This is a genomic window from Allobosea sp. TBD101, from assembly GCF_059817965.1.
In genome coordinates this window covers 2,546,332-2,656,165 of sequence record NZ_CM187543.1, presented here as the reverse complement: position 1 = coordinate 2,656,165, position 109,834 = coordinate 2,546,332, and the positions used below count along the sequence as shown (strand labels likewise).

Annotated in this window: 119 protein-coding genes, 2 tRNA genes and 1 pseudogene (2 of these 122 running past the window's edge); 30 read left to right on the top strand and 92 right to left on the bottom strand. The window is 66.1% G+C overall.

The genetic code is table 11. The features are described 5' to 3' along the window. From scpB to AC6RIC_RS12995, 7 genes are all read right to left on the bottom strand, one after another. On the bottom strand, positions 1-404 hold the 5' portion of the coding sequence (gene scpB / locus AC6RIC_RS13025) for an SMC-Scp complex subunit ScpB (RefSeq protein ID WP_499736453.1). 295 nt of this gene lie to the left of the window's left edge; the window shows 404 of its 699 coding nt (coding positions 1-404); it begins with the start codon at positions 402-404; the stop codon falls past the left edge of the window. Beyond that, entirely contained in the window at positions 401-1,231 is an 831-nt protein-coding gene (locus tag AC6RIC_RS13020; RefSeq protein ID WP_499736452.1) for a segregation and condensation protein A, read from the bottom strand. The genes scpB and AC6RIC_RS13020 overlap by 4 nt, the downstream gene beginning before the upstream one ends. 177 nt (positions 1,232-1,408) lie before the next feature. Then, a complete protein-coding gene (gene nagZ / locus AC6RIC_RS13015; RefSeq protein WP_499736451.1) occupies positions 1,409-2,419 on the bottom strand; it encodes a beta-N-acetylhexosaminidase in 1,011 nt (336 codons plus the stop codon). 236 nt (positions 2,420-2,655) lie between these two features. Further along, the gene (locus tag AC6RIC_RS13010) at positions 2,656-3,750 is read right to left on the bottom strand and encodes a TRAP transporter substrate-binding protein (RefSeq protein ID WP_499736450.1); all 1,095 of its coding nucleotides are present in this window, start codon (positions 3,748-3,750) and stop codon (positions 2,656-2,658) included. 183 nt (positions 3,751-3,933) lie between these two features. Continuing rightward, positions 3,934-5,511 carry an SPOR domain-containing protein gene (locus AC6RIC_RS13005; protein ID WP_499736449.1) on the bottom strand — a complete coding sequence of 526 codons (1,578 nt, stop codon included), beginning with the start codon at positions 5,509-5,511 and terminating at the stop codon, positions 3,934-3,936. 101 nt (positions 5,512-5,612) lie between these two features. Continuing rightward, positions 5,613-7,379, bottom strand: coding sequence for an arginine--tRNA ligase (gene argS / locus AC6RIC_RS13000; protein WP_488849575.1), 1,767 nt, complete (start codon positions 7,377-7,379; stop codon positions 5,613-5,615). 35 nt (positions 7,380-7,414) lie between these two features. Further along, entirely contained in the window at positions 7,415-8,668 is a 1,254-nt protein-coding gene (locus AC6RIC_RS12995) for a deoxyguanosinetriphosphate triphosphohydrolase (protein ID WP_499736448.1), read from the bottom strand. A 100-nt stretch (positions 8,669-8,768) separates the two neighbouring features. Here AC6RIC_RS12995 and AC6RIC_RS12990 point away from each other — a divergent pair, with 100 nt between their 5' ends. Next, positions 8,769-9,119: a HesB/IscA family protein gene (locus AC6RIC_RS12990; protein ID WP_454656662.1), complete on the top strand. Its 351-nt coding sequence runs from the start codon at positions 8,769-8,771 to the stop codon at positions 9,117-9,119. Positions 9,120-9,122: 3 nt separating this feature from the next. Here AC6RIC_RS12990 and AC6RIC_RS12985 read toward each other — a convergent pair whose 3' ends face one another. Next, positions 9,123-9,998 (bottom strand): HD-GYP domain-containing protein, encoded by an 876-nt coding sequence (locus AC6RIC_RS12985; RefSeq protein WP_499736447.1) that lies wholly within the window; start codon positions 9,996-9,998, stop codon positions 9,123-9,125. 21 nt (positions 9,999-10,019) lie between these two features. Here AC6RIC_RS12985 and AC6RIC_RS12980 point away from each other — a divergent pair, with 21 nt between their 5' ends. Further along, the gene (locus AC6RIC_RS12980; protein ID WP_499736446.1) at positions 10,020-10,259 is read left to right on the top strand and encodes a hypothetical protein; all 240 of its coding nucleotides are present in this window, start codon (positions 10,020-10,022) and stop codon (positions 10,257-10,259) included. A 129-nt stretch (positions 10,260-10,388) separates the two neighbouring features. On the opposite strand, the gene AC6RIC_RS12975 is transcribed toward AC6RIC_RS12980, so the two are convergent. Further along, positions 10,389-11,006, bottom strand: a complete 618-nt coding sequence (locus tag AC6RIC_RS12975) for a cold-shock protein (protein WP_454656659.1) — start codon at positions 11,004-11,006, stop codon at positions 10,389-10,391. Positions 11,007-11,205: 199 nt separating this feature from the next. Between AC6RIC_RS12975 and AC6RIC_RS12970 the strand changes: the two genes are divergently transcribed. Beyond that, entirely contained in the window at positions 11,206-11,835 is a 630-nt protein-coding gene (locus AC6RIC_RS12970; protein WP_499736445.1) for a LysE family translocator, read from the top strand. Here AC6RIC_RS12970 and AC6RIC_RS12965 read toward each other — a convergent pair. Then, positions 11,832-12,587, bottom strand: coding sequence for an SIR2 family NAD-dependent protein deacylase (locus tag AC6RIC_RS12965; RefSeq protein ID WP_499736444.1), 756 nt, complete (start codon positions 12,585-12,587; stop codon positions 11,832-11,834). The genes AC6RIC_RS12970 and AC6RIC_RS12965 overlap by 4 nt on opposite strands. A gap of 106 nt (positions 12,588-12,693) precedes the next feature. On the opposite strand from AC6RIC_RS12965, the gene AC6RIC_RS12960 reads away from it, so the two are divergent. After that, positions 12,694-13,878, top strand: a complete 1,185-nt coding sequence (locus tag AC6RIC_RS12960) for an aminotransferase (protein WP_499736443.1) — start codon at positions 12,694-12,696, stop codon at positions 13,876-13,878. Between the two features lie 132 nt (positions 13,879-14,010). On the opposite strand, the gene AC6RIC_RS12955 is transcribed toward AC6RIC_RS12960, so the two are convergent. Both AC6RIC_RS12955 and AC6RIC_RS12950 read right to left on the bottom strand, forming a co-directional pair. Then, positions 14,011-14,403 (bottom strand): hypothetical protein, encoded by a 393-nt coding sequence (locus tag AC6RIC_RS12955; RefSeq protein ID WP_454656655.1) that lies wholly within the window; start codon positions 14,401-14,403, stop codon positions 14,011-14,013. A 368-nt stretch (positions 14,404-14,771) separates the two neighbouring features. After that, complete coding sequence (locus tag AC6RIC_RS12950; protein ID WP_499736442.1) at positions 14,772-16,301, bottom strand: UxaA family hydrolase; 1,530 nt, start codon at positions 16,299-16,301, stop codon at positions 14,772-14,774. 222 nt (positions 16,302-16,523) lie between these two features. On the opposite strand from AC6RIC_RS12950, the gene AC6RIC_RS12945 reads away from it, so the two are divergent. The 6 genes from AC6RIC_RS12945 (at position 16,524) to AC6RIC_RS12920 (ending at position 19,817) form a co-directional block, all read left to right on the top strand. Then, positions 16,524-16,745: a GDCCVxC domain-containing (seleno)protein gene (locus AC6RIC_RS12945; RefSeq protein WP_499736441.1), complete on the top strand. Its 222-nt coding sequence runs from the start codon at positions 16,524-16,526 to the stop codon at positions 16,743-16,745. Between the two features lie 101 nt (positions 16,746-16,846). Further along, positions 16,847-17,551 carry a L,D-transpeptidase gene (locus tag AC6RIC_RS12940; protein WP_499736440.1) on the top strand — a complete coding sequence of 235 codons (705 nt, stop codon included), beginning with the start codon at positions 16,847-16,849 and terminating at the stop codon, positions 17,549-17,551. 86 nt (positions 17,552-17,637) lie between these two features. Then, positions 17,638-17,964: a hypothetical protein gene (locus AC6RIC_RS12935; RefSeq protein WP_499736439.1), complete on the top strand. Its 327-nt coding sequence runs from the start codon at positions 17,638-17,640 to the stop codon at positions 17,962-17,964. A 191-nt stretch (positions 17,965-18,155) separates the two neighbouring features. Continuing rightward, positions 18,156-18,857: a L,D-transpeptidase gene (locus AC6RIC_RS12930; protein ID WP_499736438.1), complete on the top strand. Its 702-nt coding sequence runs from the start codon at positions 18,156-18,158 to the stop codon at positions 18,855-18,857. 69 nt (positions 18,858-18,926) lie between these two features. Beyond that, a complete protein-coding gene (locus AC6RIC_RS12925; RefSeq protein WP_499736437.1) occupies positions 18,927-19,313 on the top strand; it encodes an ACT domain-containing protein in 387 nt (128 codons plus the stop codon). A 42-nt stretch (positions 19,314-19,355) separates the two neighbouring features. Further along, a complete protein-coding gene (locus tag AC6RIC_RS12920) occupies positions 19,356-19,817 on the top strand; it encodes a GNAT family N-acetyltransferase (protein ID WP_454656647.1) in 462 nt (153 codons plus the stop codon). 34 nt (positions 19,818-19,851) lie between these two features. Here AC6RIC_RS12920 and AC6RIC_RS12915 read toward each other — a convergent pair whose 3' ends face one another. The 3 genes from AC6RIC_RS12915 to AC6RIC_RS12905 all read right to left on the bottom strand — a co-directional run bounded on the left by AC6RIC_RS12915 (position 19,852) and on the right by AC6RIC_RS12905 (position 21,579). Continuing rightward, positions 19,852-20,442, bottom strand: coding sequence for an SCO family protein (locus AC6RIC_RS12915; RefSeq protein ID WP_499736436.1), 591 nt, complete (start codon positions 20,440-20,442; stop codon positions 19,852-19,854). After that, complete coding sequence (locus AC6RIC_RS12910) at positions 20,436-21,020, bottom strand: methyltransferase family protein (protein ID WP_499736435.1); 585 nt, start codon at positions 21,018-21,020, stop codon at positions 20,436-20,438. The genes AC6RIC_RS12915 and AC6RIC_RS12910 overlap by 7 nt, the downstream gene beginning before the upstream one ends. Positions 21,021-21,231: 211 nt before the next feature. Beyond that, entirely contained in the window at positions 21,232-21,579 is a 348-nt protein-coding gene (locus tag AC6RIC_RS12905) for a phasin family protein (RefSeq protein ID WP_454656644.1), read from the bottom strand. 295 nt (positions 21,580-21,874) lie between these two features. On the opposite strand from AC6RIC_RS12905, the gene AC6RIC_RS12900 reads away from it, so the two are divergent. Then, complete coding sequence (locus tag AC6RIC_RS12900) at positions 21,875-23,524, top strand: SPOR domain-containing protein (protein ID WP_499736434.1); 1,650 nt, start codon at positions 21,875-21,877, stop codon at positions 23,522-23,524. A 58-nt stretch (positions 23,525-23,582) separates the two neighbouring features. Here AC6RIC_RS12900 and AC6RIC_RS12895 read toward each other — a convergent pair whose 3' ends face one another. Then, positions 23,583-24,302: a DnaJ domain-containing protein gene (locus AC6RIC_RS12895; RefSeq protein WP_454656642.1), complete on the bottom strand. Its 720-nt coding sequence runs from the start codon at positions 24,300-24,302 to the stop codon at positions 23,583-23,585. Then, positions 24,299-25,039 carry a VWA domain-containing protein gene (locus tag AC6RIC_RS12890; protein WP_499736433.1) on the bottom strand — a complete coding sequence of 247 codons (741 nt, stop codon included), beginning with the start codon at positions 25,037-25,039 and terminating at the stop codon, positions 24,299-24,301. The genes AC6RIC_RS12895 and AC6RIC_RS12890 overlap by 4 nt, the downstream gene beginning before the upstream one ends. Before the next feature lie 207 nt (positions 25,040-25,246). Between AC6RIC_RS12890 and panC the strand changes: the two genes are divergently transcribed. Then, positions 25,247-26,137, top strand: coding sequence for a pantoate--beta-alanine ligase (gene panC / locus AC6RIC_RS12885; protein WP_499736591.1), 891 nt, complete (start codon positions 25,247-25,249; stop codon positions 26,135-26,137). Positions 26,138-26,170: 33 nt separating this feature from the next. Here the strand turns inward: panC and AC6RIC_RS12880 are convergent, their stop codons facing one another. The 3 genes from AC6RIC_RS12880 to AC6RIC_RS12870 are packed head-to-tail and all read right to left on the bottom strand — an operon-like array spanning position 26,171 to position 27,192. Continuing rightward, positions 26,171-26,464, bottom strand: a complete 294-nt coding sequence (locus AC6RIC_RS12880) for a type II toxin-antitoxin system RelE/ParE family toxin (RefSeq protein ID WP_454656640.1) — start codon at positions 26,462-26,464, stop codon at positions 26,171-26,173. Then, positions 26,457-26,699, bottom strand: coding sequence for a type II toxin-antitoxin system ParD family antitoxin (locus AC6RIC_RS12875; RefSeq protein WP_454656639.1), 243 nt, complete (start codon positions 26,697-26,699; stop codon positions 26,457-26,459). Before AC6RIC_RS12875 ends, AC6RIC_RS12880 begins: the two co-directional genes overlap by 8 nt. 55 nt (positions 26,700-26,754) lie before the next feature. Continuing rightward, positions 26,755-27,192 (bottom strand): DUF1489 family protein, encoded by a 438-nt coding sequence (locus tag AC6RIC_RS12870; protein WP_499736432.1) that lies wholly within the window; start codon positions 27,190-27,192, stop codon positions 26,755-26,757. A 219-nt stretch (positions 27,193-27,411) separates the two neighbouring features. Between AC6RIC_RS12870 and AC6RIC_RS12865 the strand changes: the two genes are divergently transcribed. Next, positions 27,412-28,179, top strand: coding sequence for an SDR family oxidoreductase (locus AC6RIC_RS12865; RefSeq protein WP_499736431.1), 768 nt, complete (start codon positions 27,412-27,414; stop codon positions 28,177-28,179). Continuing rightward, positions 28,176-29,021 (top strand): aminoglycoside phosphotransferase family protein, encoded by an 846-nt coding sequence (locus tag AC6RIC_RS12860; protein WP_499736430.1) that lies wholly within the window; start codon positions 28,176-28,178, stop codon positions 29,019-29,021. Before AC6RIC_RS12865 ends, AC6RIC_RS12860 begins: the two co-directional genes overlap by 4 nt. Before the next feature lie 190 nt (positions 29,022-29,211). On the opposite strand, the gene AC6RIC_RS12855 is transcribed toward AC6RIC_RS12860, so the two are convergent. From AC6RIC_RS12855 to AC6RIC_RS12845, 3 genes are all read right to left on the bottom strand, one after another. Then, positions 29,212-31,197 (bottom strand): acetyl/propionyl/methylcrotonyl-CoA carboxylase subunit alpha, encoded by a 1,986-nt coding sequence (locus AC6RIC_RS12855; RefSeq protein ID WP_499736429.1) that lies wholly within the window; start codon positions 31,195-31,197, stop codon positions 29,212-29,214. Positions 31,198-31,228: 31 nt separating this feature from the next. Continuing rightward, complete coding sequence (locus tag AC6RIC_RS12850) at positions 31,229-31,942, bottom strand: cation efflux transmembrane domain-containing protein (protein WP_499736428.1); 714 nt, start codon at positions 31,940-31,942, stop codon at positions 31,229-31,231. A gap of 156 nt (positions 31,943-32,098) precedes the next feature. Continuing rightward, positions 32,099-32,860, bottom strand: coding sequence for an SDR family oxidoreductase (locus tag AC6RIC_RS12845; RefSeq protein ID WP_499736427.1), 762 nt, complete (start codon positions 32,858-32,860; stop codon positions 32,099-32,101). A 153-nt stretch (positions 32,861-33,013) separates the two neighbouring features. Between AC6RIC_RS12845 and AC6RIC_RS12840 the strand changes: the two genes are divergently transcribed. Next, positions 33,014-34,099, top strand: coding sequence for a Kelch repeat-containing protein (locus AC6RIC_RS12840; protein ID WP_499736426.1), 1,086 nt, complete (start codon positions 33,014-33,016; stop codon positions 34,097-34,099). Between the two features lie 28 nt (positions 34,100-34,127). Here the strand turns inward: AC6RIC_RS12840 and AC6RIC_RS12835 are convergent, their stop codons facing one another. The 4 genes from AC6RIC_RS12835 to lipB form a co-directional block, all read right to left on the bottom strand. Next, a complete protein-coding gene (locus AC6RIC_RS12835) occupies positions 34,128-34,913 on the bottom strand; it encodes an FRG domain-containing protein (RefSeq protein ID WP_499736425.1) in 786 nt (261 codons plus the stop codon). Positions 34,914-34,958: 45 nt separating this feature from the next. Then, positions 34,959-36,566, bottom strand: coding sequence for a carboxyl transferase domain-containing protein (locus tag AC6RIC_RS12830; RefSeq protein ID WP_499736424.1), 1,608 nt, complete (start codon positions 36,564-36,566; stop codon positions 34,959-34,961). Between the two features lie 112 nt (positions 36,567-36,678). Beyond that, on the bottom strand, positions 36,679-36,885 hold the full coding sequence (locus AC6RIC_RS12825) for a hypothetical protein (RefSeq protein ID WP_499736423.1): 207 nt from the start codon (positions 36,883-36,885) through the stop codon (positions 36,679-36,681). Between the two features lie 61 nt (positions 36,886-36,946). Then, positions 36,947-37,651 carry a lipoyl(octanoyl) transferase LipB gene (gene lipB / locus AC6RIC_RS12820; RefSeq protein WP_499736422.1) on the bottom strand — a complete coding sequence of 235 codons (705 nt, stop codon included), beginning with the start codon at positions 37,649-37,651 and terminating at the stop codon, positions 36,947-36,949. Positions 37,652-37,788: 137 nt separating this feature from the next. On the opposite strand from lipB, the gene AC6RIC_RS12815 reads away from it, so the two are divergent. The 5 genes and pseudogenes from AC6RIC_RS12815 (at position 37,789) to AC6RIC_RS12795 (ending at position 41,645) form a co-directional block, all read left to right on the top strand. Beyond that, complete coding sequence (locus tag AC6RIC_RS12815) at positions 37,789-38,058, top strand: FliM/FliN family flagellar motor switch protein (protein WP_499736421.1); 270 nt, start codon at positions 37,789-37,791, stop codon at positions 38,056-38,058. Positions 38,059-38,184: 126 nt separating this feature from the next. Next, a tRNA-Leu gene (locus AC6RIC_RS12810) sits at positions 38,185-38,269 on the top strand. Positions 38,270-38,486: 217 nt separating this feature from the next. After that, positions 38,487-39,260, top strand: a pseudogene (locus AC6RIC_RS12805) (glycoside hydrolase family 25 protein); the annotation flags it as partial. Positions 39,261-39,581: 321 nt separating this feature from the next. Then, a complete protein-coding gene (locus AC6RIC_RS12800; RefSeq protein ID WP_499736420.1) occupies positions 39,582-40,556 on the top strand; it encodes a glycoside hydrolase family 25 protein in 975 nt (324 codons plus the stop codon). A 96-nt stretch (positions 40,557-40,652) separates the two neighbouring features. Next, a complete protein-coding gene (locus tag AC6RIC_RS12795) occupies positions 40,653-41,645 on the top strand; it encodes a CorA family divalent cation transporter (protein WP_499736419.1) in 993 nt (330 codons plus the stop codon). Here AC6RIC_RS12795 and AC6RIC_RS12790 read toward each other — a convergent pair. Beyond that, positions 41,642-42,133 carry an ABZJ_00895 family protein gene (locus tag AC6RIC_RS12790; RefSeq protein ID WP_499736418.1) on the bottom strand — a complete coding sequence of 164 codons (492 nt, stop codon included), beginning with the start codon at positions 42,131-42,133 and terminating at the stop codon, positions 41,642-41,644. The two genes, AC6RIC_RS12795 and AC6RIC_RS12790, sit on opposite strands and share 4 nt — an antisense overlap. A gap of 230 nt (positions 42,134-42,363) precedes the next feature. On the opposite strand from AC6RIC_RS12790, the gene AC6RIC_RS12785 reads away from it, so the two are divergent. Both AC6RIC_RS12785 and AC6RIC_RS12780 read left to right on the top strand, forming a co-directional pair. Next, complete coding sequence (locus AC6RIC_RS12785; protein WP_499736417.1) at positions 42,364-43,536, top strand: isovaleryl-CoA dehydrogenase; 1,173 nt, start codon at positions 42,364-42,366, stop codon at positions 43,534-43,536. 123 nt (positions 43,537-43,659) lie between these two features. Then, positions 43,660-44,178, top strand: coding sequence for a gamma-glutamylcyclotransferase family protein (locus AC6RIC_RS12780; protein ID WP_454656624.1), 519 nt, complete (start codon positions 43,660-43,662; stop codon positions 44,176-44,178). 59 nt (positions 44,179-44,237) lie between these two features. On the opposite strand, the gene AC6RIC_RS12775 is transcribed toward AC6RIC_RS12780, so the two are convergent. The 3 genes from AC6RIC_RS12775 to AC6RIC_RS12765 form a co-directional block, all read right to left on the bottom strand. Further along, positions 44,238-46,037, bottom strand: a complete 1,800-nt coding sequence (locus AC6RIC_RS12775; RefSeq protein ID WP_499736416.1) for an ABC transporter ATP-binding protein — start codon at positions 46,035-46,037, stop codon at positions 44,238-44,240. A 325-nt stretch (positions 46,038-46,362) separates the two neighbouring features. After that, a complete protein-coding gene (locus tag AC6RIC_RS12770; protein WP_291657084.1) occupies positions 46,363-46,536 on the bottom strand; it encodes a hypothetical protein in 174 nt (57 codons plus the stop codon). Between the two features lie 10 nt (positions 46,537-46,546). Further along, positions 46,547-46,960, bottom strand: a complete 414-nt coding sequence (locus AC6RIC_RS12765; RefSeq protein ID WP_499736590.1) for a rhodanese-like domain-containing protein — start codon at positions 46,958-46,960, stop codon at positions 46,547-46,549. A 134-nt stretch (positions 46,961-47,094) separates the two neighbouring features. Between AC6RIC_RS12765 and AC6RIC_RS12760 the strand changes: the two genes are divergently transcribed. Both AC6RIC_RS12760 and AC6RIC_RS12755 read left to right on the top strand, forming a co-directional pair. Continuing rightward, positions 47,095-47,787 carry a DUF599 domain-containing protein gene (locus AC6RIC_RS12760; RefSeq protein WP_454656622.1) on the top strand — a complete coding sequence of 231 codons (693 nt, stop codon included), beginning with the start codon at positions 47,095-47,097 and terminating at the stop codon, positions 47,785-47,787. Then, positions 47,784-48,050, top strand: coding sequence for a DUF3253 domain-containing protein (locus AC6RIC_RS12755; protein ID WP_454656621.1), 267 nt, complete (start codon positions 47,784-47,786; stop codon positions 48,048-48,050). Before AC6RIC_RS12760 ends, AC6RIC_RS12755 begins: the two co-directional genes overlap by 4 nt. Before the next feature lie 160 nt (positions 48,051-48,210). Here AC6RIC_RS12755 and AC6RIC_RS12750 read toward each other — a convergent pair whose 3' ends face one another. The 9 genes from AC6RIC_RS12750 to crcB form a co-directional block, all read right to left on the bottom strand. Next, positions 48,211-49,026 carry a YdcF family protein gene (locus AC6RIC_RS12750; protein WP_499736415.1) on the bottom strand — a complete coding sequence of 272 codons (816 nt, stop codon included), beginning with the start codon at positions 49,024-49,026 and terminating at the stop codon, positions 48,211-48,213. 77 nt (positions 49,027-49,103) lie between these two features. Next, entirely contained in the window at positions 49,104-49,610 is a 507-nt protein-coding gene (locus AC6RIC_RS12745; RefSeq protein ID WP_499736414.1) for a lysozyme inhibitor LprI family protein, read from the bottom strand. A gap of 50 nt (positions 49,611-49,660) precedes the next feature. After that, positions 49,661-50,281 (bottom strand): glutathione S-transferase family protein, encoded by a 621-nt coding sequence (locus AC6RIC_RS12740; RefSeq protein ID WP_499736413.1) that lies wholly within the window; start codon positions 50,279-50,281, stop codon positions 49,661-49,663. A gap of 132 nt (positions 50,282-50,413) precedes the next feature. Beyond that, positions 50,414-52,414: an acetyl-CoA carboxylase biotin carboxylase subunit gene (locus AC6RIC_RS12735; protein WP_499736412.1), complete on the bottom strand. Its 2,001-nt coding sequence runs from the start codon at positions 52,412-52,414 to the stop codon at positions 50,414-50,416. Between the two features lie 261 nt (positions 52,415-52,675). Then, a complete protein-coding gene (locus AC6RIC_RS12730) occupies positions 52,676-53,128 on the bottom strand; it encodes a hypothetical protein (RefSeq protein ID WP_454656616.1) in 453 nt (150 codons plus the stop codon). 275 nt (positions 53,129-53,403) lie between these two features. Then, complete coding sequence (locus tag AC6RIC_RS12725; RefSeq protein WP_499736411.1) at positions 53,404-54,081, bottom strand: HAD-IA family hydrolase; 678 nt, start codon at positions 54,079-54,081, stop codon at positions 53,404-53,406. A 74-nt stretch (positions 54,082-54,155) separates the two neighbouring features. Then, complete coding sequence (locus tag AC6RIC_RS12720; protein WP_454656614.1) at positions 54,156-54,656, bottom strand: hypothetical protein; 501 nt, start codon at positions 54,654-54,656, stop codon at positions 54,156-54,158. Positions 54,657-54,761: 105 nt separating this feature from the next. Next, complete coding sequence (locus AC6RIC_RS12715; RefSeq protein WP_499736410.1) at positions 54,762-56,030, bottom strand: RluA family pseudouridine synthase; 1,269 nt, start codon at positions 56,028-56,030, stop codon at positions 54,762-54,764. Continuing rightward, positions 56,027-56,443: a fluoride efflux transporter CrcB gene (crcB, locus tag AC6RIC_RS12710; protein ID WP_499736409.1), complete on the bottom strand. Its 417-nt coding sequence runs from the start codon at positions 56,441-56,443 to the stop codon at positions 56,027-56,029. The genes AC6RIC_RS12715 and crcB overlap by 4 nt, the downstream gene beginning before the upstream one ends. A 93-nt stretch (positions 56,444-56,536) precedes the next feature. On the opposite strand from crcB, the gene AC6RIC_RS12705 reads away from it, so the two are divergent. After that, positions 56,537-56,887 (top strand): hypothetical protein, encoded by a 351-nt coding sequence (locus AC6RIC_RS12705; RefSeq protein ID WP_499736408.1) that lies wholly within the window; start codon positions 56,537-56,539, stop codon positions 56,885-56,887. 280 nt (positions 56,888-57,167) lie between these two features. Here the strand turns inward: AC6RIC_RS12705 and AC6RIC_RS12700 are convergent, their stop codons facing one another. The 3 genes from AC6RIC_RS12700 to AC6RIC_RS12690 are packed head-to-tail and all read right to left on the bottom strand — an operon-like array spanning position 57,168 to position 60,051. Further along, positions 57,168-57,347, bottom strand: coding sequence for a hypothetical protein (locus AC6RIC_RS12700; protein WP_454656611.1), 180 nt, complete (start codon positions 57,345-57,347; stop codon positions 57,168-57,170). A 2-nt stretch (positions 57,348-57,349) separates the two neighbouring features. Beyond that, complete coding sequence (locus AC6RIC_RS12695; protein ID WP_454656610.1) at positions 57,350-58,657, bottom strand: replication-associated recombination protein A; 1,308 nt, start codon at positions 58,655-58,657, stop codon at positions 57,350-57,352. Further along, positions 58,654-60,051 carry a Do family serine endopeptidase gene (locus AC6RIC_RS12690; RefSeq protein WP_499736407.1) on the bottom strand — a complete coding sequence of 466 codons (1,398 nt, stop codon included), beginning with the start codon at positions 60,049-60,051 and terminating at the stop codon, positions 58,654-58,656. The genes AC6RIC_RS12695 and AC6RIC_RS12690 overlap by 4 nt, the downstream gene beginning before the upstream one ends. Positions 60,052-60,237: 186 nt before the next feature. Between AC6RIC_RS12690 and AC6RIC_RS12685 the strand changes: the two genes are divergently transcribed. Next, entirely contained in the window at positions 60,238-60,657 is a 420-nt protein-coding gene (locus tag AC6RIC_RS12685) for a BLUF domain-containing protein (protein WP_499736406.1), read from the top strand. A 216-nt stretch (positions 60,658-60,873) separates the two neighbouring features. On the opposite strand, the gene rplQ is transcribed toward AC6RIC_RS12685, so the two are convergent. From rplQ to tuf (AC6RIC_RS12455), 46 genes are all read right to left on the bottom strand, one after another. After that, on the bottom strand, positions 60,874-61,290 hold the full coding sequence (rplQ, locus tag AC6RIC_RS12680; RefSeq protein WP_047582390.1) for a 50S ribosomal protein L17: 417 nt from the start codon (positions 61,288-61,290) through the stop codon (positions 60,874-60,876). A 114-nt stretch (positions 61,291-61,404) separates the two neighbouring features. After that, positions 61,405-62,421, bottom strand: coding sequence for a DNA-directed RNA polymerase subunit alpha (locus AC6RIC_RS12675; protein WP_454656607.1), 1,017 nt, complete (start codon positions 62,419-62,421; stop codon positions 61,405-61,407). Positions 62,422-62,515: 94 nt separating this feature from the next. Continuing rightward, on the bottom strand, positions 62,516-62,905 hold the full coding sequence (gene rpsK / locus AC6RIC_RS12670) for a 30S ribosomal protein S11 (RefSeq protein WP_043237079.1): 390 nt from the start codon (positions 62,903-62,905) through the stop codon (positions 62,516-62,518). A gap of 114 nt (positions 62,906-63,019) precedes the next feature. Then, positions 63,020-63,388: a 30S ribosomal protein S13 gene (gene rpsM, locus AC6RIC_RS12665; RefSeq protein ID WP_257731997.1), complete on the bottom strand. Its 369-nt coding sequence runs from the start codon at positions 63,386-63,388 to the stop codon at positions 63,020-63,022. Positions 63,389-63,738: 350 nt separating this feature from the next. Further along, positions 63,739-64,938 (bottom strand): ABC transporter substrate-binding protein, encoded by a 1,200-nt coding sequence (locus tag AC6RIC_RS12660; RefSeq protein WP_499736405.1) that lies wholly within the window; start codon positions 64,936-64,938, stop codon positions 63,739-63,741. Between the two features lie 239 nt (positions 64,939-65,177). Further along, complete coding sequence (locus AC6RIC_RS12655; RefSeq protein WP_454656604.1) at positions 65,178-65,771, bottom strand: adenylate kinase; 594 nt, start codon at positions 65,769-65,771, stop codon at positions 65,178-65,180. Continuing rightward, positions 65,772-67,109: a preprotein translocase subunit SecY gene (secY, locus tag AC6RIC_RS12650; RefSeq protein ID WP_454656603.1), complete on the bottom strand. Its 1,338-nt coding sequence runs from the start codon at positions 67,107-67,109 to the stop codon at positions 65,772-65,774. Positions 67,110-67,264: 155 nt separating this feature from the next. Further along, positions 67,265-67,741, bottom strand: a complete 477-nt coding sequence (gene rplO / locus AC6RIC_RS12645; protein ID WP_499736404.1) for a 50S ribosomal protein L15 — start codon at positions 67,739-67,741, stop codon at positions 67,265-67,267. A 12-nt stretch (positions 67,742-67,753) separates the two neighbouring features. After that, positions 67,754-67,948, bottom strand: coding sequence for a 50S ribosomal protein L30 (gene rpmD / locus AC6RIC_RS12640; protein WP_454656601.1), 195 nt, complete (start codon positions 67,946-67,948; stop codon positions 67,754-67,756). Positions 67,949-67,958: 10 nt separating this feature from the next. After that, positions 67,959-68,522, bottom strand: a complete 564-nt coding sequence (gene rpsE / locus AC6RIC_RS12635) for a 30S ribosomal protein S5 (protein ID WP_047582054.1) — start codon at positions 68,520-68,522, stop codon at positions 67,959-67,961. Between the two features lie 145 nt (positions 68,523-68,667). Further along, the gene (gene rplR, locus AC6RIC_RS12630; protein ID WP_454656600.1) at positions 68,668-69,030 is read right to left on the bottom strand and encodes a 50S ribosomal protein L18; all 363 of its coding nucleotides are present in this window, start codon (positions 69,028-69,030) and stop codon (positions 68,668-68,670) included. An 11-nt stretch (positions 69,031-69,041) separates the two neighbouring features. Continuing rightward, the gene (gene rplF / locus AC6RIC_RS12625) at positions 69,042-69,575 is read right to left on the bottom strand and encodes a 50S ribosomal protein L6 (RefSeq protein ID WP_499736403.1); all 534 of its coding nucleotides are present in this window, start codon (positions 69,573-69,575) and stop codon (positions 69,042-69,044) included. Positions 69,576-69,613: 38 nt separating this feature from the next. Further along, complete coding sequence (rpsH, locus tag AC6RIC_RS12620) at positions 69,614-70,012, bottom strand: 30S ribosomal protein S8 (RefSeq protein WP_047582049.1); 399 nt, start codon at positions 70,010-70,012, stop codon at positions 69,614-69,616. 14 nt (positions 70,013-70,026) lie between these two features. Further along, positions 70,027-70,332, bottom strand: coding sequence for a 30S ribosomal protein S14 (gene rpsN / locus AC6RIC_RS12615; RefSeq protein ID WP_199085556.1), 306 nt, complete (start codon positions 70,330-70,332; stop codon positions 70,027-70,029). Between the two features lie 36 nt (positions 70,333-70,368). Further along, entirely contained in the window at positions 70,369-70,935 is a 567-nt protein-coding gene (rplE, locus tag AC6RIC_RS12610; RefSeq protein WP_454656598.1) for a 50S ribosomal protein L5, read from the bottom strand. Continuing rightward, a complete protein-coding gene (gene rplX / locus AC6RIC_RS12605; protein ID WP_454656597.1) occupies positions 70,928-71,245 on the bottom strand; it encodes a 50S ribosomal protein L24 in 318 nt (105 codons plus the stop codon). Before rplX ends, rplE begins: the two co-directional genes overlap by 8 nt. Beyond that, complete coding sequence (gene rplN / locus AC6RIC_RS12600; protein ID WP_038365406.1) at positions 71,245-71,613, bottom strand: 50S ribosomal protein L14; 369 nt, start codon at positions 71,611-71,613, stop codon at positions 71,245-71,247. The genes rplX and rplN overlap by 1 nt, the downstream gene beginning before the upstream one ends. Before the next feature lie 209 nt (positions 71,614-71,822). Continuing rightward, positions 71,823-72,065: a 30S ribosomal protein S17 gene (gene rpsQ / locus AC6RIC_RS12595; protein ID WP_199085553.1), complete on the bottom strand. Its 243-nt coding sequence runs from the start codon at positions 72,063-72,065 to the stop codon at positions 71,823-71,825. 10 nt (positions 72,066-72,075) lie between these two features. After that, on the bottom strand, positions 72,076-72,288 hold the full coding sequence (gene rpmC / locus AC6RIC_RS12590) for a 50S ribosomal protein L29 (protein WP_047582036.1): 213 nt from the start codon (positions 72,286-72,288) through the stop codon (positions 72,076-72,078). 11 nt (positions 72,289-72,299) lie between these two features. Further along, positions 72,300-72,713, bottom strand: a complete 414-nt coding sequence (rplP, locus tag AC6RIC_RS12585; RefSeq protein ID WP_038365403.1) for a 50S ribosomal protein L16 — start codon at positions 72,711-72,713, stop codon at positions 72,300-72,302. Between the two features lie 18 nt (positions 72,714-72,731). Then, positions 72,732-73,463: a 30S ribosomal protein S3 gene (rpsC, locus tag AC6RIC_RS12580; protein ID WP_454656596.1), complete on the bottom strand. Its 732-nt coding sequence runs from the start codon at positions 73,461-73,463 to the stop codon at positions 72,732-72,734. A gap of 10 nt (positions 73,464-73,473) precedes the next feature. Further along, complete coding sequence (gene rplV / locus AC6RIC_RS12575) at positions 73,474-73,857, bottom strand: 50S ribosomal protein L22 (RefSeq protein WP_377838321.1); 384 nt, start codon at positions 73,855-73,857, stop codon at positions 73,474-73,476. 3 nt (positions 73,858-73,860) lie between these two features. Further along, a complete protein-coding gene (rpsS, locus tag AC6RIC_RS12570; protein ID WP_047582029.1) occupies positions 73,861-74,139 on the bottom strand; it encodes a 30S ribosomal protein S19 in 279 nt (92 codons plus the stop codon). Between the two features lie 8 nt (positions 74,140-74,147). Further along, the gene (gene rplB / locus AC6RIC_RS12565; protein WP_499736402.1) at positions 74,148-74,990 is read right to left on the bottom strand and encodes a 50S ribosomal protein L2; all 843 of its coding nucleotides are present in this window, start codon (positions 74,988-74,990) and stop codon (positions 74,148-74,150) included. Between the two features lie 10 nt (positions 74,991-75,000). Then, positions 75,001-75,312, bottom strand: a complete 312-nt coding sequence (locus tag AC6RIC_RS12560; RefSeq protein ID WP_047582026.1) for a 50S ribosomal protein L23 — start codon at positions 75,310-75,312, stop codon at positions 75,001-75,003. Beyond that, a complete protein-coding gene (gene rplD / locus AC6RIC_RS12555; protein ID WP_061967347.1) occupies positions 75,309-75,929 on the bottom strand; it encodes a 50S ribosomal protein L4 in 621 nt (206 codons plus the stop codon). Before rplD ends, AC6RIC_RS12560 begins: the two co-directional genes overlap by 4 nt. Next, positions 75,929-76,657 (bottom strand): 50S ribosomal protein L3, encoded by a 729-nt coding sequence (rplC, locus tag AC6RIC_RS12550; protein ID WP_454656594.1) that lies wholly within the window; start codon positions 76,655-76,657, stop codon positions 75,929-75,931. Before rplC ends, rplD begins: the two co-directional genes overlap by 1 nt. 124 nt (positions 76,658-76,781) lie before the next feature. Then, positions 76,782-77,090 carry a 30S ribosomal protein S10 gene (gene rpsJ / locus AC6RIC_RS12545; protein ID WP_043237115.1) on the bottom strand — a complete coding sequence of 103 codons (309 nt, stop codon included), beginning with the start codon at positions 77,088-77,090 and terminating at the stop codon, positions 76,782-76,784. A 69-nt stretch (positions 77,091-77,159) separates the two neighbouring features. After that, the gene (tuf, locus tag AC6RIC_RS12540; RefSeq protein WP_454656584.1) at positions 77,160-78,350 is read right to left on the bottom strand and encodes an elongation factor Tu; all 1,191 of its coding nucleotides are present in this window, start codon (positions 78,348-78,350) and stop codon (positions 77,160-77,162) included. Between the two features lie 51 nt (positions 78,351-78,401). Then, positions 78,402-80,477, bottom strand: coding sequence for an elongation factor G (gene fusA / locus AC6RIC_RS12535; RefSeq protein WP_499736401.1), 2,076 nt, complete (start codon positions 80,475-80,477; stop codon positions 78,402-78,404). 33 nt (positions 80,478-80,510) lie between these two features. Further along, positions 80,511-80,981, bottom strand: a complete 471-nt coding sequence (rpsG, locus tag AC6RIC_RS12530) for a 30S ribosomal protein S7 (RefSeq protein WP_089175040.1) — start codon at positions 80,979-80,981, stop codon at positions 80,511-80,513. 70 nt (positions 80,982-81,051) lie between these two features. Beyond that, entirely contained in the window at positions 81,052-81,423 is a 372-nt protein-coding gene (rpsL, locus tag AC6RIC_RS12525; RefSeq protein WP_199085547.1) for a 30S ribosomal protein S12, read from the bottom strand. A 524-nt stretch (positions 81,424-81,947) separates the two neighbouring features. Further along, positions 81,948-83,123: a helix-turn-helix transcriptional regulator gene (locus tag AC6RIC_RS12520; RefSeq protein WP_499736400.1), complete on the bottom strand. Its 1,176-nt coding sequence runs from the start codon at positions 83,121-83,123 to the stop codon at positions 81,948-81,950. A gap of 234 nt (positions 83,124-83,357) precedes the next feature. Next, on the bottom strand, positions 83,358-87,542 hold the full coding sequence (rpoC, locus tag AC6RIC_RS12515) for a DNA-directed RNA polymerase subunit beta' (protein ID WP_454656591.1): 4,185 nt from the start codon (positions 87,540-87,542) through the stop codon (positions 83,358-83,360). A 109-nt stretch (positions 87,543-87,651) separates the two neighbouring features. Continuing rightward, entirely contained in the window at positions 87,652-91,773 is a 4,122-nt protein-coding gene (rpoB, locus tag AC6RIC_RS12510) for a DNA-directed RNA polymerase subunit beta (RefSeq protein WP_454656590.1), read from the bottom strand. 256 nt (positions 91,774-92,029) lie between these two features. Further along, positions 92,030-92,410 carry a 50S ribosomal protein L7/L12 gene (gene rplL, locus AC6RIC_RS12505; protein WP_454656589.1) on the bottom strand — a complete coding sequence of 127 codons (381 nt, stop codon included), beginning with the start codon at positions 92,408-92,410 and terminating at the stop codon, positions 92,030-92,032. Positions 92,411-92,459: 49 nt separating this feature from the next. Then, positions 92,460-92,975 carry a 50S ribosomal protein L10 gene (rplJ, locus tag AC6RIC_RS12500; RefSeq protein ID WP_454035649.1) on the bottom strand — a complete coding sequence of 172 codons (516 nt, stop codon included), beginning with the start codon at positions 92,973-92,975 and terminating at the stop codon, positions 92,460-92,462. A 515-nt stretch (positions 92,976-93,490) separates the two neighbouring features. Next, positions 93,491-94,189, bottom strand: a complete 699-nt coding sequence (gene rplA / locus AC6RIC_RS12495; RefSeq protein ID WP_499736399.1) for a 50S ribosomal protein L1 — start codon at positions 94,187-94,189, stop codon at positions 93,491-93,493. A gap of 13 nt (positions 94,190-94,202) precedes the next feature. Further along, entirely contained in the window at positions 94,203-94,634 is a 432-nt protein-coding gene (rplK, locus tag AC6RIC_RS12490) for a 50S ribosomal protein L11 (protein ID WP_038358273.1), read from the bottom strand. Positions 94,635-94,977: 343 nt separating this feature from the next. After that, a complete protein-coding gene (gene nusG / locus AC6RIC_RS12485; protein WP_377838347.1) occupies positions 94,978-95,511 on the bottom strand; it encodes a transcription termination/antitermination protein NusG in 534 nt (177 codons plus the stop codon). A gap of 14 nt (positions 95,512-95,525) precedes the next feature. Then, complete coding sequence (gene secE / locus AC6RIC_RS12480; RefSeq protein WP_499736398.1) at positions 95,526-95,720, bottom strand: preprotein translocase subunit SecE; 195 nt, start codon at positions 95,718-95,720, stop codon at positions 95,526-95,528. 340 nt (positions 95,721-96,060) lie between these two features. Next, on the bottom strand, positions 96,061-96,792 hold the full coding sequence (locus AC6RIC_RS12475) for a class I SAM-dependent methyltransferase (RefSeq protein WP_499736397.1): 732 nt from the start codon (positions 96,790-96,792) through the stop codon (positions 96,061-96,063). 55 nt (positions 96,793-96,847) lie between these two features. Next, a tRNA-Trp gene (locus AC6RIC_RS12470) sits at positions 96,848-96,923 on the bottom strand. A 61-nt stretch (positions 96,924-96,984) separates the two neighbouring features. After that, positions 96,985-97,884, bottom strand: a complete 900-nt coding sequence (locus tag AC6RIC_RS12465) for a dihydrodipicolinate synthase family protein (protein ID WP_499736396.1) — start codon at positions 97,882-97,884, stop codon at positions 96,985-96,987. 141 nt (positions 97,885-98,025) lie between these two features. Continuing rightward, positions 98,026-99,150, bottom strand: a complete 1,125-nt coding sequence (locus AC6RIC_RS12460; RefSeq protein ID WP_499736395.1) for a Gfo/Idh/MocA family protein — start codon at positions 99,148-99,150, stop codon at positions 98,026-98,028. A gap of 223 nt (positions 99,151-99,373) precedes the next feature. Then, on the bottom strand, positions 99,374-100,564 hold the full coding sequence (gene tuf, locus AC6RIC_RS12455) for an elongation factor Tu (RefSeq protein ID WP_454656584.1): 1,191 nt from the start codon (positions 100,562-100,564) through the stop codon (positions 99,374-99,376). A gap of 256 nt (positions 100,565-100,820) precedes the next feature. On the opposite strand from tuf (AC6RIC_RS12455), the gene AC6RIC_RS12450 reads away from it, so the two are divergent. The 3 genes from AC6RIC_RS12450 to AC6RIC_RS12440 all read left to right on the top strand — a co-directional run bounded on the left by AC6RIC_RS12450 (position 100,821) and on the right by AC6RIC_RS12440 (position 102,687). Beyond that, positions 100,821-101,180: a hypothetical protein gene (locus tag AC6RIC_RS12450; protein WP_499736394.1), complete on the top strand. Its 360-nt coding sequence runs from the start codon at positions 100,821-100,823 to the stop codon at positions 101,178-101,180. Between the two features lie 93 nt (positions 101,181-101,273). Next, positions 101,274-101,591, top strand: a complete 318-nt coding sequence (locus AC6RIC_RS12445; RefSeq protein WP_499736393.1) for a hypothetical protein — start codon at positions 101,274-101,276, stop codon at positions 101,589-101,591. Between the two features lie 22 nt (positions 101,592-101,613). Then, positions 101,614-102,687, top strand: a complete 1,074-nt coding sequence (locus tag AC6RIC_RS12440) for a linear amide C-N hydrolase (RefSeq protein ID WP_499736392.1) — start codon at positions 101,614-101,616, stop codon at positions 102,685-102,687. Positions 102,688-102,705: 18 nt separating this feature from the next. Here the strand turns inward: AC6RIC_RS12440 and pncB are convergent, their stop codons facing one another. Together pncB and AC6RIC_RS12430 are read right to left on the bottom strand one after the other, a co-directional pair. Then, positions 102,706-103,977: a nicotinate phosphoribosyltransferase gene (gene pncB / locus AC6RIC_RS12435; protein WP_454656581.1), complete on the bottom strand. Its 1,272-nt coding sequence runs from the start codon at positions 103,975-103,977 to the stop codon at positions 102,706-102,708. 68 nt (positions 103,978-104,045) lie between these two features. Continuing rightward, positions 104,046-105,884, bottom strand: coding sequence for a TRAP transporter large permease (locus AC6RIC_RS12430; protein ID WP_499736391.1), 1,839 nt, complete (start codon positions 105,882-105,884; stop codon positions 104,046-104,048). A gap of 184 nt (positions 105,885-106,068) precedes the next feature. Here AC6RIC_RS12430 and glpD point away from each other — a divergent pair, with 184 nt between their 5' ends. Continuing rightward, the gene (glpD, locus tag AC6RIC_RS12425) at positions 106,069-107,604 is read left to right on the top strand and encodes a glycerol-3-phosphate dehydrogenase (RefSeq protein WP_499736390.1); all 1,536 of its coding nucleotides are present in this window, start codon (positions 106,069-106,071) and stop codon (positions 107,602-107,604) included. A 168-nt stretch (positions 107,605-107,772) separates the two neighbouring features. On the opposite strand, the gene tssH is transcribed toward glpD, so the two are convergent. Beyond that, a protein-coding gene (tssH, locus tag AC6RIC_RS12420; RefSeq protein WP_499736389.1) for a type VI secretion system ATPase TssH crosses the window boundary here: on the bottom strand, positions 107,773-109,834 show its 3' portion. 668 nt of this gene lie beyond the right edge of the window; 2,062 of the gene's 2,730 nt are visible here — the last part of the coding sequence; its start codon lies beyond the right edge, outside the window; its stop codon occupies positions 107,773-107,775.

The following is a 109,834-nucleotide window of genomic DNA, read 5'->3' as shown; positions in this document are numbered from 1 at the left end:
AGCGTGCCCTTGGCGGTGGCGACGCCGCGGATCTCCTCGATCTCGGCCCGCGTCACCGGCTGGTGATAGGCGATGATCGACAGCACCTCGAGCGCAGCCCGCGACAGGCGCCGCGGCGGTTCCGCCTCGGCCGCGAGCAGATAGCCGAGATCCGGCGCCGTGCGAAAGGCCCAGCCGCCGGCAACCTGGCGCAGATTGACCCCACGCAGCGCATAGCTTTCGACAAGCCGCGCCAGCACCTGATCGATCGCGATGCCGGCCGGAATCGCGCGCCCGAGCGCATCAGTGGTCAGCGGCGCGGCCGAAGCAAACAGAAGCGCCTCGACGACGCGCACCGCCTGCGCAAAGGCCTCCGCCCCGCCATCGGCCTCGACATCCCCGGACTCAGCCGCCGCGCCGGTCATGAAGCATCCTTGGCCGCGAAGGGCAGGCCTTCGGGCCGGGCCGAGCGGCGGCGCACCTGAATCGGCGCGAAGGCCTCATCCTGGCGGAGGTCGATCACCCCTTCCCGCACCATCTCGAGCATCGCCGACAGGGCTGAAGCCCGCACCGTCGCCCGCATCTCCCGCGCCGGCAGGCCGTGCGCCATCATGTATTGCATCAGGTAGCCGTCGAGCTCGGTCCAGTCTCCGGCCTCCCCGACCAGCCGCTGCAACGCCTCGCGCGCCTCGACCAGCGACCAGACGGCGCGGTGGCCGACCGAGATATGGCCCTGCACCCGCTTCTGCCGCTGCTGGGCATAGGCCGCGAGCAGATCGTAGAGCTCGGCCTCCCAGACCGGCCGGGCGCCGGCAACGATCTCCTCCGGCGCGCCGCGGGCGAACACGTCCTGCCCCAGCCGCTCGCGCGCCGAAAGCTTGTTGGCGGCAGCGCGGATCGCTTCCAGCCGGCGCAGTCGCAAGGCGAGAGCGGTCGCGAGATCGGCGGCGCTCGGCTCCTCGCCCCTGGGCGGTTCCGGCAGCAGCAGGCGCGACTTCAGATAGGCGAGCCAGGCCGCCATCACGAGATAGTCGGCCGCAAGTTCGAGACGCAGCGCCCGCGCCTCCTCGACGAAGGTGAGGTACTGCTCGGCCAGCGCCAGGATCGAAATGCGGTGCAGGTCGACCTTCTGCCGGCGCGCGAGATCGAGCAGCAGATCGAGCGGCCCTTCATAGCCGTCGACATCGACGACGAGCGAAGGCTCGCCCGCGCGCTCAGTGCGGTCTTCCTCGAATGGCAATTCGGCCGTCATGAGCCTCAGCCCCTACATCCCATACGCGCCGTCATCCCGGGCGACCGAAGGGAGACCCGGGATCCATGCCGGAACCTCTATCGGCCAAGCTCAGGCATGGATCCCGGATCTTCGCTTCGCTCCGTCCGGGATGACTGCACTTGGGAAAATTACATGCCCCAAGGTAGATTCGGCCGTTCAGGCGCTCAAGGCAAGCGCGGCCGACACTTCGGCGCGCGCGGCCTCCAGATCGACCGGCTCCGGCTCATGCCGGATGCGGCCGAGGGCGGCGGCGGCGCGGCGGGCGCGGGCGCCGGTCATCTCCGGCACGGCCCCGGCGACGGCGATCATCTCGTCCATGATGCCGTGGCAATGCAGGATGACATCGACCCCGGCACGGATCGCGGCGCGCGACTTCGCCTCGAACGAGCCCGACAGCGCCTTCATCGAGATGTCGTCGGTCATGATCAACCCGTCGAAGCCGAGCTCGCCGCGCATGATCTCGCGCACGATCTTCCGCGAGATCGTCGCCGGGTTCTTCGCGTCGAGCGCTGTGAAGACGAGATGCGCGGTCATCGCCAGCGGCATGTCGGCGAGATGCCGGAACGGCCGGAAATCATGCCCCCGCAATTCGTCCAGCGAGGCGTCGACGATCGGCAGGTCGTGATGGCTGTCGGCGCGCGCCCGGCCGTGGCCGGGCATATGCTTGACGACCGGCAGCACGCCGCCGGCGATCAGCCCCTCGGCGGCGGCCCGGCCGAGCCGCGCGACCTGATCGGGGTCATGAGCATAGGCCCGGTCGCCGATCACGTCATGGCTGCCGGCGACCGGCACGTCGAGCACCGGCAGGCAATCGACATCGATGCCGACTTGTCTCAGGTCATGCGCCATCAGGCGGGCGCTGAGGCGGACGATCTCGCGCTGGCGGATGGGATCGTTGATCGCGAGGAAGGCGCGCGCCGACTGGTATTTCGGCCAGTTCGGCGGCCCCATGCGCTGGACCCGCCCGCCCTCCTGATCGATCAGGATCGGCGCGTGCCAGCCAACGGTCTCGCGCATCTCCGCCGTCAGCGCCGCAGTCTGCTCGGGCGTCTGCGTGTTGCGCTTGAAGACGATGAAGCCCCAGGGCCTGGCGTCGCGGAAGAAGGCCCGCTCGTCAGCGGTGAGGCTCGTGCCGAGGCAGCCGGCGATGAAGGCGCGCGATGTCATGACATCGGGTTACGACATCGGCCCGAAAAGGCAAATGCGGTTTTCGGACCAGGCCGATGCGGGAAAGCAATGGCGAGGAGGCACCGTCATCGCCTCACCTTCGACGTCATCCCGGACAAGCCGCCTTCGGCGGCGCCGATCCGGGATCCATGCCGGAGCGCGTCCGGCATGGTTCAGGCGGATCCCGGGTCTCCCTACGGTCGCCCGGGATGACACGCCTTGGCGGGAAAGGTCCCTCACTTCACCTGCTGGTAGTTCTGCGCGTTGAAGGCGTCGAAGGGCAGTTCGGCGATGCGGAACCAGAGCTGTTCCTTCTTCCAGTACGGCAGGAAGGAATCGTAGAAGGTCTTGAAATTGGCGTTGCTGGCGGCGAGTTCGCCATACATGGCGAAAGCCTCCTTGAACGCCGCCGTCATCACCTCCTGCGGGAAGGGCCGCAGCTCCGCGCCCGTGCCGGCGAGGCGAATCAGCGCGTCGGGGTTGTTGTGGTCGTACTTGGCCAGGCAGTTCATGTTGGCCTCGGCGCAGGCCGCCTCGACGATCGCCTTGTAGGAGGCCGGCAGTTCGTTCCACTTGTCCTGGTTGGCGAGGAAGCTGACATTCGCGTTCCCCTCCCAGAAGCCGGGATAGTAATAGTACTTGGCGACCTTCACGAAGCCGAGCTTCTCATCGTCATAGGGACCGGAGAACTCGACGGCATCGAGCGTGCCGCGCTCCAGCGCCGGATAGATGTCGCCGCCGCCGATGGTCTGCGGCACGACGCCGAGGCGCGCCATGATCCGCCCGCCAAGGCCGGCGATCCGGAACTTCAGGCCCTTCAGGTCCTCCAGCGACTTGATCTCCTTGCGGAACCAGCCGCCCATCTGCGCGCCGGTATTGCCCGACGGGATGGTGTGGATGTTGTAGCCTTTCATGAAGGCACGGCAGAGTTCGAGCCCGCCGCCCTGGTAAAGCCAGGCATTCTGCTGGCGGGCATTGAAGCCGAAGGGCAGCGAGGTCTCGAAGGCGAAGGCCGGGTCCTTGCCGATATAGAAGCTCGCCAGCGTATGGCTGCACTCGACGGTGCCATTCTGCACGGCGTCGAGTGCCTGCAGCGGCGGCACGATCTCGCCGGGCGCGAAGACCTGGATCTGGAAATTGTTGTCGGTCGCCTCGGCCACGCGCTTCGCGACATGGGTCGAGATGCCATAGAGCGTGTCGAGGCTCTTGGGATAGCTCGAGGTCAGGCGCCAATTGATCTTGGGCTGCGACTGGGCGACAGCCGGCGCGGCGATGGCGGCGCTGCCGGCTGCACCTGCGGCAGCGGCCTTGACGAACTTGCGGCGATCCATGGGTTACCTCCAGCGTTCGGACGGCTGCCCCTTCGGGGCAAGCCTCGCGTTGTTGGGGAGGCTACTCGCATGGCCGAACGCATGAAACAAGCGCGGCGGCGCACCCTGTCATGCGTCTGATTCAAATGAAAACGGCGGCGCCCGATGGGCACCGCCGTCCGATCTCGTCGTGGGCCGATCGGATCAGTTCTTGGCGATGAAGCACTGTCCGCCGGCCGCCTGGAGCGCCGTGCACATCGAGGTCGCGTCCTCGCGGGAATACGGCCCGACGCGCAGGCGGAAGACGGTCTTGCCGCCCGCCAGCTCCGTCTTGCGGATGATCGGTGCCTGGCCGCCGAGCTGCTGCGGGTACTTGCGCTGGAGCGCCGCGAAGGTCGCGCGGGCCTCGGCATCGCTGCCGGGGGCGCCGAGCTGCACCACGAAATCGCCCGTTCCGGCGCGGACGGCGGCCGTCGCCGGGGCCGGCGGCACGGCCGCGGGAGCCGGAGCAGCGGCGGCGAGACGCGTCGGTGCGACCGGGGTGGTGGCGGCGGGCGGCGTCGTGGCGCGTTCCTGGACCTTCGGCGCGGCAGCCGCGACCGGAGCCGAAGCGGGACGCTGCGAGGCCGGGTTCGTCGCCTGGCTGGCGAGCGAGCGGCTCGGCGCCGAGCCGGTCGCGATCGGGCTGTCGATGGCGACCGGATTCTGCACCGGCGTGCCATCGGGGCGGATCGCGACGGTGCGGACCTTGCGCGGCTCGCCGAGACCCGGCACCGGCGGCATCGGGGTCAGTGCCGGCTCCGGCGGGATGATGCTGCGCTCGGGCGTGGTGGGGGCGGCGGCGAGCGCGTTACCCGCACCGGAGATCGGCCCCGGCATGACCACGCGCGGCGGCATTGAGCGGGCGGCCTGCTGGACGTCGACCGGCTGCTCCTCGTTGTTCACGACCTTGCTCTGCGCCTGGGGGGCGTCAGGGCTGCGCTCGTAGATCTGCTTGTTCTGATTCGGGATTTCGGCGCCGCCCGGATTGGCGGGAGCGACCTTGACCGGCCCGGAATCGGCCGTGATCACCGGAGGCTGGCCATCCTTCGTGGCCGAGCCGCCGCGCAGAGTGAAGGCAGCGCCGACACCGACGAGGCCGACGGCGATGACCGCCGCAGCCGCCCAGAGCCCCTTGCGCGAACGGCGCGGCTCCAGGTCGGGCATGTCATCTTCGCTATAATCCGGCGTCGGAGCGCCCTGCTGATGGGCATGACCATAGTCGTAGGCCGGCTCTTCATGCGCATAGGCGGCCGGAGCCTGGCGGTATTGCGCACCCTCGTCGAGATCGCGCGGCGCAGCTGCCCCCTGGATCGCAGCCGGACGAGCGTAGGGCAGCGGCTCGGGCAGGTCGAAATCGGGCTGATAGTCAGGCTGAGGAGCCGGCGGCGTCGGCGCCCGCACAGGCGCTTCCGCCCGGCGCGGCTGGGTACTGCGCAGCAGCGCCTCGAACTCGTCGAGCGCGCCGCGCATCTCGGCTGGCGGCTGGCTCACCTCGGGAACGGCCGGCGCCGGCTGCTGCGGCACGACCTCGAAGCTCGGCTCCTGGCGCGCGACAGGGCGCGGCGACTGGCGCCGCTCGGCGAAGATATCCTTGAGCGGATCGTCCTGCCCGACGATCCGGGTCAGTTCCGCAAGCGGGTCGGCCTGCTGCCCAGGGCGGGGCGCCTGCCCTGCTCCGCGCAGCTGGCGCTCGAGATCTTCGAGATCGAGCGCGAAACGGTTCCTAGCTGGCTCACTCATGGTACGATCCATTCCAGCACAAGCCGCTTCCTCCTATGGAAGAACCGGGAACTCTGTGCGGTCAACCTGACCTTGTGCGCGCCGCCGGAAAGACCTTTCCGTCAGCGCATCTCTTCCGGCGCCGCAACTCCGGCGACAGCCAGACCGGAAGCAAGGACGCTGCGCACCGCGTGCACAAACGCCAATCTTGCCAAGGTCGACTTTCGATCAGTTTGATTAACGAACCGTAATTGCGGCGAGTCTTTGCCCTTGTTCCAGAGCGAATGGAAGGCGCTCGCCAGCTCGTGGACGAAGAAGGCGACGCGATGCGGCTCATGCGCGGCGGCTGCGCCCTCGATGATTCGCGGATAGGATGCGAGCATCTTGACGATGCCGACTTCCGCCTCGTCGGTCAGGATCGACAGGTCGGCCCCGGCCAGCGCCGGCGTCGACAGGTCGAGGTCCGGGAACGCCTCGCGGGCCTGCCGGAAGATCGAGGCGCAGCGCGCATGCGCGTACTGGACGTAGAAGACCGGGTTGTCCTTCGACTGCTCGACGACCTTGCCGAGATCGAAATCCAGCGTCGCGTCATTCTTGCGGAAGATCATCATGAAGCGCACCGCATCGCGGCCGACCTCGTCGATCACCTCGCGCAGCGTGACGAAATCGCCGGAGCGCTTCGACATGCGCACCTGCTCGCCGTTCCGCAGCAGGCGCACGAGCTGGCAGAGCTTGACGTCGAGCGAGCCCTGCCCGTTCGTCACCGCCTTCACGGCCGCCTGCATGCGCTTGACATAGCCGCCATGGTCGGCGCCCCAGACGTCGATCATCTCGGGGAAGCCGCGCACGAACTTGGAGCGGTGATAGGCGATGTCGTTGGCGAAATAGGTGTAGCTGCCATCCGACTTCAGCAGCGGCCGGTCGACGTCGTCGCCGAACTTGGTGGCCCGGAACAGCGTCTGCTCGCGGTCCTCCCAATCCTCGTCCTTCTGGCCCTTCGGCGGCGGCAAACGGCCCTCATAGACCAGGTCGCGCGCGCGCAGGTCCTCGATGGTCTGATGCACGGCATTCGTATCGCCGTCCCGCCCCTGCAGCGAACGCTCCGAGAAGAAGAGCTCGTGGACAACGCCGAGCGCAGCGAGATCGTCGCGGATCATCGCCATCATGCCGTCGATCGCCGCCTGCCGGACGAGCGGCAGCCAGTCCCATTCGGCCTTGTCGCGCAAAGCCGGGCCATACTGCTCGGCGAGCGCCTTGCCGACCGAGACCAGATAATCGCCGGGATAGAGCCCCTCGGGAATCGCGCCGATATCCTCGCCCAGCGCCTCGCGATAGCGCAGGAAGGCGGAGCGGGCGAGCACATCGACCTGCGCGCCGGCATCGTTGATGTAGTATTCGCGGGTGACGTCATGGCCGGCAAAGGCGAGCAGGCTCGCCAGCGCATCGCCGAACACCGCGCCACGGCCATGGCCGACATGCATCGGCCCGGTCGGGTTGGCCGAGACGTACTCGACATTGACCTTCGGCTCGGGCTTTGGTGCGCCGCGCCCGTAATCCAGCCCAGCCTCGATCGCCGCCTTCAGAACCGCCGTGAACACGGCCGGCTGCAGCGTCAGGTTGATGAAGCCGGGGCCGGCGATCTCCGCCTTGATGATCTCCGGGTCCTTGGACAGCTCCTCGACCAGCAGCGTCGCCAGCGCGCGCGGGTTGGTGCCGGCATCCTTGGCCAGAACCATCGCAGCATTGGTGGCGAGATCGCCATGGGCCGGGTCCTTGGTCGGCTCGACCACGACGCGCGCGAGATTGAGGCCGGCCGGAAGCGCGCCTCGCTCGGCCAAAGCCGAGAGCGCAGCGTGAAGACGGGCGGAATAGATCTCGAACAGGTTCATTGCGGCCACGATTGCGGATGGAAAGCCGCCCGGCCCTATCGCAGCGAGGGGGTGGCGTCAAACAGGCGGCGGTGCTCGTCGAGCGCGTACCAGTCCGTCATGCCCGCGATATAGTCGGCGATACGCCGGGCGCGGCGGTGCTCGTCGAGCGGATCGCAACCCGCCGCCCATTCCTCCGGCATCGCCGCCGGATCGGCGCTGAAGCGCTCGAACAGCTCGCGCACGACCTGCGCCGCATCGGCCCGGATCGGCGCGATGCGCGGGTGGCGATACATGTTGGGATAGAGGAAGCCCTTGATATCGCGGTCGGCCTTCTCGATCACCGGCGAGAAGGCGATGACGGGAGCATTCGCCCGCCGGATCGCATCCGCATCATCGGGCATCAATTCGGTCAGGCGCCGCTGCGATTCCGCGATCACGTCTTCGACGAAGCGCGTGATAACCCGCCGCACCAGCTCGTTGGTGGCGCGCGCCCGCTCCAGCCCCGGATGACGCCGCTCGATCTCGTCGAGCAGTTCGGCCAGGAACGGCACGGCCCGAAGCTCGGCATGCCCGAACAGCCCGGCCCGCAACCCGTCGTCGATATCATGAGCGTTGTAGGCGATGTCGTCGGCCAGCGCCGCGGCTTGCGCCTCCGCCGAGGCATAGCTGTCGAGCCAGAGGTCCTGACGCTCCTGATACTCGACGATCGCGACCGGGATGCCGCTCTTGGCATAGCGCGCCGTCGGTTTGCCTTCGTGGTCGAGCAGCGGGCCGTTATGCTTGACCAGCCCTTCGAGCGTCTCCCAGCTCAGGTTGAGCCCGTCGAAATCGGCATAGCGCCGCTCCAGCCGCGTCACGATCCTGAGCGTCTGGGCGTTGTGGTCGAAGCCGCCGAACCCGGCCATGCATTCTTCCAGCGCGTCCTCGCCGGTATGGCCGAAGGGCGTGTGGCCGAGGTCATGCGCCAGCGCCAGCGCTTCGGCCAGATCCTCGTCGAGGCCGAGTGCGCGTGCCAAAGCGCGGGCGATCTGCGCCACCTCGATCGTATGGGTCAGGCGCGTGCGGTAATGGTCGCCCTCATGCGAGACGAAGACCTGCGTCTTGTGCTTCAGCCGGCGGAAGGCGGTCGAATGGATGATGCGATCGCGGTCGCGCTGGAACTCGCCGCGCGTCGCCGAAGCCGGCTCCGCCACCAGCCGGCCGCGGCTCGTCGTCGAGCGGCAGGCATAGGGCGCGCGCCAGCGCTCCCCCGGCTCGGTGCGGGACGCGAAGGAAAAGCCGGAAGGCTGGTTCTGTGGATGCGGCATGGCTGCCCCGTCGCGCGCCCGAGCTTGTAGAGGCGCTGCCGGGCCATTACCTTCCCGGGTAACCAGGGTGCAAGGCGCATCTGCCCAAGGAGCCCCGAATATGTCGACCGATCTTGCGGTCAACCCGCGCGGCATCGCGGTCACCGCAAATGCCGCCAAACGAATTCTCTCGGTGATGGCGCAGGAGCCGCCGGGCTCGATGCTGCGCGTCAGCGTCGCCGGCGGCGGCTGCTCCGGCTTCCAGTACATCTTCGACGTCGATCGGGAGAAAGCGGCGGACGATCTCGTCATCGAGCGCGACGGCGCGACCGTCCTGATCGACGAAACCTCGCTCGACCTGCTCGAAGGCTGCACGATCGACTTCGTCGACGACCTGATCGGCCAGTCCTTCCGCATCACCAATCCGAATGCGACGAGTTCCTGCGGCTGCGGGACGTCCTTCGCTGTCTAGGGCTTAGGCGACGCGCCCGGTTGCGCGCTTCAGGACGGGCTTGCCGTACTGGCCGAGACGGGCGATCTCGGAATCGAGCACGACCTCGCCGAAGACCCTGACGAGATCGCGGTCGAGTTTTCCGCCCATCGCGACGAGCACCGCATAGGCATCCCCCGGCGACATCGGCGGCTTGTAGCTGCGCCGCTCGATCAGCGCGGCATAGACGTCGCAAATGGTGATGATCCGCACCGGGTCAGGGATGTCGCCGCCGCTGAGCCCATGCGGATAGCCCGAGCCGTCGAGATATTCGTGATGCGACAGCACCGCGGTGAGGACCAGCGGCGCGAAGCCCCCTTGCGCGACCAGCATGCCATGGCCATCGCCCGGGTGCCGGCGCATCACCTCGCGTTCCGCCGGCGACAGGCCCGCAGGCTTGCGCAATATCTCGAGGGGAATCCGGGCCTTGCCGATATCGTGCAGGACCGCCGCCTCGGCGATCAGCCGCCGGTCGGCCTCGCGGAAGCCGAGCCGATGCGCGAAGGCCGCCGCCAGGCCGGAAACGAGCAGGCAATGCTGGTAGGTGGCATCATCGTGCCGCCACACCATGTCGAGCCAGGCGTTGAGATCGCCGCCATCGGCGGCGCGGTTGAGCGCGGTGACGCTGTCCTCGATCGCCTTCGCCGGCAATCCGACGCCGGTCTCAGCCGCCCCCATCAGATCGGCGAACGCCGCCGAGGCCGCCACGAAGCGCCGCCCCAGCGCCGCCGCGTCATCGGTCTGGTCCGACGGGGCCAGCAGCAGACCGACCTTGTCGAGCAGCACGGCCGTTGAGACATCCGCCGGCAGGATATCCGTCGCGCCGAGCGCATTGGCCTGAATCTGGCAGCGGCTCGACATATCGCGGAGCAGGAAGATGCAATGCGAACCGGCATGCAGGCGCGGCGCGAGCGCCGCACGAGCCGCCTCGATGCTCAATCGTTCGGACAGGTCGAGATCGACGACGAGAAGACCAGCGCCGTCATACGGGACATCCCCACCAGGCGACAGCGCCGTGCACGGCCCCCAGATCGAGAGAACCCGCTGCAACGCCTGACGGCGTTCGTCGTGATCACTGAGCAGAAGAACGATGACGCGGCCTCCAGAGAAGCCAACATCTGAAAACCGCGCGGATTGATGAACCGTAAAGCCCGCTGCGAATACTCGGGCCTATCACGAATAAAAACCGTGCAAGAAAACGTCGCTCAGGAAAAACCGAAGGAGCGGCTGCCCCCTCGCTCCCTTCGCGCCTCAGTGCGCCGCCGTCGCGGCCACGTCCTGCTCGAGATGAATCTCGGCAGCCATCAGCCCCTTCGGTCCGGGGCCATAGCGCACCAGCACCGTCTGTCCCGGCACCAGCTCGACGAGGCCGTAGCGGCGCAGCGTCTCCATATGCACGAAGATATCGGGCGCACCCTCGCCCTTCGAGACGAAGCCGAAGCCGCGCAGGCGGTTGAACCACTTCACCTCCATGCGCTCCAGCCCGCTCGTCGGCGAAACCGCGACATTGGTGCGCGCCATCGGCATCTCGGAGGGGTGGCGGCCAACGGACGTGTCGATCGAGAGCACGCGCACCGCCTGGCGGCCCCGCTGCTTCTCGACGGCTTCGAGCACGATGCGAGCCCCTTCCGCTATCGTATTGAATCCATCACGCTTCAGGATCGTGACATGGAGGAGCACATCGGCGCCGCCCGCCTCCGGCACGACGAAGCCATAGCCCTTGGAGACATCGAACCACTTGACGTAGCCAATGACCTCGACCGGCACCTCTGTCGCGTGGCTGCCCGCCCCATCGAGCCGCATGACGCGATTGAGTGACTGGATGGGACCCATCGGTGGCCGCCCGCTCTCACCGAATTCGTCGGACATGTGCCGCTCACCCCCACGCGCAACGCTTGATTCGTGCTGTCACGATACCATTGCTGCCGATTCAGGATACAGCCCCGAAAAATTCGTCCACATCATCCGGTGCCCGGACAATCGGGCGGATCAGCTCATCGCCCGACGCGTAACGGCTGAGACCAAGCCCGTGGCATGATGCCGAAACGCCACATCATCGGGATTCGCCATGCTCGACCTGCCTACGCTCGCGCTCTTCACCGCCGCGGCGGCGGTTCTGACAGCCACGCCCGGCCCCGACATGCTGCTGATCGCCTCGCGCAGCCTGAGCCAGGGCCGGATGGCCGGCCTCCTCACCTATGCCGGCATTGCGATAGGCAGCTACCTCCAGGCCTTCGCCGCGGCCTTCGGCCTGTCCCAGCTCTTCATCCTCGTGCCCACGGCCTATGACGTGCTGCGCTGGGTCGGCGCGGCCTATCTCGCCTATCTCGCCTGGACGACCTTGCGCTCGCAGGCACCGCTCTTCGCGCCCGGCCGCGTCGCCGCCGTCCCGCTGCGCCGCATCTTCCTGCAAGGCCTCTGGACCAACCTGCTCAATCCGAAGATGGCGCTGTTCATGTTGGCGCTGCTGCCGCAGTTCCTGAAGCCGGAACTGGGCTCGATCACGCTTCAGGTCATCGTTCTCGCGACGATCCTGAACGTCATGGGCTTCCTGACGAACGGCATCGTCATCCTTGCAGCGAGTCGCATCGGCCAGGCGCTGGCCAGCCGGCCGGCTCTCGCGCGCCTGCCGCAAAGGCTGATGGGCGCGGTCTTCGGCGGACTGGCGGTCAGGCTCGCGCTCGCCTCGCGCGATTAGGCCCGCAATGCGCCGAGCACCGCACCGCTCTCGGCGCGGATGACAAGGTCCGCGATCGGGTCGAGCTCCGTCGGCTCGCGGTTGAGAATGACGAGCTTCGCACCCTGCCGCTTGGCGATCACCGGCAGGGTCGCCGCCGGATAGACCACCAGCGACGAGCCGACGACGAGAAAGAGGTCGCATTCCAGCGCCAGTAACTGTGCCCGCTTCATCGCCTCCTGCGGCATCGCCTGCCCGAAGGAGATCGTCGCCGATTTCACCGGCCCGGCGCAGATCATGCACTCCGGCGGCTCGCCGGTGGCCTCAAAGACGGGCCGGATCGCCACCAACTCGTGCCGCCAGCCGCAGGTCAGGCAGGTCGCATAGGTGCCGTTGCCATGCAGCTCGATCACCCTCTCCTCAGGCACGCCCGAAGCCTGGTGCAGGCCATCGATGTTCTGGGTGACGATGGCGGGCGAGTGTCCCTCGGCTACCAGGCGGGCCAGCGCCCGATGGCCGCTGTTCGGCGCTGCCCCGCGATAATGATCGTCCATCGTGAACTTGCGGCGCCAGGCCTCGATGCGGACCTCGCGGCTCTCTACGAAGGCGTCGTAGGGAATCGGCTTGTTGACCATCCAGGGCGAGCCGGGCGTGCGAAAATCCGGAACGCCCGATTCCGTCGAGATGCCGGCGCCGGTGAAGCTGACGATATCGTCCGCCTCGTCGAGCAGTTCCTGCAACGCGGCGATGGCATCCTCGGTTTCATCCTGCATGCGTCGGCCCGGTCGCTGAATTGGAAGTCTCCCAGATATGGCGCGGGTTTGTTGCGCTTCCAAGGCGATTGACGGAAAGCCGCGCACGCCGCAAATCAGAGGCACCATGCCGACGACCGCCAGCGCCCAGCTCAATCCCGATCTCATCGAGACCGGCACGCCGCCGATCCCGGAGGCGCAAGGCTGGGCGCGCGCCTATGGCGGAGCCCGCGGCCCGCTCATCGACCTCTCGCAGGCGGTGCCCGGCGCCCCGCCCCCAGTGACCCTGCTCGAGAAGCTCGCAGCGGCCGCGGCCGAGCCCGGCAGCACGCGCTATGGCGGCATCACCGGCGATGCGGCCTTGCGCGAGGCCTATGCCGCCGAGATCTCGCGCATCTACGGCACAGCCTTCGCGCCGGCCGAGGTCGCGATCACCTCGGGCTGCAACCAGGCCTATGTCGTGACGATGATGGCGCTGGCGCGGGCCGGCGACAACGTGCTGCTGCCGACGCCCTGGTATTTCAACCACGAGATGACGCTGACCATGCTCGGCGTCGAGGCCCGCCCGCTGCCCTGCGCGCCGGAGGCCGGATTCGTGCCGGATGTCGCGACTGCCGAGGCGCTGATCGACGACCGCACGCGCGCCATCGTGCTCGTCACCCCCAACAACCCGACCGGCGCGGTCTATCCGCCGGAGACCATCGCCGCCTTCGCCGCGCTCTGCGCGAAGCGCGGCATCTGGCTGGTGCTCGACGAGACCTATCGCGATTTCCTGCCTGCGGATGTTGCCAAGCCGCATGAGGTCTTCGCGACAACGAGCTGGCAGGATTCGGTGATCGGCCTCTACAGCTTCTCGAAGGCCTATGCGATTCCGGGTTGGCGTCTTGGCGCGATCACGGCCGGTGAACCAGCGCTCGCCCAGATCGGCAAGGTGCTGGACTGCGTCCAGATCAGCCCGGTCCGGGCCGGGCAGGCGGCGGTCACCTGGGGCATCGACGGCATCCGCGACTGGCGCGAACGTAACCGCGCCGAGATCAACGCCCGCGCCGATCTCTTCCGGCAGGCAATGGCGCCGCTGAACGGTTGGCGCGTGCTTTCGGCCGGCGCCTATTTCGCCTATGTCGCCCACCCGTTCGAGGGTGTGAAGGCGGCAGAGGTGGCGCGCCGGCTCGTCGAGGATTGCGGCGTGCTCGCCCTGCCAGGTCCCTATTTCGGTCCCGGACAGGAGAACCACCTGCGCATCGCCATCGCCAATGTCGCGGCCGACAGGATCGAAGGGCTGCGCGAGCGGCTGACGGGGTTTTCGCTCTGACCTGAAGCCAGCTGTACCGTCATGCTCGCCCTTGTGGCGAGCATCCACGTCTTGAACACGGATTGCATTGGCGCAGACGTGGATGGTCGGGACAAGCCCGACCATGACGGGAAAGCTCTGGCGACACCGGGCTTACCGGAACAGCGCCGCGTAACGGTCGCGATAGGCCCAGACCAGCATCGAGCCCAGCACCACGAGGATGACCGCGACCGGCAGGCCCTGCGGGTTGATCGTGGCATGGAACAGCACGATCACCGCCATCACGGGGGCGATCAGCGCCAGCCCGAAGGCCGGCACGACATTCGAGATCAGGCTGAGCGCGCCGGTCAGGTTGATCGCCTTGATGAAGGGCCAGATGAAGCCTGAATCCTGCAAGGCGGTCTCGAAGACGACGCCGCGCGGGCTGGTCGGCGGATGGATCAGGTTCGCGCCCGTGGCGAGCCACCAGAAGCCGTCGACGGCGCTGATCAGGAAGATCACCCCGAGCAGGACGCGCGGGATGGTGACGAGGAAGAAGGTCTTCATGGAGATCCGGACCGTTGGAAGGAAGGACCCCGGCAGCGCCGGAGCCATCCTTGGTCGCCTCAGCCGCGCACCGGGTTCAATCGGCGCGGCAGAAAATCGGATCGTTCGGCCTGAGAGTCCGACTGGAAATTCCATGAGCCCTCATCCTGAGGAGCCGCGGCAGCGGCGTCTCGAAGGATGCTTCAGGAGGCTCCGGAATCCGCTGGACCATCCTTCGAGACGGCCCTGCGGGCCTCCTCAGGATGAGGGCTTCCATTTCAAGCGGCCACCGAGGCGGCGTCGATCTTCGAATGCAACGATTTCGAGCCGCGCCTTTATCATTCCGGGGCTTCGCGTGAAGGAAAAACCCGGAATGACAGGGCCACTCCTCACATCGTCGCGCCGATCTGCCAGGGCACGTATTCGGCGTCGCCATAGCCGAGCTCTTCGGACTTCGAGCGCTCGCCCGAGGCGATCTTCAGCAGCTTGTCGAAGATCTCGCGACCCTTCTGCTCCAGCGAGACGCCGTCGAGCACATCGCCGCAATTGATGTCCATGTCATCGATCATCTTCTCATAGATCGGCGTATTGGTCGCGAGCTTCACCGAGGGCGTCGGCTTGCAGCCATAGGCCGAGCCGCGCCCGGTGGTGAAGGCGAGGATGTTCGAGCCGCCGGCCACCTGCCCGGTCGCCGCGACGGGATCGTAGCCGGGCGTGTCCATGTAGACGAAGCCCCTCGCCTTCACCGGCTCGGCATAATGGTAGACGGCCGCGAGCGTCTTGGTGCCGCCCTTGGCCGCCGCGCCCAGCGACTTCTCGAGGATGGTGGTGAGCCCGCCCGCCTTGTTGCCCGGCGAGGGGTTGTTGTTCATGCTCATCCGGGCGCGCTCGGTATAATCCTCCCACCACTTGATGATGCCGACGAGCTTCTCACCGACCTCGCGGGTGGCGGCGCGACGCGTCAGCAGATGCTCGGCACCGTAGATCTCGGGGGTCTCGGAGAGGATCGCCGTGCCGCCATGCTCGACGAGGATGTCGACGGCGGCGCCCAGCGCCGGATTGGCGGTGATGCCGGAATAGCCGTCAGAGCCGCCGCATTGCAAAGCCAGCATCAGCTCGGAAGCCGGCACCGTCTCGCGCACGGCACGATTGGCGATCGGCAGCATCACCTTCAGCGCATCGATGCCGGCGGCGACCGCCTTCTTCGTGCCGCCGGTCTCCTGGATCGTCAGCGTGCGGAAGACGTCGCTCTCGGTGACGCCATAGGCTTCCTTCATGCGGCTGATCTGGAAGCCCTCGCAGCCCAGCCCGACGACGAGCACCGCCGCCATGTTCGGATTGCAGGCATACCCCCAAGTCGTGCGCTTCAGCACCTCGAAGCTCTCGCCATTATAGTCGATGCCGCAGCCCGTGCCATGGGTCAGCGCGATCACGCCGTCGACATTCGGGTAGTCGGCGAGCAGCCCGGAGCGCTTGACCTCCTCGGCCATGAAGCGCGCGGCCGAGGCCGAGCAGTTCACCGAGGTCAGGATGCCCACATAGTTGCGCGTGCCGGCCTTGCCGTTGGCGCGGCGGAAACCCTCGAAGGTCGCCTGCTGCTCGACCGGCAGCACGAATTCGGGCTTGGCCTCCGCGGCGAACGCATAGTCGCGATCGAAGGCATGGAAGCCGGTATTGTGCTCGTGCACCCAGTCACCCGGCACGATATCGGCCGTCGCGAAGCCGATGATCTGGCCGAACTTGCGGATCGGCTGGTCCTTGGCGATGGGCACGATCGCCATCTTGTGACCGCGCGGGATGCGCTTGAGCGCCTCGACACCGGCCACTGTCACGCCGAGATCGACGGGATCGACGGCGACGACGACATTGTCGGCGGCGTTGAGCTTGAGCGTGCGGGGCGGCGCGGATTTGTCGAGCATGGCGGAAACCGGAACCTCTCGGCACCGCGACGGCGGCGCACGTCCCTAGAGATGCCCCCAACCGGCGGTCTTTTCAATCGGTTCAAATCAGAAGGCCAGGTGCTCCGGCCTGACCTGCCCTCTTTGCCTGCTCATGCCGTTCCGGCTGCGGGCTTCGCTTCCGTGCAGACTTGTCCGGTTCTTTGAACTATCCAGAAGACATCAGCCGACAGGATGGTGATCATGCAGCTCCGTTCCACGCTCACCTGCCCGCGTTGCGGTCACCAAACGACCGAAACGATGCCGACCGATGCCTGCCAGTTCTTCTATGAATGCGCCGGCTGCAACACCGTTCTCCGTCCCAAGCAGGGCGATTGCTGCGTCTACTGCTCCTACGGCGACATCCCCTGCCCACCGATCCAGGAAGCCAGGCGGACCGGGCAGCCCTCGCATTGCTGCAGTTAGGCAAGATCGAGGCTCCGGGACCGGGCCGCCCGAACCACGGTTCACGCAACAGTAACCATCCAAGCCGATGTATCGGCTCAGGCCTTCCTGAGAGATACCCGATGCTGACGCGCCGCTCGTTTACCTTTCCCGCCCTGTCCATCGCGGCAACGGGCCTGGCCGGATGCGGCTCGCGAAGCATCGTCGCCCTGCCCGAGATCGGCCAGAGCCCGCGAGGTCTCTCGACCCGGACGCTTTCGCGGCCGAACTACGCCGAGGTCTACACCGAATATCCCGGCGAGCGCTTCCCGATCATGGCGATCGACTATCAGCGCATCGATTCCCGCTATCTCAGGCAGACGGTCGAGTTTCCGCGCGACGAGAAGCCGGGCTCGATCGTGGTCGATCCCGCCGGCTATCACCTCTATTTCGTGGAATCCCCGCGCGTCGCGACGCGCTACGGCGTCGGCGTCGGCCGTGAGGGCTTCGGCTGGTCCGGCGCGGCCCGGATCAACATGAAGCGCGACTGGGCCGACTGGGTCCCGCCCCCGGAGATGATCGCGCGCGACCCCGCGATCAGGGCCCAGCTTGAGCAGACCCCGCGCGGGCTCGGCGTGCGCGGCGGCTCGAAAAGCCCGCTCGGCGCCCGCACGCTCTATCTCTTCGGCGAGGGTCGCGATCTCGGCTATCGCATTCATGGCACATTCGAGCCCTACACAGTCGGCACCAATGTCTCTTCAGGCTGCATCCGGATGATCAATCAGGACATCGCCCATCTCTACGCGCGCGTCGCACCCGGCACGCCGGTGACCGTTCTGCCCGTGTGACCTCGCCAGATGAACGGCAGCCGACAGATCGGTTCAGGTTTCGTTGAGGAGCGGCGTGGTTTGATCGCCATCGAAAGGAGTTTGCCATGCGCAAGCTGTTGATTTTTGCTGCGATTGCAATCGGGAGCGCGCTCGCCGCACCGGCCATGGCCTCCGAGGCCCTGCCGCAGGCCCTGGCCGAGCGCCTCGACAAGGCGCCGGCCGAGTATTCCTGGTCGGCTGCAGCCGAACGGCGGCACATGATCATGGAAGAGACCATGCGCCAGCAGCGCTATGGCCGTGGTGGTGGCTACGGCCCACCGCGAGGCTATGGTCCGCCGCGCGGTTATGGCTACGGCTATGGCCCCGGTCCGGGCTGGGGTCCGCCGCCGCCGCGCTATTATCCGCCTCCGCCGCCTCCGGGCTGGTGGTGATCGCAAGAGCGACGGGCAACCGTCGCTCTTTTTTCGCCCGCACCATCAAGCCTTTGGCGCAGAGCAGGCCCACGACGAAGGCTGGTACTTGCCAGCCCAGCCCTGTGGCGGCAATCTCCGCCCGGCTATCGAGTTCAACGCGTGCCGGAGCGAGACCTCGCCGGGCAGCAGGACATGGGAAATCCCGGATCATGATCATTGACGGTAGGAATACCGGTGCCGGCGAGATGGCTTCGCCCGGGCGCCGGTCGGGGCTTGTCGATCGCCGCTCGTTCCTGGTCGGCTCGGCGGCCGGCCTCGGCGCGCTGGGGCTCGGCGGCTGCGCTGCGACCGACGGCATGAGCCTCGCCGAGGCGCAGCAGGTCTACGGGCCGGTGCCGGACAAGAAATTCGCGATTCCCGCCGCCGACGTCACCAAGGTCGATCGGAAATACTGGCGCCGCACCGTCCGCTACGAGACCAAGGAAGAGCCGGGCACCATCATCGTCGATCCCGCCAATTACTATGTCTACCGCATCGAGGGCGGCGGCAACGCCACCCGTTACGGCGCCAATGTCGGCCGCGACGGCTTCCGCTGGAACGGCGACGCCTATGTCGGACGGAAGTCGGAATGGGCGACCTGGACCCCGCCGCCGGAAATGATCAAGCGCCAGCCCGAAGCCGCCAAATACGCGCGCGGCATGCCCGGCGGCCTCGACAACCCGCTCGGCGCTCGCACCCTGCATCTCTACCAGAACGGCCGCTATACGCTCTACACGATCTACGCATCGAGCGACGAGGAATCGATCGGCTCCGGCATCACCAGCGGCTGCGTCGGCTTGCTCAGCCAGGACATGATCGATCTCTACGATCAGACACCGGTCAAGACGAAGGTGGTCGTTCTTCCGGCCTGAGCCGAGTACATCAACCCGGATCGACAGGGCGGCGCCTGAGCGCCGCCCTTCTTCATGGAGGGGTAGCGCATGTCCGTTGCCGTGAGACTGCGCAGCCTTGCCGGCATCTATGGCGTTGCACGGCTCGGCCCCGCCTCTCCCATCCCGAACTGGTTCGATGGCCCCGGTTTTTCCGCGCTGATGCGCGCCGAGGACGAGCTGACACTCGTCTGCCTGCAGGAGCGAATGCCGGAAGCCGTTGAAGCCGAGAGGAACTGGCGCTGCTTCCGCAGCCTCGGCCCGATCCCCTTCAACGCGACCGGAATAGTGCAGGCGCTGATCGAACCATTATCCACCCAGGGCATCGGTGTTTTCGTGGTCTGCACCTTTGACGGCGAGCATATCCTCGTCGCCGATGCCGATTGGGAGCAATCGAGAAGTCTGCTCGAGCAGGCAGGGCATGTCTTCGAAGTTTAGAGGCCGCTGTTCCGACCCTTGCAACCAGCTACCGTTAACAGCATGACCGATCTCGTCATTCGCGCAGCGGAGCAGGCCGACCTGCCCGCACTTCAGGGTCTCTACCGCCACCTCAACCCTGATGATGCACCCTGCCCCGACGACATGGCGGCGGAGATTCTGGAAAAGCTGCGGAGCTTCGAGGGCAGCGCCGTCCTGCTTGGCTTTCTCGGCAGCGACCTCGTCGCGAGCTGCACCGTGATCGTGATCCCGAACCTGACGCGGGGCGGAACGCCCTATGTGCTGATCGAGAACGTCGTCACCGACACCGGCTATCGCAACCGGGGGCTTGGGAAGGCCATTCTGCAAGCTGCCATGGATCGCGCCTGGGCAGCCGGATGCTACAAGGCGATGCTCATGACCGGCTCGAAGAAACCGTCCACGCTGGCCTTTTACGAGGCTGCCGGCTTCGAGCAATCCAAGACCGGCTTTCAGGCCAGGCGGCTTCCGGTCCGCGCGGAATAGGGAGTGGACCGCGCCATCCTTCGCTGCCCCTCTCTCAGCGCAGCAACATCCGCAGCTTGGCGAGCGCGGATGAATCGGCCTCGTGATAGTCGATCATCGTGCGGAAAGCCCCCTCGCCGGTCATCAGATAGACATTGGCCGTGTGGTCCATGGTATAGCCACCATCGGCCGGGATCTTCTTCGCATAGGCCTTGAAGGCTCCAAGCGCGGCATCGACCTGCTCCTGCGAACCGGTCAGGCCGACCACGCCCGGATCGAAGGATTGCAGATAGAGCGCAAGCTGCGCAGGCGTGTCGCGCTCCGGATCGACCGTGATCAGCAGGATCTTCAACCTGGCCGCATCCGCGCCCAGCTGCCGGGTGAGGTTGCCCAGCCGCAAGAGCGTGGTCGGGCAGACCTCCGGGCAATGCGTGAAACCGAAGAACACGGCGAGCGGGCTGCCGCGGAAATCCGCATCCGTCACCGCCTTGCCGGTGTGATCGGTGAGCGAGAACGGGCCGCCGATCGCGAGCGGCTGTTCCGTCCGCAATCGATCCGACATCCACCACCCCATGAGGATCGAGGTGGAAACGAAGCCAACGACCAGGACAAGCGCCCAGGCGCCATAACGCACGAATTTCAGCATGAGCGGCCGGCCCAGCGATTCACCCGGCGCTGATACGCCAGATAGGGCGCGCCGAGATCGCGGCGCAGCACGCCCTCCTCGATCCGGACCTGTAAGGTGATTGCGACGAGCACCGCGAGCGCGAGCGCCAGCTCAACCAGACCCGGCCGGACAAGGACCAAGCCGATGAATAGCAGCGCCTGACCGACGAAGGCCGGATTTCGCGAGAAGGCGAAAGGGCCGCTATCGACGATCGGGCCGATCTCGCCCTCGGCAGCGCCGATGCGCCACGACCGCCCCATATGGAGCTGGGCCCAGAGGGCCAGCACCGCGCCGACAATCACGAGCGTCAGGCCGGGAACACCGGAAAGCCCGCCGAACGGCGCCTCCCCGCCGAGCCAGCCACGAACCGGCGGCCAGAGCACGCCTCCGGCAAAGCCGAGCTTGAACAGGAGCGCCGGCAAGCGCTGCGATCGGCTGCCGCGGGAGAAGATCCAGACCGGCTGGCCGCGCGCGCGCGCCTGCTTCAGCGACAGGAACAGGAAGGTTCCGACATAGCCGAGCGTGACCAGATAGGCGGCAATCTCTGTCTTGGACAAAACACGGTCTCCGGCTCACAGCGGCGGCGGGACCTCTCGTCTACAAGCTGGAGTCACTAGAGCTTCAAGCCCCAATCGGAAGCGGAGTTCAATGGCGCCCGATGCCGCAGGCTCCGGCTCCGGCCAACGAAAAACCCCGGCCTCGCGGCCAGGGTTCGCAAACGCAACTGAACTCATGGAAGCGCGGCAGCCTGACAGCTGCCGGCCGAAATCACGCCTTCGGGGCGGCCGGAACAACCTTGGCCACGATGCCTTCGAACGGCTTGTAGGCGTCCTTGGCGAGAGCGGCATAGAGCTCGCCCATCTTGGTGACCTGGGCGACGGCGCCCTCGAACGAGGTCTTGATGAAATCAGCCTGGATCTCCAGGGCCTTGTCGAAGGTCTTCACGCCAGCGAGCTTCTCGAGCGTGGCGGTGCCGGCCTCGAAGGACTTCTTGGCATAGTCGGTGGTCTCGACGGCGATCGCCTGCACGCCCTTCGAGGTGGTGCCGAAAGCCTTCAGAGCGGCGTCGACATTGTCCTTGGAAGCCTTCTGGATGGTCTCGAACTGCTGGATCATGGGTCGTCTCCTTGGCACTCTGCGGTGCCGCCTCAGGTGATTGGGCCGGAGCGGCCCGATAGCTGCCCCAAGGTCGTGTGACCGTGATCACCACCGGGGACTGCCCGTATATTGTGCATTGCAACATGAATGTCAAGGGAACGCTGCAATGCACCAAGCGCAGATCGTTCCACTGGCAACCGTTCAAGTTTTAACGGCTCCGTAACCGCATCCGCCTAACCTCTCCAACTGTGTCCCCTGCGCCACGATGAGCCAGGCGCGGGATCGGCCCATGGTTGTGTGTTCGAGGCGGGTCATGTTGTCTGGTTGCGTTGGGTTGCGGCGGCCGCGTCTGCGGGCTGTTGCCGGTCTGATCAGTGTCGTCGCGGTTGCGGCCACGATCGCCTCCTCCCCCGCCGAGGCGCGCAAGCGCCGTCATGCGGCCGGTGGCGGCTATACCCCCCCTTATGCTGCGATGGTGGTCGACGCGAAGACCGGCCGCACCTTGCATGCGGTCAACGAGGATGCCGCGCGCATCCCGGCTTCGCTGACCAAGGTCATGACGCTCTACATGCTGTTCGAGCAGATGGAGCGCGGCCGCTTCACCATGGATTCCGAGCTCAGGGTCTCGTCCTACGCGGCCTCGCAGCCGCCGACCAAGCTCGGCCTGCGCGCCGGCTCGACCATCGCGGTCGAGGACGTGATCAAGAGCATGATCACGCTCTCCGCCAACGATTCCTCGGTCGTCGTCGCCGAGAACATCGCCGGTTCCGAGGAGGCCTTCGCCGAGCAGATGACGCGCAAGGCGCGCTCGCTCGGCATGAGCTCGACCCGCTTCTACAACCCGCACGGCCTGCCCCATTCTCCGCCGAACATCACGACGGCGCGCGACCTCACGATCCTCGCACGCGCCATCCAGGAGCGTTTCCCGAAATATTACCCGCTCTTCTCGATGCGCGCCTTCCAGTACGGCAGCCGCACGATCCGCGGGCATAACCGCCTGCTCGGCAAGGTCGAGGGCGTCGACGGCATCAAGACCGGCTACACCCGCGCCTCCGGCTTCAACCTGATGACCTCGGCCAAGGCCGAAGGCCGGCATGTCGTCTCGATCGTGCTCGGCGGCCGCTCCGGCGCCTCTCGCGACAAGATCATGACCGATCTCGTGCTGGCCAGCCTGCCCCGCGCCTCGACCAGCGGCCGTTCCTCCGTGATGGTCGCCGAGGCCCCGGAGCCTGAGGAGCGCCCGCGTTCGATCCAGCAGGCGGCCGCGGCCGAGCCCGCGCCGATCCCGGTGCCGCGTCCGCGCCAGCAGCCGCAGGTCGAGGAGCAGCCTGCTCTCCCGGCCGCCGCACGCGCCTATGCCCCGATGCCGACCACCACACCGATCGCGCCGCCGCGGCCGGTCGCCGTCGCCGGTGGCCAGCCGCTGCAGATCTCCGGCATGCGCCCGGTCGCTGCCACCACGACGCCCTCGGCCATGCGCTGGTCGATCGGTGCCCAGCCGTCCGATGCCAAGGTCCTGCGCCCGCCGGCGAATGTCGACGTCACCTCCTCGATCGCCAGGGCGCCCGAGCCCGTCGCCGAGCCGGTGAAGGTCGCGGAAGCCAAGATCGACGTTCCCGCAGCGCCGGTCGCCCGCAAGATCGAAGCCGCTCCCGCCAAGGTTCAGGTTCAGGAGCCGGCTCCCGCAATGTCGCATCAGGCCGCGATCGTCGCCTCCGGCAAATGGGTGATCCAGCTCGGCGCCACCGATGACGAGGGCAAGGCCAAGGAAATCCTGGCCCGGGCCAAGGCCAAGGCTTCCAGCTCGCTCGCCAGCGCCTCGCCCTTCACCGAGAAGGTCGCCAAGGGTGGCTCCACCCTCTTCCGTGCCCGCTTCGCCGGCTTCGACGACTCGAAGGATGCGCAGAACGCTTGCAACCAGCTGAAGCGCGGCGGTTTCTCCTGCTTCGCCACCCGCACCTGACCAAGGACCAGGGAAAGGAGTTCACGACATGTCGCAGACCCACTCCCCGACCCCTTCGCTAGCGCTGCTTCAGAAGGACGTCCTTGGCCTGGTTGACGCGAGCGGCAAGGCCGCTGGTGCCCCCGGCATCCGGGTGGATGCGCTTCATCAGGGCCCGATGGGCTTCGCGGACCGCCTCCTCGCCCGCCCCCGGCTGAAGCCCCAGGATATCGTAGGCCTCCTGCTGCGTCATCGCGCCCGCGCCCGGCGCGCCGCGCTGCCCCGTGTCGCCATTACGCTGAGCGTCTTCACGCCAGCCGGGCGACCGGCGGTCGAGATATGCCTCTAGCAGGCGAGCGCCGTCCGGATCGCGCGTGAGGCAATCGCGCATCAGCGCGGCCAGCTCAGCCATATCGAGACTGTCGAGCGCCCGCCCCGCATAGGGGCCGGCGGTGACGGTGCCAACCATCGCACCGCTGTCGTGGTCGAGCTCCATTTCCAGCAGCGTCGACTTGACCTTCGAGGTCGCGCCCGGCGTCGGCCCGGAGCGATCGGCCCAGGGAAAGCGGATGCCACCCGGCCCGGTCGCGCTCCAGCCGAGCAGCCACGCGCCGACGCCGCCGAGGAAGATCGCCATATCCATCCGGCCGCGCACCATCAGGAGCCCGGCGACACCGAGCGCGGCGACGCCTCCGCCGGTCTTCGCCAATCGCGCCAGCACCTTGGGATTGGCCCCGGCGAACAGTTTCACCAGCCACCAGACGAGGATCAGGACGGCAACGCCGTAGAGCAGACTCACCGGCGTCCTCCATCCATCGCGGTGATCAGCCCCTTCACCGCCGGGGTCGAGCCCGCCAGCCGCAGCATCGCCTCGCGCCCGCCGGCCGCATAGGCCGCCGCGCCGCGCAGGAGGTCGAGCAGGGAAGCCGGCGCATTCACGTCGAAACGAGCATGGGCACCGCCGGTCAGGCGCGCGATCGTCGCGAAGGCCGCGCTCGCCGCCGGATCATGCCCCTCCTGGAAGACGAAGCCGCGGATGCCGCGCAGGCCGAGTTCACCGGCAAGGCTCGCGAGCGCATCGACGTCCTCCTCCATCGCATCGCCGACATAAACGAAGGCGCGTACCGGCACGGTCTTGGCCTCGTCGCGGACATGACGCAGCACGCGGGCGATCTGGGTCTGGCCGCCCTCGCAGGCAATGCGGCGCATCAACCCGGTCAGGCGCGCAGGCTCGCCGACCCAGCCCGAGGCACGGCACTCGCCGATCCCCCTGAAATAGACGAGTTGCACCGCAAGCCCACCGCTTTGCGAGGTCACGTCGAACATTCGCGCCTGCAGCGAGCAGGCGAGATCCCAGGTCGGCTGGCGGCTCATCGTGGCGTCGAGCGCGAAGACGAGCCGCCCCGCCTGCCCGGTCGCCAGGGGCGCGAGCTGCTTCGCCGCGCCGAGAAAGCGGTCGATCTCGCCCGGCTGCGAATGCGTCGCCGGCGTGGTCGCTCCCGCCTTGCCGACAGCCCGGTCCTTCCTCTCGCTCATCGACCCCTTCGATCCACCTGAATCATCCTTTGCCCTGATATTGGCCATGGCGGCGGCATTTGCTACCCGTGCGCCGAACGGAGGACGCGATGTCCCTTCAGCCCTCATCCTGAGGAGCAAGCGAAGCTTGCGTCTCGAAGGATGCTCCAGATGGTTCCGGAGCCTGCTGGACCATCCTTCGAGACGCCGCTGACGCGGCTCCTCAGGATGAGGGCTAAGGAGAGCAGCGCAGGCGGGAAAGGTCGGAAAGTGACTGGAATCACGGTTTTCGAGACGGTCGCCGCGATGCGCGAAGCCGTCGCCGGCTGGCACGCTGCCGGCGAGAAGGTCGCGCTGGTGCCGACAATGGGCGCGCTGCACGAGGGCCATATCGCGCTGGTGAGCGAAGGCCAGCGCCACGCGAAGCGGGTGATCGTCACGATCTTCGTCAACCCGACGCAGTTCGCGCCGCATGAGGATTTCAAGAAATACCCGCGCACCTTCGACGACGATTGCGCCAAGCTCGTCGCGGCCGGTGCCGACGCGGTGTTCTTCCCCTCGGTCGAGGAGATGTACCCGGCCGGCTTCGCCACCCGCGTGCTGCTGCTCGGCCCGGCTGCCGTCGGGTTGGAGGACCGCTTCCGCCCGACGCATTTCGAGGGTGTCGCGACCGTCTGCTGCAAGCTGTTCACGCAGTCGCGCGCCGACTGCGCGATCTTCGGCGAGAAGGACTATCAGCAACTCAAGGTCGTGACCCGCATGGCCGCCGATCTCGATCTCGGTATCAGGATCATCCCGCTGGCGACGATCCGCGAAGCGGATGGCCTCGCCATGTCCTCGCGCAACCGCTATCTCTCGGACGAACACCGGGCACTGGCGCCGTTGCTCCAGCGCGTGATGCAGGACCTCGCCGCGCGCATCCGCAACCGCGACGACCTGTTCAAGGCGGTCGCTGATGCCCAGAACGAGATCATCACGGCCGGCTTCGAGCTCGACTATCTGGAAGCGCGCCATGCCGAGACGCTGGCGCCGGTCGCCTCGCTGGCGGACGGCCCGATCCGCCTGATCCTCGCGGCGCGCATCGGCAGCACGCGTTTGCTCGACAATATTGCGGTGTGAGCCGGAGCCGAGGTCGAGACACCAAACACGGCTCTAGAGATGGCGTTCGACATCCATGCGCTGATGCAGAATGCGGATCACGTCGATTCCAGCAGCCGATAGGCGATAGAAGACCACATGCGAGCCGACAGCGTACTTGTAATAGCCGTCTCGAACATCGACTGCCCGCCCCTTCTTCCGGCCACAGCTGAGCCCCTCGAAAGCAGAGATGAGGCTGGCGTGATAACTTTCGGCCTGTTCCGCCGACCAGCGTCGCTCTGTCCAGAACCAGATACGTTCGAGGTCTGTAACCGCCAGTCGAGAGAGGCGATAACCGGCCTCAGCCATGCCTGGCGCGCATCCGCTGCAGAAATGCGCCGTTGTCGAACGGCTCCGGCTCGCCGGATTCCTCGCCGGTAATCAGCGCGTCCTGCAGGGCTTTCACGCGCGCCTCGTGTGTTTCCAGCAGGCGCAGGCCAGCACGCACGACTTCACTCGCCGAACCATACCGGCCGCTTTGCACCTGCTCGCCAATGAAGTGGCTGAAATGATCGCCCAGCGCGATCGAAGTGTTCTTTGTCATCCATCGCTCCCGAATGCCAATAAGTACCAAATATTGGTAGGGCGAGCAATGAATCCTAGAGCAGCCCCAACCCCGCCAGCTCGCGACGCAGCTCCTCCGGCATCTCGCCGACATCGCCGCCATGCTCGGAGAGGTCGCGCGGGGCGTCCTTGGCCTGCAGGTAGCGCCAGCCCTGGAAGGGCCGGAACGGCCGCGGCTCGACCGGCACCACGACCGGCTCCATCACCAGATGGCAGCGGCCGATGCCCTCGGCATCGGTGAAGGGGCGGATATCGGTCAGGCGCTGACGCGCCGAAATCTGGCCCTTGATCACCCAGTAGAGCGAGCCGCCATCGAGGATCTCCTCGATCTTTTTCGGCACCATCCGGGTGGTGTGCAGTTGCTCGGCCGGCTCGCCACGGGCGCGGCGCTGCGCCTGACGCTCGGCGATCCAGTCCTCGAGATCGCTGATCGATTCCGCGCCGACGCAGAGCTTGAGCAGATGTAGGGGCATGGCCGCAAAATAGGCCTCGGAACGCCAGCCGACCAGCCTCCCCGCTTATTCTCCACAGCCCGGCGTCAACCGCGATGCTCCGGCACGCCGATGATGGCGTGCATATCGAAGATGTCGCCGTAGAAAGGTTTGGCCAGCCTCGGCTCGGCGGTTAGCATGTCCGCCACGACACGCTTCATCGTCATCCTCATTTCCTCGACAGGCTACGGACGCTCCATCATGCGCGGACTTGCAGGCAAGGTCATTCTCGTCACCGGTTCCTCGACCGGCATCGGCTTCGCGATGGCCGAGCGCCTCGTCTCCGAGGGCGCCAAGGTGCTGATCCACGGGCGCGACGCGGCGGAAGTCGATGCGGCCGTCGCGAAGCTCGGCACGGCGACGGCAGGCGCGACCGGCGACCTCGCCGAGCCCGCGACCGCCCAGGCCGTCGTCAACGCCACGGTCGCCGCCTTCGGCCGCATCGACGGGCTCGTCAACAATGCCGGCATCTATCCGCGCGGCATCCTGACCGAGACCACCGCCGCCTTCTTCGACCACATGTTCGCGATCAACACCCGCGCGCCCCTGCTCTGCGCCGAGGCCGCGATCCGCGCCTTCCGTGCCCAGAAATCGCCCGGCGCCATCGTCACCGTCGGCTCGATCAACGCCTATTGCGGCCTCTCGAACCTCACGGTGTATTCGATGTCGAAGGGCGCGCTGATGACGATGACGCGCAATCTCGCCAACACGCTCGGCCCCGAGCACATCCGCGCCAACCAGCTCAACGTCGGCTGGACCTGGACCGCCAACGAGGACGCGACCCAGCAGCGCGAAGGCCGCAAGCCCGGCTGGCAGAACCATCTCCCGCTGCGCGATGCCCCGACCGGCCGGATCATGCAGCCGGAGGAGATCGCCGCCCACACCGCTTTCTGGCTCTCGGAGGACAGCGCACCGGTCTCCGGCCAGATCTACGAGGCCGAGCAGTTCCCGGTGATCGGCCGCGGATGAGCCGGATTTCCGGGACGGTCTTCGAACCCTGGCTCGCCCGCTGGGGCCTCGTCGCGGACGGCGAGGCGATCCGGACCCATGCCAGCCATCTGCTGCCGGTCCTTCAGGACGGCGCGCCGGCCATGCTGAAGCTGCCCGAGGTCGAGGACGAGCGGCGCGGCTACCTGCCGCTGGGCTACTGGAACGGCGACGGCGCCGCCCGCCTGCTCGCCCGCAGCGGGAACGGCGAGGCGATGCTGATCGAGCGCGCCACCGGAAAGCGCTCGCTCGCTTCCATGGCTCGCAGCGGCGCCGAAGGTGACGATGAAGCCACCTCCATCCTCTGCGATGCCATAGCAGGACTTCAGAAGCCGCGCGGCCCAGCCCCCGCCGGGCTGATCCCGCTCGATATCTGGTTCAAGGACCTGTTTCCGGCAGCTGCCCGGCACGGCGGCTTGCTCGTCCGCGCCGCGGCGGAGGCGAGCGCGCTGCTGCCGGTCCAGCAGGAGATCATGCCGCTCCATGCCGACCTGCATCACGACAACGTCCTCGACTTCGAGGCTCGCGGCTGGCTCGCCATCGATCCGAAATCGGTGATCGGCGACCGCGCCTTCGAATACACGATCCTGTTCTGCGACCCCGACCTTGCCGATCCCGAGCCGCCCGTCGCGGTCGCGCCCGGTGCCTTCGAGCGCCGGCTGGAGATCGTGCTGGCGAAGTCGGGGCTGGAGCGGCAGCGCCTGCTGTGCTGGATCATCGCGTGGTGCGGATTGTCGGCAAGCTGGTTCCTGGAGGACGAGGACCCACTGGTGGAGATCAACCTGACGATCTTGGAAAGAGCGGCCGCGGCGCTGGCCGACTAGCACTCCCTTCACTCCAATCCTCGCCATCCCGGACGGAGCGATGCGGAGATCCGGGATTCATGCCTGAACCGTTCCGGAATGGATCCCGGATCGGCGCGGCCTCGCCGCTTGTCCGGGATGACACGAACAGGGACATCCGAAGCGGAATCAATTCCTCAGCGATCGCCCGCAAGCGATTCCATCGACTCGCCTATTCCCCCAGCACGACCACCTTCGCGCCCTCCGCGACCTGCGCGCCGGGCTCGCCCGCGACCTCGCTGACCGTGCCGTCACGCGGGGCGGTGAGGACATGCTCCATCTTCATCGCCTCGACGATGGCGAGGCGCTGGCCCTTGGTCACCGCCTCGCCCGGCGCGACGAAGAGCGCGACGAGCTTGCCGTGCATCGGCGCCTTGACTACGCCGCCCGAGCCCGCCGCCGCATCGAGATCGACGCTGAACGGATCGAACAGCGAGACCGCCGTCTGCCGCCCGCGATGCAGCGCGAACCAGATGCCACTCTCGCCCTCGGCCAGCGCGATCTCGTGTTCACCTTCGCCGATCTCGTGACCGGGCAGGCTGACGCGGGCGTCGTCGCCATGCCACTCGATCCGGGCATCGATACGCTCGCCATCGACCGTCAGCGGCAGGCCCAAGGGCTGGCGTGGCATCAGCGAGAAGGCGTCGGGGTCGAGCCAGGGTGAGCGCGCCTCGCCCTCAGCCCGGCCCGCGGCCGCGATCATGCCCGCCGCCTGCCGCTCCTCCTCGAGCTGCAAGGCCGCCGCCGCGACGGCCGCCGCATCGAGCGGCTGCGGCTCGGCGCCGAGCGCGCTGATATTGCGGTCGATGAAGCCGGTATCGAACGGCCCCTTCCGGAAGCCCTCGGCCTCGGTCAGCTTCTTCAGGAAGGCGAGATTGGTGCGCGGGCCGGCGACCACCGTCTCGCCCAGCGCCGCGCCCAGTCGGTCGAGCGCCGCATCCCTCGTCGGACCGTGGGCGATCACCTTGGCGATCATCGGATCGTAGAACGGCGTCACCGTATCGCCCGCCTCGACGCCGGTATCGATGCGAATGCCCTCGCCTTCTGGAAATTGCAGGGCCCAGAGCTTGCCGGTCGAAGGCAGGAAGCCCTTCTCCGGGTCCTCGGCATAGAGCCGCGCCTCGACGGCATGGCCCGTGGCCGAGACGTCCGCCTGCGTGAAGCCGAGCGGCTCGCCCGCCGCGACCTTCAACTGCAACTCGACGAGATCGAGCCCGGTGATCGCCTCCGTGACGGGATGCTCGACCTGGAGCCGCGTATTCATCTCCATGAACCAGAAGCCGTCGGCCTTCAGCCCGTCGCGCCCGTCGGCGATGAACTCGACCGTACCGGCCCCGACATAGCCGACGGCCTTCGCGGCCTCGGTCGCTGCCTTGCCCATGGCGGCGCGGACCTCGGCGCTCATGCCCGGCGCCGGCGCCTCCTCGATCACCTTCTGGTGACGGCGCTGCAACGAGCAGTCGCGCTCGTAGAGATGGACGACATGGCCGTGGCTGTCGCCGAAGACCTGGATCTCGACATGGCGCGGCGAGAGCACGTATTTCTCGACCAGCACGCGCGCATCGCCGAAGGCGTTCTTGCCCTCGCGCTGAGCGCTGGTCAGGGCGTCCGCGAAGTCTTCCGCACGGTCGACCTTCTTCATGCCCTTGCCGCCGCCGCCGGCGACCGCCTTGATCAGCACGGGATAGCCGATGCGCTCGGCCTCCTTCGCCAGGAAGGCGACATCCTGCTCGGCACCGTGATAGCCCGGCACGACCGGCACGCTGGCCTTCTCGACCAGCGCCTTGGCGGCGTCCTTCAGGCCCATGGCCCGGATGGCCGAGGCCGGCGGGCCGACGAAGACGATGCCGGCCGCGGCGCAGGCATCGGCGAATTCGGCATTCTCGGAGAGGAAGCCGTAGCCCGGATGGATGCAGGCGGCGCCCGCCTCCTTGGCAACGGCGAGGATCTTGTCGGCGTCGAGATAGCTCTCGCGGGCCGGGGCCGGGCCGATATGATAGGCCTCGTCCGCCATCTGCACGAACAGCGCCTCGGCATCGGCATCCGAATAGACGGCGATGGTGCGCAGGCCCAGCCGCTTGGCGGTGCGGATCACCCGGCAGGCGATCTCGCCGCGATTGGCGATCAGGATGGAGGGCAGCTTGGCGGCGATCGTCATGGCGGCGGCATCCTCAGGAGACGTGCCGCCTTTATAGCCCGCCCGTTGCGTCTGTCTGCGCCTTGTTGCGCAAACCGGTTTGGGATGCTTCCCGTTCGACGCTCCGCCGCAGCGAGCGCCAGATCGCCCATGTCGCCTGGAAGCAGATGCCGGCGACGACGAGATCGAACAGGTATTCCGGCCAGCGCACCGGCGCGACGCGGGCGGCGAGCCCGACCAGCGCGAAGCCCGTGGTCGAGATCGTGTCGTTGCGGCTCGACAGCCAGGTCGCCTTGATGACCGGGTTCTCCTCGCGCCGGAAGCGCCAGAGCGCCCCAACGACGAGGAAGGCGATGACGATCGCGCTCGCCGCCGCGAAGCCGAGCGTCCAGACCTCGATCGGCCGTGGCCGGACGACCTTGTCCCAGAGATCGTAGAGCGTGTGCAGCCCGGCCACCGCCATGACCGCGCCGATCGCCACGGCCGCCAGTCGCTCGATCCGCGCATCGCGGCCGAAGACGATCGCCGCGATGCCATAGAGCGCAACGTCGTAGACCCAGTCGACGCCGTCCTTGAAGAGCTGGGCATTGCCGATGGCGAGCGCCCACGCGACGGTCGCCACCGCCTGGATCAGGATGCCGAGCGCGATGCCCCAGATGGTGAGCGTGTAAGCGCGGGCGACCGCAGGGCTCGATGCCGAGCCTTCTCCGCCTCCGTCATGATCGGGCTGATCCCGCCCACCTGCATCTTGCGCCGCTGCCGCCACCCTCACTCCTTGTCATCCCGGACAAGCCGCATCAGCGGCGCCGATCCGGGATTCATGCCGGAACAGACATCGGCAAGGCTCAGGCATGGATCCCGGGTCTACGCTGCGCTGCGCCCGGGATGACTGGCAAGGGGGCAGGCTAACGAGAGGCGTTCGTCACCCCCGTCCGACGAGCGGCGCCTTGGTCGCCATCACGGTGACGAACAGCACGTTCGCCTCGGGCGGCAGGCCGGCCATGTGCAGCACGGTCGTCGCGACATGCTCGACATCCATCACCGCCTCGACCTTGATCGTGCCGTCCGCCTGCGGCACTCCCGTCGTCATCTTGCGCGCCATTTCGGTCAGCGCGTTGCCGATATCGACCTGGCCGACGGCGATGTCGTATTTGCGCCCGTCGAGCGCGGCCGTCTTGGTCAGGCCCGAGATCGCATGCTTCGTCGCGGTATAGGCGACGGAATTCGGCCGCGGCGCATGGGCCGAGATCGAGCCGTTATTGATGATGCGCCCGCCGCGCGGCTCCTGCTCCTTCATCGCCTTGAAGGCCGCCTGCGTGCAGAGGAACGGCCCGGTCAGGTTGGTGTCGACGACCTTCTGCCAATCCTCCAGCGAGAGGTCCTCCAGCAGCACGCCGCCCGGCGCGTTGACGCCGGCATTGTTGAAGAGCACGTCGACCCGGCCGAAGGCTTCCTTCGTCCTGGCGAACAGGTTCTCGACCGAGGCCTTGTCGGTGACATCGGTCGGCACCGCGAGCGCGCGCCCCTTGTCGACGCCGGAGAGCTGGATCGTCTCCTCCAGCGCATCCGCCCGGCGGCCGGCCAGCACGGTGCGATAGCCGTCCTTCAGGAAAGCGATGGCGACCGAGCGCCCAACGCCCGAACCGGCGCCGGTGATGATCGCGACCTTGTTATGTCCCGCCATGCGTTTCCCCGTGTTTCCCTAGACCTAAATCGTTTGAGATGGCGCCCGACCATAGCGAGCGAAATCGCTCGGGGGAACCGGGGGACAGCAAGAGCTTCATGCGCTTGCCGCCCGCCGGCCCTGCCTTATCGTATTAGTCGGGAGGACGACGCGATGACCAGCCTGAACCGCCGCCATCTGCTTGCGGCCGGCGCCGCCGCGTTGGCCGGCCCGGCGCTCGCGCAGCAGCAGGGTCACGAGCATCACGGCCCGCAATACGAGCGGCTCAGCCAGCCCGGCCGGATCGGGAAACCCGAGCTCGCGGCGACGCAGAACGTCTTCGATTCGCCAGCCCCGAAAGCAGCCTCCCCCGGCCGCTGGAGCGCCAAGGCGCCGCTGCCGCTGCCGCGCTCGGAAATGGCCTGGGCGACATCCTTCGAGGACAGGATGCATGTCGTCGGCGGCTATGGCGAGCAGCGCACCGACCTGGCCTATCACCATGTCTATGACGGCAAGGCCGACAAGTGGAACGACGGCGCGCCCCTGCCCCAGGGCGCCAACCATGTCGGCGTCGCCTTCCTCGACGGCAAGCTTTTCGCCATCGGCGGCTTCCTCGAACAGAACCGCAAGCCACATCCGCGCTGCTTCACCTACGACCCGAAGGCCGATCGCTGGGCCGACATCGCGCCCCTGCCCCGTCCCGCCGGCTCGACCGCCGTGGTCGGCCTCGGCGGCGTGCTGCATGTCATCGGCGGCGCGATCGGCGAGACCACCGAGACCAAGCGCTCGATCGACTGGCATCTGGTCTACGACCCCAAGGCCGATCGCTGGAGCGAGCGCAGGCCGATGCCCACCGCCCGCGACCACACCGGCACGCTCGCCATCGGCAGCCTGATCCATGTCATCGGCGGGCGGGTCGATTCCTTCCACACCAACTCGAACCTGCACCATTCCTACGATCCGGCCGCCGACAAATGGACGATGCGCACGCCGATGCCGACGGGCCGCTCTGGCCATGGCGCCGTGCTCTATCGCGGCAAGGTCTTCGTCATGGGCGGGGAAGGCACCAACCGCGTCTTCGGCCAGATGGAGGCCTATGACCCCGCCACCGACGGTTGGGAGCAGTACGCGCCGATGCTGACGCCCCGTCACGGGCTGGGTGCCGCCCTCGTCGGCGACGCGGTCCATGTCGCAGGGGGTGGCCCGGTCATGGGCGGCGGCGTGCAGAGCGCCGTGCACGAGGCGTTCTCGCTGGGGTGAGGCCATCCAGGACTAGCTAATAGTGATTTTAGGAGCTATCAGGACCCAACCACTTATGAAAACCCTCAATATCAGGAAAAAGAATACTTGGATCGCCGCAAAGCAAATTTACACTCAACGCCAATGAGGAAATAAATCTATTATTACATGTAAATTTATATAATATTGGATCATCGATATCCACACCAGCAAGCTGCGCCTCCAGCGGCCGATTGTCAGACCCATGGATTGTAAAACAAGAATTCTGAGCCTTTAGTCGACTAAATATAAAATCAGGAACAACCGGCGATGGAAATTTACCAACGCCCTTTTTTTGTCCATTATCAAATGAATACCCTGAATAATTCAATATTATATCATTGTCTTGTGTAGGGATAACGCCCTCGCCACGCCTAACCAATTCTACTAGCGCAAACGGATTAAGAACCCAGATCGTTGAGCTATTGAGCTTCTTTGATAGCGGCATCGTTGCAAAATACAAAGCTGGAAACAGGGATTCTGACCAATCCAATAAGCGGGTCGGAACTCCAAAATGCTGCATTGCACACAGCCAATCAAAATCTGTTTTCATACTCGGAAACTCGACGCGCATTCGGCGCCGAAATTCGACGGAGACGATATTTTCATTATAGTTTGTACTGCGAAGGACCTTCGGAACTAAACCAAAATTAGCTGACCTCACCCCCCTGTACCATACTGAATCCCAGTCTTTTGTTATTTTTATAATCTGACGAAAAAGATCATCTAAAGAATCAAATTGATTTTCAGATACCGCTGGCATGTTACCCCGCATAAACCAATAGGTCGCCTCCAACTAGACGTATGTTAGGCCCGTTGTTTCTCTATTGATCGAACACCCTCACATCCGGAACACGCCGAACTTCGTCTCGGGCACCTCGGCATTAAGCGTCGCCGAGAAGGCCAGCGCCAGCACGCGCCGCGTCTCGGAGGGCAGGATGATGCCGTCGTCCCAGAGCCGCGCCGTGGCAAAGTAGGGCGACCCTTCTTCTTCGTAGCGGTTGCGGATCGGCGCCTTGAAGGCTTCCTCGTCGGCAGCCGGCCAGCTCTTGCCCTCGGACTCGATATTGTCGCGGCGTACGGTCGCGAGCACGCTCGCGGCCTGCTCTCCGCCCATCACCGAGATCCGCGAATTCGGCCAGGTGAACAGAAAGCGCGGCGAATAGGCCCGCCCGCACATGCCGTAGTTGCCGGCGCCAAACGAGCCGCCGACCAGCACGGTGATCTTCGGCACCCGCGCCGAGGCCACCGCAGTGACGAGCTTGGCGCCGTCCTTGGCGATGCCGCGCGTCTCGACATCGCGCCCGACCATGAAGCCGGTGATGTTCTGCAGGAAGAGCAGCGGAATCCGCCGCTGGCAGCACAATTCGATGAAATGCGCGCCCTTGACCGCGCTTTCCGAGAATAGGATGCCGTTATTAGCGATGATGCCGACCGGAATGCCGTGGATGCGCGCGAAACCCGTCACCAGCGTCGTGCCGTAGAGCTTCTTGAACTCGTCGAACTCCGAGCCGTCGACGAGCCGCGCGATCACCTCGCGGATGTCGTATTGCTTCTTGAGGTCGGTCGGCACCACGGCTTCCAGTTCGGCCGGATCGTAGAGCGGCTCGACCGGCTCGGCGATATCGATATCCGGCCGTTTCACGCTGTTGAGATTGCCGGCGATGCGGCGGGCGATCGCGAGCGCATGGGTATCGTCGCCGGCATAATGGTCGGCGACGCCAGAGAGGCGCGCATGCACGTCGGCACCGCCGAGATCCTCGGCCGAGACGACCTCGCCGGTCGCGGCCTTCACCAGCGGCGGGCCGCCGAGGAAGATCGTGCCCTGTTTCCGGACGATCACCGTCTCGTCCGACATCGCCGGGACATAGGCGCCGCCGGCGGTGCACGAGCCCATCACCACCGCGATCTGCGGGATGCCCTCGGCCGAAAGCGTCGCCTGGTTGTAGAAGATGCGGCCGAAATGCTCGCGGTCGGGGAAGACCTCGGTCTGGTGCGGCAGGTTCGCGCCGCCGGAATCGACGAGGTAGATGCAGGGCAAGCGATTCTCGCGCGCGATTTCCTGCGCCCGCAGATGCTTCTTCACCGTCATCGGATAGTAAGTGCCGCCTTTGATCGTCGCATCGTTGCAGACGATCATGCATTCACGCCCCGCCACGCGGCCGATGCCGGCGATCATGCCGGCGGCATGGACATCGCCCTCATACATGCCGAAGGCGGCAAGCGAGCCGATCTCGAGGAAGGCCGAGCCCGGATCGGTCAGCTGCAATACGCGCTCGCGGGGCAGCAGCTTGCCGCGCGCCGTGTGGCGTTCGCGGGACTTGGCGTTGCCGCCGAGCGCGGCGGTGGCGCGATGCTGCTGGAGTTCGCCGCGCAATCCGGCCCAGGCTTCGGCATTGGCGCGCGTCTCGGCCGAATTCAGATCGACCTTGCTCTCGATGACAGGCACGGGCGCGCTCCTCGGTAACAATCTCTGCCGAGTTTATGGCGCGCCGCGTCGAAAACGCCAACCGGCGCGGACGCACGGACGCGGCCGTGCAAATCCGCGCCGCTGGAGCGGCTCATTCCTGCATCTTGTTGATCGAACCAGTCACGGAAGGCGCAGCGACCGCACCGATCGCGCCACCGGCAATCGCACCGATCGGCCCGCCGACGAGCGCGCCAGCTCCCGCGCCGGCGGCTGCGCCGGCAATGCGCTGGTCGGTCGTGTTGCAGGCCGCGAGCAGCATGGCGAGGCTGCCCGCCAGAAAAATGCTTCGCATTGTCATCCCCATCTTCAACCCAACCCCAAGGGCGAAGATGGCGGCGCCATGGCTAACGGTTGGTAAATCAGGCCTGAACGGTCGGGCCGAACACGCACTCGAATGCCTCGCGCAGCACCGAATCGACCTCCGGCATCGTCACCGGCAGGCCGAGATCGACCAGCGAGGTCACGCCATGCTGGCTGACGCCGCAGGGCACGATCCCATCGAAATGCGTGAGGTCAGGCTCGACATTCAGCGAGATGCCGTGGAACGAGACCCAGCGCCGGACGCGGATGCCGATCGCGGCGATCTTGTCCTCGATGCCCGCGCCCTTGGTGGGCCGGCGGACCCAGACGCCGACGCGGTCCTCGCGCCGCTCGCCACGGATATTGAAATCATCGAGCGCGCCGATCAGCCAGCCTTCCAGCGCGGCGACGAAGCGGCGCAGGTCCGGCTGGCGCCGCTTCAGGTCGAGCATGACATAGGCCACGCGCTGGCCGGGGCCATGATAGGTGAACTGCCCGCCCCGCCCGGAGCGGAACACCGGGAATCGCTCCGGCGCGATCAGGTCCTCGTCGCGAGCCGAAGTACCGGCAGTATAGAGCGGCGGATGCTCGACCAGCCAGACGCGCTCGCGCGCCAGCCCGTCCGCGATCAGCCCGGCACGGGCCTCCATCTCGGCGACGGCCTCGTCATAGCCGACGAGCCCTTCGCTCACGACCCACTCGACCGGCTCGGACACCCCTTCCGGCAGGAAGGAGACGGCCAGTTCTTCACGCATCTTCACCATGGCTTAACCATGTTCCGCTCAAAGTTTCCGGGCTGGCGACACACCGGCACGGCCCTCGCAACGCCTCTTGCGCCCAAAACCGGCAGGCAGGCAAGTTTCGCTGGTCCAATTCTGAAGTAGGGTTCCGGAGGCAGGACTTGAAGGCCGATCTCAATCTCGTCCCGGTGGAACTCACAGTCGTGCTCGGCCAGACCCAGATGCCGATCTACAAGCTGCTGCGCCTCGGCCGCGGCGCCATCATCGAGCTGAACACCAGCGAGACCGACGAAGTCCAGATTCTCGCCAACAACCACCCCTTCGCCAAGGGAATCGTCGTGGTCAGCGGCGCGCGAATCTCCGTCGAGATCACCCAGATGCTCAAGCGCCCGACGATCTACACCCTGCAGACCGTCGCCGACGCCGCCTGAATCGCCCCGTCCTGGGGAAAAATCGCGCTTCTGCGCTTTTCCTTCATGACGCTCTTGTGGCGGCGGATTCGATTTGCTAGATCGGCGCCGCTCCCTGGTTGCACCGCCCGCAACCGGAACCGAGCTGCGGTCGTGGCGGAATTGGTAGACGCACTACCTTGAGGTGGTAGCGGGGAGACCCGTGGAGGTTCGAGTCCTCTCGACCGCACCAAATTCGGATGAAAGTCCAGCGAAAGGCGACCTTCGGGTCGCCTTTCGCGTTTCCGGGCGATACCAACCGCTTCGGCTCAAATCTTCAGGTTGCGCGTCAACCGCGATTCGCCTCGCCGCCAGGCCCCGGCTTCGTTCCGCCCAAGATCGGGCTGACAGATGGCAGAACTTTGGTAACGTAAACCGGCCGTCAAGCATTCCCAGCAATTCTCCGCGACATGAACGCTCGCCGCATGCCTCGCTTCCGTGCCCTGTCCCTTCTGGCCGCTGCCGCTTTCGCCGCGCTCGGCGGCTGCGTGGCGCTCGACAACTACCCGTCGAAGGGCGATGCCCGGCCGCATCCGGGCGTCGCGGCAGCGCATCAATATCCAATCCACGGCATCGATATCTCGCGTTGGCAGGGCGAGATCGACTGGAACGCCGTCAAGGCGGCCGGCACCCGCTTCGTCTACATGAAGGCGACCGAGGGCGGCGACCATGTCGATCCGACCTTCCGCCGCAACTGGGAGGGCGCGCGCCGCGCCGGCATCGCCCGCGGCGCCTACCATTTCGTCTTCTGGTGCCGCCCGGCCCATGAGCAGGCGGTCTGGTTCAAGCAGCAGATCCCGAACGATCCCGATGCCCTGCCGCCGGTGCTCGATGTCGAGTGGAACGGCCATTCGCGGACCTGCCCGCAGAAGATCGACCGCGAACTCGCCCGCGAGAAGATCGCGCTCATGCTGACCGAGCTGGAGCAGCTCACCGGCAAGAAGCCGGTGATCTATACCGACATCACGTTCCATCGCGAGGTGCTGGAGGGGCAGTTCAACAACTACCCCTACTGGATCCGCTCGACGGCGGCGTTGCCGGAAACCCGCTACAACAACCGCCCCTGGGCCTTCTGGCAGTTCACCACGACCGGCCGCGTGCCGGGCATCCGTGGCGATGTCGATCGCAACGCCTTCTTCGGCAGCGAGAGCCAGTTCGCCGGCTGGCTGCGCGGCGAATACGACATCGGCACGCGCCGCTGGGACAAGCGCGAAGGGCCGGCACAGCCGGCACCGGTCCAGCAGGCGCCGCTGCCTCCCCCTGCCGCTCCCGAGCCGCAGGAGCCGAGCGACGTGCCCATCGCGCGCATCCCCGGCAGCGTGCCCCCCGTCGCCTCGACCATGCGGGCCATCGACAACCAGGTCGAGCCCGTCGTTCTCGACTGAGCGGACGCGCCGAACCGCGCCGGTTAACCAAGGCTGAAATTCATTGTTCGACTGCGCCGCAATTCTAACCGGCGCTTAACCACGCTCCCCGCATCTGGACCTGTGATGCGGGAGAGACACATGCCAGCGCGCAAGCTGACCAGCGGACGGATCGGGCTCAAGGCCCTCGCCTTCATGGCCCTGATGATAGGTCTCGTCGAACCGGCGCAGGCGCTCTATCCGAAGAAGGGCGACAGCTCGCCCCATCACGGCGTCCGCGATGCGCGGCGCAAGGTGATCCAGGGCATCGACGTCTCCCGCTGGCAGGGCGAAATCGACTGGGCCCGGGTCAAGGATGCCGGCACGCGCTTCGCCTTCATCAAGGCGACCGAGGGCGGCGACCACCTCGATCCGAATTTCAAGCGCAATTGGGCCGAGGCGAAGAAGCACGGCGTCGCCCGCGGCGCCTATCACTTCGTCTGGTGGTGCCGCTCGGCCAAGGATCAGGTGCGCTGGATCAAGAAGCACATCCCGCGCGACCCGGACGCCCTGCCGCCGGTGCTCGATGTCGAATGGCAGAACGACTCGCAATGCACCCGCAAGATATCGAAGGAACTGGCCATGGCCAAGATCAACGAGATGCTCAAGGGCCTGCGCGAACACACTGGCAAGAAGCCGGTCATCTATACCGACATCAACTTCCACGAGGACGTGCTGGAGGGTGAGCTCAATGACCACCCGTTCTGGCTGCGTTCGACGGCGGCTCCATTGGCGAAGCGCTATGAGCGCGACCGCTGGGAGTTCTGGCAGTTCACCACCACCGGTCGCGTGCCGGGCATCACCGGCGATGTCGACCGCAACGCCTTCTTCGGCAGCGAGCGCGAATTCGAAGCCTGGCGCCAGGGCCGCTTCGACATCGGCACGCGCAAATGGCATGGCGGCGAGCCCAGGATCGCGGCGCGGGCGCCGACGCCGACGCCCACTCCGGCGGGCCTGCGTGCGCCCAGCGACGCTGGCGGCACGAAGCTGAAATTCGCCCCGCCCGGCCGCATCCCGAACGCACGCACGGCCGATAACCGCCGCGCCGACGCAACCGGCTCGATCAGGCGCGACTGAGCCACCTTTTGCCGGCTGTCATGCCGCCGTCATATCCGCGGCGCCCTTAGGCGCCGCGCTGCCGGATCGGCCCCGCAGTGTCAGCGGAAGCCCGGCATGCTCAGCGATCTCCAGTCCCAATCCGGCATCATCTGGGCCTATCGCTTCGACGCGGACGGAGCGCCCACCCGCCTCCCGCGCGACGAGATGCCGGAGCTCGCCCCGACTGAGGGCTTCGTCTGGCTTCATCTCGATCTCGTCCACACGCGGGCCCAGAGCTGGATCGCCGAGCAGGAGCTGCCGGACGCGACGCAGGAAGCCTTCCTCTCGCATGAGCCGCACCAGCGGCTCGACCATTCCGCCAATCTCGCCTGGGGCGTCTCGCACGACCTGATCCGCGACATTGCCGACAAGTCCGAGGATGTCGGCGCGCTGCGCTGGATCATCGGCGAGAAGTTCCTGCTGACCGGCCGGCGCGAGGCGCTGCACTCGATCCGCATGACCGCCGAGGCGTTGGATCGCGGCGAACCGGCCGCGAGCCCGGCCGGGCTCTTCGAGCAGATCATCGAATACATCATCGACGACGTCACCGACGCGGTGGTGCGTCTCGTCGACGAGACCGATAGCGTCGAGGACCATATCCTGCTCGACCGCCTGCATGACGGGCCGCAGCGCGTCGGCTCGATCAGGCGCACGGCGGTCCGGCTGCATCGCCAGCTCAGCGGCCTGCATGTCCTGTTCCGTCGCTTCGCCGAGACCCAGTCCGGCCGCAGCGCGCCCGATGCGGTCAAGGGCGCAGCCTCGCGATTGCTCCAGCGCGTCGACGGCCTGCATCACGATGTCCAGTCTGTACAGGACAGGGCGCGGCTGTTGCAGGACGAGATCGCGGCCCGCTCGGCCAGCCGCACCAACCGGCAGCTCTATGTGCTCTCGCTGCTGACGGCGCTCTTCCTGCCCGCGACCTTCATCACCGGCCTGTTCGGCATCAATGTGAAGGGCCTGCCCTGGGTCGAATCGGAGGCCGGCGCCTTCTTCGTGGCGCTGACCTGTCTCGCCGCCGCCCTGCTGACCCTCGTCCTGCTCCGGCGCCGGGGCGTGATCGGGAGCTAGGCATCACTCTTCGCGGCCTGCCGCTGCGCCCGCTTCTCCTCGGCCTTGGCGCCCCAGAAGATCGCAGCACGGATCAGCAGGAATTCCAGCACGAAGATCCCGGTCAACGCGCCGGCAATGAGCATCTGATCGCTGTTGCGATAGCGCGCGATGCTCGCGAATCCACCGGGCATGAAGCCCGCGATGACGAGGACGAAAACAGCCTGCAGCACGAAGGTCGCGAGCGCGCAGAGCAGCGCGACGGACCACGCACGGCCGGACGGCGGACAGGCCTGCTCGCGCTTGAACCAGATCTGGCCGGCCCACGAACCAGCGCTCCAGACCAGGATCAGGCCCAGCGCTCCCATGCTGCCCGGAGCCGCGTTGAAATAGGCCTCCAGAGCGATGACCACCACATTGAGGATGATCACCGCGACAACCAGGAAGGCGGTGTAGCGCAAGACGAGAGCGCCGTTGGAAATGGGCGATGCGATCGACGGCAGGGACATTCGGAAGCTCCAGGCAGGCATGGTCCAATCCGCCGGCTACGATGGTTGGCAACGCCGGTAAAGCCCCGAGCTCTGCACAAGGGACAGGCTCATCGGGCGGCGGACCGGTGCAAAACCGCCCACACCGCCCTCTGATCCGCTCGGCCTGACACCGGCATTCCCGACCTGTAAGCTCGCGACAAAGCGGCCCCGTTCGGGCTGCACAAAGCTATTCGAGCCGGGAGGACATCATGCTCGCCAACGCGCCGCGCCCGTTCAATTTCGACCTCGGCGAGACCGCCGACGCGATCCGCGACACCGTCCATGCCTTCGCGCAGGAGAAGATCGCGCCGCGCGCCGAGGAGATCGACAAGACCAATCAGTTCCCGCGCGATCTCTGGCCGGAAATGGGCGCGCTCGGCCTGCACGGCATGACGGTCGATGAGGAGCATGGCGGCACGGGCTTGGGCTATCTTGAGCATTGCATCGCGGTCGAGGAGGTCTCTCGCGCCTCCGCCTCCGTCGGCCTCTCCTACGGCGCCCACTCGAATCTCTGCGTCAACCAGATCAGCCGCAACGGCAACGAGGCGCAGAAGCGCAGATACCTGCCGAAGCTGATCTCGGGCGAACATGTCGGCGCGCTCGCCATGTCCGAGCCGGGCTCGGGCTCCGACGTCGTCTCGATGCGGACCCGCGCCGACAAGAAGGGCGACCGCTACGTCCTCAACGGCAACAAGATGTGGATCACCAACGGCCCGATCGCCGAGACGCTGGTCGTCTACGCCAAGACCGATCCCGAGGCCGGCCCGCGCGGCATCACAGCCTTCCTGATCGAGAAGGGCATGAAGGGTTTCTCGACCCACCAGAAGCTCGACAAGCTCGGCATGCGCGGCTCGGATACCTGCGAGCTCGTCTTCCAGGATTGCGAGGTGCCGGAGGAGAACGTGCTCGGCACGGTCGGGCGCGGCGTCAACGTGCTGATGTCGGGCCTCGACTATGAGCGCGTCGTGCTGGCGGCAGGCCCCCTCGGCATCATGCAGGCGGCGCTCGATGTGGTCATGCCCTATGTCCATGAGCGCAAGCAGTTCGGCCAGTCGATCGGCGAGTTCCAGCTCGTCCAGGGCAAGGTCGCCGATATGTATGTCGCGATGAATTCCTGCCGCGCCTATGTCTATGCCGTCGCCAAGGCCTGCGACCGCGGCGAGACCACCCGCGAGGACGCGGCCGGCGCCATCCTGATCGCGGCCGAGAAGGCGACGCAGGTCGCGCTCGATGCGATCCAGCTCCTCGGCGGCAACGGCTATATCAACGATTACCCGACCGGCCGCCTGCTGCGCGACGCCAAGCTCTACGAGATCGGCGCCGGGACGAGCGAGATCCGCCGGATGCTGATCGGGCGGGAACTGTTCAACAAGACGAAGTGAGAAGCTCCGCCGTCATGCTCGCCCTTGTGGCGAGCATCCACGTCTTGACCCCGCCCCTCGAAAGGCGAAGACGTGGATGGTCGGGACAAGCCCGACCATGACGGAAAGCGCGCAGTCGAAACGATGCCTCTCTACTTCGCCTATGGCCTCAACATGGACCCGGACGGGATGGCGCAGCGCTGCCCGAAGGCGCAGCCGCTCGGCCCGGCCCGCCTGCCCCGCCATCGCTTCATCGTCACCCGCGACGGCTATGCCTCGGTGATCCGCGATCCCCGCGAGGAGGTCCATGGCGTGCTCTGGGACTGCTCGCTCAGCGACATGCGCGTCCTCGACAAGTTCGAGGAGCTGGCCAGCGGGCTCTATGTGAAGATCAGCCAGCCGGTGATCGTGCCGGGCGGAGCCAAGCGCGCGCTGATCTATATCGGCCGCTCGGCCGATCCGGGGCGGCCGCGCCCAGGCTACATGGAAGCGGTCATCGCCGGGGCGAAACACTACGGCCTGCCAGAGACTTACGTCGCCGGCTTGAATCGTTTTCTGACCAAGCCGAATCTCGATCTGAAGGGCTTGAATCAGGATGCGAGCGCGCCGCTCCCCCCCGGCCCGGTGAAGGGCGTGCGGCCAAGGGCGCTGGCGCCGAAATAAACCCCAACGAAAAGGGCCGCTTGCGCGGCCCTTTCCTTGTTCGGAGACACCGGCGGCGGTTACGCCGCCAGCCCCTTGGCCAGCTCGCTGACCTGCTTCTCGAACAGCGCGCGATAGGCGCCGTCCGGGCGGGTCAGCAGGGCCTCGTGTGGCCCCTCCTCGATCACCCGGCCGCGATCGAAGACCAGGATGCGGTCCATGGCCCTGACCGTCGAGAGGCGGTGCGCGATCACGATCGTGGTGCGGCCTTCCATCAGGCGCTCGATCGCCTGCTGGATCAGCGCCTCCGATTCCGAATCGAGGCTGGACGTCGCCTCGTCCAGGATCAGGATCGGCGCATCGGCCAGGAAGGCGCGGGCCAGCGCGACACGCTGACGCTCGCCACCCGAGAGCTTGATGCCGCGCTCGCCGACGAGCGTCGCGTAGCCCTTGGGCAGGCGCATGATGAACTCATGCGCGTTGGCGAGCTTCGCCGCCTGCTCGACCTGCGCCAGGCTCGCGCCCGGCCGGCCATAGGCGATGTTGTCCGCCAGCGAGCGGTGGAACAGCACCGGCTCCTGCTGCACGATCGCGATCTGCTGGCGCAGCGACGCCTGCGTGACATCGGCGATATCCTGCCCGTCGATCGCGATCCGGCCCCCGGTGACGTCGTAGAGCCGCTGCACCAGCTTGACGAAGGTCGTCTTGCCGGAGCCCGAGCGGCCGACGAGGCCGACCTTCTCGCCGCCACGGATGGTCAGCGAGAAATCGCGGTAGAGCGGATCGTGATGCCCACCGTAATGGAAGGTCACGTCCTCGAAGGCGATCTCGCCCGCGGTCACGCCCATATCCACCGCACCCTTCCGGTCCGGCACGCCATAGGGAAGATCGTGCATCCAGACGAGCTCCTCCATGTCGTTGACCGAGCGCTGCAGGTTGTGGACGTGCTGGCCGACATCGCGCAGATAGCCATGCACCACCGCATAGGCCGTCAGCACGAAGGCGACGTCGCCGGGCGAGGCTTGCCCGTTCGCCCAGAGCCAGATCACGAGACCGATCACCGCCGCGCGCAGGAAGAGCAGCACGATGTTCTGGCCGGTGCCCGACCAGGTTCCGCGAATCCAGGCGCGCCGCGTCCTGCGGCTCCACTTGGAGACGACCGTCGCCAGCCGCAGGTCCTCGCGGGCCTCGCCGCCATAGGCCTTCACCACCGGGTTGCAGGTGATGGCATCGGCCAGCGAACCGCCCAGACGCGTGTCCCAGGCGTTGCCGAGCCGCGCCGCCGGCGCGACGAAGCGCAGCGACAGCGCCAGCGTCAGCCCGATATAGGCCAACGCGCCGAGCGCCACGACGAGCCCCATCGTCGGCCAGTGCCAGGCCAGCACCGCCGTCATGCCGAGCAGGATGACCAGCGACGGCAGGAGCGCGATCAGAACGGTGTCGGTCAGCAGATCGAGTGCCCACATGCCGCGCGTGATCTTGCGCACCGTCGAGCCCGCGAAATTGTTCGCGTGCCAGTCGGTCGAGAAGCGCTGCAGGCGCGCGAAGGCCTCCTGCGAGACGTCGCTCATCGTGCGCAGCGTCATCGTGGTGATGCCGGTGAAGGCGAAATGCCGCCCGACCACCATGATGGCGGCGAGCACCATCATCGCGCCGAGCGCCCAGAGCGCCGCCTCCGCGCCTCCGGCGCTGGCACCGCCCGCCACCGCATCGACGAGGCGGCCGGCATAGACCGGCGTGAACAACTCGGCGAGCGTCGCGACGATGGTGACGCCGGCCACCCAGGCGACCTGCCCGGGCTGGCGTGCCCAATGCTTGAAAGTGAAGCCGAGAACGGCCCGGAACGGCTCGCGCCGCCCGGTTTGAGTATCATGAGACATAGCGTCATTCGGCGCCAGGACGGCAGCCGACTCCGAATCAGGCGAAGACGACGACGCGCGCCGGCTTCGGCAATGAAAGAAACTGGTTTGAAAAAAGGCTCAGGAGACTGCCCCGGGGGCGGGCCTCGTGCGAGACCGACCTAGTGCCGGGTTGGTCGCATGGGAGTGGCTGCGGTGTTGATGAATTTCATTCAGCCCTCCCTTTCTTGAGTTGGAGCCAAGGCGAAGGAAGGTGCCTGATTGTTGGGCAGCGCGCAAGCCCGCCTCCCATGCAATGACTGCACGAGGCGTCTTCGCTCAATTCAAGGCGGAGTAGCGCGTCGGCTTACCAGAACAGCGCCACCAGACGCGCCGCGATCACCAGCAGGAAGGCCGCGATGATCGTGCCCAGCACCTGCTGGCGCTTGGCGTGGTTGGGCCATCGCCGCGCGAGCAACCTGCCCAGCGGCTTGCGGAAAACGAAGGCCGCGACCAGCAGAACGATGACGTAGTGGGACAAGGTCTAGGCCTCAGGCCTTTTTGTCGGCCGGGGCCGTATCGACCGGCGCACCGGCCTTCTTCCAGGCGCCGAAGCCGCCGGCCACATGCGCGACCGGCTTCAGGCCCATCTCCTGCGCGGCCTGCGCAGCCAATGCCGAGCGCCAGCCACCACCGCAGAAGAAGACGAAGCGCTTGTCCTGCTGGAAGACCGGCTTGGCATAGGGGCTTTCCGGGTCGATCCAGAACTCCAGCATGCCGCGCGGGCAATGGAAGGCACCGGGCATCCGCCCTTCCCGCTCCAGCTCGCGCGGATCGCGCAGATCGACGAAGACCACGGCATCACTTCCGTGCAGCGCCTGTGCCTCCGCGACCGACAGCGTCTCGATCCGGCTTTCGGCCTCCGCGACCAGCGTCTTGTAGCCCTTGGTGATGGTCTGCGGCACGATCATGCCCTCCCCGATTCCGGCCGCACCGTGACGGCTCGCCGCTACAGCGTCAATGCCGCCCGGCTTGTCGCCCGCGCGGCTTCGTCACAAGCTGCTTGCCTCTCCGGCTCCCGAAATGGCAGAGCGGCAGCATGCTCGGTTTCAGCAATCTGGACGTCATCGCGCTCGCGTTCTTCGCGATCTCATGGGTCGGCTATCACTATGCAGTCGAGCTCGGGCCGCATGCCGCCCGAACGCTCAACATGCGGATGAACCTGCGCCGCGCCCGCTGGATCAACGAGGCGGCGGGCCGCGAGGTGCGGATCGTCGACACGCAGGTGATGGGCGGACTGCAGAACGGCACCGCCTTCTTCGCCTCGACCTCGCTGATCGCGATCGGCGGCACGCTCACTCTCCTGAACTCGACCGAGCGCGTGGTCGCGATCTTCAGCGACCTGCCTTTCGTGCCCGTGACGCTGCGCTCGGTCTGGGAGATGAAGGTGATCGGCCTCACCGGCGTCTTCGGCTACGCCTTCTTCAAGTTCGCCTGGGCTTACCGGCTGTTCAACTACTGCGTCATCCTGCTCGGTGCCCTGCCGCCCTTCGACAGCAAGGACGCGAAGGCGATGGCCCATGCGGTCCATGAGACCGTGGAGATGAACATTGCCGCCGGCCGGCATTTCAACCGCGGCCAGCGCGCCTTCTTCTTCGCGCTCGCCTATCTCGGCTGGTTTCTCGGCCCGGTCACCTTCATCGGCTTCACCGCTGCGGTGCTGGTCGCGATGTATCGCCGCCAGTTCGCCTCCGACGCCGCCCGCGTCTTCAAATATCCGAGCCAGCCATGAGCATCGAACCCGAAGCGATCGAGAGCGCGATCCTCGACCTGCTCGCCCAGCGCGAAGCGGGTCTGACGATCTCGCCGATGGATGTCGCCCGCCGCCTCGGCGGCGACCATCCCGACGGCTGGGGGCCGTTGATGCAGCCCGTGCGCCGGGCTGCCGTGAAGCTGATGAAGGAAGGCCGGCTGGTCATCACTCGCAAGGGCCGCCCGGTCGACCCCGACGATTTTCGTGGCGTCTATCGGTTGGTGCTACCGGTTATGTCTTGAGACCGACCCGATTTTCCGCGGAAACACGCGGGTCATCCCGGGCTTGACCCGGGATCCATTCCGGAACGCTTCCGATCAAGGTTCAGGCATGGATCCCGGATCTTCGCTTCGCTACGTCCGGGATGATCTGTGTTTCCCAAGGAGGGCGATTGGCTCTGACTTACGGCGCCGGGAAGAGTTCGTCCGTATAGCCCGCGAGCCGATACGCCACGAGGCCGACCCACTCCTTGAAGCCGTTATCGGCGATTTCGAGCCCGCGGGGTGCCCGGCTGTACGGCCGGATGAAATCGTCGGGCTCGCCGCTTGTCCAGTAATCGACCGGGAAGGCCTCGACCGCGAACCCGGCCTTGCGGAACACACCGATCGAGCGCGGCATATGCCAGGCCGAAGTCACCAGGAGCCAGCGCTCGCCGGGCTTGGGGTCGACGAGCCTGCGGGTGAAGGCGGCGTTCTCGCGCGTGTTGCGTGACTTGTCCTCCAGGATGAGCCGGGCGGGCTCGAGCCCCAGCCCCTCGAACAGCAGCTTGGCGCCATCCGCTTCGGTCACGGTCGTTTCCGAGATCAGGTTGGCCGCGCCGCCCGTGAAGACGATCTTGGCCTGCGGATGCAGCCGCGCCAGTTCCACCGCCTTGGTCATGCGCGCCGCCGAGGAATTCATCGCGACATCGCCGCGTGCGACGCCGACGGCCCCCCCGAGCACGACGATCCCGGTCACCGGGCCTTTGCGGGCATCCTGCTGCGGGAAGCGATCCTCCAGTGGCCGCAGCACGATGCGCGGCAGCGGGCTGAAGGCCATGAGCCCGAGCGCGATCAGCGAGATCAATCCGACCCAGCGCGCCGGGCGGGCAAGGCGCGTGAAGGCCAGCAGCCCTGAAAGCCCGGCAAGCAGGATCGCGAAATTCACCGGCGACAGGACGAACCAGACGACCTTTGAGAGAACGAAGAACATCGCGCGGCCGGACTGAGGACAGATCACTCAAATTCTATCGGCAAATACTGACGGCTTTCTGAACCGGGATACCCTGAAACTACGCTCGGGAATGGCGAGTGCTGTCAGCGAATGATCTGCGGCGGCGATTGCGGGCGCCGCCCGCCGGTCTGCGGCAGGGCTTTCGCGAGCTCGATCGCCCGGCCGGCGACCTCGCGCAATTCACAGCCCGCCTGCCGCCCGGCTTGCAGCGCCTCACGCTGGGTCGCGCCATAGAAGGCGCATTTCTGCGTGACATAGCTCTCCCAGGCGAGTTGCAACGCCGCGAGCCGGCTGCGCTGGCCGGCATCGAGGGCGCGTCCCGTGACTTGCAGCGCGAGCGTCAGGCGCTCGCGCCACGCCGCCTCCTCGCGCCGGGCACAGGCGGCTTCAGCCCCGCGCGGATCGTTGCTGGCGGCCCGTACGCAGACCACTGCCACCGCGCCGATACAGGCCGAAGGCGAGGACCCGCTGTCGCGCAGACAGCCGGAGAGCGCCGCGAGATCGGTCCGTAGCGTCGGTGACGTTTGTGCCACCGCAGGCGCGGTCGCAGCGAGGCTGCACAGGAGCAGGATCGTCCGAAAGGCGCTCATCCCGCTATCATGCCAGCGACTGCGCCCGGATCAAGCGGGGCGTTGCGATCTCACGCGATCGGCAACGGCAGCGCGGCCTGCGCTGCCGGCCGGGCGAAGAGCGTTTCATACCAGCGCTGGACACGAGGCCTCGCGATCCGCTCCACCGGCATGTTGAGCCAGCGATGCACACCGCAGCCCACCGCGATATCCGCCATGCCGAAGCGCTCGCCGGCCAGGAAGGGCCGATCCGCCAATTGCGCCTCGAGGATCGCCATCAGCACCTCGGCACGGGCCACGCCGTCGGCGATCACCTTTGGCTCGGTGAAGGCCGGCACCTTGCGCACCACGCCCCAGAGCACTGGTGCCAATGCCGGCTGCAACTCGGACTGCATCCAGTCGATCCAGCGATCGGCCAGGACGCGCCGGGCGGGATCCTCCTCCCAGAGCACACCCGAGGCATAGCGGGCCGCGAGATAGCGCAGGATGCTGCTCGACTCCCATAGGACGAGCTCACCGTCGCGCAGCACCGGAATCTGGCGGTTCGGGTTCATTGCCGCGAATTCGAGGGTGTCGAGCCCACCGAAAGGCCCGCCGACATCGATGCGCTCGAAAGCCTGTCCGACCTCGCCCGCGGCCCAGACCACCTTCTGGACGTTGATCGAGCTCAACCGGCCCCAGATCGTCAGCATGAAACCCTCCGGACCGTCATGCTCGCCCTTGTGGCGAGCATCCACGTCTTGAACACAACTTTGATGAGCAAAGACGTGGATGGTCGGGACAAGCCCGACCATGACGGCAGAGCCGCGTCCTGCATCATCCGCTCAGGCGAATTCCATGATGACGGCGTCGACGGCGAGCGAGTCGCCCTCCTTCGCCAAAATCTTGGCGATGGTGACGTCCTTCTCGGCGCGCAGGACGTTCTCCATCTTCATCGCCTCGACCATGGCGAGCGGCTCGCCGGCCTTGACCTCCTGGCCGACCGCGACCGAAATCGCCTTGACCAGGCCCGGCATCGGGCAGAGCAGGAACTTGCCGGTATCGGCAGCGACCTTCTCCGGCATCAGCGCGGCCAACTCCGCTTCGCGCTGCGTATAGACATGGGCATTGGCATAGGCGCCGGCATGGCCGAGCGCGACGCCGTTCAGGATCGGCCGGACCTGCGCCGCGGCCTTCACCCCGTCGAGCGTGCCATGCCAGACCGGCTCACCCGGCACCCAGTCGCTGGCGACGCTGACGCTGCGGTCGGCAAAGGCGATGACCACCGCCCCGCCCTGCTCCGTTACCTCGCCCTCGAAGCGCTCAGGCCCGAGCTGCACGATGCGCAGCCGGTCGAAGGCGACCTTGCGCCAGCCCTCCATCTGCGCCGAGACGTTGCGCTTGCGCTGGTTCATGCGGTGGTCGCAGGCGATGGCGATCGCCGCCATGCGCTGCGCAGTCTCACCCTGCGGCACCGGCAGCGAGAAGCCCTCCGGAAACTCCTCGGCGATGAAACCGGTCGAGAGATTGCCGGCGATCCAGCGCGGATGCTGCATCACCGCCGCGACGAAGGGGATGTTGTGGCGGATGCCGTCGATGGCGAAGGCATCGAGCGCGCGCGCCTGCGCCTTGATCGCCGCCTCGCGCGTCGGCGCGTGCGTGACGAGCTTGGCGATCATCGGGTCGTAATAGATCGAGATTTCGCCGCCCTCGAAGACGCCGGTATCGTTGCGCACCATCGCCTCGCCATCCGGCCCCTCGCTCGGCGGCCGGTAGGTCACGAGCCGCCCGGTCGAGGGCAGGAAGTTGCGGGTCGGGTCCTCGGCATAGACGCGGCTCTCCACCGCCCAGCCGTCGAGCTTCACGTCGGCCTGCGCAATCGCGAGCTTCTCGCCGAAGGCTACCCGGATCATCTGCTCGACGAGATCGATACCGGTGATCATCTCGGTGACCGGGTGCTCGACCTGCAGACGGGTGTTCATCTCGAGGAAGTAGAAGGACTTGTCCTGCCCCGCCACGAACTCGACCGTGCCGGCCGAGTCGTAGTTGACCGCCTTGGCCAGCGCGACCGCCTGCTCGCCCATCTTGCGGCGGGTCGCCTCGTCGAGCAGCGGCGACGGCGCCTCCTCCAGAACCTTCTGGTTGCGGCGCTGGATCGAGCATTCGCGCTCGCCGAGATAGATGACGTTGCCGTGCTTGTCGCCGAGAACCTGGATCTCGATATGGCGGGGATCGACGATGAATTTCTCGACGAAGACGCGATCGTCGCCGAAGGAGGATGCGGCCTCCGACTTGGCACGGGCGAAGCCTTCGGCGACCTCAGCCGAAGAATGGGCGATGCGCATGCCCTTGCCGCCGCCGCCGGCCGAGGCCTTGATCATCACGGGATAGCCGATCTCGTCGGCAATGGTCACCGCATGCTCGGGGCTCTCGATGATGCCGAGGAAGCCCGGAACGGTCGAAACCTTGGCAGCGGCCGCTGCCTTCTTCGACTCGATCTTGTCGCCCATCGCCGCGATGGCGCCGGGATTGGGGCCGATGAAGACGATGCCGTTATCCTTGAGCGCCTGGGCGAAGGCCTCGCGCTCGGACAGGAAACCGTAGCCGGGATGCACGGCCTGCGCGCCCGTCTGCTTGCAGGCGTCGATGATCTTGTCGATCAGGAGGTAGGACTGGGCGGCGGGTGCTGCGCCGATATGCACGGCCTCATCGGCCATTTCGACATGCAGAGCGTCGCGATCCGCATCGGAATAGACGGCGACCGTCTTGATACCCATGCGCCGCGCCGTCTTGATGACACGGCAGGCGATCTCGCCGCGGTTCGCGATCAGGATCTTCGAGAACATGCGCGGCCACTCCCGGCTTCAGACCAGACTGCAATAGCCGGGGTCTATGGGATGCCGCAACTGCCGTCCACCGATGCGAAAGTCGGCTATCGGCCAAGCCGTTGTGCAAGGATGCACAGGCCGGGGCAGTCTTCGGTCCGGCCGGATCTCCGAAATCGCCATCATCGAAAGCCGGCGGCGGAGCAATCCCGCGTGGAGGAAGCTCCACGGTTTGGGTTCGCTCCGCCGACAAAGATATCTGGAGCGAGCTGAAGAACGGGCTCAGCTCGCGAGCAGGACGACGCGGGGAGCGGCGCCGACGCCGGCCCGGACCACGTCCTTCGCAGCGCCCTTGGCAAAGGCGAAGGCGAGCAGCGTCTCGTCGCAATGCTCGGCTTCGCGGGCGATCTCGTTGGCGATGCGCTGGGCCGTCGTGGTCGGGCCCTCGCCGGCCGAGAGCGTCGTGACCAGCCAATGCGCCTTGTCGCGGTCGATCACGCCGGTCGGGCGGTTCTCCCAGACGGCGAAATCGACGACCAACGCCACGAGGTAATCCGCATAGGCCTTGCAGTTGAGCGGCACGGCCCGGTCAAGCGCAATGAGAACATCGACGATGTCCCGCGTGATGACGATGTCGCTCAAGATATTGCGTTGAAGCATCTTGACGTCTTCTTCGTCGATCGCGCGACGATCCATCACGCGATCGACGAATTCACGAAGCTCACGATCCATCATGTTCGAACCCCTGTCCGGCGTTGTTTTGGGCCGGTATGTCCCTGTTGTGGGAACACCATGCCTCTCGCCTCGCCATCAGGTGGTTAACGCGCAAATCTGAACGGTTATTCAGGTTAAACGGAGCTGAGTCGGCGTGGTTGCGAGGATGTTACTGAGGCGCGGGCCGCGGCCGGATTCTTGCCGGCGAACGGCAGCGGCCGAGCGGGCGGACAAGAGGCTGCACAGGCAGGTTCGGGGCGGTGACAGCTACGCCCCGTAAGGCAAGGCGTCGGGCTCTACGCCGCCACGGCCTTCGGCAGCCCGAGCGCCGCCGGCAGCTCCGGGAATTCGCGCAGGACATACCGCGCGCCGAGCGTCACCAGCTTCTCGACTGGCTGGAAGCCCCAGGATACGGCGACGGGCACCACGCCGGCGGCCACCGCCATCTCGATATCGAAGGAGCTGTCGCCGACCATCGCAGTACGCGCGGGCGCAGCTCCGGTCTCAGCCATCGCCCGCTGGATCATGCCGGGATGCGGTTTCGAGGGCGCGTCGTCCGCCGACTGCACCGTGTCAAACAGGCCTTGCCAGCCATGCCGGGCGACGATGAATTCGGCTCCCTTGCGCGACTTGCCGGTGGCGATGCCGAGTTTCAGCCCGCTCTGGCGCTTCAGCTCGGCCAGCGTCTCGGCAACACCCGCGAAGAGCGGCTCATCCAGCGACGGATCGGTCTCGGCCCGCACCCGCATCCCGCTGAAGACCTGGCGATAGGTCTCGGTCAGCACGTCGTCGGGCTCCGCGAGCCCGGCAAGCTGCGCCATTGCGATGTCCAGGGTTAGCCCGACGATGCCGAGCCCGGCCTCACGCCCCGGATGAACCCGGCCGCAACGCTTGAATGTCTCGTATTGCGCTTCGAGGATGATCGCCTCGGAATTGATCAGCGTGCCGTCGAGATCGAAGATGATGAGGTCCATGCCGGCGCTTTAGCGCGGATCGCCCCGGCAATCCACTGCCAGCCCGGCATGGCGTCATCCCACCTGCCGACGGCTCAGCCCTTGGCCTCGCGGGCGCAGGCATCGACCGCCTTGCGCAGATCGGCGCCGTCGAGCCCCTTGGAGCGCGCCTCCTTGCGGCATTCGGAGCGCTGTGCGAGGTCCGGCCGCTTGCCGTTGAAGCAGGCCGTCAGCGCCGCGATGCGCTCGGAACCCTGCAGCTTGCGCCCGTCGACCTCGTCCTTGCAAGCCGCCCGCACCGCCACCGCCGTCGGCTTGCCGTCGCGGGTCACGCCGTCACGGGCATAGAGCTGCACGCCCGGAAACTTGCCCTGCATGCAGATGCGCATCGCCGCGCGCAGGTCGTCGCCGGTCAGCGCGATGTTCTCGGATACGCAATCCTGCCGGGCCTTGGCCCGTTCGGCCCGCGGAATCGGCTCGTCCGCAGATGTGGCAGCAAGTGTCGGCGCAGGCGCCTTGGCCGGCGCGGCATTCTGCGCCTGGGCGGTTCCGCAAAAGCCGAGAACGAAGGCGGTAACGATCAAAACCGAACGCATGGTCAGCCCCTCCCGATGATGAGAACATAATTAGAACAGAAAGCGCTTTGTTCCGCAACTGTTCTCTTACGTTTCGTCATCACCCAAGGAGAGGCAGGTGAGGCGTCACTCGTCCGGCGCTTCGACGATCGGGTCATAGGGCGCGTCGTCGAAGCCGAGCAGGTTCCAGCTCTGGCGCATATGCGGCGGCAGCGGCGCGCTGACATCGATCGTACCCTTGCCGCGCGGATGCGGCAGCACGATCCGCCGCGCCAGCAGATGCAGCTTGTTCTGGATGCCGCCGGGCAGCTCCCAGTTCTGGATGTTGAAGTACTTGGGGTCGCCGATGATCGGGTGGCCGATATGGGTGGTATGGGCGCGCAGCTGGTGCGTGCGGCCGGTCACCGGCTTCAGCGAGAGCCAGGCCAGCTTCTGCGCTGCCGTCTCGACCACCGCGTAATAGGTCACGGCATGCATCGCGCCGTCCTCGCCATGCTTGGCGACGGCCATGCGCTGGTCGCCGTCATAGGCCTCCTCGCGGGCGAGATAGGTCGAGATCCGGCCCTGGCGGACGCGCGGCACGCCGACGACCAGCGCCCAGTAGACCTTGCGGGCCGAGCGCGAGCGGAAGGTCTTGGCCAGCGTCGCCGCGGCGAAACGCGACTTGGCGATGACGAGGCAGCCGGCCGTGTCCTTGTCGAGCCGGTGGACGAGGCGCGGCTTCTGTCCGTCCTTGGTCGTCAGCGCCTCCAGCATCTGGTCGACATGGCGCGTCGTGCCCGAGCCGCCCTGCACGGCGAGCCCGGCCGGCTTGTTGAGGACCATGACATCGTCGTCCTCATAGAGCGTGATCGAGCGTAGGAAGCCGATCGTATCGGCATCGGCCTTGGCCGAGCGCGGCCGCTCCGCCTGCTCCTCGAGCTTCAGCGGCGGGATGCGCACGGTCTGGCCCTCGGTGAGCCGATCCTTGCTGTCGGCGCGCTTGCCGTCGACGCGCAACTCGCCCTTCCGGACGATGCGCTGGATGTGGCTGAAGGACAGCTGCGGGAAGCGCGCCTCGAGGAAGCGGTCGATCCGCATCTCGTTCTCGTCCGGCGTCACCACGAGCTGCTGCACGCCGGTCGAGAGCACCTGCGCCGTCTCGGCCTTCACCTGCGCGCGGGTCGGCTTGGGAGCTTCTTCCGCCGGCCGCGGTCGAACGGGGCGCTGCACACGCTCCTCGCCGCCGGCCGGGCGCGCCGCGGCGCGACGCCGGGCATCATGGCTCGGCCGCTTGCCGCGCGGGGCGCCGGCAGATGGCGGCTTGCCCCCGCGAGGGGCGTTGCCGGTGCCCTTGCCGCCCGTACCCTTGCCGCCGGCGCCCTTGCTGCCGGGGCCTTTGCCGCCCGTCTTCATGACATGCTCCGCATCATCGCGAGGCCACCGACCAGCGCCGCCAGCGACAGCACGACCGAGCCGATCACATAGGTGGCCGCCAGCATCGTCTCGCCCCGCTCCCAGAGCAGGACGGCGTCGAGCGAGAAGGCCGAGAAGGTGGTGAAGCCACCGAGGATACCTGTCGCCAGGAACAGGCGCAGATCCTGCGGCACGCCCTCGCCGGCGCGGAAGGCGAACCAGCCGGCGACCAGCCCCATCAGCGCCGAGCCGATGACGTTGATGGCCATGGTCCCATAGGGAAAGCCCATGCCGAACCAGCGCGGCGACACCAGATTGATGCCGTGGCGCAGGGCGCCGCCGATGCCGGCGCCTACAAAAACAAAAGCGGTGGAGATCATCGCTGTGGAATAGAGCGCGCTGTCGCCTTGCACAAACGAAATCCGCCGCAATTGCACGGCTCCGTGCGGCCGGGCGGGAAGATCGGTGTCGGAAATCGACCGATCGCAGCGACGGGAGTGGAAGCGATGGCTCTTCAGGCTCGGATCGACGGCGCAGGACTGCTCGCCGTCATGATCATCTTCGGCAGCATGGCTGCCTTCGCCCAGCAGGGCGGCAGCGCGGACACAGACTGGCCGACGGAGAAATGCAACCGCTACAGGAAGGCCTATGACCAGTCGATCGCGCGGCTCGGGAAGAAGGGCCTGGGACTGGACTTCCTTGCCAGCCACGACGCCTTTCTCGCGTCGAACTGCCAGGCGCGCGCCGACGTCTGCGCCCGCAGCAAGGAGGAGCTGGAGCTCGCCAACCGGCTCGTGGTGATGGCGATGAACGCCGGCATGGCGAGCACCTTCCTGCCGTTCAACTGCCGGAGCTGAGCGCTGCCTCGGGAATCTGCTGGCTTTTAACGGAACCATACCGTCATTGCGGGGCGCCGCGCAGCGGCGAGCCCGGAACCCATGAATACGTCTGTCCGTCATGGTCGGGCTTGTCCCGACCATCCACGTCTTCAGCTATGCCGTACGGTATCCGAGACGTGGATACTCGCCCCAAGGGCGAGCATGACGAACTGGATTCGCCTCGTGTTCATGGCTTCCGGGCCCAGGCTGCGGCGTGCCCCGGAATGACGGCGATGGTTCCGCGTCAAATCAGCAGGCTCTAGGAGCCCCTGCGCCGCCGCAGCCAGGGATGCACATAGAGTTCGAAGGCGATGGTCAGCACGATGAAGACCAGCGCGATCACGAAGGCCACGACCCAGTAGGAGACATCATCCTTCGGAACGAACCAGCCCGCGATAATCGAAGGCACGATCAGGAGCAGGCGCGCCAGTAATTGCATCCCTATTCTCCCCGCTCCTGCCGCAGCCGTTCCCAATATTCCAGCCGCTTGCGGATCTCGCGTTCGAAGCCGCGCTCGGGCGGGTCGTAGAAGCGCTGCCGGCCAAGCGCGTCCGGCCAGTAGTTCTGCCCGGAGAAGGCGTCCGGCTGGTCATGGTCATAGGCGTAATTGGCGCCGTAGCCCTCCTCGCGCATCAGCTTGGTCGGCGCGTTGAGAATGGTCTTGGGCGGCGTCAGCGAGCCCCGCTCCTTCGCCACCCTCACCGCCGCCTTGTAGGCGGTATAGGCCGCGTTCGATTTCGGCGCGGTCGCCAGGTAGATCACGCAATTGGCCAGCGCGAGCTCGCCCTCGGGCGTGCCGAGCTGCTCATAGGTCTGCGCCGCCGCGCGGGCATGCAGCAGCGCCTGCGGATCGGCGAGCCCGATATCCTCGACCGCCATCCGCACCAGCCGCCGCGCCAGAAAGCGCGGGTCCTCGCCGGCATCGAGCATGCGTGCGAAATAATAGAGCGCCGCGTCCGGGTCGGAGCCGCGGATCGTCTTGTGCAGGGCGGAGATCAGGTTGTAGTGGCCGTCCTGCGCCTTGTCGTAGATCGGCGCGCGGCGCTGAATGACGTCGGATAGGCCATGCTCGTCGAGGATTTCGCCCGGCTTCGCTGCCCGCCAGATTTCCTCTGCCAGCGTCAGCACGGCGCGGCCATCGCCATCGGCGAAGCGCGCCAGCGCCAAGCGCGCCTCCGGCGTCAGGGGCAGTTCCCGGCCCTCCAGCACCTCGGCGCGACCGAGCAGGAAGAGCAGCGAGCCTTCGTCCAGCGACTTGAAGGTCAGCACCCGCGCCCGCGACAGCAGCGCCGCGTTGAGCGCGAAGGACGGGTTCTCTGTGGTCGCCCCGATCAACGTGATCGTGCCGTCTTCCATGACGGGCAGGAAGGCGTCGAGCTGGGCGCGGTTGAAGCGATGGATCTCGTCGACGAAGAGCAGCGTGCCCCGGCCGCCGAGCCGGCGCCCGCGCGCGGCCTCGAAGACCTTCTTCAGGTCTGCCACGCCGGAGAAGATCGCGCTGATCTGCTCGAAGCCGAGATCGACCAGACCGGCGAGCAGCCGCGCCACCGTCGTCTTGCCGGTGCCGGGCGGCCCCCAGAAGATCAGGCTGCCGACCGTGCCGGAGGCGACGAGCCGCGTCAGCGCGCCGTCCGGCCCGGTCAGGTGCTCCTGGCCGGCGACTTCGGCGAGCGTCGTCGGCCGCAACCGGTCGGCGAGTGGCCGCGGGCCGGACTTGTCCAGCCCCGAGGCTGCGAACAGATCGCTCACCCCGGAAAGACCGAGGTGATCGTCTGGCCATTGCGGATGATCGTCACCTCCCAGGCACGCCTGCGATCCCTCAGGATCGCCTCGACCTCGCGCGAATTGGTCATCTGCTCGCCGTTCAGCGCCTTGATGATGTCGCCCCTCTGGAAGCCGACATTGGCAGCGGTGCTACCTTCCTCGATCTCGCTGACCACGACGCCATCATTGCCCGTCTCGACAGAAAGCTCCTCGGCGAGCGCCGGCGACATGTTTCCGACCGTCAGGCCTGCGAGCGGCGAGCGGCTGGTGAGCTTCACCATGTCGCGCGGCCGGGTCTCCGGCGCTGCGACGAGCTTGACCGGGATCGAGATGCGCTTGCCGCCCCGCAACACGCTGAGCATCGTCGTCCCGCCGATCGGCCGGGTCGCGAAGCGGTAGCCGAAGGATTCGGGGTCATCGACATTGACGCCATCGACCGAGAGAATGACGTCCGAGCGCTTCAGCCCCGCCTGATCGGCCGGGCCCTTGTCGACGACGCTGGCGACGACCGAGCCCGCCGGCCGGTCGAGGCCGAGACCGTCGGCAACTTCCGCCGTCAGGCTTTGCAGCCGCGCCCCGAACCAGGGCCGTTTGACCGTCTTGACCCCGGCCCTGGCGCTGTCGACGACGAGGCGCACCATCGCCGAAGGAATGGCGAAGCCGATGCCGACGCTGCCGCCGGAGCGCGAATAGATCGCGGTGTTGATGCCGACGACGCGGCCGCGCATGTCGATCAGCGGCCCGCCCGAATTGCCGGGGTTGATCGCGGCATCGGTCTGGATGAAGGACTGCGCGTCGCCGACGCCGATCTGCGTGCGGGCGAGCGCCGAGACGATGCCCTGCGTCACCGTCTGGCCGACGCCGAAGGGATTGCCCATGGCGAGCACGATGTCGCCGACCTGCAGCTCGTCGGTATCGGCGAGCTCGATCGCGGTCAGGTTCTTCGCATCGGCGAGCTTGAGCACGGCGAGATCGGTGCGCGGATCGCGCAACAGGATCGTGGCCTCGACCTCGCGCTTGTCGGCGAAAGCGACCTTCACCTCGCTCATGTTCTCGATGACGTGGTTGTTCGTCACCACGAGGCCGGCGCCGGCATCGACGACGACGCCGGAGCCGAGCGAGCGCTGCACCCGCTCGCGCGGCACGCCGAAGCCGCCATCGCCGAAGAAGCGGCGGAAGAACGGATCGTCCATGAAGGGGTTCTGCGGGCGCTTCTCGACGCGCGCGCCGTAGACGTTCACGACCGCGGCCTGCGTCTGCTTGACCAGCGGCGCGAAGGAGAGCGTCACCTGCTCGCGCGTCTCGGGCACCTGGCGGGCCTGGCCGAGCGCCGGCCACGGCGCCACGCCGGCCATCAGGGCGCCCGCGAGGGCAGCCATGGCCAGGGTCTTCCGATGTGTTGCGGGGCGGTGGATCATGCTCGTCCTCGTTCAGAAACAAAAAGCGCCGGCACGGAGTTTTCCGTTCAGGCGAGACACCCGCTATACCCATGCAGAGCCCTGCGGTTCCCGCAGCGGCATCCCCCAGCCCGATATGGCCTTTCACGGCCGGATAGGAAGAGCAGGATGAGCCTGATTCGGCTTGTGTACGCCAGCGAGAGCCGGCTCGTCGACGCCAATCGCCGCTCGGAGCTGGACGGCATCCTGGCAAGCGCCCGCCGCTTCAACGACCAGAACGGCATCACCGGCTTCCTCTTGGCGACGGACGGCGCCTTCGCGCAGATGCTGGAGGGTCCGCGCGACAGCGTGATCGAAACCTATGGCCGGATCGTGGTGGACGCGCGCCACGCGGCATTCAGGCTGCTCGTGGAGGAACCGATCGCAGCTCGCTCCTTCCCCGGCTGGGCCATGGGCATCGCCGAGCGCGACGAGACGACCAGCTTCATCTTCGGTCTCTACGGCGTGACGCCGGAGGCTGATCTCCACGCCCAGCCGCTGGAGACGCTCGTAGACCTCGCCGGCGAGCTTGCCGGGCGGCCGGGTTGAAGCTCCCGCGAATAATCGCAAGTCCGCTGAACCACGCCGTCATCCCGGGCGTGCCCCGGGATCCATCGTAGAGCGCCGCGCCCTTCGATGGATCCCGGATCTCCGCTTCGCTGCGTCCGGGATGACCACGCTTCCTGGAAATCCGCCTCGACCCCGGCCAAAAGAAAAAGGCGGCCCGCGAAGGCCGCCTTTTCCAATTCAGTCTGAAGAAGCCGATCAGGCGGCTTCGTCTTCCGCCGTGAAGACCGGGCCGGAATCCTTGCCCTTGGCGTCGACGTCGCGGTCGACGAACTCGATGATCGCCATCGGGGCGTTGTCGCCGAAGCGGAAGCCCGCCTTCATGATGCGGAGATAGCCACCGTTGCGCTCCTTGTAGCGCGGGCCGAGGACCGCGAAGAGCTTGCCGACCAGCTCGACATCCTTGATCTGCGCGATCGCCTGACGGCGGGCGTGCAGGTCGCCGCGCTTGCCGAGGGTGACGAGCTTCTCGACGACCGGACGCAGGTCCTTGGCCTTCGGCAGCGTGGTGGTGATCTGCTCGTGCTTGATCAGGGCCTGGGCCATGTTGGCGAACATCGCCTGGCGATGCTCGGCCGAGCGGTTGAAACGACGACCGCGGAAACCGTGACGCATTGTTTGGCTCCTTCGTTGCTTACGGCCGCCGTGCCACGGTACGGCCGTTCGTTATGCTCCGGCTCTTGTGAGCCGGGCGGGGTTGGCGCGGGATGCCTCCCGCGCCGTTGAGGCTTAGTAGTGCTCCTCGAAGCGCTTCGCGAGCTCTTCGATGTTCTCCGGCGGCCAGCCCTGGACGTCCATGCCCAGGTGCAGGCCCATGGTCGCCAGCACTTCCTTGATCTCGTTCAGCGACTTGCGGCCGAAGTTCGGGGTGCGCAGCATCTCGCCCTCGGACTTCTGGATGAGGTCGCCGATATAGACGATGTTGTCGTTCTTGAGGCAGTTCGCCGAGCGGACCGAGAGCTCGAGCTCGTCGACCTTCTTGAGCAGCGCCGGGTTGAAGGGCAGCTGCGGCGCGGTCGAGACGGCCTCTTCCTTGCGCGGCTCCTCGAAGGTGATGAACACCGCGAGCTGGTCCTGCAGGATGCGGGCGGCGAGCGCCAGCGCGTCCTCGGGCGAGACCGAGCCGTTGGTCTCGATCGCCAGCGTCAGCGAGTCCTTGTCGAGGTTCTGGCCCTCGCGAGTGTTCTCGACGCGGTAGGAGACCTTCTTGACCGGCGAGTACAGGCTGTCGACCGGAATCAGGCCGATCGGCGCGTCCTCGGGACGGTTCTGCTCGGCCGGGACATAGCCCTTGCCGGTGTTGACCGTGAACTCCATGCGGATCTCGGCCCCGTCGTCCAGCGTGCAGAGCACGAGGTCGGGGTTCAGGATCGCGACGTCGCCGATGGTGTTGATGTCGCCGGCGGTGACGGTGCCCGGGCCGGACTTGCGGAGCGTCATGCGCTTCGGGCCCTCGCCCTGCATCTTGACCGCAATGGCCTTGATGTTGAGGACGATGTCGGTGACGTCCTCACGGACACCCGGAATCGAGGAGAACTCGTGCAGAACGCCGTCGATCTGGACGGCGGTCACCGCCGCGCCCTGGAGCGACGACAGCAGCACGCGACGGAGCGCATTGCCGAGCGTCATGCCGAAGCCGCGCTCGAGCGGACGCGCGATCACGGTGGCCTGACGCTTCGGGTCGTCTCCGACCTTCACTTCGAGCTTGTTCGGCTTGGAAAGATCCTGCCAGTTCTTGCTGATCACGACCGCACTCCTGGTGCTGAATTCTTCTGGCGGCCACCGCCGCCCCGGACAGGCGCCCGCCCCTGCGGGCGCCTTCAAGGCTACAAGTCAGGCGTCAGACGCGACGGCGCTTGCGCGGACGGCAGCCATTGTGCGGGATCGGCGTCACGTCGCGGATCGAGGTCACGGTGAAGCCCGCGGCCTGGAGAGCGCGAAGAGCCGACTCGCGGCCCGAACCCGGACCGGTCACCTCGACCTCGAGGGTGCGCATGCCGTGCTCGGCAGCCTTGCGGGCGGCGTCCTCGGCGGCGACCTGGGCGGCGTAGGGGGTCGACTTGCGCGAACCCTTGAAGCCCATCGTGCCGGCCGACGACCACGAGATCGTGTTGCCCTGCGCGTCGGTGATGGTGATCATGGTGTTGTTGAACGAGGCGTTCACATGCGCGACGCCGGAGACGATGTTCTTGCGTTCGCGACGACGGACGCGCTGGGCTTCCTTGGCCATATCTCTTCTTCCATCCTTCAGGCGCGCCCGTCATGCCAGGCGCTGGGGATGCCGGCGGCCCGTGAGCGGACCGGCCGGCGTATTGACAACGGGCCGACTAGCGGCCCGCCGAAATCACTTCTTCTTGCCGGCGATCGGCTTCGCCTTGCCCTTGCGGGTACGGGCGTTGGTGTGCGTGCGCTGGCCGCGGACCGGCAGCGAGCGGCGATGGCGCAAACCGCGATAGCAGCCAAGGTCCATCAGGCGCTTGATGTTCATCGAGACTTCGCGGCGCAGATCGCCCTCGACGAGGTAGTCGCGGTCGATCGTCTCGCGGATCTGCAGGACTTCGGCGTCGGTCAGCTGGTTGACGCGGCGCTCCGGCGCGATGCCGACCTTCTCGATGATCTCCTGGGCCTTGGCCGCGCCAATGCCGTGGATGTACTGCAGGCCGATGACGACGCGCTTGCCGGTGGGAATGTTGACGCCCGCGATACGAGCCATGGTCTCATCTCCATGTCGGCCGAAGCACCCGATGGCACCCCGGCGGTGGGAAAAACCCTGCGTCCGGTGGAGGCCGGCTCATGCAGAGCGTTGAACGGTTCCACGCGATAATGCGACGTCGTCCCTTCTCGCGAAGGCAACGGCATCGCTCCCATGAAACCGGATGGCGGCTCGTTAACCGGTTGGGCACAACGAGTCAACCCGCAGCAACCAAGAAACATGCCAAGGCAAGCGGAAGCGGCCGAAGCACTGCGAGGTCAAGGCGGTAGCCGAACCCGCTATATAAGGGCTCCGTCATTCCGGATAAGCGGCGAAGCCGCGCCCGGAATGACGCGCATCACGGATGCCCCTTACTTCTTCACCAGGCTGCACTTGCTCTCCGAGAGCGGCGCGATGATCTCGGCTGCCGGGATCTTGCGGACGACCTTGAAGTAATCCCACGGCGCCTTCGAATCGGCGGGCTTCTTCACCTCGACCAGCAGCATGTCGTTCATCAGCCGGCCGTCTTCGCGGACCTTCGCGCCCGGCGCGTAGAAATCATCGACCGGCAGCTCCTTCATCTTCGCCGCGACCGCAGGGCCCGCAGCCGTACCGGCCGCCTTCACCGCCTTGAGATAGTGCAGCACCGAGGAATAGACGCTGGCCTGGATCATGCCGGGCATCTTCTTGGTCCGCGCCATATAGCGATCGGCGAAGTCGCGGCTCGGCTTGTCGGCGTCATGGTAATAGGCGGTGGTGGTGATCAGCCCCTTGGCCTTGTCGAGGCCGAGGCCGTGCACGTCGCTCAGCACCACGACCATCGCCGCGAGCTTCTGGCCACCATCGACCAGGCCGAACTCGCCCGCCTGCTTGATCGAGTTGATCGTGTCGGTACCGGCATTGGCGAAGGCGACGATCTTGGCCTTCGAGGCCTGCGCCTGCAGCAGGAAGGAGGAGAAGTCCGGCGTCGAGAGCGGGGCGCGCACCGTACCCAGCGTCTTGCCGCCATTTGCCTTGACCGTCGACTCGATATCCGCCGTGAGCTGATGGCCGAAAGCGTAGTCGGCGGCGATGATGTACCAGCTGTCGCCGCCCTCGCGCAGCACCGAAACCGCAGTGCCCTTGGCCGAGGTCGCCGTGTCGAAGGTCCACATGAAGCCGGTCGGTGAACAATCCTCATTGAAGAGGCGTGTCGTCGCCGGACCGTTATAGAGCGCGATCTTCTGCTTTTCCTTGGCGATGCCGGCCACCCCCAGCGCAACGGCGGAGTTGGTCAGGTCCGCGATCGCGGTGACGCCATCGACGTCGTACCAGCGCCGGGCCAACCCGACGGCGATGTCCGGCTTGTTCTGATGGTCGCCCGCGACGATCTCGATCGGCTTGCCGAGCACCGAGCCACCAAAATCCTCGATCGCCAGCTTCGCCGCCTCGACCGAGCCCAACCCGCCGAATTCGGCATAGTTGCCGGACTGGTCGTTGAGGATGCCGATCTTCACCGCATCCTGCGCCCGCGCCGCCGCCGGCATCAGCGCCAGCGTGCTCGCGACCAGCAATGCTCCAAACCTCGTCATGCGCCTGCTCCCTGTCCTGCCTCCGGACCAAGAAAGCCGCTTCGCCTTCCGGTCGACGGATGCTTGCTACCGCTTCGCGCGGATTGAGCCTCAGCACATCCGCCGGGCATGAGCCTGTCAACGCACAGGCGGAGCGAGAAAAGGCAAAGGCATCAGCGCAAAAGCGCACCGTAGAAACGAAGAACCCGGCCAGACCGTGAGGTCCGCCCGGGTTCGAAACAAGTTCCGGCGAGTTTCGGTCAGCCCTGGGCGGCGACCGAAAGTGCGTCCGTGATCGCCTGCGAGACGCTGTCGATCGGCTGCATGCCGTCGATGGCGGTCAGCTGGCCGCGCTTATCATAATAGGGAGCGACTACGGCCGTATCACGGTTATAGGCCTCAAGCCGGGTCTTGAAGACCTCCGGATCGTCGTCCTTACGCACCGGCTGCCCGGCCGCCCTCGCCTCCTCGGCGCGGCGAACGATGCGGTCGACGAGCTTGGTCTGGTCGACCTTGAGCTCGAGCACGGCGTCGAGCTTCAGGCCCTTGCCGTCGAGCATCTTGTCCAGCGCCTCGGCCTGAGCCAGCGTCCGCGGGAAGCCGTCGAGAATGAAGCCCTTCTTGGCATCCGCCTCTTCGATGCGGTCGGCGACGATGCCGATGACGATCTCGTCCGAGACCAGCCCGCCCGCGTCCATCACCGCCTTGGCCTTCTGGCCGACCGGCGTACCGGCGGCGACGGCTGCGCGCAGCATGTCGCCGGTGGAAAGCTGCGGAATGCCGTGCTTCGCGACGATGCGCGCCGCCTGAGTGCCTTTACCCGCCCCCGGCGGCCCCAGGAAAATCAACCGCATTTAGCGCCTCGCTCCTCGCAACTTGGCCTTCTTGACCAGCCCTTCGTACTGATGGGCCAGCAGGTGCCCGTGAACTTGCGCCACGGTGTCCATCGTCGTCGTCACCACGATGAGCAGCGAAGTACCGCCCAGCAGGATGATCGGGATCTGAGCATAGGTGATCATGAACTCGGGGATAAGGCAGACGATCGTCAAATATCCTGCGCCCAGAACGGTGATGCGCGTCAGGATGCGATCGATATGCTCGGCGGTCCGCTCGCCCGGGCGGATGCCCGGCATGAAGCCGCCATGCTTCTTGAGATTGTCGGCCGTCTCGACCGGATTGAACACAATCGCGGTATAGAAGAAGCAGAAGAAGATGATCAGCGCCGCGTAGAGGATCATGAACGCCGGCCGGCCATGGGCGAGATAGGTCGCCATCGTCGACAGGAAGCCGGTGCCGCCCGAGGCCTGCTGGAAGCTGGCGACGGTCGTCGGCAGCAGCAGCAGCGACGAGGCGAAGATCGGCGGAATGACGCCGGCGGTGTTGAGCTTCAGCGGCAGGAACGAGGTCTGGCCCTCATACATGCGGTTGCCGACCTGGCGCTTCGGATAGTTGATCAGCAGGCGGCGCTGGGCGCGCTCCATGAACACGCAGAAGGCGATGACGCAGACCGCCATCACAAGCACGCCGAGCAGCAGGCCGGTCGAGATCGCGCCCTGGCGGCCGAGCTCGAAGGTCTGGGCGAGCTGCGAGGGGAACTCGGCGATGATGCCCGCGAAGATGATCATCGAGGTGCCGTTGCCGATGCCGCGGCTGGTGATCTGCTCACCCAGCCAGAGCAGGAACATCGTGCCGCCGACCAGCGTGATCGTGGTCGAGAGCAGGAAGAACGGCCCAGGCTGCAGCACGAGGTTGCCAGAACCCTGGAGGCCGACGCCGATCGCATAGGCCTGGAACACGGCCAGCACGAGGGTCAGGTAGCGGGTGTACTGGTTCAGGGTCTTGCGGCCCTGCTCGCCTTCCTTCTTCAGCGCCTCGAAGCTCGGCACGACGCTGGAGAGCAGCTGCACGATGATCGAGGCCGAGATGTAGGGCATGATCGCCAGCGCGAAGATCGCGAGGCGCCCGACCGCGCCACCGGAGAACATGTTGAACATGCCGAGCATGCCGGACTGGGTCTGGCGGAACAGGTCGGCCACCGCATCCGGGTTCATGCCGGGCAGCGGGATATAGGTGCCGAGCCGGTAGATGACCAGCGCGCCCAGCGTGAACCAGATTCGCTTCTTGAGTTCATCCGCCTTGGCGAAGGCCCCGAAATTGAGGTTCGCCGCAAGCTGTTCAGCCGCCGATGCCATGCGTCCGGTCCCTGGGTCTCAAACTGGTCGTTGAAGCACATCCCTCAACGCACGCGAGGTGCTGTCTGCGGATTCGTGCCTTGCGTCAAACAGTCAAACGGCGGCCAAGGCGCTGGGCCCGGCCGCCGTTCGCAAACGTCATGTAGGCGTTCGGATCACGCCTGTGAAGCGGCAGCCAGAATCTTGACCGAACCGCCAGCCTTCTTGATCGCAGCGACGGCCGACTTGGACGCGCCGTACACCTCGAAGGCAAGCTTGGTCTTGAGCTCGCCGACGCCGAGAATCTTGACGCCGTCCTTGGCCTGACGGGTGATGACACCGGCGGCGACGAGCGCCTCGATGGTCACGGTGCCCTTGGCATCGAGCTTGCCGGCTTCCACCGCCTGCTGGATTCGGCCGAGGTTCACCTCGTTCAGGTCCTTCGCAAACAGGTTGTTGAAGCCGCGCTTCGGCAGGCGACGATACAGCGGCATCTGGCCGCCTTCGAAGCCCTTGATGGCGACGCCGGCGCGCGAGGTCTGACCCTTCACGCCGCGACCACCGGTCTTGCCCTTGCCGGAGCCAATGCCACGGCCGACACGCATGCGCTGCTTCAGAGCGCCTTCGTTGTCACGGATCTCATTGAGTTTCATGTGTCGCCCTCCTCACTTCGCGTCGACGACGCGGACGAGGTGCTTCACCTTCTCGACCATGCCACGCACCGCGGGGGTGTCCTGGAGGGTCGAGCGGCGGCGGATCTTGTTCAGGCCGAGACCGATCAGGGTCTGGCGCTGGGTGGCCTCGCGGCGGATCGGCGAACCGGTCTGCTCGATGGTGAAGGTCTTCTCAGCCTTTGCCATGATGTCCCCCTCACGCTTCCGCGGCCGCATCCGTGCCGGCATCGCGGCGACGGGTCTGCAGGGCCGAAACCTTGAGCGAGCGACGAGCCGCGACCGAGCGCGGGCTGTCCTCGTTCTTCAGCGCGTCGAAGGTGGCGCGCACGAGGTTGTACGGGTTGGAGGAGCCGAGCGACTTCGACACGACGTCCTGCATGCCGACCGCCTCGAAGACGGCGCGCATCGGGCCGCCGGCGATGATGCCGGTACCGGCCGGAGCCGCGCGCAGCACGACCTTGCCGGCGCCGTGGCGGCCCTGCACGTCGTGATGGAGGGTACGGCCCTCGCGCAGCGGGATACGGACGAGGCCGCGCTTGGCAGCTTCCGTCGCCTTGCGGATCGCCTCGGGAACTTCACGAGCCTTGCCGTGGCCGAAGCCGACGCGGCCCTTCTGGTCGCCGACGACGACGAGCGCGGCGAAGCCGAAGCGACGACCACCCTTCACCACCTTGGCGACGCGGTTGATGTGGACGAGCTTGTCCACGAATTCGGAAACTTCCGTTTCCCGATCTTTACGCTCACGCGGCTCTCTAGCCATGTGTCTGTCCTCTTACTTGCGCGGACGAGGATCGAAGCCCCGCCGCTCGCTCGAGCCTAACCCCGTGCATCATTGCCCGGGGAAGCCAGTAAACAGGCATCGCCCGGCCGGCGTATGACGCCGGGCCGGGCGAAACCCGATAACCTCAGAAGCTGAGGCCGCCCTCGCGGGCTGCATCGGCCAGCGCCTTGACGCGACCATGGTACATGTACGGGCCGCGGTCGAAGACCACTTCCGTCACGCCGGCCTTGACCGCGCGCTCGGCGACGATCTTGCCGATCTGGCCGGCGGCCTCGACATTCGCGCCGGACTTGATCTGCTCGCGCACATCCTTGTCCCGCGACGAGGCGGAAGCGAGGGTGACCCCGTTCACGTCGTCGATGACCTGGGCGTAGATCTGCTTGCCGGTGCGATGCACCGACAGGCGCGGGCGACCATTGGCAACGGCCTTGATCGCGCGGCGGACGCGGGCCTTGCGGCGCGCAGTCACATCGTTCTGCTTGCTCATGGCTGGCGTCCTTACTTCTTCTTGCCTTCCTTGCGGAAGATGAATTCGCCGGCGTACTTGACGCCCTTGCCCTTGTAGGGCTCGGGGCCACGATAGTCGCGGATCTCCGCGGCGGTCTGGCCGACGACCTGCTTGTCGATGCCGGTGACGACGATCTCCGTCGGCTTCGGCGTCACGATCGCGACACCGGCCGGGATTTCGTAGTCGATGTCGTGGCTGTAGCCGAGCGACAGCTTGAGCACCTTGCCGTTGACGGCGGCCTTGTAGCCGACGCCGTTGATCTCAAGCTTCTTCTCGAAGCCGGCAGTGGTGCCGATGACGAGATTGTTGATGCGGGCGCGCGAGGTGCCCCAGAGCGCACGGGCGCGCTTCGACTGCGAACGCGGCTGAACCGCGATCGCACCGTCCTCCATGGCCACCGAGACGTCCTCGGGAACCGTGAAGGAGAGCTCGCCCTTGGAGCCCTTGATCTTGACCAGCTGGCCGGTGACCGAGGCGGTGACGCCCGCGGGAACCGAAACCGGCTTCTTACCGATACGAGACATTTGGATCTCTCCTGAAAGTGAGCGGGGCGCCTGTAAGGTCAGAAGACCTTGCAGAGCACTTCGCCGCCCACGTTCTGCTCGCGGGCCACATGATCGGCCATCACGCCACGCGGGGTCGAGACGATCGTCACGCCAAGGCCATCGGCCACGCGCGGCATGGTCTCGACCGACGAGTAGACGCGGCGGCCGGGCTTCGAAACACGCGAGATCGACCGGATGACCGGCTGGCCCTCGTGATACTTCAGCTCGATGTCGAACTCCGTCCGGCCGTTGCCGAACTCGGTCTGGCTGTAGCCGCGGATGTAGCCCTCGGACTGCAGCACGTCGAGCACGCGAGCGCGCAGCTTCGAGCCAGGGGTGGAAACGCGGGACTTGCGACGCATCTGCGCATTGCGGATGCGGGTCAGCATATCGCCGAGCGGATCAATGATTGCCATTGTTCCAGTCCTCCTTACCAGCTCGATTTCACGAGGCCGGGAACCAGCCCCTTGTTACCGAGCTCACGCAGCGCGACACGCGACATCTTGAGCTTGCGATAGAACGCGCGCGGACGGCCCGTCACTTCGCAGCGGTTGCGAATGCGGATCTTCGCCGAGTTGCGCGGCAGTTCGGCCAGCTTCAGGCGGGCGAGGAAACGCTCGTCCATGGGCTGGTTGTCGTCATTGGCGATCGCGAGAAGACGAGCCCGGCGGCCGGCGAATTTCTTCACCAGCTTCCTGCGGCGCTCGTTGTTCTCGACGGAGCTTTTCTTAGCCATCGATCTCTCCTGGTTTCCGCGTATGAACGCTTAGGTTCACTGCCGGAACGGGAAGTTGAAGTGCTTGAGCAGGGCGCGTGCCTCGTCGTCCGACTTCGCAGTCGTGCAGACGATCACGTCCATACCCAGGACCTGGTCGACCTTGTCGTAGTTGATCTCGGGGAACACGATGTGCTCCTTGATCCCGAGCGCGAAGTTACCGCGCCCGTCGAACGACTTGGGGTTGAGGCCCCGGAAGTCGCGCACGCGCGGCAAGGCGATGGTGACGAGCCGGTCGACGAACTCGAACATCTTGGTCTTGCGCAGCGTGACCTTGCAGCCAACCGCCATGTTTTCGCGCAGCTTGAAGCCAGCGATGGCGAGGCGGGACTTGGTGATGACCGGCTTCTGGCCGGCGATCAGAGCGAGGTCGCCAGCGGCAACGTCGACCTTCTTACGGTCGGCAGTCGCTTCACCAACGCCCATGTTGATGACGATCTTCTCGATCGCCGGCACTTCCATGACGTTCTTGTAGCCGAATTCGGCGATCATCGCGGGACGAACGACGTCCTCGTAATGCTTCTTCATGCGCGGCGAGAGCGCCGCCTGCTGAGCCTCAGCCATCGATCAGATCTCCCGAACGCTTGGCGAACCGAACCTTGCGGCCGTCATCGAGCACCTTGAAACCGACGCGGGTGGCCTTGCCATCCTTGGGGTCGGCAATGGCGATGTTCGACAGGTCGATCGTCGCTTCCTTGCTGATGATGCCGCCCTCGGACTGCGCGGACTGCTTGGTGTGCTTCTTGACGAGATTGACACCGCGCACGACGGCGCGGGCATCCTTCGGCAGAACCTGCAACACCTCGCCCGACTTGCCCTTGTCGCGACCAGCGAGCACGACGACCTTGTCGCCCTTCTTGATCTTAGCAGCCATCACAGCACCTCCGGCGCCAGCGAGATGATCTTCATGTGGTTCTTGGCGCGCAGCTCGCGCGGAACCGGTCCGAAGATACGCGTGCCGACCGGCTCCTTCTGGTTGTTGATCAGCACGGCCGCATTGCGGTCGAAGCGGATCACCGAACCGTCCTGGCGCTTGACGTCCTTGGCGGTGCGAACGACGACCGCCTTCATGACGTCGCCCTTCTTCACGCGACCGCGCGGAATGGCTTCCTTGATCGAAACGACGATGATGTCGCCAATGCGGGCATAGCGCCGCTTCGACCCGCCGAGAACCTTGATGCACATCACGCGACGGGCGCCGGAATTGTCGGCGACGTCGAGATTCGTCTGCACCTGGATCATGGCCTTGATCCTTCCAATCTGTGTATCAGCGCGGTTTCCCGGCCAGCATCAGTGCCGACGGGGACTACGACTGACGGGGGTCGATCGCCCCCTGGCCTCAAACAAAACACGATCCGCAAAAGTGGTTTCCACCTTTGCGGAGAAACATGTCCGGCTTCTTTCCTGCCCCGCCCTGCCCCTGATTCGGGGCCGGGCGAAGCCATCTCGAATCACGCCTTGGGGGCGTCCTCGAGCACAACCCAGCTTTTCAGCTTGGAAATCGGCTTGGACTCCTCGATCCAAACCGTGTCGCCGACCTTGAACGAACCCGCCTCGTCATGGGCGTGATAGTTCTTCGTGCGGCGCACCGTCTTCTTGAGCAGCGGGTGCGTATAACGCCGCTCGACCTTGACCACAACAGTTTTGTTCTGCTTGTCGCTGACGACGACGCCCTGCAGTACGCGCTTAGGCATTATTCTCTCCTCACGCGCTCGCCGCGACGGTCTTGGACCGCTGCAGCGTCTTGATGCGGGCGATGTCCTTGCGCACTTCGGTGACGCGCGCGGTGTTCTCGAGCTGCCCGGTGGCCTTCTGGAAGCGCAGGTTGAACTGCTCCTTCTTGAGCTTCAGGAGTTCGTCCTGAAGCTGGTCCGTGCTCATGGCCTTCAGGTCGGACTGACGCTGTGTGATTTTCATCTTGCCCTCCCTCACTCGGCAATGCGCTGGATGAAGCGCGTCTTGATCGGCAGCTTGGCGGCGCCGAGACGGAGCGCCTCGCGGGCGATCTCCTCGGACACGCCGTCGAGCTCGAACATGATCCGGCCCGGCTTGACCTTGGCGGCCCAGAACTCGGGCGAACCCTTGCCCTTACCCATGCGGACTTCGGTCGGCTTCTTGGAAACCGGCACGTCCGGGAAGATGCGGATCCAGACACGGCCGACGCGCTTCATGGCGCGGGTGATCGCGCGGCGGGCCGCCTCGATCTGCCGGGCGGTGACGCGCTCGGGCTCCTGGGCCTTCAGGCCGAACTGGCCGAAGTTGAGGTCCGTGCCGCCCTTGGCGACGCCGGAGATGCGTCCCTTGAACTGCTTGCGGAACTTGGTGCGTTTTGGTTGCAGCATGGCTCTTCTCGATCAGCCTTACGCAGCCTGCTCGCGACGATCGCGATCGCGGTGATCACGGTCACGACCGCTGGAGCGGCCGCCTTCGTCGGAAAGGCGCTTGTCCTGGGCCATCGGGTCGTGTTCCAGGATCTCGCCCTTGAAGATCCAGACCTTGATGCCGCACGTCCCGTAGGTCGTGAAAGCGGTGGCGACGCCGTAGTCGACATCGGCGCGCAGCGTATGCAGCGGCACGCGGCCCTCACGATACCATTCGAGGCGGGCGATCTCGGCGCCGCCGAGACGGCCCGAGCAGTTGATGCGGATACCCTCGGCGCCGAGACGCATCGCCGACTGCACGGCGCGCTTCATGGCGCGACGGAAGGCGACGCGGCGCTCGAGCTGCTGAGCGATCGAGTCGGCGACGAGCGTCGCGTCGATCTCGGGCTTGCGCACCTCGACGATATTGATCGTCACGTCGGCCTTGGTGAGCTTCGAGACTTCCTTGCGGAGCTTCTCGATGTCTGCACCCTTCTTGCCGATCACCACACCCGGACGCGCCGAGTGGATGGTGACGCGGCACTTCCGGTGCGGGCGCTCGATGATGATCTTCGAAACCGCGGCCTGCTTCAGCAGCTTCATGAGCGCGGCGCGGATGGCCATGTCTTCATGCAGCAGCTTGCCGTACTCGCCCTTGTTGGCGAACCAACGCGAGTCCCAGGTGCGGTTGATGCCGAGGCGAAGGCCGATCGGATTGATTTTCTGACCCATCGTTCTCTCCTCAGGCCTTGGCCGCAGCGACTTCGCGCACCACGATCGTGATGTTCGCGAAGGGCTTCAGGATGCGGGCGCCACGGCCACGGGCACGAGCGTGGAAACGCTTCATGACGAGGGCCTTGCCAACGAAGGCCTGTGCCACGACGAGATCGTCGACGTCGAGATCATGGTTGTTCTCGGCGTTGGCGATCGCGCTCTGGAGGCACTTGCGCACATCGAGCGAGATCCGCTTGCGCGAGAACTCGAGATCGGCGAGCGCAGTCGCGACCTTCTTGCCACGGATCAGCTGAGCGACGAGGTTCAGCTTCTGCGGCGAGACGCGAAGGTTGCGAGCGATCGCAGTGGCTTCGTTCTCGGGCAGCGCACGGGGGGCGGATGCTTTACCCATGGCTTACTTCCTCTTCGCCTTCTTGTCGGCAGCGTGGCCGTGGAAGGTGCGGGTCGGCGAGAACTCGCCGAACTTGTGACCCACCATCTCCTCGGACACGGACACCGGCACATGCTTATGGCCGTTGTAGACGCCGAACGTCAGACCGACGAACTGCGGCAGGATCGTGGAGCGACGGCTCCAGATCTTGATAACTTCATTACGAGCCGAGGTCCTGGCGACCTCGGCCTTCTTCAGGAGGTATCCGTCGACGAACGGACCTTTCCAAAGCGAACGCGCCATGACGGACCTCAGTTCTTCTTCTTGCGGGCGTGACGGCTCGACACGATGAACGTATCGGTCCGCTTGTTCGAGCGGGTCTTCTTACCCTTGGTCGGCAGACCCCAGGGCGTGACCGGATGACGGCCACCCGAGGTCCGGCCTTCACCACCGCCGTGCGGATGGTCGACCGGGTTCATCGAGACGCCGCGGTTATGCGGACGGCGACCGAGCCAGCGCGAGCGACCAGCCTTGCCGTCGTTCCGGTTCATGTGATCCGGGTTCGAGACGGCGCCGACGGTAGCATAGCACAGGCCCGAGATCAGGCGCTGTTCGCCCGAGTTCAGGCGGACGATGACGTAGCCCTGGTCGCGACCGACGATCTGGGCGTAGTTGCCGGCCGAACGGGCCAGGGCGCCGCCCTTGCCGATCTTCAGCTCGACATTGTGGACAATCGTGCCGATCGGCAGCGAACCCATCGGAGCCGCGTTGCCGGGCTTCACGTCGACCGAGTCACCCGCGACGACCGTATCACCAACAGCCAGGCGCTGCGGCGCCAGGATGTAGGCCTGCTCGCCGTCCTGATACTTGATCAGGGCGATGAAGGCGGTGCGGTTCGGATCGTACTCGAGCCGCTCGACGGTCGCCGGAATGCCGGCCTTGCCGCGACGCTTGAAGTCGACGAGACGCAGCGTGCGCTTGTGACCACCGCCGCGGAAGCGGACGGTGACGCGGCCGGTGTTGTTGCGGCCGCCCGAGGAGCTCTTGCCCTCGGTCAGCACCTTGACCGGCTTGCCCTTGTAGAGCTCGCTGCGGTCGACGATCACGAGCTGGCGAAGGCTCGGCGTGATCGGCTTGAAATGTTTCAAAGCCATGATGCTTCCCTCACAGGCCCGTGGTCACGTCGATGGAGTGGCCCTCTTCGAGGGTCACGACCGCCTTCTTGACGTCCGAACGCTGGCCGGGACGGCCACGGAACATCTTGACCTTGCCCTCGGTGACGATCGTGTTGACGCTCTTCACCTTGACGTCGAAGAGCTTCTCGATCGCCGCCTTGATCTGCGGCTTCGTTGCGGTCTTGGCAACCTTGAAGACGACCTTGTTATGCTCCGAGAGCATCGTCGCCTTCTCGGTGATGACCGGCGCCACGATCACATCGTAGTGGCGCGGGTCGAGGTTCTTGGCGGACTGGCTCATTTGAAGCGCGCCTCCAGCGCATCGACGGCCGCGCGCGTCAGGACGAGCTTGTCGCGACGCAGGATGTCGTAAACGTTGATGCCCTGGACCGGCAGCACGTCGACATTCGGGATCGAGCGAGCGGCCAGGCCGAAGTTGGTATCGATCTCGGCGCCGCCGATGATCAGCGCGCTCGACAGGTCGAGCTTGCCGAAGTGGCCGAGCAGCACCTTGGTCTTCGGCTCGGAGAGCGTGGCATCGTCGATCACGATGATGCCGGCGTCCTTCGCCTTGGCCGAGAGAGCGTGGCGCAGAGCCAGCGCACGGACCTTCTTGGGAAGATCATGACCGTGGTCGCGCAGGACGGGGCCGAAAGCCTTGCCGCCGCCGCGGAACTGCGGAGCCGAAGCCGCGCCGTGGCGAGCGCCGCCGGTGCCCTTCTGCTTGTAGATCTTCTTGCGGGTGCGATCGACTTCCGAGCGGCCCTTGGACTTGTGAGTCCCGGCGCGGCGCTTGGCGAGCTGATAGCGGACCATGCGGGCGAGCAGATCGGCGCGCGGCTCGAGGCCGAACACCTCATCCGACAGCTCGACCGAACCGGCCGACTTGCCCTCAAGAGTGGTGATATCGAATTTCATCACGCGTTCTCCTCAGCCTGGGCCGCAGGAGCCTCATCCGCCTTGCCCTCGCCGGAAACCTTGAACTTGCCCGGCAGCGGCGCATCCTTCGGCAGGGCGCGCTTGACGGCGTCACGGACGTGAATCCAGCCGCCGGCGACGCCAGGAACGGCACCCTCGACGAGGATCAGGCCGCGCTCGACATCCGTCTGGACGACGCGCAGGTTCTGCGTGGTGACGCGCTCGGCGCCGAGATGGCCCGGCATCTTCTTGTTCTTGAAGGTCTTGCCCGGGTCCTGACGGCCACCGGTCGAACCGATCGAGCGATGCGAGACCGACACGCCGTGCGTGGCGCGCAGACCGCCGAAGTTCCAGCGCTTCATACCGCCGGCGAAACCCTTACCGGTGGTGGTGCCGGAGACATCGACGAACTGGCCGACGACGAAGTGGTCCGCGGTCAGCTCGGCGCCGACAGGGATCAGCGCGTCATTGCTGACGCGGAACTCGACCACCTTGCGCTTCGGCTCGACCTTGGCGACCGCGAAATGACCGCGCTCGGCCTTCGAGACATTCTTCACCTTCGCCTGAGCGGAGCCCAGCTGCACGGCCACATAGCCGTTCTTCTCGATCGTGCGATGCGCGACGACCTGGCAGTTGTCGAGCTTCAGCACGGTGACCGGGATGTGCTCGCCGGCATCCGTGAAGATGCGGGTCATCCCGACTTTCTGTGCAATCACACCGGAACGCATCGGTGCATACCTTCCTTTGGGGTCATGTCCATCCGGGGTCGCCGGAAACAGAGGACCCGTTTAATCGGATCCGAAGATGGTCCGACGAAGTGGAAACCGCTTCGTCGTTCAGACCATCTCCGACTTAAAGCTTGATTTCGACGTCGACGCCGGCGGCGAGATCGAGCTTCATGAGGGCGTCGACCGTCTGGGGGGTCGGGTCGACGATATCGAGAACCCGCTTGTGGGTCCGCATCTCGAACTGCTCGCGCGACTTCTTGTCGATGTGGGGCGAGCGGTTGACGGTGAACTTCTCGATGAGCGTGGGCAGCGGAATCGGTCCGCGGACCTGGGCGCCCGTCCGCTTCGCGGTCGACACGATCTCGCGCGTCGAAGCGTCGAGGATGCGGTGGTCGAACGCCTTGAGGCGGATCCGAATGTTCTGACCGTTCATGGTCTCAATTCTCCGTGACGTGAGAAAAGGCAAAGGCCCCGAAGGGCCCCTGCCCCTCACGCAAACGCGTTACGCGATGATCGAGGCGACGACGCCGGCGCCGACGGTGCGGCCGCCTTCGCGGATGGCGAAGCGGAGCTTCTCTTCCATCGCGATCGGGGCGATCAGCGTCACCTCCATCGAGATGTTGTCGCCCGGCATCACCATCTCCGTGCCCTCGGGCAGCGAGACCACGCCGGTCACGTCCGTCGTGCGGAAGTAGAACTGCGGGCGGTAGTTGGTGAAGAACGGCGTGTGACGGCCACCCTCTTCCTTCGTCAGGATGTAGGCCTCGGCCGTGAACTTCGTGTGCGGCTTCACCGAACCCGGCTTGCACAGCACCTGGCCGCGCTCGACGTCCTCACGCTTCGTGCCGCGCAGCAGCGCGCCGATGTTGTCGCCCGCCTGGCCCTGGTCCAGCAGCTTGCGGAACATCTCGACGCCGGTCACCGTCGTCTTCACGGTGTCCTTCAGGCCGACGATCTCGATTTCCTCGCCAACCTTGACGATGCCGCGCTCGACGCGGCCGGTCACCACCGTGCCACGGCCCGAGATCGAGAACACGTCCTCGACCGGCATCAGGAACGGCAGGTCGATCGGACGCTCCGGCTGCGGGATGTAGTCGTCGACCGTCTGCATCAGCGCGACCACCGCGTCATGGCCGATCGCCTTGTCGCCGTTGTCCAGCGCGACCTTGGCCGAGCCCTTGGTGATCGGGATGTCGTCGCCGGGGAAGTCGTACTTCGACAGAAGCTCGCGGATCTCCATCTCGACCAGCTCGAGCAGCTCGGCGTCGTCGACCAGGTCGACCTTGTTCATGAACACCACCAGCGCGGGAACGCCGACCTGGCGCGCCAGCAGGATGTGCTCGCGGGTCTGCGGCATCGGGCCGTCGGCAGCCGAAACCACCAGGATCGCACCGTCCATCTGCGCCGCGCCCGTGATCATGTTCTTCACGTAGTCGGCGTGGCCGGGGCAGTCGACGTGAGCGTAGTGGCGGTTCGCCGTCTCGTACTCGACGTGAGCCGTCGAGATCGTGATGCCGCGAGCCTTCTCTTCCGGGGCCTTGTCGATCTGGTCATACGCCGTGAACGCAGCGCCGCCCGTCTCGGCCAGGACCTTCGTGATCGCAGCCGTCAATGACGTCTTGCCATGGTCAACGTGACCAATCGTTCCAATGTTGCAGTGCGGCTTGTTCCGCGAAAACTTCTCTTTGGCCATCGTAGCCTCCGTCAGATCTTGTTCAAATGGTCAGTCGGGTCGGTGCGGGGTTCAGGCGTACTTGGCCTGGACCTCGGCGGCCACCGCCGACGGCACCTGCTCATAGTGGTCGAACTGCATCGTGTAGTTCGCGCGGCCCTGCGAGAACGAGCGAAGCTGGTTCACGTAGCCGAACATGTTCGCCAGCGGAACCATCGCGTTGATCACGACGGCGTTGCCGCGCATGTCCTGGCCCTGGATCTGGCCACGACGCGAGTTCAGGTCGCCGATGACCGAGCCGGTATAGTCTTCCGGGGTCACGACTTCGACCTTCATGATCGGCTCGAGCAGCACGGAGCCGCCCTTCTGCAGACCTTCGCGCAGCGCTGCACGGGAGGCGATTTCGAAGGCGAGCGCCGACGAGTCGACTTCGTGGAAGGCGCCGTCGATCAGTGTGACCTTGACGTCCACGACCGGGAAGCCGGCGAGCACGCCCGAGCCGATGACCGAATTCAGGCCCTTCTCGACGCCGGGAATGTACTCCTTCGGCACCGAACCGCCGACGACCTTCGACTCGAACTCGAAGCCCTTGCCGGTCTCGTTCGGCTCGATGACGAGCTTGACGCGAGCGAACTGGCCGGTACCGCCGGTCTGCTTCTTGTGGGTGTAGTCGATTTCGGCCTTCTTGGTCAGCGTCTCACGATACGCAACCTGCGGCGCGCCGATGTTGGCGTCGACCTTGTAGGTGCGCTTCAGGATGTCGACCTTGATGTCGAGATGGAGCTCGCCCATGCCCTTCAGGATGGTCTGGCCGCTCTCCTGGTCGGTCGACACGCGGAACGAGGGATCCTCGTTCGCGAGCTTCGACAGGGCGAGGCCCAGCTTCTCCTGGTCGGCCTTGGACTTCGGCTCGATCGCGATCGTGATGACCGGCTCGGGGAACTCCATACGCTCCAGAATGACCGCGTTGACGGGATCGCAGAGCGTGTCGCCGGTGCGGACGTCCTTGAGGCCGGCCAGGGCGACAATGTCGCCGGCATAAGCCTCCTTGATGTCCTCGCGGTTGTTCGCATGCATCAGCAGCATACGGCCGACGCGCTCTTTCTTGTCACGGGTCGAGTTGATGACGCCCTGGCCCGCCTCGACCTTGCCGGAATAGACGCGGCAGAAGGTGATCGTACCGACGAAGGGGTCGTCCATGATCTTGAACGCGAGCATCGCGAACGGATCGGAGTCGGTCGGGTTGCGGGTGGTCGGCTCTTCGGTCTTGAAGTCGATGCCTTCGACCGCGCCGCGATCCACCGGCGACGGCAGATAGTCGACGACGGCGTCGAGCAGCGGCTGCACGCCCTTGTTCTTGAAGGACGAGCCACAGAGGACCGGGTGGAACGCGCGGCGCTGAACCGCAGTGCGGATCAGGCGGCGCAGCGTGGCGGCGTCCGGCTCGGTGCCTTCGAGATAGGCTTCCATCGCGACGTCGTCCATCTCGACGGCAGCCTCGACGAGCTTCGAGCGGTACTCGGCAGCCTTGTCGCCGAGATCGGCCGGGATGTCCTGCTCCTCGTACGAAGCGCCGAGCGCCTCGCCGTTCCAGACGATCGCCTTCATCTTCACGAGGTCGACGACGCCGGCGAAGTTGGACTCCGAACCGATCGGGATCTGAAGGCAGACGGGCTTGCCGGCGACGCGGTCAATGATGTCCTGGACGCAGCGATAGAAATCGGCGCCGATCTTGTCCATCTTGTTGACGAAGACGACGCGCGGAACGTCGTACTTGTCGGCCTGGCGCCAGACGGTCTCGGTCTGGGGCTCGACGCCCTGGTTGCCGTCGAGAACGCAGACGGCGCCGTCGAGCACGCGCAGCGAACGCTCGACTTCGATGGTGAAGTCGACGTGGCCGGGGGTGTCGATGATGTTCAGGCGGTGGTCCTGCCAGAAGCAGGTCGTCGCAGCAGAGGTGATCGTGATGCCACGCTCCTGCTCCTGCGTCATCCAGTCCATGGTAGCAGCGCCATCATGGACTTCGCCGAGCTTGTGGCTCTTGCCGGTGTAGAACAGGATGCGTTCGGTCGTCGTCGTCTTGCCGGCATCAATGTGGGCCATGATGCCGAAGTTGCGATAACGGTCGATGGGATGGGAACGGGCCATGATCGTGCTCTGTGTCTCGGTGCAGTACGCCGCTTACCAGCGGTAGTGCGAGAAGGCGCGGTTGGCTTCCGCCATCCGGTGCGTGTCTTCACGCTTCTTGACGGCGTTGCCGCGATTGTTGGCAGCGTCCATCAGCTCGGCCGACAGGCGCTCCACCATGGTCTTGTCGTTGCGGCCGCGAGCGGCAGCGATCAGCCAGCGGATGGCGAGCGCCTGGCGGCGCTCCGTGCGGACTTCGACCGGAACCTGGTAGGTCGCGCCACCGACGCGGCGGGAACGGACCTCGATCGCCGGAGCGACGTTCTCGAGCGCCGACTTGAAGACACCGAGCGGCTCGCTCTTGGTCTTCGCCTCGATGATATCGAAGGCACCGTAGACGATCCGCTCGGCGGTCGACTTCTTACCTTCGTACATGACCGAGTTCATGAACTTGGTCACGACGATATCGCCGAACTTCGGGTCCGGGATAACTTCGCGCTTTTCGGCACTGTGGCGGCGGGACATCGTCTAGTCTCCGTAAATCTTCAACGCGGCGAACCGGCTCAGGCTGCCCGCCCGGCCGGTCAGGCCGAAATTACTTGGGACGCTTGGCGCCGTACTTCGAACGGCGCTGCTTGCGGTTCTTGACGCCCTGCGTGTCGAGCACACCGCGCAGGATGTGATAGCGCACGCCGGGAAGGTCCTTCACGCGGCCGCCACGGATCATGACGACAGAGTGCTCCTGGAGGTTGTGACCCTCGCCGGGGATGTAGCCGATCACCTCGAAGCCGTTGGTCAGGCGAACCTTCGCAACCTTACGGAGCGCGGAGTTCGGCTTCTTCGGGGTCGTCGTATAGACGCGCGTGCAAACGCCGCGCTTCTGCGGGCAATTCTCAAGCGCCGGGGCGGTGTTACGCGCCTTCACGGGCGACCGCGACTTGCGGATGAGCTGGCTGATTGTCGGCATTCTGGCCTCTCGCCCCACTGAGCGTTTGGAAATTCCTGGTCAATCTCCCAGGCCGAGCAAAGCCATGACATAAACGAAGCCGCGCCATCGGCGCCCTTTCAGGGGCCTCAGGCGCGCTCGCCAGCAGAGGAACACGGAGAGCCCGCGTTCATGCATCCTGCCATGTCGTCAATCGACGCTGGAATTCCGACGGAGTTTCGGTCGCGAAACTCGCTTGCGAACCATGCGCAAGCGACAAACGTGTCCGACAGCCGTCGACAGTGGCGCGCTTATGACTCACGCGGAGATTCGCGTCAACCCCGGATTCCGGTTCCAGGCCCGTTTAGGCCTGCATTTCCGCCACCCACTGGGCGAATGGCGGCACCGAACCGGCTACGGCTGCATGCCGCGCGCCGATCGTCAGCATAGCTGCCGTAAACAGAGCGTAAAGCTCCCTCGAGTTCCAGCTCCCGCATGATCCCCAGGAGAGAATCACCGGCCAGAGGAAAGCCCTCCCGGAGAACAGCAGCCGCAGCACCCCTGCCCTAGCGAACCGCCATCCGAGCCAGAAGCGCGGACAACTCACTCTGCCGCGTTACACCGGTCTTCTGGAAGACGCGCTTCAGGGTCGTGCGCGCCGTTTCCTCGGTGATGCCGAGACGTTGGCTCGCCTCGCGCGGCGCCAGCCCCACCCCGACCAGGGCCGTCAGGCGTGCCTCGGCCAGCGTCAGGCCGAGAAGGTCCCGCACGAGCGCCGGATCGGCGGGGCCGTTGACCTGCGAGCTCATGACGACAGCGATCGCGGCGACATCCGCGAGCAACGCTTCGATCGCACCGCGATCCGCCCCCCGGACCGGGATCACATGCACGGCCAGGAAACCGTCGCGCTGGTGATCCTGCACGACGACCGGACGCGGCGCATCGAGAAGGGCCGTGTCGCCGAAAGCCGCGTCGGCGATCCGGGCCCGCAGCATATCGCGCGGCGCCTCCGCCCGTGCCGTCAGCCGCCCCCCACTGACCAGCAGGCCGTCCCCGGTGAGCGCCTGTCCAGCCGGATTGGAGAACAGCACCCGCCCATCGCCGGCAAGCAGGAAGACGCCGACCCCGAGCCGGGTTAGGGCATCCGCGAGCGCGTGCTGCGAGGCTTCGGCATTGATCAGCCTGATCCCGAGACGCAGGGCGTTCTCGACATGGCGCCCCAACCGGCCGAGGGTTTCGAGCTCGGCCTCCGACAGTGGCCCCCTCTCCGCGGCGCGCTGAACCGCTAGCGCGACACCCACGCGCGGATCGGGAGAGATCCCGACCCCGCCGAACCAGCCGAGGCCATGCGAGCGCAGAAACTGCGTGTAGAATGGCAGGCGCTTCCTTTCCTCCGGCGTGGCGATGTCGCGATCCGAGATCGTATCGGAACGGGCAATCGCCCCGCATTCAAGTGAGCGCGAGAAGCGCACGTCATGACGCCACCACTCCCCCGTCTCGTAATCCCGCAGGGCCGCCTCCAGCCCGGGCGAACAGATCGAGCCATAGGTGCCGTCGTCCCGCTGATAGATCATATGGGCGCCGACATCGCCGAATGAATCGGCGATCGCCTGCAGCGCGGCGGGCCAGCGCTCGGGTGCCGGAGCCGCGTCATAGATCGCCTCGACCGCCGCGACGAAGCCGGCCGGCGTCTCGTGATCGAAGGCATCCCTGCCTTCTTGCCTTTCTGGCCAGCGCATCATGTCCCTGCAGCGCCCTGCTTTCGAAACCGGGAGTAGCTTCGCACCCTTAGAGCATCAGATGGCGTGAACAAAATGTGAGCAGACGGAAATTTGGTCCCCATCTCACTGCGGCGAGAGCGCCAGGATGATCCGTATCCTTCAAGGCGCGCAGCTCAGGCATCGCCACGGCTGACACAAAAGAAAACGGCCGCCCGAAGGCGGCCGTTTGAGAACATGAGGCTTTCGCCGGGCTGCTTATTCGGCAGCCGGGAGCACCGCGGCGGCTGCCTTGGCGGCCTTGGCCGCCGCATCCGCCTTCTGGCCGACGATGAGATCGTCGCGGCGCGTGGCCACCTGCTTGATGCGGGCGACCTGGGCGCCGGTGCCGGCCGGGATGAGCGAGCCGACGATGACGTTCTCCTTGAGGCCTTCGAGCATGTCCGACTTGCCGTTGACCGCCGCCTCGGTGAGGACGCGGGTGGTCTCCTGGAAGGACGCCGCCGAGATGAAGGAGCGGGTCTGCAGCGAGGCCTTGGTGATGCCGAGCAGGACCGGAACACCGGATGCCGGCTTCTTGCCCTCTTCGCGCAGCTTCGCGTTGACCTCTTCCAGCTCGATCCGATCGACCTGGTCGCCGGTCAGGATGTCGCTGTCGCCGGACTCGGTGATCTCGACCTTCTGCAGCATCTGCCGGACGATGACCTCGATGTGCTTGTCGTTGATGGTCACGCCCTGGAGGCGGTAAACCTCCTGGATTTCGTTGACCAGATAAGCCGCCAGCTCCTCGACGCCCTTGATCGCAAGGATGTCGTGCGGGGCCGGGTTGCCGTCGAGGATGTAGTCGCCGACCTCCACGACGTCGCCTTCCTGAAGGTGGATGTGCTTGCCCTTCGGGATCAGGTACTCGACCCCGTCGGAACCGTCATGCGGCGTCAGCGTAACGCGACGCTTGTTCTTGTAGTCCTTGCCGAAGCCGATCACGCCCGACTTTTCGGCGATGATCGCCGCGTCCTTCGGACGACGTGCCTCGAACAGCTCCGCGACGCGCGGCAGACCGCCGGTGATGTCGCGGGTCTTGGCCGAGTCGGTCGAGACACGGGCGAGCACGTCGCCGGCCTTGATCGCATGGCCCGGCTCCACCGAGATAATGCCGTCGACCGGCAGGATGTAGCGGGCCTCGCCACCACGGGCGAGCTTCGCAACCTTCCCGTCAGCGCCGAAGATGACCATCGCCGGCTTGAGATCGGCCGTACGGGCCGAACCGCGCCAGTCGATGACGACGCGCTTGGAGATGCCGGTCGCCTCGTCGGTCGTCTCGGTGATCGACATGCCGTCCACGAGGTCCTCGTAGCCGACCTTGCCGTCCACTTCCGCGAGGATCGGGCGGGAATAGGGGTCCCACTCGATCAGGCGCTGGCCGCGCTTGACCTTGTCGCCCTCGTCGACGCGCAGCTTCGAGCCGAACTGGACGCGATGGACCGCGCGCTCGGCTCCATCAGGGCCGACGATCACGATGGCGATGTTGCGCGCCATGGCGATGAGGTCGCCGTCCGAGTTCCGCGCGACGTTGCGGTTGCGCATCTTGACCGTGCCTTCGAAGTTCGACTCGACGAAGGACTGGTCGGCGATGGTGGCCGCGCCGCCGATGTGGAAGGTACGCATGGTGAGCTGCGTGCCCGGCTCGCCGATCGACTGTGCCGCGATGACGCCGACGGCCTCGCCCATGTTGACGGGCGTGCCGCGAGCGAGGTCGCGACCGTAGCAGGTGGCACAGACGCCGTTCTTGGTCTCGCAGGTGAGAACCGAACGAATCTTCACCTCCTGGACGCCGGCGGCGTTGATCCTGGCGATGTCGCTCTCTTCGATCACGATCCCCTTGGCGACGAGGACATTGCCGTCGACATCGACGATGTCCTCGGCCGTGGCGCGACCCAGGATGCGCATGCCGAGCGAAGCCACGATCTGGCCGGCATCGACGATGGCGCGCATCTTGATGCCGTTATCCGAGCCGCAGTCGACCTCGGAGATGATCGCGTCCTGCGCCACGTCGACGAGACGGCGGGTGAGATAGCCGGAGTTGGCCGTCTTGAGCGCCGTGTCGGCGAGGCCCTTACGGGCGCCGTGGGTCGAGTTGAAGTACTCGAGAACGTCGAGACCTTCCTTGAAGTTCGAGATGATCGGGCTTTCGATGATCTCGCCCGACGGCTTGGCCATCAGGCCGCGCATGGCGGCGAGCTGGCGCATCTGCGCCGGCGAACCACGAGCGCCCGAGTGCGACATCATGTAGATCGAGTTGATCTGCTTGTCGCGGCCGGTCTCGTCCTTCTGGACGGTCGAGATGCGGGCCATCATCTCCTGGGCGAGCTTGTCGGAGCACTTCGCCCAGGCGTCGACGACCTTGTTGTACTTCTCGCCCTGGGTGATCAGGCCGTCCTGGTACTGCTGCTCGTAATCCTTGGCGAGCGCGCGGGTCGTGTCGACGATATCCCACTTGTTCTCCGGCACGACCATGTCGTCCTTGCCGAAGGAGATGCCGGCCTTGAACGCGTGGCGGAAGCCCAGCGCCATGACGCGATCGCAGAAGATCACCGATTCCTTCTGACCGCAGCCGCGATACACGGCGTCGATCATTCCGGAGATTTCCTTCTTGGTCATCAGGCGGTTGCTGACGTCGAAGGACACGGCCGGATGGTCCGGCAGCGCGGTCGAGAGGATCACGCGGCCAGGCGTGGTGTCGTAGATCTTCGTGTACGGCTTGCCGTCCTTGCCGGTGCCGGTCCAGCGATATTTGATCTTCGAATGCAGCGTCACGACCTTCTCGTGCAGCGCGTGCTCGAGTTCGCCGAAATCGCCGAAGATCTTGCCCTGGCCCGGCTCGCCGTCCGAGACGATCGAGAGGTAGTACAGGCCGAGCACGATGTCCTGCGACGGCACGATGATCGGCATGCCGTTCGCGGGGTGCAGGATGTTGTTGGTCGACATCATCAGCACGCGCGCTTCCAGCTGCGCTTCGAGCGACAGCGGGACGTGCACGGCCATCTGGTCGCCGTCGAAGTCCGCGTTGAAGGCGGCGCAGACCAGCGGGTGCAGCTGGATCGCCTTGCCTTCGATCAGCACGGGCTCGAAGGCCTGGATGCCCAGGCGGTGGAGCGTCGGCGCGCGGTTCAGCATCACCGGATGCTCGCGGATGACCTCGTCCAGGATATCCCAGACCTCAGGCTTCTCCTTCTCGACCAGCTTCTTGGCCTGCTTGACCGTGGTCGAGTAGCCCTTGGCGTCGAGGCGCGCATAGATGAACGGCTTGAACAGTTCGAGCGCCATCTTCTTCGGCAGGCCGCACTGGTGCAGCTTCATCTCCGGGCCGACGACGATGACCGAGCGGCCCGAATAGTCGACGCGCTTGCCGAGCAGGTTCTGGCGGAAGCGGCCCTGCTTGCCCTTCAGCATGTCGGCGAGCGACTTCAGCGGGCGCTTGTTGGCACCCGTGATGACGCGGCCGCGGCGGCCGTTGTCGAACAGGGCGTCGACGGACTCCTGCAGCATCCGCTTCTCGTTGCGGATGATGATGTCCGGCGCGCGCAGCTCGATGAGGCGCTTCAGGCGGTTGTTGCGGTTGATGACGCGGCGATAGAGGTCGTTCAGGTCCGAGGTCGCGAAGCGGCCGCCATCGAGCGGAACGAGCGGGCGCAGATCCGGCGGGATGACCGGGATCTGGGTCATCACCATCCATTCCGGCTTGTTGCCCGATTCCTGGAAGGCCTCGATGATCTTGAGGCGCTTCATCAGCTTCTTGGGCTTCAGCTCCGACGTCGTCGTCGCGATCTCATGCTTGAGGTCGGCGTTGATCTGATCGAGGTCGAGCGCGCGCAGCATCTCGCGGATCGCTTCCGCGCCGATCATGGCGGTGAAGGTGTCGGCGCCGTACTCTTCCTGGCAGCGGACATACTCTTCTTCCGACAGCAGCTGACGGTCCTTGAGCGGGGTCAGGCCCGGCTCGATGACCACATACGACTCGAAGTAGAGGATGCGCTCGAGGTCCTTGAGCGGCATATCCATCAGCAGGCCGATGCGCGAGGGCAGCGACTTCAGGAACCAGATATGCGCCACCGGGGCGGCCAGCTCGATATGGCCCATGCGCTCGCGCCGGACACGGGCGAGCGTGACTTCCACGCCGCACTTCTCGCAGATGACGCCCTTGAACTTCATGCGCTTGTACTTGCCGCACAGGCACTCGTAGTCCTTGATCGGCCCGAAGATGCGCGCGCAGAACAGGCCGTCACGCTCCGGCTTGAACGTGCGGTAGTTGATGGTCTCCGGCTTTTTGATCTCGCCATAGGACCAGGACAGGATCTTCTCCGGGCTCGCGATCGAGATCTTGATCGCGTCGAAGGCCTGCTGGACCGGCTGCTGGCCGAAAAGGTTCATGACCTCTTGCTTCATCGCCTGTCTCCTCTAGCCGGCGGGGACGAAGGCCACCCTGCCCGGCTTCTGAAATCCGTGGCCGGCGGCATCAGTGCCGCCGGCATGTACCCAAGGCTTGGTTAACGACTTATTCAGCCGCTTCGGCGGGCGGCAATTCGCCCGGCTTCGCCTTGTTGTTGACGAGCTCGACGTTGAGGCCGAGCGAGCGCATTTCCTTGACGAGCACGTTGAAGCTCTCCGGGATGCCCGCCTCGAAGTTGTCCTCGCCGCGCACGATCGACTCGTAGACCTTGGTGCGGCCCGCGACGTCGTCCGACTTCACCGTCAGCATTTCCTGCAGGGTGTAGGCGGCGCCGTAGGCTTCGAGCGCCCAGACCTCCATTTCGCCGAAGCGCTGGCCGCCGAACTGCGCCTTGCCGCCCAGCGGCTGCTGGGTGACGAGCGAGTACGGACCGATCGAACGGGCGTGGATCTTGTCGTCGACCAGGTGGTGCAGCTTGAGCATGTAGATGTAGCCCATCGTCACCTTGCGGTCGAAAGGCTCACCCGTGCGGCCGTCATAGAGGGTCGACTGGCCCGAGGAGTGCAGACCCGCCTGCTCCAGGAGCCGCTCGATATCGGCCTCCTTGGCGCCGTTGAAGACCGGCGTCGCCACCGGCACGCCGCGGCGCAGGTTCTGGCCCATCTCGACGAGCTCGTTCTCATCCATCGAGGCGACGATCTCGTTATCCTCGTAGACGGCGTCGAACTCGGCCTTCAGCGCCTTGAAGTCGTGGGACTTCTTGTAGGCGTCGAGGGCCTTGGAGATCTGCTTGCCGAGACCGGCGGCAGCCCAGCCCAGATGGGTCTCCAGGATCTGCCCGACGTTCATGCGCGAGGGCACGCCGAGCGGGTTCAGCACGATGTCGGCATGGGTGCCGTCCTCGAGGAACGGCATGTCCTCGACCGGCACGATGCGCGAGACCACGCCCTTGTTGCCGTGACGGCCGGCCATCTTGTCGCCCGGCTGGATCTTGCGCTTCACCGCGACGAAGACCTTGACCATCTTCATCACGCCCGGAGGCAGCTCGTCGCCGCGCTGCAGCTTCTCGACCTTGTCGAGGAAGCGCTGCTCAAGGCGCTTCTTCGACTCGTCGTACTGCTTCCGCATCGCCTCGATCTCGGTCATCAGCGAGTCCTCGGCGGTGGCGAACAGCCACCACTGCGAGCGCGGGAACTCGCTCATCGCCTCGCGGGTGATGACCGTGTCCTTCTTGAAGCCCTTCGGGCCTGCAAGGCCGGTCTTGCCGGTCAGGATCTCGGCCAGACGCGCGAAGGTGTTGCGGTCCAGGATCGCCTGCTCGTCGTCACGGTCCTTGGCGAGACGCTCGATCTCCTCGCGCTCGATCGCCTGGGCGCGCTCGTCCTTGTCGACGCCATGGCGGTTGAACACGCGGACCTCGACGATCGTACCCTGCACGCCGGGGGGAACCCGCAGCGAGGTGTCGCGCACGTCCGAAGCCTTCTCGCCGAAGATGGCGCGCAGAAGCTTCTCTTCCGGCGTCATCGGGCTTTCGCCCTTCGGCGTGATCTTGCCGCAGAGGATGTCGCCCGCCGCCACTTCGGCACCGATATAGACGATGCCGGCTTCGTCGAGGTTCTTCAGCGCTTCTTCCGAAACGTTCGGAATGTCGCGCGTGATTTCCTCCGGGCCGAGCTTGGTGTCGCGGGCCATGACCTCGAACTCCTCGATATGGATCGAGGTGAAGACGTCCTGGGCCACGATGTTCTCGGAGAGAAGGATCGAGTCCTCGAAGTTGTAGCCGTTCCACGGCATGAACGCGACGAGCACGTTGCGGCCGAGCGCGAGCTCGCCGAACTCCGTCGACGGGCCGTCGGCGACGATGTCGCCCTTCTTGATGATGTCGCCGACGCGGACCAGCGGACGCTGCGTGATGCAGGTCGACTGGTTGGAGCGCTGGAACTTCTGCAGGCGGTAGATGTCGACGCCGGGCTTGGTCGGGTCCATCTCGTCGGAAGCGCGGATAACGATACGGGTCGCGTCGACCTGGTCGACGATACCGCCGCGGCGGGCCGCGATCGCGGCGCCCGAGTCACGGGCGACGACCGCTTCCATGCCGGTGCCGACGAAGGGCGCGTCGGCGCGAACCAGCGGCACCGCCTGGCGCTGCATGTTCGAGCCCATCAGCGCGCGGTTCGCGTCGTCGTTCTCGAGGAACGGGATCAGCGCCGCGGCGACCGAGACGAGCTGCTTCGGCGACACGTCCTGGAAGTCGACCTTGTCGACCGGGGTGACGATGACTTCACCGGCGCGACGGCAGACGATCAGGTCGTCCGTCAGGCGGCCTTCGGCATCGACGGCGGCATTCGCCTGGGCGACGTTGTACTTCGCCTCTTCCATCGCCGAGAGATAGATCACCTCGTTCGTGACCTTGCCGTCGCGGATGCGGCGGTAGGGGCTCTCGATGAAGCCGTACTTGTTCACTCGCGCGAAGGTGGCGAGCGAGTTGATCAGGCCGATATTCGGGCCTTCCGGCGTCTCGATCGGGCAGATGCGGCCATAGTGGGTCGGGTGCACGTCGCGCACCTCGAAGCCGGCGCGCTCGCGGGTCAGGCCGCCCGGGCCAAGCGCCGAGAGTCGGCGCTTGTGGGTGACTTCCGAGAGCGGGTTGGTCTGGTCCATGAACTGCGAGAGCTGCGACGAGCCGAAGAACTCGCGCACGGCGGCGGCCGCCGGCTTCGCGTTGATCAGGTCCTGCGGCATGACCGTGTCGATATCGACCGAGGACATGCGCTCCTTGATGGCGCGCTCCATGCGGAGCAGACCCAGGCGGTACTGGTTCTCCATGAGCTCGCCGACCGAGCGCACGCGGCGGTTGCCGAGATGGTCGATGTCGTCGATCTCGCCCTTGCCGTCGCGCAGGTCGACCAGCGCCTTGACGACCGCGAAGATGTCCTCCTTGCGCAGGATGCGCACGGTGTCCTCGGCGTCGAGGTCGAGGCGCATGTTCATCTTGACGCGGCCGACGGCCGAGAGGTCGTAGCGCTCGGCGTCGAAGAACAGCGACTGGAACATGTTCTCAGCCGTCTCGAGGGTCGGCGGCTCGCCCGGACGCATCACGCGGTAGATGTCGAACAGGGCTTCCTCGCGGCGCGAGTTCTTGTCGACGTTCAGCGTGTTGCGGATGTAGGGGCCGACCGTGATGTGGTCGATGTCGAGCACCGGGATCTCGTCGAAGCCCTCTTCGACGAGCTGCGTCAGCAGCTTCTCGGTGATCTCCTCGCCAGCCTCGGCATAGACCTCGCCCGTCGCCGGGTTGACCAGATCCTCGGCGATGTACTGGGTGTACAGGTCCTCGTCCTGCGCACGCAGGAACTTCAGGCCCTTCTCCGCCAGCTGGCGGGCGGCGCGGGCGACGAGCTTCTTGCCGGCCTCGACCACGACCTCGCCGGTATCGGCGTCGATCAGGTCCTCGGAGGCCTTGAAGCCCTTCATGCGCTCCGCGTCGTAGGGAACGCGCCAGCCCTTGGCGTCCTTGGTATAGGTGATGTGGTTATAGAAGCGGTTGAGGATCTCCTCGCCGTCCATGCCGAGCGCGAACAGCAGCGAGGTGACCGGGATCTTACGCTTCCGGTCGATACGGGCATAGACGATGTCCTTGGCGTCGAACTCGATGTCGAGCCAGGAACCGCGATAGGGGATGATGCGCGCGGCGAAGAGCAGCTTGCCCGAGGAATGGGTCTTGCCCTTGTCGTGATCGAAGAACACGCCCGGCGAACGGTGCATCTGCGAGACGATGACGCGCTCGGTGCCGTTGACGATGAAGGTGCCGTTGTCGGTCATGAGCGGCATGTCGCCCATGTAGACATCCTGCTCCTTGATGTCCTTGACGGACTTGGCCTGGGTGTCCGGATCGATATCGAACACGATCAGGCGCAGCGTCACCTTGAGCGGCGCCGAGAAGGTCATGCCGCGCTGGCGGCACTCGTCCACGTCGTACTTCGGCGGCTCGAAGGTGTACTTCACGAACTCCAGCAGCGAGGCGCCGGAGAAATCGCCGATCGGGAAGACGGACTTGAAGACGGACTGCAAGCCCTCGTCGGCGCGGCCGCCCTTGGGCTCGTCGACCATCAGGAACTGATCGTAGGACGCCTTCTGAACCTCGATGAGGTTCGGCATCTCAGCCACTTCCTTGAGTTTGCCGAAGAACTTGCGGACGCGCCTGCGACCCTGGAGCGAATTGACCATGTTGTTCCTCGCAATCTCTTCGGACGGCTCACCCGGAGGTCCGGGCGGTCGACGGCGGCAGGCCGCCGGGTGAGCCGTTCGGCGCCGCATCGCGCCGACCCTACATTTCCATCGAGGTCACACCGCAAGGTTGCAGCAAACCTCGAAAACAACTCCCGCGCACCAACGCGGAAACGACGCAACAGCCCCGGAGGCGTGAGCCGCCCCGGGACTGTCGATAGTGACTACGGTCGGACCGGCATCAGCCGGCCCAAGCTCACTTGAGCTCGACCTTGGCGCCGACGGCCTCGAGCTGCTTCTTGAGCTTCTCGGCCTCGTCCTTGGCAACCGACTCCTTGACCGGCTTCGGAGCGCCTTCGACCAGGTCCTTGGCTTCCTTGAGGCCCAGGCCGGTGATGGCGCGGACTTCCTTGATCACCTCGATCTTCTTGTCGCCGGCCGAGGCCAGGACAACGGTGAACTCGGTCTGCTCTTCAGCAGCGGCGGCGGCAGCGCCACCAGCAGCCGGACCAGCCGCAACGGCGACGGCGGCGGCGGCGGAAACGCCCCACTTCTCTTCGAGCATCTTGGCGAGGTCAGCAGCCTCGAGAACGGTGAGCGACGAGAGATCGTCGACAAGCTTGGCGAGATCGGCCATGTTTAACTTCCTGTCTTAAGAGGTTCGAACGATAAGGAATTGCTGGCTATCAAGCCGCATTCTTGTCGGCATAAGCCTGAACCACGCGAGCCAGCTTGCCGGCGGGCGCGTTCGTGAGCTGCGCGAGCTTCGTAGCCGGGGCCTGGATAAGGCCGATGAGCTTGGCGCGCATATCGTCGAGCGAGGGCATCGTGGCCAGAGCCTTGACACCATCGGGGTTCAGGGCGGTCGTGCCCATCGCGCCGCCCAGGATGACGAGCTTGTCGTTCTCCTTGGCGAAAGCGGTGGCGACCTTCGGCGCCGCGACCGGATCGCTCGAATAAGCGATCAGGGTGGGACCCGTCAGCAGCTTGCTGATGGACGCGACGTCGGTGCCTTCAAGAGCGATCTTGGCCAAGCGGTTCTTTGCGACCTTAACAGTGGCGCCATTCGCCTTCATCTCGCGACGAAGCTTCTGGAACTGGGCCACGGTCAAACCCGCATAGTGGGCCACGACGACGACCGACGTGCTCGAAAACACATCGTTCAGCGACGCGACGGCATCTTTCTTTGCCGCTTTATCCACTGGGCTCTCTCCGGTAGGCGACAAGCTTTGAGGGCCTGCCGCCGGTTGCAAATGCCGCTTCCCGAAACCCCGGTTGACACCGGCGTCCCGCAAAGCGACGCTTGGTGCCCTGTCCCCGCTCCCGACCCCTGAGGGTCACGATCGGGCGAGATGGTTCGAACCGTCTTGTCCGGACCTCGCGATCCGGGACTAAGCTCTTGCACCGTCTATGCAGGCCTCTTGGCGAAATTATGCTCCCGGACGAACCGGGAAGGCACCTGCAGTCTCAGACAGGACTGGATGATTCCATGCCGTGGAAATCGCTTTCCCTGGCTCAAATCACCCATTCTTCAGCGGAAAACCGCCGAAAAACGCGAAACAGCCCCCCTCGTGCCAGGCACGCCGGAGCCCCTTCACTTATGGAAACAGGCTGCGTCATAGCGCTTCAGCCTGCTTCTGCCAAGTAGGCTCTTGACTTCGTGAAATCAAGAGCGGGTGGGCGGCCGGTGAGCCAGCCGCCCTTCCCTTAAGCCTGATCAGCCGCCGATGACGGTGTTCGGCTCGATCTTGACGCCCGGGCCCATGGTCGACGACAGGGCGACGCGCTGAATGTACGTGCCCTTGGCGCCGGCGGGCTTCGCCTTGGCGACCGAGTCGACGAACGCCTTGATGTTCTCCGAGAGCTTGTCAGCCGAGAACGAGGCCTTGCCGACGGCGGCGTGGACGATACCGGCCTTCTCGACGCGGAACTCCACCGAACCGCCCTTCGAGGCGGCGACGGCGGCGGTCACGTCCATGGTGACGGTGCCGACGCGCGGGTTCGGCATCAGGCCGCGCGGGCCGAGCACCTTACCGAGACGGCCGACAAGACCCATCATGTCCGGGGTCGCGATGCAGCGATCGAAGTTGATCTCGCCCTTCTGGACGGACTCGACCAGCTCCTCGGCGCCGACGATGTCGGCACCCGCAGCCTTGGCCTCGTCGGCCTTGGCGCCACGGGCGAAGACGGCGACGCGCAGCGTGCGGCCCGAGCCGTTCGGCAGGTTGCAGACGCCGCGGACCATCTGGTCGGCGTGGCGGGGATCGACGCCGAGATTCATCGCGATCTCGACAGTCTCGTCGAACTTGGCGTTGGCGCGCTCCTTGATGAACGTGACAGCCTGGTCGAGCGAGTACAGCTTGGTGCGGTCAATGCCCTCACGGCCCTTGACGACGCGCTTTCCGACATGTGCCATTGGTCAGCCTCCCTCAGCCCACGACTTCCAGGCCCATGGACCTGGCCGAGCCACGGATCATGGCCGAAGCCGATTCGACGGTGTCGCAGTTGAGATCGGCCATCTTCTTCTCGGCGATCTCGGCGATCTGCGCAGTGGTGACCTTGCCGACATTGCCGCCCTTGCCCGGGGTCTTCGAGCCGGAGGTCAGGCCAGCGGCCTTCTTCAGCCAGTACGAGACAGGCGGCTGCTTCATCTCGAAGGTGAAGGAACGGTCGGCATACGCGGTGATGATCACCGGGATCGGCATGCCCTTTTCCATCTGCTGGGTCTTCGCGTTGAAGGCCTTGCAGAATTCCATGATGTTGAGGCCGCGCTGACCCAGCGCCGGACCGATCGGCGGCGACGGATTGGCCGCGCCCGCCGGAACCTGAAGCTTCACGTAGCCCGTGATCTTCTTCGCCATGATGGCTGCTCCTGCCGTCCGCCCCGATGCCTATTCGGAACGACGACGACCCCGCCTGCCGATGCTCTTCATCGGGGCCGGGGTGGTTGCAGTGCGTGGTGCGGCGCCTGTGATCCGGCTGGCGACCGGCACGCCTCCCACGCGGTTGAGGCGCGCCCTATGACATAAGGCAGCGCCGAAGGGAAGTGGATTCGTTAACGCCGAACCACAGCCCTCCCCCCGAGGAGCAAGCGTAGCTTGCATCTCGAAGGATGTTATTGCTCCGGAGCCTCCTGGCTCATCCGTCGGCACGCCGCGGACGCAGCCCTTCAGGATGAGCGCTCCGGAACGAGATCGAAAAACCTCAGAGCTTCTCGACCTGGCTGTACTCGAGCTCGACCGGCGTGGCGCGACCGAAGATCGAGACCGCGACCTTGAGGCGGGCACGGGCGTGGTCGACATCCTCGACGACGCCGTTGAAGGAAGCGAAGGGCCCGTCCGCAACCTTGACCTGCTCGCCGACCTCGAAAACGATCGTCGGTTTCGGCCGCTCGACGCCCTCGGCGACCTGGCCCTTGATGCGCATCGCCTCGCTCTCGGGGATCGGCATGGGCTTGGCCTTGTCGGCACCCAGGAAGCCGGTGACCTTCGGCGTGTTCTTGATGAGGTGATAGACCTCGTCGGTCATCTCGCACTTCACCAGGACATAGCCTGGGAAGAATTTGCGCTCGGCCTCGACCTTGCGGCCACGGCGAACCTCGACGACCTTCTCGGTCGGCACCAGCACCTCGTCGAACTTGTCGGCGAGATTGCGCTGCGCGGCCTGGTCGCGGATCGACTGGGCGACCTTGTTCTCGAAGTTCGAATAGGCGTGGACGATATACCAGCGGGTGCTCACGTTCGTAATTCCGTTCAACGGGCGCCGAGGACGAGGCCGAGCACCCAGCGGATGATGGTGTCGGTGAAGAGGAAGAACAGGCTGGACAGGACCACCATGGCGAGCACGAGGCCCGTGGTGATCAGCGTCTCGCGGCGCGACGGCCAGGTGACCTTGGTCGCCTCCGAGCGCACGTCCTGCAGGAACTGGAAGGGATTGGATTTCGCCATGAACCACCTCGGGTTCCGAGCCAGCCCGCGATCCCTCGCGACGCCGATTCGGCCGTCCTGAAACATTCGCGGCGCGGAACCCGGGGAGGGTTGCGCGCCGTCATTGCAAGCCTCTTACATCGCTTGAGGCCTTTAGCCAAGACCCTTTCGGGTTCGGCGCGGGACGAACCATTTGACCCCAAGCCCTCATCCTGAGGAGCCATTCCGTAGGAATGGCGTCTCGAAGGATGCTCCAGGAGGCTCGGAGACATCTGGGACATCCTTCGAGACGCGGACCTTCGGCCCGCTCCTCAGGATGAGGGCTCGAGAAACACATGGGCTCGCTTCAGTTTCACCGCTCTCAGGTCCGGCTCGCCGCGATCAGCAAGAAGAACGGCCGCTCGCGCTCTTTCGCCCAGCCCGGCTCGGCCGCGACCTGCTCCGCACTCGGTGCCCATTCGACCAGCCTGTCCAGCAGGAAGCCGGCGCCCAGCAGCAGGTCGAGATAGCTGCCGATAGTGCGATGGCGCTTGACCACGCCCTCCGCCAGCCAGTTGCTCACCCGCCTGCCCTCGTCGTGATAGCCGTTGACCGGCCAGGTCGCGCGGCCATCGGCATCCGTGAACCATTCCTGCCGCGCGGGCGCCGTCATGATCGGATGCTCGACCGAGCAGACAAGGCTGCTGCCCGGCTTGAGCGCGGTATGCACCCGTCCGAACAGCCCGGCGAGGTCCGCGACATAGTGGAAGGCGAGCGAGCTGTAGGCGAGGTCGAAGGCCGCGACCGGCGGCTCATAGCTTTCGAGATCGGCACGCTCGTAGGCGACGCGGGAATCAGGCGTCTCGCGCCGCGCCCGCTCCAGCATCTTTTCGGAAACATCGACGCCGAGCACGCCCGCAGCCCCCTCGCCCGCCACGAAACGGCAGAACCAGCCGAAGCCGCAGCCGAGATCGAGCACGCTCTGGCCCGCCAGCGCCGGCAGCATCCCGCGCAGCACCGGCCATTCCGGCGCGCCGTCCAGGCCATGGACCGAACGCGGCAGCTGGCTGTAGCCCGCGAAAAAGGTCTCGTCGTCGTAGATGTTCTGGGTCATGGATGCCTCGCCAACCTGCTTGGGCATCCGGGCTTGAAGTCGCCAGCGGGACGACTGGCAGGGGCAGCAGGGCTCGAACCCGCGACCTGCGGTTTTGGAGACCGCCGCTCTACCAACTGAGCTATACCCCTGCAGATGGGCGTCATGTGCCCCAAGGCGCGGCGCATTTCAAGTCGAAATCGTTCGCCATCCTCATTTGCTGTAGGGGCCGAGCTCCCGCGCATAGCGCTCGACCAGCTTCAGCCCGAATTCGGTGGGTCTCAGCGCCGGGCCGCGGTCATGGATCGGAATGCCGGCGCGCGCCCCGAAAATGCGCTTGCCGTAGCAAAGCAGGGTCTCGATCGACTGCATGATGAAGGTGATCGCCGGCAAAACCTCGCGATAGGCCGCATCCGCCCCGGCCTCGTCGCCGGCCTTGTAGCGGTTATAGGCGCGCAGCGCGTAATCGATCGTGTCCGGCGCCAGGATCATGCCGGCGCAGCCCGCGCGGAAATTGTCGATGAGCTCGAGCCCGCCGCGCCCATTGAGAATCGGCAGCCGGCCTTCTGTGACCGCGATCAGCCGCTCGATCTCGACGACCGTCCCCTCGCCCTTGATCAGGCTGATATTCGGATAGCGTCGCGTCAGCTCGCGGATATCCTCGGCCGAGAGGCCGCGCCCCATATAGGCCGGCGCGTTCTGAATCGCGACCGGAAGCGTCGTCGTCTCGGCGATGCGGCCGAAGAAATTGATATACTCAGCGGCGCCGAAGCTGCCGACCATTGGCGGCTGAAGAATCACCCAGTCGGCACCGTTCTTCTCGGCGACCTTCACCAGCGCGACCTGCTCCGCCACCGACGAGCCGAAGATCGTGAAGGCGAGCGGCTTCTTGCCCGCCACATCCTCCGCCATCCACTCCATCACGGTGCAGCGCTCGGTAAAGCTCAGCTTGGAAACCTCGGTCGCAAGCCCGAGCGCCGCCATGCCCTGCACGTCGAGATCGACGCTGATCTGCGCCTGCTTCCGCATCGCGGCCCGGTCGAGCCGCTCATGCTCGTCGAACAGCGCGAAGACGATCGAATGGATACCCGGAAACGGCGGCGCGAAACCCATGAGACAAACCTCCCTCGGGCCGGCTGACAGGTCGTCCGCGTTCGGCACGGATCGGGTGACGGCCCTGTCCTCATGTCTAGAGAGCCATCGCCTCAAGGACCAGCCCGCCCGGCAGGCGGGCGCCCTGCGCCCTTCGCGGGGTCAGGCAGCGTCCAGCCAGCGCCCTTCCCGCGCCGAGGCCTGGATCGTCTCGACCAGCATCTGGATGCGCTCCCCCGCGCGGAAGTCGAACGGCTCGGGCCGCAAGCCCGCAATCGCCTCCATGAAGCGCGCCACCTCGATCGCCTTCAGGTCGTTGAAGCCGAGCTGATGGCCGGGCGCCACGCAGAACAGCCCATAGGGCTCGTGCTCCGGCCCGGCCTCGATCCGGCGGAAGCCGCGCCGCCCCGCCGCATCGCCCGTGCTGTAGACATGCAGTTCGTTGAGGCGCTCCTGCGTGAAGAGCAGCGCGCCTTTGGTGCCGTAGACCTCGAAATCATGCTGCATCTTGCGACCGGTCGCGATCCAGCTCGCCTCGATGCTGCCGCTCGCGCCATTGGCGAAGCGCAGGAAGGTGCGGCTGCTGTCATCGACAGTGACCGCGCGATGCCCGCCCTGCCCGTCCGGCCGGCTGGCGATGGCGGTGACGCAGTCGCCCATCACCGTCTCGATCGGACCGAGCAGGAATTCCGCCGTCGCCAGCGCATGACTGCCGATATCGGCGAGCGCCCCGCCGCCAGCCGGCTCGTGCCGGAAGCCGAAAGGCGTCGCGGCATCGGCCATGTAGTCCTCGGCATGGATGCCGCGATAGCTTCTGACCTCGCCGATCTCGCCGGCCCGGATCATCTCCCGCGCCAGCCCGAGCATCGGATTGCAGAGATAGTTGAAGCCGACCTGGGTCTTGATCCTCGCCGCAGCCGCCGCGTCGGCCATCTCGTGCGCCTCGGCGGCCGTCGGCGCCAGCGGCTTCTCGCAATAGACATGCTTGCCGGCAGCGATGGCAGCCAGCGCCATCTCGCGGTGGAAGGCGTTGGGCGCGGTGATGTCGATCAGGTCGATCTCGGGATCGGCAACGAGGCTGCGCCAGTCGCTGCTTGAGCGGGCAAAGCCGAGGGCCCGTGCAGCGGCAGCAGCGAGCGCCTCATCCCTGTCGGCGACCGTATGGAGTTCCAGTTCGAAAGGCAGGTCGAAGACGCGCTGCGCCGCGGCGAAGCCGAAGACATGGGCCTTGCCCATGAAGCCCGTGCCGATCAGGCCGATCCGCAGTCTTGGCTTTCTCGTCGTCATCGATGGCTCCCGGCGGTCACTCTCGCAGCGGCGACCGTTCCCGAACAGATAGCCGGCTGACTTTCAGGGCGCTACGGCACGAACATGCACAGCTGTGCACAGATTATTGAACAAGCTGCCCAATGCACCTGCGGTCTTCCGAAAAGCCGCTGTGAAGGCTTCAGACAAAGAAAAAGGGCGGTGTCGCCACCGCCCTTTCCCAAATTGCTCTGTGTGCAGTCGATCAGGCGATGATCGAAGCAACAACCCCTGCTCCAACCGTGCGGCCGCCTTCGCGGATGGCGAAGCGGAGCTTCTCTTCCATCGCGATCGGGGCGATCAGCGTCACCTCCATCGAGATGTTGTCGCCCGGCATCACCATCTCCGTGCCCTCGGGCAGCGAGACCACGCCGGTCACGTCCGTCGTGCGGAAGTAGAACTGCGGGCGGTAGTTGGTGAAGAACGGCGTGTGACGGCCACCCTCTTCCTTCGTCAGGATGTAGGCCTCGGCCGTGAACTTCGTGTGCGGCTTCACCGAACCCGGCTTGCACAGCACCTGGCCGCGCTCGACGTCCTCACGCTTCGTGCCGCGCAGCAGCGCGCCGATGTTGTCGCCCGCCTGGCCCTGGTCCAGCAGCTTGCGGAACATCTCGACGCCGGTCACCGTCGTCTTCACGGTGTCCTTCAGGCCGACGATCTCGATTTCCTCGCCAACCTTGACGATGCCGCGCTCGACGCGGCCGGTCACCACCGTGCCACGGCCCGAGATCGAGAACACGTCCTCGACCGGCATCAGGAACGGCAGGTCGATCGGACGCTCCGGCTGCGGGATGTAGTCGTCGACCGTCTGCATCAGCGCGACCACCGCGTCATGGCCGATCGCCTTGTCGCCGTTGTCCAGCGCGACCTTGGCCGAGCCCTTGGTGATCGGGATGTCGTCGCCGGGGAAGTCGTACTTCGACAGAAGCTCGCGGATCTCCATCTCGACCAGCTCGAGCAGCTCGGCGTCGTCGACCAGGTCGACCTTGTTCATGAACACCACCAGCGCGGGAACGCCGACCTGGCGCGCCAGCAGGATGTGCTCGCGGGTCTGCGGCATCGGGCCGTCGGCAGCCGAAACCACCAGGATCGCGCCGTCCATCTGCGCCGCGCCCGTGATCATGTTCTTCACGTAGTCGGCGTGGCCGGGGCAGTCGACGTGCGCATAGTGACGGTTCGCCGTCTCGTACTCGACGTGAGCCGTCGAGATCGTGATGCCGCGAGCCTTCTCTTCCGGAGCCTTGTCGATCTGGTCATACGCCGTGAACGCAGCGCCGCCCGTCTCGGCCAGGACCTTCGTGATCGCAGCCGTCAATGACGTCTTGCCATGGTCAACGTGACCAATCGTTCCAATGTTGCAGTGCGGCTTGTTCCGCGAAAACTTCTCTTTGGCCATGACACCCTTGTCCTCGAAGGCGGCCCTTCGGGCCCAGAAACGCGGTCGCATTAGGGGTTTTTGCGCGGGGACGCAAGATTGGTCGCGTTCGATCCCGCACGCGAGAGCCGTGCGACGAAAACACCCGGCTGGCACGGGCAGCTATCCCGCCCTCACCGGCTTGCGCCAAGCGCCCGCATCGGTAAGTTCCCGGAATCATACTGAGGGGGGCAGGATGGTTCGGCGAAAAACGAGGGGTTTCTGGCGCGGCGTTGCCTTGCTGAGCATGGCATGGAACGGGCCGACGGCTGCTCTGGAACAGGCGCGACCATCGAAGCCCGCTCGGGACTGGGCTCTCCTCGTCAGCCCCTATGCCTGGGGAGCCTCCCTCAAGGGCAAGGGTTCGCTCGCCGGAATCAGCACGAGCATCGGCATCCCCTTCTCCGACGTCCTCGACGAACTCGACCTCGCCGTGATGGGCAATGCCGAGGTCACCAATGGCCGCTTCGGCTTCTATGTCGACGGGCAATATGTCGAGACCAGCCAGAGCAAGCATCTGCTGGCACATCGAGTCTCGCTCGGCGTCGCCACCACCCGGCTGTCGGCCGGCGCCTTCTTCAAGCTGTACGAAACCTAGCTTGGCGGAACGACGGTCTTCGGTCGTCCGCGGTCTCTCTCGTTCGAACCGACCGCCGGCATTCGCTGGACCAGGCTTTCCGGCGACGTCGGTGTGCCAGGCTTCGGTTTCGGCAAGGCCTCCGGATGGTACGACCCTTTTGTCGGCCTCAGGATCAATGCGGATCTGACGGATCGCTGGAACCTGTTCGCCGAAGCCGACGCAGGCGGAACCGACGCGTCGCAGTACAGCCTCCACGCGCAGGCCTATCTAGGCTACCGAATGCTGTTGCTCGGCCGTGAAACGACCTTGCGAGCGGGCTACCGCGCGATCCACCAGAACTATGCTGCCGACGACTTTACCGGGCGAAGCCGCTTCCGCTGGGACGTGACCCAGCATGGGCCGGCCGTCGGCCTGACCATGCGTTTTTAAGCGCCTATCTCAGGACAAGCAGATGATTCGAGAAAATCGTCGTCGCGGCGGCCACGTCGCGGCTTTCACCCTTGCCGCTGCCCTGATCGCACAAACAGCTGCCGAAGCCTGTACACGGCTGGTCTATTTCGGCGCGAGCGGACGGGTGGTGACTGCGCGCTCGATGGACTGGAAAAGCGACGTCGCGACCAACCTCTGGATCATGCCGCGCGGGGTCGAGCGGAACGGCGAAACCGGACCGAATTCGATCCGTTGGACCGCAAAATATGGCAGCGTCATCGCCTCAGGTTATGACATCTCAACCACCGACGGCGCCAACGAGGCCGGGCTTTCCGCCAACCTGCTCTGGCTCGTTGAATCCGAATACCCGAAGTTCGACGCCGGCTCGAAGCCGGGCCTGACGATCGCTGCCTGGGCGCAATATGTGCTCGACAATTTCGCCACGGTCGCCGAGGCCGTCGAAGCCTTACGCCAAGAGCCGTTCACGATCATCACCGACGCCGTGCCGGGCGAGACCCGGCTGGCGACGCTGCATCTCTCGATGTCCGACGCGACGGGCGACAGCGCCATCGTCGAATACATCGGCGGCAAGCAGGTCATCCACCACGACCGCCGCTACCAGGTGATGACCAACTCGCCGATCTTCGACAAACAGCTCGCCCTCGACGCATACTGGAAGCAGATCGGCGGCACGGTGATGCTGCCCGGCACCAACCGGGCCGCGGACCGCTTCGCCCGCGCCTCCTTCTACGCGAATGCGATCCCGAAATTCGACGATCCGAACCGGGCCGTCGCCAGCGTCTTCAGCGTGATCCGCAACGTTTCGGTGCCGTTCGGGCTGAACACCCCGGAGGAACCCAATATCTCCTCGACGCGCTGGCGCACGGTCGTCGACCACGCCCGCAAGCTCTATTTCTTCGAATCGGCGCTGACGCCGAACACCTTCTGGGTCGACCTGAAGAAGATCGATTTCGCGAAGGCTGCCGGGACGCGCAAACTCGATCTCGGCACCGACCAGGATCACATCTATGCCGGCGACGCCACGGACAGGTTCGTGAGAGCGAAACCCTTCACCTTCCTCGGCCTCACGCCATAGAGCCGACGGCGCAGCGGCTTACTGGAACACCCGTCGGTAGCGTTTCACCATCTCCGGATCGCCCGAGACCTTCTCGGGGTTGTCGGAGAGCTTCACCGCCGGGCGCCCGTTCGCCTTGGTGACCTTGCAGACCAGCGAGATCGGGTCGAGCGCGCGCGAGCCGTCCGGCGAGCAGCCGACAAGGTCGTTGGTCAGGTCCGTGCCCCAGCCGAAGGCCATGCGAACCTTGCCGTCGAAATGGTGGTAGACGCGCTCGATCGCATCGACATCGAGCCCGTCTGAGAAGACCAGCATCTTGTCGCGCGGGTCGCGCCCATGCTCGCGCCACCAGGCCATGATGGTCTCGCCCGCCGGGATCGGCGGTGCGCTGTCGGGGCGGAAGCCGGTCCAGTCGGCGACCCAGTCGGGCGCATGACGCAGGAAGCTCTGCGAGCCGAAGGCATCGGGCAGCGCGATCAGCAGGTTGCCGCCATAGACCTGGCGCCACTCGTCGAGCACGCGATAGGGCGCGCGCAGCAACTCCTCGTCCGAATCGGCGAGCGCCGCCAGCACCATCGGCAATTCATGGGCATTGGTGCCGATCGCCTCCAGATCGGCATCCATCGCCAAGAGCACGTTCGAGGTGCCGGTGAAGGCCGATCCCAGGCCCTCCTTCAGCGCCTCGACGCACCAGCGCTGCCAGAGATGGCCATGGCGGCGGCGCGTGCCGAAATCGGAGAGCTTGAGATTCGGCAGCTTCTGCAGCCGCTCGACCTTGTCCCACATCTTGGCCTTGGCGCGGGCATAGAGCACGTCGAGCGAGAAGCGCTTCTGGCCGAGCATGACGCGGCGTGCCCGGAGCTCGTTGACGATCGCCAGCGCCGGCACCTCCCACATCGTGCTGTGGGTCCAGGGGCCCTCGAAATGCAGCTCATACTGCCCGTCGACCTTGCGCAGGTCGTAATCCGGCAACTGGAAATCGGCGAGCCAGGCCATGAACTCCGGCGAGAACATCTGCGTCTTGCCGTAGAAGCTGTTACCGGCGAGCCAGATCAATTCGTTCTTGGTGAAGCGCAATGAGCGGGCATGGTCGAGCTGCGCCCTGAGTTCGCCCTCGTCGACGATATCGGCGAGGCGAATATGCTTCGAGCGGTTGATCAGCGAGAAGGTGACCTGCACGTCCGGGTGGAAGGCCCGGATCATCTGCAGCATCAGCAGCTTGTAGAAATCGGTGTCGAGCAGGCTGCGGATGATCGGGTCGAGCCGCCAACCGTGATTGTAGGTCCGCGTCGCGATGTCGGTGAAGATCATATCGAAGTCCGGGCCGGCTCACGGCATAGGCGGTGGAACGGCGCGGGCGCCGGGCGAAGGAAGGCGCATCAGAACAGCGCCTTGAGCCCTGGCGCAAGCGCGGGCCACGCAGCCATGCCCAGCGACAGAACCATGAGGGCTACCAGCAATACGCCAAGCAGCGGCAGGACAGCCCGGAAAACCGCCCCGGCCGGCACCCGCATGATGCCGCTGACGACGTAGACGAGGATGCCGAGCGGCGGCGTCAGCCCGTGGATCATCAGGTTGACGACGAGCACCACGCCGAACTGGATCGGATCGAGCCCCGCCGCCACCGCGACCGGCAGCAGCAGCGGCGCCAGCAGCAAGATCGCCGCGCCGATATCGAGGAAGAGCCCGGCGACCAGCAGCACGAGATTGGCGAGCAGCATCACGGCATAAGGTCCGGCGCCGAACGCGGTGACGAGCCCGGCCATCTGCTCGGAGACACGGTCGACCGCAAGCAGGAAGGCGAAGGGCGCCGAGGCGCCGATCAGCAGGCCGATCGCCGCAGCCTCGGCAGCCGACTTGCGCAAGGCGGCGAGCACGCCGCGCCCGTTCAGGCTGCGCAGCGCGAGGCAGGCGAGAACGGCATAGGCGACGGCGAGCGCCGAAGCTTCCGTCACCGTCACCACGCCGAAGCGGATACCGACGACCACGACGATGCCCAGCCCGATCGCGGGAATGGCGCCGACCAGCGCCCTGCCCCGCTCGGCCGCGCTCGCCTTCGGCGCCGCGTCGACGACGCCGCGTGCGCTGAGATGAATGCCGATCGCCAAGGCCAGCGCCAGAACGCCGCCGGCGACGAAGCCGCCGACCAGCAACGAGCCAACCGAGAGATTGGTCGCGCTTGCCAGGATCAGGAAGGCGATCGAGGGCGGGATGATGTTGTCGAGCATCGAGACGCCCGCGACGATCGCCGCCGCATTCGCCGGCGGATAGCCCCGCGCCACCAATGTGGGCGCCATGACCTTGGCCCCGAAGGCAGCATTCGCGACCGAGGACCCTGATGCGCCTGAGAACAGCACGCTCGCGACCAGCGCCGTCTGCGCCAGCCCCGCCCGCCAGTGCCCGACCAGCGTCGCGGCGAAGCGGATCAGGCGTTCGGCGAGCCCGCCCGCTGTCAGCAGCTCGCCGGCCAGCAGGAAGAAAGGGATTGCCAGCAGCAGGAACTTCCCGACGCCACCGACCATGGTCTGGACGATCGCCGGCTCCGGCATCAATCCGCCGAACGGCCCGGTCAGTGAGACCCCCGCCAGCAGGGCGAAGGGCAATGGGGCGCCGAGCAGAAGCCCCACTCCCGCGACGAGCGCCGCAACCAGGCTCGGCGTCGGAAAGAGATCGAAGGAGAGCTGCGCCAGCCCGTAGAAGCAACCGCCGAGCACCAGCGCCGCCACCGCGCCGGCCCAACCCCGCTCCAGCCCGGCGCGCAGGAAAAGCGCTATGATCGTCAGCCCGCCCCCGCAGGCAAAGACGGCGAAGCGCAGGGCCTCCGGCAGGCCGAGCACGGTGGAATGGCCGCCAACGAGCAAAGCGACATTCGCCCCGCCGGCCGCCAGCACGAATGCGCCATGGAAAGCGACGGCATCCGCGAGCACGGAAGCAACGCGCCGAGGTATGGCAGGCAGCAAGCGGACCAGCACATCAAGCCGCATCGCCAATGTGCCGGTGACGGCAAGCGGCGCGCCAACCGCGATCAGCGCGAGATGCAGCCAGATCGCCAATTCGTCCGACCAGACGAAGCCGCCGCCGAACAGATAGCGCTGCAGGACGGCCGCCATGACCACGAGAAACAGCGCCGCCAGGATCGCGGCGCCGGCGAACTCCAGCATCGTGCGGAATACGGCCTCCGCCCGTACCGGAAAGCCGCTCCCGTGATTTCGATCCACCGACTGGCTCATCCTGCCGCCATGCCCCGTCCGGACGCCCTGTTCCGGCCTCGCGGGCCGCGCGTCAAGCGGCCTGAATTGACATCATCCCTGTATTCGCCGCAGGAGCGGACTTGTGGCGGCGCCTCGGCCGGGATTGGATGGTGCCACCGATCCGCCTTTTCCAGCCTTCCAGAAGACGCGCATGGCTTCCGAAACGACCTCGCCCTTAGCCGGCTTCGGCACGGCCCCCGCCATCCCCTACGACCTCGCCGTCATCGGCGGCGGCATCAATGGCTGCGGCATCGCCCGCGACGCGGCCGGGCGCGGCGCCTCCGTCGTGCTGTTCGAGAAGGACGACCTCGCCAGCGCCACCTCCTCGCGCTCGACCAAGCTGATCCATGGCGGCCTGCGCTATCTCGAGCATTACAAATTCCGGCTGGTGCGCGAGGCCTTGATGGAGCGCGAGCGGCTTTGGGCGATCGCGCCGCATATCATCCGGCCGCTGCGCTTCGTGCTGCCGCATCACAAGGGCCTGCGCCCGGCCTGGCTGCTCCGGCTCGGCCTGTTCCTCTACGACCATATCGGCGGCCGCAAGCTCCTGCCGGCGACACGCACGCTCGACCTCGCCCATGACGCCGTCGGCAAGCCGCTCAAGGACGATCAGGCCAAGGCCTTCGAATATTCCGATTGCTGGGTCGAGGATGCCCGGCTCGTCGTGCTGAACGCGATGGATGCCGCCGTGCGCGGCGCCGCGATCCACACCCGCACCCGCGTCACCGCGGCGCGGCGCGAGAACGGCCTCTGGCAGCTTGAGACCGACGGCCCCGAAGGCGGCCGGACGGTCTGGGCGCGCACGCTCGTCAACGCCGCCGGCCCCTGGGTCGGCGAGGTCCTGAACGGCGTGATCCACACCAACGCCAAGGCCGGCGTCCGCATGGTTCAGGGCAGCCATATCGTCGTGCCCAAACTCTACGATCACGACCGCTGCTACATCTTCCAGAACGCGGACGGGCGCATCATCTTCGCCATCCCCTACGAGCAGGATTTCACGCTGATCGGCACGACCGACCGCGACTATCACGGCGACCCCGCCGAGGTCGTCGCGACGCCGGACGAGATCGCCTATCTCTGCGCCGCCGCGAGCGAGTATTTCCGCCAGCCGGTCACGCCGGAATCGGTGGTCTGGACCTATTCCGGCGTGCGCCCGCTCTATGACGACGGCGCCTCGAAGGCGCAGGAGGCGACGCGCGATTACGTCCTGACGCTCGACGCTCCCGAAGGCGAAGCGCCACTGCTCTCCGTCTTCGGCGGCAAGATCACGACCTATCGCCGCCTCGCCGAGGCCGCGATCGCAAAACTGGCGCCGCTCGCGCCTTGGGCGGCCCGCGCCGAATGGACGGTTGCCGGTGCCTTGCCCGGCGGCGATTTCCCGGTCGGCGGTTTCGACAAGCTGGTTGGCGAGATCGCCGCAGCCTACCCTTGGCTCGAACGGCGCAGCGCGACGCGGCTCGCCCGCGCCTATGGCACCCGCGCCCGCGACATCCTCGGCGATGCGAAGGGCCTTGCCGATCTCGGCCGGCATTTCGGCGCCGATCTTTACGAGCGCGAGGTGCGCTACCTGATGAAGGCGGAATGGGCGCGCCGGGCGCAGGATGTGCTCTGGCGCCGCAGCAAGCTGGGCCTGCGGCTGTCGAAGGCCGAGAGCGAGGCGCTCGACGATTTCATGCAGCAGGCGTGAGTGTCATGCTGCCCGTTGCGAAGCGGTGAGCCCGAAGCCAATGAAGATCGACATTTCCGTCATGGTCGGGCTTGTCCCGACCATCCACGTCTTCCTTCGAGCCATGCGGTGTTCAAGACGTAGATGCTCGCCACAAGGGCGAGCATGACGGCGTGGCCATAGGGAATGTCACGCCACCTGATAGGCGAACTGGCCCCCCTCGACCGAGACCTTCGCCTCGGTCAGCGGCTTCTTCTCCAGTTGCAGGTTGAGGATCGCCCGCGACAGCGCCGGCAGCATCGAGTTGGTGATGATGTTGTCGATCATGCGCCCGCCCGAATCCGGGTCGTTGCACTGGCCGACGATGTGCTCGACCACCGCATCGTCATAGACGAAGGCGGCCTTGTGGTTCTCGGCCAGACGCTTGCCGATGCGGCCGAGCTGGAGCCTGACGATGCCGGCCAGCATGTCCGAGGAGAGCGGGTAATAGGGAATGGTCACGAGCCGCCCGATCAGCGCCGGCGGGAAAACCTTCAGCAGTGCAGGCCTGAGCGACACCGCCATCGCCTCGGGATCGGGCTTGGCCGCGCCATCGGCGGACAGGCTCATGATCTCGTCGGTGCCGACATTCGAGGTCAGGATGATCAGCGTGTTCTTGAAGTCGATGCGCCGGCCGGTGCCATCCTCCATCTGGCCCTTGTCGAAGACCTGGAAGAACAGCTCGTGGACGTCGGGGTGCGCCTTCTCGACCTCGTCGAGCAGCACCACCGAATAGGGCTTGCGCCGGACCGCTTCCGTCAAGCGACCGCCCTCGCCATAGCCGACATAGCCGGGAGGCGCGCCCTTCAGTGTCGAGACGGTATGCGCCTCCTGGAACTCGCTCATATTGATGGTGATGACGTTCTGCTCGCCGCCATAGAGCGATTCCGCCAGCGCCAGCGCCGTCTCGGTCTTGCCGACGCCGGAGGGGCCACAGAGCATGAACACGCCGATCGGCTTGTTGGGATTGTCGAGCCGGGCGCGGTTGGTCTCGATGCGCTTGGCGATCATGCCGATGCCGTGCCCCTGCCCGACGACGCGCTTGTTCAGCGTCTCCGCGAGTTTGAGCACGGTCTCGATCTCGTCCTTGACCATCCGGCCGACAGGGATGCCGGTCCAGTCGGAGACGACTGAGGCGACGGACTGCTCGTCGACATGGGCGTAGATCATCCGGTTGGCCGGATCGACTTCGCTCAGCGCCGCGAATTTGGCGTTGAGCGCCGCGCGCGATTCCGCCGGATCGACGGCTGGCTCGGACGCCGGAGCTTCGGCTTGGGCCGGCGCGGACGCGACATTCTCGGTCGCCTCCGGTTGGACGGCATCGGCCGTCGACTGCGGCGCCATCTCGCGGAGCTTGGCCCAGAGCGCCTTGATCTCCTTGACGATGCTAAGTTCACCCGTCCAGGCCCCTTCCAGCCCCGTCAGCTTCTCCCCCTTCTCCGCCATCTCGACCTCGATCTCGCCAAGCCGCTTGGTGGTATCCGTGCCGAGATCGGCATCGGCGGTCAGCGCCGCCTTCTCCTGCTCCAGAGAGGAGATCGCGACCCGCGCATCCTCGATCGCGGCCGGCGTCGCGCTCTGGCTGATGGCGACGCGGGCGCAGGCCGTGTCGAGCAGGCTCACCGCCTTGTCGGGGAGTTGGCGGGCCGGGATGTAGCGATGCGAGAGCGAGACCGCCGCGACGATGGCGGCATCCGAGATGCGGACCTTGTGGTGCTTCTCCATCGGGCCGATCAACCCGCGCAGCATCGTACAGCAGCGCGCCACGTCCGGCTCGTCGACCTGAACTGGTTGAAAGCGCCGGGTCAGCGCCGGGTCCTTCTCGAAATACTGCCGATACTCCGACCATGTCGTCGCGGCGATGGTGCGCAGCGTGCCGCGAGCCAAAGCCGGCTTCAGGAGGTTGGCAGCATCGCCCGTGCCGGCCTGTCCGCCGGCGCCGATCAGCGTATGCGCCTCGTCGATGAACAGGATCACCGGCGTCGGCGAGGACTGCACTTCGTCGATCACCGAGCGCAGGCGCTGCTCGAATTCGCCCTTCATCGAGGCGCCGGCCTGCATCAGGCCGATATCGAGCGCGCAGACGCGCACACCCCGGAGCGGCGGTGGCACGTCGCCCGAAGCGACGCGCTGGGCGAAGCCTTCCGCGATCGCGGTCTTGCCGACGCCGGCCTCGCCGGTGAGGATCGGATTGTTCTGGCGCCGCCGCATC

Coding starts and splice junctions, on each gene's coding strand:
- AC6RIC_RS13020 (WP_499736452.1), bottom strand. CDS start 1,231: ATGACGGCCGAATTGCCATTCGAGGAAGACCGCACTGAGCGCGCGGGC.
- nagZ (WP_499736451.1), bottom strand. CDS start 2,419: ATGACATCGCGCGCCTTCATCGCCGGCTGCCTCGGCACGAGCCTCACC.
- AC6RIC_RS13010 (WP_499736450.1), bottom strand. CDS start 3,750: ATGGATCGCCGCAAGTTCGTCAAGGCCGCTGCCGCAGGTGCAGCCGGC.
- AC6RIC_RS13005 (WP_499736449.1), bottom strand. CDS start 5,511: ATGAGTGAGCCAGCTAGGAACCGTTTCGCGCTCGATCTCGAAGATCTC.
- argS (WP_488849575.1), bottom strand. CDS start 7,379: ATGAACCTGTTCGAGATCTATTCCGCCCGTCTTCACGCTGCGCTCTCG.
- AC6RIC_RS12995 (WP_499736448.1), bottom strand. CDS start 8,668: ATGCCGCATCCACAGAACCAGCCTTCCGGCTTTTCCTTCGCGTCCCGC.
- AC6RIC_RS12990 (WP_454656662.1), top strand. CDS start 8,769: ATGTCGACCGATCTTGCGGTCAACCCGCGCGGCATCGCGGTCACCGCA.
- AC6RIC_RS12985 (WP_499736447.1), bottom strand. CDS start 9,998: ATGTCGAGCCGCTGCCAGATTCAGGCCAATGCGCTCGGCGCGACGGAT.
- AC6RIC_RS12980 (WP_499736446.1), top strand. CDS start 10,020: ATGCGAACCGGCATGCAGGCGCGGCGCGAGCGCCGCACGAGCCGCCTC.
- AC6RIC_RS12975 (WP_454656659.1), bottom strand. CDS start 11,006: ATGTCCGACGAATTCGGTGAGAGCGGGCGGCCACCGATGGGTCCCATC.
- AC6RIC_RS12970 (WP_499736445.1), top strand. CDS start 11,206: ATGCTCGACCTGCCTACGCTCGCGCTCTTCACCGCCGCGGCGGCGGTT.
- AC6RIC_RS12965 (WP_499736444.1), bottom strand. CDS start 12,587: ATGCAGGATGAAACCGAGGATGCCATCGCCGCGTTGCAGGAACTGCTC.
- AC6RIC_RS12960 (WP_499736443.1), top strand. CDS start 12,694: ATGCCGACGACCGCCAGCGCCCAGCTCAATCCCGATCTCATCGAGACC.
- AC6RIC_RS12955 (WP_454656655.1), bottom strand. CDS start 14,403: ATGAAGACCTTCTTCCTCGTCACCATCCCGCGCGTCCTGCTCGGGGTG.
- AC6RIC_RS12950 (WP_499736442.1), bottom strand. CDS start 16,301: ATGCTCGACAAATCCGCGCCGCCCCGCACGCTCAAGCTCAACGCCGCC.
- AC6RIC_RS12945 (WP_499736441.1), top strand. CDS start 16,524: ATGCAGCTCCGTTCCACGCTCACCTGCCCGCGTTGCGGTCACCAAACG.
- AC6RIC_RS12940 (WP_499736440.1), top strand. CDS start 16,847: ATGCTGACGCGCCGCTCGTTTACCTTTCCCGCCCTGTCCATCGCGGCA.
- AC6RIC_RS12935 (WP_499736439.1), top strand. CDS start 17,638: ATGCGCAAGCTGTTGATTTTTGCTGCGATTGCAATCGGGAGCGCGCTC.
- AC6RIC_RS12930 (WP_499736438.1), top strand. CDS start 18,156: ATGATCATTGACGGTAGGAATACCGGTGCCGGCGAGATGGCTTCGCCC.
- AC6RIC_RS12925 (WP_499736437.1), top strand. CDS start 18,927: ATGTCCGTTGCCGTGAGACTGCGCAGCCTTGCCGGCATCTATGGCGTT.
- AC6RIC_RS12920 (WP_454656647.1), top strand. CDS start 19,356: ATGACCGATCTCGTCATTCGCGCAGCGGAGCAGGCCGACCTGCCCGCA.
- AC6RIC_RS12915 (WP_499736436.1), bottom strand. CDS start 20,442: ATGCTGAAATTCGTGCGTTATGGCGCCTGGGCGCTTGTCCTGGTCGTT.
- AC6RIC_RS12905 (WP_454656644.1), bottom strand. CDS start 21,579: ATGATCCAGCAGTTCGAGACCATCCAGAAGGCTTCCAAGGACAATGTC.
- AC6RIC_RS12900 (WP_499736434.1), top strand. CDS start 21,875: ATGTTGTCTGGTTGCGTTGGGTTGCGGCGGCCGCGTCTGCGGGCTGTT.
- AC6RIC_RS12890 (WP_499736433.1), bottom strand. CDS start 25,039: ATGAGCGAGAGGAAGGACCGGGCTGTCGGCAAGGCGGGAGCGACCACG.
- panC (WP_499736591.1), top strand. CDS start 25,247: ATGAGGGCTAAGGAGAGCAGCGCAGGCGGGAAAGGTCGGAAAGTGACT.
- AC6RIC_RS12880 (WP_454656640.1), bottom strand. CDS start 26,464: ATGGCTGAGGCCGGTTATCGCCTCTCTCGACTGGCGGTTACAGACCTC.
- AC6RIC_RS12875 (WP_454656639.1), bottom strand. CDS start 26,699: ATGACAAAGAACACTTCGATCGCGCTGGGCGATCATTTCAGCCACTTC.
- AC6RIC_RS12870 (WP_499736432.1), bottom strand. CDS start 27,192: ATGCCCCTACATCTGCTCAAGCTCTGCGTCGGCGCGGAATCGATCAGC.
- AC6RIC_RS12865 (WP_499736431.1), top strand. CDS start 27,412: ATGCGCGGACTTGCAGGCAAGGTCATTCTCGTCACCGGTTCCTCGACC.
- AC6RIC_RS12860 (WP_499736430.1), top strand. CDS start 28,176: ATGAGCCGGATTTCCGGGACGGTCTTCGAACCCTGGCTCGCCCGCTGG.
- AC6RIC_RS12855 (WP_499736429.1), bottom strand. CDS start 31,197: ATGACGATCGCCGCCAAGCTGCCCTCCATCCTGATCGCCAATCGCGGC.
- AC6RIC_RS12845 (WP_499736427.1), bottom strand. CDS start 32,860: ATGGCGGGACATAACAAGGTCGCGATCATCACCGGCGCCGGTTCGGGC.
- AC6RIC_RS12840 (WP_499736426.1), top strand. CDS start 33,014: ATGACCAGCCTGAACCGCCGCCATCTGCTTGCGGCCGGCGCCGCCGCG.
- AC6RIC_RS12825 (WP_499736423.1), bottom strand. CDS start 36,885: ATGACAATGCGAAGCATTTTTCTGGCGGGCAGCCTCGCCATGCTGCTC.
- lipB (WP_499736422.1), bottom strand. CDS start 37,651: ATGGTGAAGATGCGTGAAGAACTGGCCGTCTCCTTCCTGCCGGAAGGG.
- AC6RIC_RS12800 (WP_499736420.1), top strand. CDS start 39,582: ATGCCAGCGCGCAAGCTGACCAGCGGACGGATCGGGCTCAAGGCCCTC.
- AC6RIC_RS12795 (WP_499736419.1), top strand. CDS start 40,653: ATGCTCAGCGATCTCCAGTCCCAATCCGGCATCATCTGGGCCTATCGC.
- AC6RIC_RS12790 (WP_499736418.1), bottom strand. CDS start 42,133: ATGTCCCTGCCGTCGATCGCATCGCCCATTTCCAACGGCGCTCTCGTC.
- AC6RIC_RS12785 (WP_499736417.1), top strand. CDS start 42,364: ATGCTCGCCAACGCGCCGCGCCCGTTCAATTTCGACCTCGGCGAGACC.
- AC6RIC_RS12780 (WP_454656624.1), top strand. CDS start 43,660: ATGCCTCTCTACTTCGCCTATGGCCTCAACATGGACCCGGACGGGATG.
- AC6RIC_RS12775 (WP_499736416.1), bottom strand. CDS start 46,037: ATGTCTCATGATACTCAAACCGGGCGGCGCGAGCCGTTCCGGGCCGTT.
- AC6RIC_RS12760 (WP_454656622.1), top strand. CDS start 47,095: ATGCTCGGTTTCAGCAATCTGGACGTCATCGCGCTCGCGTTCTTCGCG.
- AC6RIC_RS12755 (WP_454656621.1), top strand. CDS start 47,784: ATGAGCATCGAACCCGAAGCGATCGAGAGCGCGATCCTCGACCTGCTC.
- AC6RIC_RS12745 (WP_499736414.1), bottom strand. CDS start 49,610: ATGAGCGCCTTTCGGACGATCCTGCTCCTGTGCAGCCTCGCTGCGACC.
- AC6RIC_RS12740 (WP_499736413.1), bottom strand. CDS start 50,281: ATGCTGACGATCTGGGGCCGGTTGAGCTCGATCAACGTCCAGAAGGTG.
- AC6RIC_RS12735 (WP_499736412.1), bottom strand. CDS start 52,414: ATGTTCTCGAAGATCCTGATCGCGAACCGCGGCGAGATCGCCTGCCGT.
- AC6RIC_RS12730 (WP_454656616.1), bottom strand. CDS start 53,128: ATGATGGATCGTGAGCTTCGTGAATTCGTCGATCGCGTGATGGATCGT.
- AC6RIC_RS12725 (WP_499736411.1), bottom strand. CDS start 54,081: ATGGACCTCATCATCTTCGATCTCGACGGCACGCTGATCAATTCCGAG.
- AC6RIC_RS12720 (WP_454656614.1), bottom strand. CDS start 54,656: ATGCGTTCGGTTTTGATCGTTACCGCCTTCGTTCTCGGCTTTTGCGGA.
- AC6RIC_RS12715 (WP_499736410.1), bottom strand. CDS start 56,030: ATGAAGACGGGCGGCAAAGGCCCCGGCAGCAAGGGCGCCGGCGGCAAG.
- AC6RIC_RS12705 (WP_499736408.1), top strand. CDS start 56,537: ATGGCTCTTCAGGCTCGGATCGACGGCGCAGGACTGCTCGCCGTCATG.
- AC6RIC_RS12700 (WP_454656611.1), bottom strand. CDS start 57,347: ATGCAATTACTGGCGCGCCTGCTCCTGATCGTGCCTTCGATTATCGCG.
- AC6RIC_RS12690 (WP_499736407.1), bottom strand. CDS start 60,051: ATGGCTGCCCTCGCGGGCGCCCTGATGGCCGGCGTGGCGCCGTGGCCG.
- AC6RIC_RS12685 (WP_499736406.1), top strand. CDS start 60,238: ATGAGCCTGATTCGGCTTGTGTACGCCAGCGAGAGCCGGCTCGTCGAC.
- rplQ (WP_047582390.1), bottom strand. CDS start 61,290: ATGCGTCACGGTTTCCGCGGTCGTCGTTTCAACCGCTCGGCCGAGCAT.
- rpsK (WP_043237079.1), bottom strand. CDS start 62,905: ATGGCCAAGGAAGCCCAGCGCGTCCGTCGTCGCGAACGCAAGAACATC.
- rpsM (WP_257731997.1), bottom strand. CDS start 63,388: ATGGCTCGTATCGCGGGCGTCAACATTCCCACCGGCAAGCGCGTCGTC.
- AC6RIC_RS12660 (WP_499736405.1), bottom strand. CDS start 64,938: ATGACGAGGTTTGGAGCATTGCTGGTCGCGAGCACGCTGGCGCTGATG.
- AC6RIC_RS12655 (WP_454656604.1), bottom strand. CDS start 65,771: ATGCGGTTGATTTTCCTGGGGCCGCCGGGGGCGGGTAAAGGCACTCAG.
- secY (WP_454656603.1), bottom strand. CDS start 67,109: ATGGCATCGGCGGCTGAACAGCTTGCGGCGAACCTCAATTTCGGGGCC.
- rplO (WP_499736404.1), bottom strand. CDS start 67,741: ATGAAACTCAATGAGATCCGTGACAACGAAGGCGCTCTGAAGCAGCGC.
- rpmD (WP_454656601.1), bottom strand. CDS start 67,948: ATGGCAAAGGCTGAGAAGACCTTCACCATCGAGCAGACCGGTTCGCCG.
- rpsE (WP_047582054.1), bottom strand. CDS start 68,522: ATGGCTAGAGAGCCGCGTGAGCGTAAAGATCGGGAAACGGAAGTTTCC.
- rplR (WP_454656600.1), bottom strand. CDS start 69,030: ATGAGCAAGCAGAACGATGTGACTGCGCGCCGCAAGGCCCGCGTCCGC.
- rplF (WP_499736403.1), bottom strand. CDS start 69,575: ATGTCTCGTATCGGTAAGAAGCCGGTTTCGGTTCCCGCGGGCGTCACC.
- rpsH (WP_047582049.1), bottom strand. CDS start 70,012: ATGGCAATCATTGATCCGCTCGGCGATATGCTGACCCGCATCCGCAAT.
- rpsN (WP_199085556.1), bottom strand. CDS start 70,332: ATGGCTAAGAAAAGCTCCGTCGAGAACAACGAGCGCCGCAGGAAGCTG.
- rplE (WP_454656598.1), bottom strand. CDS start 70,935: ATGGCTGAGGCTCAGCAGGCGGCGCTCTCGCCGCGCATGAAGAAGCAT.
- rplX (WP_454656597.1), bottom strand. CDS start 71,245: ATGGCTGCTAAGATCAAGAAGGGCGACAAGGTCGTCGTGCTCGCTGGT.
- rplN (WP_038365406.1), bottom strand. CDS start 71,613: ATGATCCAGGTGCAGACGAATCTCGACGTCGCCGACAATTCCGGCGCC.
- rpsQ (WP_199085553.1), bottom strand. CDS start 72,065: ATGCCTAAGCGCGTACTGCAGGGCGTCGTCGTCAGCGACAAGCAGAAC.
- rpmC (WP_047582036.1), bottom strand. CDS start 72,288: ATGAAAATCACACAGCGTCAGTCCGACCTGAAGGCCATGAGCACGGAC.
- rplP (WP_038365403.1), bottom strand. CDS start 72,713: ATGCTGCAACCAAAACGCACCAAGTTCCGCAAGCAGTTCAAGGGACGC.
- rpsC (WP_454656596.1), bottom strand. CDS start 73,463: ATGGGTCAGAAAATCAATCCGATCGGCCTTCGCCTCGGCATCAACCGC.
- rplV (WP_377838321.1), bottom strand. CDS start 73,857: ATGGGTAAAGCATCCGCCCCCCGTGCGCTGCCCGAGAACGAAGCCACT.
- rpsS (WP_047582029.1), bottom strand. CDS start 74,139: ATGGCGCGTTCGCTTTGGAAAGGTCCGTTCGTCGACGGATACCTCCTG.
- rplB (WP_499736402.1), bottom strand. CDS start 74,990: ATGGCTTTGAAACATTTCAAGCCGATCACGCCGAGCCTTCGCCAGCTC.
- AC6RIC_RS12560 (WP_047582026.1), bottom strand. CDS start 75,312: ATGAGCCAGTCCGCCAAGAACCTCGACCCGCGCCACTACGATGTGATC.
- rplD (WP_061967347.1), bottom strand. CDS start 75,929: ATGAAATTCGATATCACCACTCTTGAGGGCAAGTCGGCCGGTTCGGTC.
- rplC (WP_454656594.1), bottom strand. CDS start 76,657: ATGCGTTCCGGTGTGATTGCACAGAAAGTCGGGATGACCCGCATCTTC.
- rpsJ (WP_043237115.1), bottom strand. CDS start 77,090: ATGAACGGTCAGAACATTCGGATCCGCCTCAAGGCGTTCGACCACCGC.
- tuf (WP_454656584.1), bottom strand. CDS start 78,350: ATGGCCAAAGAGAAGTTTTCGCGGAACAAGCCGCACTGCAACATTGGA.
- fusA (WP_499736401.1), bottom strand. CDS start 80,477: ATGGCCCGTTCCCATCCCATCGACCGTTATCGCAACTTCGGCATCATG.
- rpsG (WP_089175040.1), bottom strand. CDS start 80,981: ATGTCCCGCCGCCACAGTGCCGAAAAGCGCGAAGTTATCCCGGACCCG.
- rpsL (WP_199085547.1), bottom strand. CDS start 81,423: ATGCCGACAATCAGCCAGCTCATCCGCAAGTCGCGGTCGCCCGTGAAG.
- AC6RIC_RS12520 (WP_499736400.1), bottom strand. CDS start 83,123: ATGATGCGCTGGCCAGAAAGGCAAGAAGGCAGGGATGCCTTCGATCAC.
- rpoC (WP_454656591.1), bottom strand. CDS start 87,542: ATGAAGCAAGAGGTCATGAACCTTTTCGGCCAGCAGCCGGTCCAGCAG.
- rpoB (WP_454656590.1), bottom strand. CDS start 91,773: ATGGTCAATTCGCTCCAGGGTCGCAGGCGCGTCCGCAAGTTCTTCGGC.
- rplL (WP_454656589.1), bottom strand. CDS start 92,410: ATGGCCGATCTCGCCAAGCTTGTCGACGATCTCTCGTCGCTCACCGTT.
- rplA (WP_499736399.1), bottom strand. CDS start 94,189: ATGGCACATGTCGGAAAGCGCGTCGTCAAGGGCCGTGAGGGCATTGAC.
- rplK (WP_038358273.1), bottom strand. CDS start 94,634: ATGGCGAAGAAGATCACGGGCTACGTGAAGCTTCAGGTTCCGGCGGGC.
- secE (WP_499736398.1), bottom strand. CDS start 95,720: ATGGCGAAATCCAATCCCTTCCAGTTCCTGCAGGACGTGCGCTCGGAG.
- AC6RIC_RS12475 (WP_499736397.1), bottom strand. CDS start 96,792: ATGACCCAGAACATCTACGACGACGAGACCTTTTTCGCGGGCTACAGC.
- AC6RIC_RS12465 (WP_499736396.1), bottom strand. CDS start 97,884: ATGGGTTTCGCGCCGCCGTTTCCGGGTATCCATTCGATCGTCTTCGCG.
- AC6RIC_RS12460 (WP_499736395.1), bottom strand. CDS start 99,150: ATGACGACGAGAAAGCCAAGACTGCGGATCGGCCTGATCGGCACGGGC.
- tuf (WP_454656584.1), bottom strand. CDS start 100,564: ATGGCCAAAGAGAAGTTTTCGCGGAACAAGCCGCACTGCAACATTGGA.
- AC6RIC_RS12440 (WP_499736392.1), top strand. CDS start 101,614: ATGATTCGAGAAAATCGTCGTCGCGGCGGCCACGTCGCGGCTTTCACC.
- pncB (WP_454656581.1), bottom strand. CDS start 103,977: ATGATCTTCACCGACATCGCGACGCGGACCTACAATCACGGTTGGCGG.
- glpD (WP_499736390.1), top strand. CDS start 106,069: ATGGCTTCCGAAACGACCTCGCCCTTAGCCGGCTTCGGCACGGCCCCC.